The organism is Rhizobium sp. BK176 (genome assembly GCF_024808055.1).
On sequence record NZ_JANUBV010000008.1, the window covers coordinates 169,049 to 281,233 of the forward strand.

Sequence of the window (112,185 nt, forward strand, 5' to 3'; positions counted from 1 at the left end):
CTCGTAACCGAGTTCCCCGACATAGGTGATGCGCAGCGCCCGGACCGGGCAGCCGGCAATGCCGATTGTCTTGACGCGCCCGAAGGGGAATGCGGCATTGGAAACATCGCTGTTTGTCACTTTCTCGAGCACGGCCCGCGCATTCGGTCCCATCAGCGCCAGAACGGAATAGGCGGAGGTGACGTCGACGAGCTCTGCATGCATCCCATCCGGAATATTGCGTGCGATCCAGTCGAAGTCATGTGTCGCGAAGCCGGTGCCGGTCACGATGTAATACTCGTCATCGGCGACGCGGGCGCAGGTGAGATCGCACTCGATGCCGCCCTTGTCGTTCAGCATTTGCGTGTAGACGAGCGAACCGACTGGCTTTGCCACGTCGTTGGAGGCGATCCACGACAATGCCGCCTCGGCATCGCGCCCCTTCAAGACAAACTTGGCGAAAGACGTCTGATCGAAGATCACGGCGGCTTCGCGCACCGCCTTGTGTTCCCGCCCGACGGCCTCGAACCAGTTCTGACGGCCGTAGGTGTAGATGTCCTTCGGTTCCTCGTTGGCGAAGAGATCGGCAAACCAGTTCGGCCGCTCCCATCCGAGTTTTTCGCCGAAGCAGGCCCCCTGCGCCTTCAGCCGGTCGTATAGCGGCGATTTGCGGCATGGTCGCCCGCTCGAATACTCCTCGAAGGGGAAGGCCAGCGTGTAGTGCTTGCCATAGGCCTCAAGCGTGCGCGTGCGCACCCAGTCCGTATCGAAGTGCGGGCGGCCGAAGCGGCGGATATCGACCGGCCAGAGGTCATAAGGCGGTTCACCCTTGGCAACCCATTCAGCCAACGCCATGCCGGCGCCGCCGCCGGACGCGATACCGAAGGCGTTGAAGCCGGCGCCGACGAAGAAGTTCTTCAGCTCCGGTGCTTCGCCGAGAATGAAGTTGCCATCGGGCGTAAAGCTCTCCGGCCCGTTCAGCAACTGTTTAACGCCGACGGTTTCGAGAGCCGGAACCCGGCCAAGCGCCTGCTCCATGACCTGCTCGAAATGATCGAAATTGCTGTCGAGCAGTGTGTAGTGGAAGCCTTCGGGAATACCGTCCTTGGCCCAGGGGATCGGGTTCGGCTCGTAGCCGCCCATGACGATGCCACCGACCTCCTCCTTGTAGTAGGTCAGCCGGTCGGGGTCGCGCAACGTCGGCAGGTTCGACGGCACGCCGAAGGATTCGGTGATGATGTACTGGTGCTCGACGGATACGAGCGGCACGTTTACGCCGAAGCGCGTCGCAAAGGCGCGCGTCCACTGGCCGGCGCAGACCACGACGCGTTCGCACTCAATGCGGCCATGCTCGGTGATGACAGCGCGAATCCTGCCCTTGTCGATCTCGAGATCGAGAACTTCTGTATCCTCGAAAATCGCGACACCGGACATGCGTGCGCCCTTGGCAAGCGCCTGCGTGATGTCAGATGGATTGGCCTGGCCATCGGTCGGCAGAAAGGCCGCGCCGACGAGATCGTCTATTGTCATCAGCGGCCAGAGATCGAAGGCCTCCTGCGGCGTCAGCAGTTGCATCTCGAGCCCGAAGGATTGCGCGGTCGTCGCCTGGCGCTTGACCTCGGTCCAGCGCTCCTCGTTGCAGGCTAGGCGCAAGCCTCCATTCATCTTCCAGCCGGTGCCTAGCCCGGTCTCGGCTTCAAGCTTCTTGTAGAGATCGACGGAATAGCCGAGCAGCTGGGTGATGTTGGCGCTGGTGCGCAACTGGCCAACGAGGCCGGCCGCATGGAAGGTCGTGCCCGAAGTCAGCTTCTTGCGCTCCAGAAGCACCGTGTCCGTCCAGCCGAGCTTGCCGAGATGGTAGGCCGTCGAGCAGCCGATGATCCCGCCGCCGATGACAACAGCCTTGGCGGTCTTTGGCAATTCCTTCGTCATATTACCGATCCTGTTCAAAAGCGTCATAGGCGCGCTCGAAGCGCGCTAAATTCTCGGCCGTATAACCGGCGTAGTCGAAGTCGATGGTGGAATGGATTTCCGACACCATGCTCCAGAGTGTCTCGCGCAGCAGCGACGCGCACTTCATGGCTTGGTAGCGCCGCCAGAGATTAGCACTCAGCGGCATCCGGTAGTAGGTCTCGAGCATGGCTCGCTCGGTCGCCTCGGAGAACTCGCTGTTGGAGGCAAGACCGCCAAGGTCGAAAAGCGGCGTGTTGAACCCCGCATAGTCCCAGTCGATCAGCCACAGGCGCTTGCCATCATCGAGAAAGTTGGCGGCCAGCATGTCGTTGTGGCCGAAGGCGATCTCGAACGGGCCACCCGCCGCCTCCAGCCTTTCGGCTTTGGCGAGCAGATCCGGGAAAAGCCGGCGATAGGGGCTGTCGGCTGCTTCCAGATTCGCGATGTAGTCGCGAATGACATGGAACACCCAGAAGATCGCCGCCGCGCCGCGAAATTCGCGGGCGATGTCATGGTGGCAGGCCCGCACCAGGGGGATCACACGCTCCAAAGTCTCGGGGCGCCGAAGATCCTCCGGCGTGAGCGCCTTCGACTCGATGTAGTCGAGGACGAGCACGCCCGGCGCATGATAAATGACTTCAGGCGACAGGCCCGCCGCATGTGCGGCCTGGCTGGCGGCAAGCTCGTTCTGCCGGCTGATATGGTGAACCGGAATGTCTTCGCCCAATCGGACGACGCGGCGAACCGTGCGATCCCGCACCAGATAATTCCGGTTTGTGATGCCACCGGTGATTGGGACAATTTCGATCGGACCCTGCCAAATGCCAAGCGCATGAATCCGATCTTCAGGCGTCACGCTTTTCCCCTTCGCGGCCTATCCTATTGAAATCATGGCCAGAGAGGGATCAGCTGTCAAGCGCGGCTAGATCGTGGCGCCTGATGCATCAAAGACATGACACCGGGCCGGATCGAAGGACGCTTTCACGTTCGTTCCGCGTTCGACCTTTTGCTGGCCGTCGAGTGCGATCGTCAGCTGCTGTCCGTCCGGAGTCTTCGCGTAGAGCATGGTTGCGCCGCCGAGGTTTTCAACGAGATCGACATTGACAGTCGTAAGCGTGATCCCGCCGGTTTCGAGCACCGAAAGATGTTCCGGTCTGATGCCGAAGGTAACGGCTTGCCCGGCCTCCGTATTGAGCCGGCGCGGCAGGCGAACGGCGTTGCCGCAGACGTTGATGGTCGTGTCTGCTTCGCCCACCTGCTCGATGCGGGCCTGCAGGAAGTTCATTTTCGGGCTGCCAATGAAGCCCGCGACGAAGCGGTTCGCCGGGTTGTTGTAGAGATCGAGCGGCGCGCCGACCTGCTCGATACGGCCGGAGTTCAGCACGACGATCTTGTCGGCCATGGTCATGGCCTCCACTTGGTCGTGGGTAACGTAGATCATCGTATTGCCGAGGCTGCGATGCAGTCGGGAAATCTCGACGCGCATCTGCACCCGCAGTTCCGCGTCGAGGTTGGAGAGCGGTTCGTCGAACAGGAAGATGCGCGGTTCGCGCACGATCGCACGGCCGATCGCGACGCGCTGACGCTGGCCGCCGGAGAGTGCCTTCGGCTTGCGCTCAAGCAGCTTTTCGATCTGCAGGATTTCGGCGGCGCGCTTCACCTTCGGCTGAATCTCTGCCTTCTTGTAGCCGGCCGTCTCAAGCCCGAAGGCCAGGTTCTTGTAGACGGACATATGCGGGTAGAGCGCATAGGACTGGAACACCATCGCGATGCCGCGCTTGGCCGGCGCCACCTCGTTCATCCGCTCGTTGTCGAGCAGAAGCGCGCCGCCGGTGATCTCTTCGAGACCCGCGATCATGCGCAAGAGCGTGGACTTGCCGCAGCCTGACGGGCCGACGAAGACCGCGAACTCGCCGGGATCAATCTTCAGGTCGATGCCGTGGATAACATCAAGCGCGCCGTAGCGCTTTTCGACCTTCTGGAGAACGACGCTTGTTGCCATGATCTCAGGATCCTCCCTGGTCCGTTACTTCGTGCGAGCACGCCAGTCGGCGTACTTCGGGCTGTCCGATCCGATCGGCAGGATGACTTCGCTGCCGGTATCGGACGATTGGTAGATGGCGGTCACGAGTTCCAGCGCGCGGCGCGCGTCCTTTGTCGTCACCGGCAGCGGACCATTGCCGCTGAGATAGGCGTGGAAATGCTCCATCTGCGTGGTGAAGCGAGGCGCGACCGGTTGCCAATGACCGATGATGGCGTCGATGCGCGCCTGCACATCGTCATTCGCGGCGATGATCTTCCATGGATCCTTACCCGGTGAGTAAGGCTCATGGTTGCTTTCGAAGGTGACGTTTTCGAAGTGCAGCCGCAACCGGCTGATCTCCTCCTGGGAGCCCAGCGTGCAGGAGAGAGACACGAAGGCGCCGCTCTGCATCAATAGGCTTGCCGAGGCGCAATCCTCGACCTCGATGTCGTTGACGCGAGTTGCGACCCTACCGAACACCTTCGATACCGGACCCATCAGATGCAACAGCATATCGTGTAGGTGCAGCGCATGGGTGACCAACACGCCCCCAAGCTCCGTCGCCCACTTGCCGCGCCAAGGCACGGAGTAATACTCGGGCGTGCGGCGCCAGAAAGTTTCCACCGAGCCCATATAGGGCCTGCCCGCGATACCCGCCTCGATGATCCGTTTCGCCTTTTCGATGCCGTCGCCGTAGCGATACTGGAAAATCGGCATCAGCGTCCCTTTGGCCGCCTTCTCCGCTTCGATGATCATATCGACGCCGGAAAGCGAGCCGGTCAACGGCTTCTCGCAGATGACGTGCTTGCCCGCTGCCAGCGCCGCCACCACCTGCTCCAGGTGGATGCCGGGCGGCGTGCAGATGTCGACGATATCGACGCTCTCATCGGCCAGCACGTCGGCAAACGAGGTCGTGCACTTGGCGATGTCGAACTCGTCGCCGATCTCGCGCAGCCGCTCTTCGTTCAGGTCGCAGATCGCCACCACCTTGAACTTCTCGGGATGCGGCAAGTAGCCTTCGACGATGTGGGAACGGCCGATGCCGCAGCCAACGATCGCAACTCTCTTGATAGTCATTGACCTATATCCGTAACTGCATCAGCGCTTCATGCCTGTCGTGGCGATGCCTTCGATCAGCAATCGCTGGAAAAACAGGAAGAAGAAGAACACCGGCACCAGCGTCAGCGTGGACATGGCGAACAGGCCGCCCCAGTCCGATGCGCTGGTCGAGTCGACGAAGGTGCGCAGGCCGAGCTGGATCGTGTAGGTGTTCATGTCGTTGAGGTAGATCAGCGGCCCGAAGAAGTCGTCCCAGGTCCAGATGAAGGAAAAGATCGCTGCGGTCGCTAGCACCGGCAGTGATAGCGGCAGCATGATCTTCCAGTAGATGCGCCAGGCACTGCACCCGTCCATCATCGCCGCTTCGTCGAGTTCGCGCGGGATGCCGCGGAAGAACTGCACCATCAGGAAGATGAAGAAGGCATCGCTTGCCAGAAACTTCGGCACGACCAGCGGCAGGATGGTGTTCACCCAACCGAGGTTGAGGAACAGCACATACTGCGGAATGAGCGTCACGTGGTACGGGATCATCAGTGTGCCGAGCATGATCGCGAACCAGAAGTTCCGGCCGGCGAAACGCAGCCGGGCAAAGGCGTAGGCTGCCAGCGAACAGGCAACAACATTGCCGATGACGGTCAGTACCGAAATGACCAGCGAGTTCCAGAAGAACCGGCCGAAGCTGATGTCGAGGCCGACCCAGCCGCGAAGATAGGATGAGAAGTCGATCGACGACGGAATGAGCGAGGTCGACGAGAAGATCTCGTTTTCCGGCCGAACCGACGCGGAGACCATCCACAGCAGCGGATAGAGCATCAGCAGCGAGCCGAGGATCAGCAGCGTATGGACCGTGATCGATGCCGGGAGGCTGCGCTTGGTGATATCGGAAGGTGGTGCCGCAACGGCCGATGTAATCCCGTTAGTCATCGTAGTGCACCCAATAACGCGAGGTCAGGAAGGAGAAGGCAGTGAAGACCGCGATGATCAGCACGAGGACCCAGGCGAGCGCCGAGGCGTAGCCCATGCGGAAATTTCCGAAAGCCTCCTGATAGAGATAGAGCGTGTAGAACAGCGTCGAGTTGATCGGCCCGCCTGTGCCGCCCGAGATGATGAAGGCCGGTGTGAAGGCCTTGAAGGCATCGATCGTCTGAACGACGGCGTTGAAGAAGATGACCGGCGTCAAGAGCGGCAGAGTGATCTTGTAGAACTGCCGGAACTTGGATGCGCCGTCGAGGCTGGCGGCCTCATACATATCGGTCGGAATTTGCCGCAGGCCGGCAAGGAAGATGATCATTGGCGAGCCGAACTGCCAAACGCTGAGCGCCACCAGCGTATAGATCGAATAGCTGGGATGTGAGATCCAACTCGGACCTTCGATCCCGAAATTGGCAAGCGCCGCGTTGACCAGGCCGTCGCGGGCGAAGAGCTGCCGCCAGAGGACGGCGATCGCCACGCTGCCGCCGAGCAGCGACGGCAGATAGAAGATGGCGCGGTAGACGGGCAGACCGCGCACACCCTTGTTAAGCGCCATCGCGACCAAGAGTGCGAAAGCGAGCTTGAACGGAACCGAGAGCACAACATAGGTCAGGGTCACCGACATTGCCGACGCGAACTTCGGGTCGGCCGTCGCGATACGCACGTAGTTGGCAGCACCCACCCAGCCCGGCGACTGCAACATGTCGAAGTCGGTGAAGGACAAGTAGAGCGAAATCAGAGCAGGTCCGAGGGTCAGCCCGAAAAAGCCCAGAAGCCAGGGCAATAGGAACAGGTAACCCGGCGCATTGGCATTCCACAGCCGCCGAAAACGGCTGTCTGCCACTGCTCCCTGGTAATGTTCCACTGCTACGGCTCCGCTAGCCGTCGTGCGCATCGCATTGGTCATAGGTTTCAACCTCGCGCGAGAATACGCGTGATCTCATCCACGAGCTGCTTGCCGCCATCGGCTGGCGCCACCTGGCCAAAAGCAACCTGCTCGGAAATGTTGCGCAAGGTCAGTTCGCCTTCGCCCGCGCCCGAGGGCGGCGGCGGCGGCAACTTGCCGGCAAGTTCTCCAAGTCCGGCGACATACTCCAGCGGAATTTTGCCCACTGCATCGAGCTTGCCAGCGACCACGTCACGCATGGCAGCGGACTCTGGAATGCCGCGCTCGACACCGAGCAAGACCGCAGCATCCGGATTCTGCACGAAGAAGTTGACATAATCGACCGCCTGCTCAAGCACCTTCGATTGCGACGACACCGAGAAGAACATCGATGGCTTGCGATAGTGCCCACCCTTGGAGTCCTTGGCGACCCGCATGTAGTTGGTAAGTGCGAGCTTGTCCTTGTTCATCTGCTGATAGGCAACGAACTGGTTCGAATGCGCGTAGCCGGCAGCCGACTTGCCGAGCGAGACAGTATTGGTCTCGATGTCGTTCTTGTCCAACGCCTGAATGTCGGCGGGGACGCAGGCGCCGCTTTCGCGGAACTTGTTCCACATATCGAACCATTCGGAGGCTTCCTCGACGCCGAAGGCAATCTTGCCGTCCGCCGTGTAGAGGGCCTTGCCGCGCTGGCGAAGGTAGTTTTCGAACAGGGGCTCGGCACCGCTGCCGTCGGCCATGCCGAACATGCCCTTCCGCTTGCCCGCCTTGGTCAGCTCGGCGGCCATCTTGCCGAACTCTTCCCACGTGGTTGCCTGGGTCGGCAGGTCTATACCTGCTTCCTGGAAGGCAGTGGTGTTGAGCACCGTTGCGGCCGAGTTGGCACCGAGGCTGACGCCATAGAGGTGTCCATTCACACTGCCGCCTTCGACCTGTGCCTTGTCGAAATCGCCCAGATTGAGCTTGGCCGGCATATAGGACTCAAGCGGTGCAAGCGCGCCGCGCCCGGCATACTCGACGATGTACCGATAATCCATCTGGATCACGTCGGGCGCGTTCTTGCCGGCAACCTGTGTTGCCAGGCGCGGCCAGTAGTCGCCCCAGCCGAGAAATTCGCCGGTGATCGAAACGCCGGGATTTTTCGACTTGTAGAGATCCGAGACCTTATTGGTGCGGTCTGCGCGCGGTTGCGAGCCCCACCAGATAAGGCGAAGTCGGGCATCCTCTGCGAATGCAGGGGCACCGAGCGCCGAAAGCGACAGGAGCGAAGCTCCCCCCGCCATGAAGCCACGTCTATTTATGCTGAACGTCATCTGTTCTCCTCCTCCCTTGGGGAACGCCTCCACACGTTCCTTGCTGGTTTCTCTTGCAACAAATAACTAATTGGTTACAAGCTATGGACAAGCGTTGAGGCTGTCAAGCGCTGATGTTGATGGTGCCGCTGACGCTTCTCGTTTTTACAATCTGTTCTCAACGTACTATGAGCGCAATGGGGAAATTGGAAAGGTGAGCCGATGGAAGGCGCCGGCAGAAATGGGCAAAAGAAGAGAGTAAGGCGTCAATCGCCCGAACGTGTCCTGCAGCGCGATCCGGAACGGACCCGCGCGGCAATCCTTGAGGCTGCGACCAAGGAATTTGCTGAGAACGGCATCGGCGGGGCGCGCGTCGACGCCATCGCCGAGCGTGCTGGCACAAACAAGCGCATGCTTTACCACTACTTCGGCGACAAGGAACAGCTCTATCTCAGGGTGCTGGAGGAGGCCTATGTCGGGATCCGCACCGCCGAACGCGAGCTCCATATCGGCGACCGCACGCCTGAGGAGGGCATTGGTGAGTTGGCGCTGTTCACCTGGCGCTATTTCCTGAAGCACCCGGAATTTCTCAGTCTGCTCGGAACCGAGAACCTTCATCGCGCCCGCTGGCTACGCCAATCGGTTCGGCTCAAGGAATTGCATTCGCATTTGATCGGAGAACTCGCCGACGTGCTGGAGCGCGGCAAGAAGGCTGGTGTCTTCATCGCCAATGCCGACCCGCTGAATGTTTACCTGACGATTGCCTCGCTCGGATATTTCTATCTGTCCAACCAGTACACGCTTTCGACGATTTTCGGCCGTGACCTGGCGGAGCCGGGCAATCTCAACGCCTGGGAGAGGCACATCGTCCACGTGACCCTCGCATCGATTTCCGCCTGATCCGTGAAATTCGCCATCGGCTATTGACAGGAAACCATCTCTGCCATCAGGTAACTGTTTAGTTACAGCTTTGCCATGAGCCGCGAATAGGGGGCGCAGCTTTCCTTGGTCAGGCATCAGGACGCTGTTCGTTTCATACGCATGAGGAGGATCATTCGATGGAGAAACGTCGCTTTGCTTTGATTGGAACGGGAAACCGCGGCACCACCATGTGGGGCAAGGAATTGCTTGCCGGCTGGCGCGAGCATGTGGATCTCGTCGCGATCGTCGACACCAACTCGCTGCGTGCCGAGCGAGCCCGCACGATGATCGGCAGCAATGCGCCGATCTACGAAAACATCGACGCCATGCTCGCTGAGCAGCAGGTCGATCTCGTCATCGTCTGCACGCCGGATTATACGCATGACGACATCGTCGTTCGTGCTTTGGAAGCCGGCATCGACGTCATTACGGAAAAGCCGATGACGACGGCTGTCGACAAGATCCGCCGTATCCTCGATGCGGAAAAACGAACCGGCAAGCGCGTGGACGTGTCGTTCAACTACCGCTACGCGCCGACGGCGGCCAAGATCAAGGAGCTGCTGAATGGCGGCGAGATCGGCCGCGTCACCTCGGTCGACTTCCACTGGTACCTCGATACGAAGCACGGGGCCGACTATTTCCGTCGCTGGCACGCCTATGCAGAAAACTCCGGCAGCCTTTTCGTGCACAAGGCGACGCATCACTTCGATCTCTTGAACTGGTATCTGGATAGCGACCCCGATGCCGTCACTTCCTTCGCCGACCTGCAGAACTACGGCCGCAAGGGGCCGTTCCGCGGCCCGCGCTGCAAGCTCTGTCCGCATACTGGCGAGTGTGACTATTATCTCGACCTCGAAGCCGATCCATTCCTCGATTCACTGTACGAAGACCCGTCGAAAATCGATGGCTACTTCCGCGACGGCTGCGTTTATCGCGAGGATATCGATATCCCCGACACGATGGTCGTCAGCATCCGCTACAAGAACAACGTCCATGTTTCCTATTCGCTGAATACCTTCCAGCCGATCGAAGGCCACCACATCGCCTTCAACGGCACGCATGGGCGCATTGAGCTCAGGCAATACGAAAAGCAGCCCTGGGAAACGCCTGACGAGGACACTATCCTGCTCGTCCGCAATTTCCCGAAAGACAAGCCGGCCGTCGAACGCATCGTCGTGCCGCATTCGGCGGGCGGCCACTACGGCGGCGACAACCGCATGCGCAACATGATCTTCAAGCAGGGGATGGAAGACAAGCTTGGCCAACGAGCCGGCACGCGTGCTGGCGCCATGTCGGTACTGTGTGGCATTGCGGCGCTCACCAGTTCGCGCACCGGCAAGGTCGTGAAGATCTCCGATTTGATGCCGGAGATCGTCGCCGCTGCACCGGCGAATTTGAAAGCCGGCTAAGCAATAAGTGCCAGGTCGCGGCGCAGGATCTGATATCGGAGCGGTTCGCCCTTGGTGAACCGCTCTATTTCATCGATTGCCATGTCCCCGAGGCGCCCGCGCTCGAGCCCCACTGCGCCGGCGATGTGCGGCGTCAGGAAGACATTCGGCAGATCGTAGAAAGCCGACCCCCTCTCGGGTATTTCAGGATCCGTGACGTCGATGATGGCGTCGATTTTCCCATTGGCGAGCGTCTTGAGCAGCGCAGCTTCGTCGATCAGGGCGCCGCGCGCCGTGTTGATCAGCGTTGCGCCGTCCTTCATCAGCGACAGCTCCTCTGTTCCGATCATATGACGCGTCGAGGCAAGAGATGGCGCATGCAGGGAGACGATATCGGATCGTGTCATCAACGTCGGCAGGTCGACCTTCTCGGTTCCGAGGCTTTTCGCCTCGACTACATCGACGGTGGGGTCGAAGAGAAGCACGTTGTATTCGAATGGTCGCAACAGCTCGATGACCCGTCGGCCGATGCGCGATGCGCCGACGATGCCGACCGTGCGGCGATAATTGCCGATCGCCAGCCGCTGCATCGCGTGCGTCCGGTGTCGGTCGCGATCCGCGACGTAAAGGTCGCGAAAGCGGAACACCTGCTTGCCGGCGAAGATGATTGTCGCAAGCGTAAACTCCGCAACCGGCACCGAGTTCGCTTCGGCGGCGTGCGTGACGGCAATGCCGGCATCGAAGATCTGCTCGTCGACGATTCCCTTCACGGTTCCGGCCGCATGGGCGATGAGCCGCAGCCGTGGTGCGGCCGCAAGCACCTCGCGACCGATATAGGGCGCCCCCCAACCGGTGATGAGGATGTCGGTCTCGGCGAGAACGCGGCGAGCACGATCGTCGCTAAAGCTCTGAAGCGGTGTAGGGTCGAGAAGATGGCCGATCTCCGCCAACCGGCGCAGCGCCTCGGCGTTCAGGACGTGCTCTGTTCGGGATGGCTGCATGGCAAGCGCGATGGACGGGTGCTTCATGGCATCTGCCCCGGTGCCTTGATGGCGCTGACCTCGATGCCGGCGCTCGCCACAAGGGCTTCAAGCTCCGCAATGTCAGGAGCCTTTGGTCGAGCAGCCCACGCGGCGGCTACCGTGCTTGTGTCGTTGGCGGCAAGGACCGCGGTCATCAGGATCGTCTGGCCTGCTGGAATTTCACCACGCAGCTGCGGCACCAGCGTCTTCGCAACGATCATGTTGGTGTTCGGCGGCGCCTTTTGTGTGACGCCGGTGCGCGGTGCCTGAGAGCCGAGATCGACAATTCCGCTGAAGTCAGCTTCCCCGACGGCGTAGGCGCTCGAACCGTCCGCGACAAGCGTATCGAGCTCGAAATCCCGGCGTGCGATCGCAAAGCCGCCTTCCGCGGTCTGCAGAGGCCGGGGTGTGTTGATCCGGTGGACGCGGATGTGCCATGGCGCTGCCGGCACCAGCCAAGTCTCGACGTCTACATCCTGGAATGGCGACCACTTGGAATAAAGAACATCACCAGCAAGCTTGGCCTCCCGGTTGGTCTCGCGAACACGGTAATGCAGGCCATCATCGCTGAAGGCGAGGGCTGAATCGAAGGCGGCGCCGGCGAAGTTGCGCTCGTCGGATTCGACGCTGAATCCGTAGCGGCTGGAATAGGCGAACTTCGCGTATTTCTCCGTGCCGAACCGCATCTGCAGGTTCTCCTGGCCGGAGGAAAGCGCGACGACGTCGCCGCCATTGCGCATCAGCACCATGCCGGGATGGCGCTGCGGCAGGACGCTCGCCGTTTCGACAGGCGGCTTTTCCGGCGCAGTCCAAAAGGGATGATCCTCGGCCAAAGCCAGCGGCAGGAACGCCTTGAATGCCCAATAGGGCGAACCGGCTGAATTGTAGTTCTCGGACATCAGCAGGTTGGGATAGCCGAAGCCGATCGACAGGATGCCGTCGCGGTTGGTCATCGGCTTGTCCTTCCACCAGCGCAGATGCTGCAGGCAGCGGCTCTTGATTTCGCCCCAAGGCAAGGCCTCAAGATCGGCGAAGGCAAGAGCTGACCAGAAACCGGCGCAGGCGAAGCGGTAGGTCAGGCTGCGGCCGAACGGAATCGTCGCACCATCCGAGCCGAACCAGTGTTTGAAGTCATTGGCGAAGAGGACAGCACGTTCGCGGTAACGCTCTGCGTAGTCGTCGTCGACGAGCTTGGAGTAGATCAGGCCGTAGAAATGCATGGCGAATGGAATGTAGTGGTCGATACGGCGAACATTGCCGTCACGGTACCAGCCGTCACCGATGTAGAAGCCCTCTAGCTCCTCGAGATATTGCTTGGTCAGGCTGCGGTCGAAATTGGCGCCGACGCGGTCGAGCGCGATGTCGACGAAGATGCGGAAGAATTTCCAGTTGTTGTCGGCATAGTCGAACTGCCGGGCATGCTTGAGATAGGCGACGACATTGTCGCGCGCCCGGCCGCTCAGCGGCTCCCAGACCTTCTCCGGCACCAGTGCCAGCGCGAAGCCGAGCGCCGCAAGCTCTACCATGCGCTGATCGCGACCGTTGACGGTCCCCCAATATTCAGGGTGTCTCGGGTCTGTGCCATTGGCGATGCCCTCGGCAAAGCGGTGCCATTCCTCGAAGTCGCCGCCACCCGCGCCAAACGGCGCCAATCCCCAGAGCGGCCGCGCAAAGCCTTCGAGATCCGCTGCCGCGCGATCGAAATGCGCAGCCGCGCCATCAAGCCGGACGCGGGCATTGCCTGCCGAAAAAAAGGGAAGCAGCGGATCGAAGAGGTCACGCAGCGCGCGCGACATGTCCTCGCGTGTCTTCAGCGGATTGTTGGCAAGCGGATTTGCACTGGCGGGGTCATAGGTCATCGGCATTGCTCATTTCAGGAGTTCGGAACGGTGCCGCCGCCAATTGGCACGACGGCATGGCAAATCTGGCGGGCAGGGGCATTGCGGTCCTTGAAGCGCGCAACAATAAGACTGACTGCCTCCCTGCCAAGCGCCATGCGATCGACGCGCATGGTCGACAGCGGTGGGTTGGTCATCAGCGCGCAGGGAAGATCGTCGAAGCCGACGATGGCGAAATCCTCCGGCACCCGCATTCCGGCCTCGGTTGCGGCTTCGAGAACGCCGACGGCGATGAAATCGTTCATGCAGAAGGCGGCAGTGAAGCCGACGTTCTCCGCGAGCACGGCGGACGTCAGTTCGTGCGCTTCGCGGGTTGCACTGCCATGGAAGGTCATCGACACAAGGCGTCCTTCCGCACCCTCCACCTCTGAAATCGCAGCTTTGAAGCCGCGCACGCGCTCGCGAATCGTGTTCCGGTGCGATCCCGTCAAATGTAGGATCCGGCGATGGCCGGCATTCAGTAGACGGGTCGTCGCTTCATAGGCACCGAAAAAGTTCGAAGGTGAAACGCCGTCGATCTTGAGCCGCGGATCGGTGCCGTTGACCAGCACCGTCGGGATCGCGGCGTCCTCGAACCAGGCGCGCAACTCGGCGCTCGGATCGATTCCGACGAGGAACAGCCCGCCGGCACCGGCCGTCTGCATATACTCATGGACCACGTCCGGCGTAGCCCTGTTCTCGCGGATGAGCCGCACCTCGAAGGGAAGACCGGCATCGAGGGCGCCGGCGCGCAACCCCTCGACGATCCCTTCGTAGAAGACACTCAGCCCGCCTGTTACCCCATCGCTGGCTATCAAGGCGAGAGTGCCGCGCAGCGGACCGCTCGTCGTGCGGGCCGAGTAACCGTTCTCGGCCGCCACCTTGAGAATGTGCTGGCGCACGCTTTCGCTGATTCCGGGCTCGTTGGCGAGCACGCGGGACACCGTGGATACGGAGACTCCAGCCATGGCTGCGATGTCGGCTTGTCTCAGTCTTTTGGTCTTCATCTCGTTCATATCGAGGAGATTATGCAAATAATGCAAATTTGCAAGAAAAAGATAATTTGTTGCATTGAGTATTTTTTTGCGTAATCTACGCCGCATAAGCCCACTAAGCCGTTGGAGGATGGCGGGGCGATGAAAGAGGAGGATGAAAGATGCAGGTCAATCGCCGTTCATTTCTGATGGGTTCTGCCGGTGTTGCTGCCGGTCTGGCCTTCGGCGCCGGAGGCTCGATCCCGGCTTTTGCGGAAGATTCGAAGCTTCGCGCGATGTGGTGGGGATCGAACGATCGTGCCAAACGCACGCTTGATGTCACGAAGCTCTACGAGAGCAAGAATCCCGGCGTGTCGATCGTCGGTGAGTCCCTGAGTGGCGATGGCTACTGGACCAAGCTGTCCACACAGATGGCTGGCCGCGCCATTGCCGACGTGTTCCAGCTCGAGCCGGGAACGATCTCGGACTACTCCAAGCGCGGTGCCTGCCTGGCACTGGATGAATTCGTACCCTCGACATTGAAGGTCGATTCGTTCGGCAAGGACATGCTGAAGCTGACGACTGTGGACGGAAAGCTTTACGGCGTCGGTCTTGGCCTCAACTCCTTCGCGCTGTTCTTTGACCAGACTGCCTTCGAGAAAGCTGGCATCCCGGTGCCGACTGCGGACCTTACTTGGGAAGAGTATGCCAAGCTTGCGGTCGAACTGACGAAGGCTGGCGGCAAGGACAACTACTGGGGCGGCCCTTACGGTGCGCGCTACACCTACGTCTTCGATGCCTGGTTGCGTCAGCGCGGCAAGAGCCTCTATGCCGACGGCAAGCTCGGCTTCAATGTGGACGATGCGACGGCGTGGTACACGTTCTGGGAGGATCTGCGCAAGAAGGGCGGCACCGTCGCTGCCGATATCCAGACGCTTGACCAGAACACCATCGACACGAACGCACTCGCGCTCGGAAAATCGGCAATGGGGATGGCCTATTCCAACCAGCTCGTCGGCTACCAGCTTCTTTCCAAAAATAAGCTCGCGATCACGCTCCTGCCGCGCGAAAAGAAGGGCGGCCCCTCCGGCCACTATTATCGCCCCGCATTGATCTGGAGCGTCGGTGGGTCTACCAAGAATGGCGAAGCTGCGGCCAAGTTCATCGACTTCTTCGTCAACGACGTCGACGCCGGCAAGATCCTTGGCGTGGAGCGCGGCGTGCCCATGTCGCCGGTCGTGCGCGAGGCGATTCTCCCCAACCTTAATCCGACCGAGCAGGCCACCGTGAAATATATTAACCTGCTGAAAGATCAGGTCGGCGAATATCCGGCACCGGCACCGCTCGGCTCGACACAGTTCGACCAGCGCGTTTTCCGTCCGATCGCCGATGAACTCGCTTTCGAGCGGACGACTCCCGCCGAAGCGGCGGCCCGTCTCCTTGAAGAAGGCAAGGCGACGATCAAGGGTTGATCGCATACACGTGGCTGAATTGGATCGCGGCAGTCGTAAAAACTGCCGCGATTTTCTTTGCTTTCGTGCCTCCTGGTCTCTCGATGACAATTGTATGATTTTTGATTGAGAAAACCTTTTCTCACTTGACGATCGGTTTGGGAAAAGCTTTTCTCATCGTCGAACAGGGAGGGGCGCGGTGAACGTCACTGGCGGAAAAAGAGGCCGGATCACCATTCACGACGTCGCAGCGGCGGCGGGTGTTAGTATCTCTACTGCGTCGAAAGCGCTGAATGAAACCGGGCGCATGAGCGCGGACACCCGGGAGCGGGTGAAGCGCATCGCCGGCGAGGTCGGGTTCCGTCCGAATGCGCTTGCCCGCGGCCTGCTGAGCAAACGCAGCTTCACGATCGGCCTGTTGACCAACGACACGTATGGGCGCTTCACGCTGCCTGTCATGGCCGGCATTTCGGAGGCGTTGCTCGATCACGGGGTATCGGTTTTTCTCTGCGCGATCGAAGACGATCCAGCGCTCGGTCAGATCCATGTCGACGCCATGCTGGAAAAGCAAGTGGACGGGATCATCGCCACTGGAAAGCGATTGGATCGACAGCTTCCGATCGATCTTTCGGACCTGCCTGTCCCCGTCGTCTACGCATTCACCGAGGGGGCATCCACAAGCGTTACCTTCCGCTCGGACGACGCGCAGGGCGCGCGGCTGGCGGTGGAATGGCTTGTGAAGATGGGCCGTCGTCGGATTGCTCACGTGACCGGGCCGGAGAGTTTCTTCTCGGTTCGCGAGCGCGCGGATGCCTATCGCGATGTCATTGGCGGCGAGGGCCTCGTCATGTTTGGTCACTGGGCCGAGGCCTGGGGTCACGAGGCTGTCGCTGAGATTTGGAGCAAGGAAGGCGAAAGGCCGGACGCGATCTTCTGCGGCAACGATCAGATCGCCCGTGGCGTGGTGGATGCGCTGCGCGAGCGTGGTCTACGCGTGCCGGACGATGTTTCCGTGGTCGGTTTCGACAATTGGGAGATCGTCGCCGGCCAGACGCGGCCGCCGCTCACCTCCGTCGATATGGAGTTGAAGGAACTAGGGCGTCAGGCCGGGTTGACGGTCCTGGCGCTGGCGGAGGGACGCCCGGTGGATCCGGGTGTCAGGAAATTGCCGTGCCGGCTTGTGGTGCGGCAGTCATGCGGGGCCCAAAACCCCAGGAGATGAGGAACCGGCGCGGAGGAGATGCGCCAATTTGGGAGGAAGTGCCATGATTAAGCGTCTGTTGGCTGCGACAAGCGTTGCCACCCTATGCCTGGTGTCCGGAGCGTCGGCCGCCGAGAAAGTCGAAATGTGGGTCCGTTCGGGCATCGGTGAGTCCTTCAAGAAGGTTGTCGAAGCCTACAATTCCAGCCACGAGAACCAGGTCGTTGCGACCGAGGTGCCGTTCTCGGAACTCGTCCAGAAATACGCAACCGCCATTGCCGGTGGGCAGGCGCCGGATGCCTTGTCGATGGATCTCATCTACAACCCGGCCTTCGCTGCTGCCGGACAGTTGGAAGACCTGACGGACTGGGCAAAGAAGCTGCCCTATTTCAATTCGCTATCGCCGTCGCACGTCCGCCTCGGCACCTATCAGGATCGCGTCTACGGTTTGCCGTTGTCAGTCGAGACCTCGGTCTTCGCCTGGAACAAGGACCTCTACAAGAAGGCAGGTCTTGATCCTGAAAAGGCGCCAGCGACCTGGGAGGAAATCACTGCTAACGCCGAGAAGATCCGTAAGCTCGGTGATGACACCTACGGCTTCTATTTCTCCGGCGGCGGCTGCGGTGGCTGCATGATCTTCACGTTCACGCCGCTCACCTGGGGTGCGGGTGCCGACATCCTGTCGGCCGACGGCAAGACGGCGACCCTCGATACCCCGCAGATGCGCAAGGCGGTCGACTACTATCGCGACATGGTTAAGAAGGATCTTGTCCCGGCAAGCGCTGCCAGCGACAATGGTGCCAACTTCCTGACCTTCACCAACGGCAAGATCGGCCAACAGAGCCTCGGTGCCTTCGCGATCGGCACGCTCGTCACCGAGCATCCCGACATCAATTTCGGCGTGACGCTCATCCCGGGCGTTGACGGCAATCCGTCTTCCTTTGCTGGCGGCGACAACTTCGTCATCACCAAGGGCACCAAGAAGATCGACGCCGTGAAGGAATTCCTCGAATACATCTACTCCATGGACGGCCAGAAGATCATGGCGAAATACGGCAGCCTGCCGACCCGCGGTGACATCGCCGACAAGGTGCTCGAGGGCCTCGATCCGCGGCTGCAGGTCGGCCTGAAGGCCATCTCGGTCGCCAAGACCCCTTATACGCTGCAGTTCAACGATCTGATCAACAGCGCCAACGGTCCGTGGGCGACATTCACCAACGCCGCCATCTTCGGCGACGATGTCGACGGCGCCTTCAAGAACGCGCAGTCGGAGATGCAGTCCATCATTGACAGCGGCCAATAATCTCCCGGCGGCCGTGGCCGGAGGGCGGTGGCAGTCCTCCGGCCGATTTTACCAGGAATGATGCGGAGTGTTTCGATGACCGTGACGGGTCAAAAGCAGATTGCATGCGTGCGCAGACGTGCCCCACGACCGGAATGGACGGGCCTCCTCTACATCGCTCCGGCGATGCTTTTGGTGATCGTTTTCTTCGTGCTCCCGGTCGGGTTCACCGCCTGGATGAGCCTTCACAACTGGCCCCTGATGGGTGCCCAGCGCTGGATCGGCTTCAACAACTACTTCCGCATGTTCAATGACGGCCGCTTCGTCGCGGCTCTGAACTTCACCGCCTACTACACGGTCATCGTGACGATCCTGATCTTCGCGGTCGCCTTTCCGCTTGCCCTGTTCGTCGAGCGGCAGCGGGCCTTCGTCAGCACCTATCGCACCGTCATCTTTCTACCCGTCGTCGTCGGTCTGGCGTCGGCGTCGCTGCTGTGGGTGTGGCTCGCCAACGTCGACAGCGGTTTCATCGGTCCCGCCTTGAAAGCGCTCGGACTGGTCGAGAAGAGCCCGAACCTGCTTGCCACCTTCGACAGCGCGTTCCTGACGATTTGCGTCATGGTCGTGTGGAAGATAGCCGGCTTTACAATGATCATCCTGCTCACAGGGTTGCAGGCGATCCCGACCGATCTCACCGAGGCCGCTGTCGTCGATGGCGCAAACTGGTGGCAGCGTTTCCGCTTTCTGACGCTGCCGTTAATGCGCAGGACGATCGCGCTTGCTCTGATTATTTCGGTGACCGGCTCGATCCTCGCCTTCGATCAGTTCTACATCATGACCTCGGGCGGACCGCAAAACAGAATGATTTCCGTCGTTTACTATATCTTCAACCAGTCGTTCGTGTCTTTCAATCTCGGCTATGGCGCAGCGCTGTCGATTGCACTGCTCGCCATTCTGGTCGTCATCAGTGTCGTGCAGCTTTGGCTGCTGCGTGTCGGGGAGGAGCGCTGATGAGCCTCGTCACTGGTCGCAGGCGAAGCCGTGTAATCCGTGGGCAGGCTGCCTATCACGGCACCGGCATCGCTATAGCCATTTTCTTCCTCGCTCCGTTTGTTATCACTCTGCTCGCCTCGCTCCGGCATGGCACGGAGGCGCGGTTGCCGCCGCTGCCGCCATGGCCGACGAACGGCATCAGCTTCGATTCCTATCGCTCGCTGGACAGTTTCGGCGCCGGCATCTGGCAGCATACTCTCAACTCGCTCATCGTGTCGGTTGCGACAGTTGTGCTGACCGTGGTCATCAGCCTGCTCGCCGGCTACGGCTTCTCGCGCTACCGCTTCCCGATGAAGAACGTCTTCTTCATCCTGATCATCGCGACGCTGATGATCCCCTTCCAATCCATTCTCACACCACTCTTCATCATCCTTGCCAGGCTCGGGCTCAACAATTCCCTCTTTGGCCTGACGCTGGTTTATGTGACGCTACAGCTGCCGTTTTCGGTATTCATGATGCGCAACGCCTTCGATGCGGTGCCAAAGGAGATCGAAGAAGCAGCGCGTATCGACGGCGCCCATGACCTGAAGCTGCTCGTGCTCGTGCTGCTGCCGCTTGTCCTGCCGGGTGTCGCGACCGTGGCGATCTTCGCCTTCCTCAATGCCTGGAACGAATTCCTGGCTGCGCTCGTGCTGCTTTCCAGCAACGAGAAGTACACGCTGCCCGTGCTGATGATGGCGGTGCGCGCCGGTCGTCTGGGCGCGATCAACTGGGGCGCCGTGCAGGCGGGTGTCGCCGTCATGACGATCCCGTGCCTCATCGTTTTCCTGCTTCTGCAACGCTACTACATGCGCGGGCTGATGGCCGGCGCTGTGAAATGACCTCCGAAGAAAGATGGATCAAGCCATGAACAAGTTGAAAAGAGATCGCCAGTTTCGTCCGCTTCCCGTACCTGATGTCGATGTGCATGGCCTGTTCGGAGAGCGCCAGGATGCGATCTGCAATAGCACCGCCGAAACGCTGCTCGATCGCTGTGTCGAGGCCGGCATGCTGCAGGCAATCGACGTTACCAAACCGAGCCCAGGTATTGTCATCCCGATCGGTCCCTGGGGCGGTTCGACGCAGATGTTTTGGGATAGCGATCTCGGCAAGTCGATCGAGACGGTTGCCTATTCGCTCTATCGCCGCGCCAATCCTGCTTTGGAAGGCCGGGTCGATGCCATCGTCGATATGTACGAGAAGCTGCAGGATAAGGATGGCTATGTGAATGCCTGGTTCCAGCGGGTTCAGCCCGACCGCCGCTGGACCAACCTGCGCGACCATCACGAACTCTATTGCGCCGGTCACCTGATGGAAGGCGCGGTCGCTTATTATCAGGCCACCGGCAAGCGTAAGCTGCTCGATATCATGTGCCGCTTTGCCGATTACCTGATTTCCGTCTTCGGTCACGGCCCGGGCAAGATGCCGGGCTATTGCGGCCACGAGGAGGTCGAGTTGGCACTGGTCAAGCTCGCCCGTGCGACGGGTGAGAAGAAGTACCTGGACCTTGCCAAGTTCTTTGTCGATGAGCGCGGAACGGAGCCGCACTTCTTCACCGAAGAGGCGATCCGCGATGGTCGCAGCACAGCGGACTATCATCAGAAGACCTATGAATACAGCCAGGCCCATCAGCCGGTTCGCGAGCAGAAGAAGGTCGTCGGCCACGCCGTTCGCGCCATGTACCTCTATTCTGGAATGGCCGACATCGCGACCGAGTATAACGATGACAGTCTGACCGGCGCTCTCGAGACCCTTTGGAACGACCTGACGACCAAGCAGATGTATGTCACTGGCGGCATTGGCCCAGCGGCGGCCAACGAAGGCTTCACTGACTACTATGATCTGCCGAACGAAAGCGCGTATGCCGAGACCTGCGCTTCCGTCGGCCTGGTCTTCTGGGCAAACCGCATGCTTGGCCGCGGCCCGAACCGTCGCTATGCCGATATAATGGAGCAGGCACTCTACAACGGCGCGATGGCCGGCCTCTCGCTCGACGGCAAGACGTTCTTCTACGAAAACCCGCTGGAAAGCGCTGGCAAGCACCACCGCTGGATTTGGCACCATTGCCCCTGCTGCCCGCCGAACATTGCCCGCCTGCTCGCCTCGATCGGCTCCTATATGTATGGTGTCGCCGACGACGAGATTGCCATCCATCTCTACGGAGAAGGCAAGGCGCGGTTCAAAATCGCCGGCTCGGATGTCGAACTGACGCAGAAGACCCGCTACCCCTGGCACGGTGCCGTTCATTTCGACATCAAGACAAGCACGCCGGCTCGCTTTGCGGTTTCGCTGCGTATCCCGGAATGGGCGAATGGCGCAACGCTCGCCGTCAACGGTGAGCCGATCGAACTGGGCTCAGTCGACGTTGATGGTTACGCCCGCATCGAACGCGAGTGGCGCGATGGCGACAAGATCGACTTGAACATTCCGCTGGAAGCGCGCGCTCTTTGGGCAAATCCACTGGTTCGCCAGGACGCCGGGCGCGCTGCTCTGATGCGCGGTCCTCTCGTCTATTGCGTCGAGGCAACGGACAACGGGGCAGGCCTGAATGGCATCCGGCTTGGCGAGGATCTATTGGCAAGCACGGCGGAGATCGCCGAGCTTGGTGGTGCGGTCGCCCTCGATGTCCCGGTGACCAAGGATGAGTCGGATTGGGGTACGACACTCTATCGGACCAAGCCGCCGGCAACCGGGAAGGGGACGGCACGCTTTGTGCCCTATCATCTGTGGGACAACCGCGCGCCCGGCGAAATGCTCGTTTGGATTCGCTCTGCCCAGTAGCGCAGCAGGTTCACCATAAGTCGCCGGCTTACCTGCCGGCGACGGCTTCGGGCTGTGACCGCACCTGTGCTCTGATCATGCTGACCCAGTTGCGCCCGATGGCAAGGCCGCTGGCATCGGATTCGCTCGCGTGGGCGGCGGCAAGCGCCGCATAGCGTTCATGCCAGCCTGGCTCCATCTGTTCGATTGAAGTCGCAAATTCGACTTTCCAGCTGTCGATGACGGATGCGCTGGCCTCGAAATGGAACTGCGTGCCATAGGCCGCCCGTCCCACGCGAAACACCTGATTCTCCGCTAGCCTACTGACGGCAAGACGGGTCGCGCTGGCCGGTAGCGTGAAGGTGTCGCTGTGCCACTGGAACGTTGTGAAGTCCTCTGCAAGCCCGGAAAGCAGCGGGTCGATCCGGCCCTCCTCGGACTTGCTGACCGTGTGCCAGCCGAATTCCAGCCTGGCATTCAGCAGATTTTCGGCACCGTAGGCGCGCGCCAGGATCTGTGCGCCAAGGCAGATGCCGAGCACGGCCTTATCGGCCTCGGCAAACTCGCGCATCAAATGCGTAAGCGCCGGGAGGTAGGGATAGTTCGCGTCGTCGATAGCGTTCTGTTCACCACCGAGCACCACCAGCGCATCATAATCGGCATCACCGGCAGGCAGCGTACCGTCGATCCAGGGATAGAAGTGCTGGATTTCGGCATTGGCTTCCGCCAGCGCTAGGCCCAGCGAGCCGAGCGGCGTGCTCTTCATGTTCTCAACGACGGCGATCCGCATCAGCATCTCCCTACGATCCTCGAGACGGAGAGGAACACCAGCCGCTTCGCGATTGCAATATGGATTGCGCCATGCCCACGCAGTTCTTAAATCGGGATGAACGAAAGGGAGCCCCCGACATGAGCGACAAGAAAGCCCGCGTGACGATCCTCTATTGCACCCAATGTAACTGGCTGCTGCGCGCCGGCTGGATGGCCCAGGAGTTGCTCCAGACTTTCACTGACAGTCTTGGTGAGGTGGCGCTCATTCCCGGCACCGGTGGCAATTTTGAAATACGTGTCAACGGCGATTTGGTCTGGGAGCGCAAGCGCGACGGCGGCTTTCCCGGTCCTAAGGAGCTAAAGCAGCGCGTGCGTGACATCATCGAACCTGGCCGCGATCTCGGCCACGTCGATCGGGCCTCGCTGGAAAGCTGAGGCAGGATCGAAAACCGGTTCTGCCGCTAGTCAAAAGGTGAATTGCAGGTCTTGTAGAAACCCTCATAGGTTACGAAGCGATCAGTCTTCGGGTTATAGGTTCGATACTGAGTTCTGCACCAATCCACATGGAATTGCCGGTCCTGCGTCTTCGGCTGCACGGTACGAACAGGCGGCGGCGGATTGTAGTAGAGCGGCCCGCGTCCCTGTGCGCCCGGTCGATAGTAGGTCGGACCGGTGGCCGTTGGCGGTCGAAAGTTCGGCTGTACATAGGACGGCCGGAACGATTGCACCGGGCCGAAGGTAAAACAGCCGCGTGCGTCGCACATGGTCGACCCCACGCGGATCACGTCTGATTCGCCGACGTATGGCGAAAATCCGCTGAGCGGCATCGCAAGCACGGCGCAGGGCAGCAGGGAGAACAGCGCGATAAGGCAAAGATTGTGGAGGCCAGGCATCGGATCATCCTTTCTTGCTTCCATATAGGGCGTCTTGCGCCGATCGCTATCGCGTTGCTTCAGACTGGGCCGCTGCCATCATACACCGACATCAACGACTTTTTTGCTGCCTGTCAGGAAAACTTCAAAAACGCTGTTGACAGCAAGAGGCCACCCCCGTACATGGCTCTCCGTCGCCCAGATGGCGGAATTGGTAGACGCGCCAGCTTCAGGTGCTGGTACCCGAAAGGGTGTGGAGGTTCGAGTCCTCTTCTGGGCACCATTCCCTAAGAAATGCAATGGGAAAGCCGATATCCACGGCTTCCCGTTTCCTCTCCGAAAAGACATTACCACCGCAGATAACGACGCCCGATCAGGCTGCCGATGGCAGTCACGGCTGCGATCGCGATCGTGTACCAAGTGGCCACGAAAAGCGGACTGTCGTCGGGGCAATGCCAGGCGTAGAGCGCCGCTGCAATCCCACCCGCCGCAAGACCGGCAGCGCCTCCCGCCAGTGATGGGCGCTGCGGTGCGCCGTTCCTCAAGGCCAGCATGAAGCCTACCAAAGGCGCAAGCGACAGCAGCGGAATGAACATCAGGCAGAAGGGGGCATTGTTGCCAATCAGGTTTGCTTCCCATGCATCCGATGGGATCACGCGCATCTCCGCGATCACTGCGACGATCAGCAGGGCAAGCGGCAGAAGCAGCGCTGCGGCGCTTGCCTTGACGGAAACCCCAGGACGCCCGATGCGGAACACGACGATGCACGCTGTCACCGCAAGCACGACGGTGAAACCGATCTTGAAGAGCACACGCGAAGTCTCGAAGATACTCCACATGTTGTGACGGATGCCGATCGTTGTCAGCAGAATGGCACCTGAGACGACGACGCCGACAACAAGCGCTAGGACGAGGATTTGCCCTAGCCGGGCACGGACCGCTGCGTCTTCGGCCAACAGGTTGATCAGGTCATTCGTCTTCACGTGTTTCACTCCGATAGAGGGCCGCCAAAGACTTCAACGCGCGATGAAGCGCGACGCGCACGGCTCCTTCAGTCATTTTAAGCCTTTCGGCTGTTTCACGCACACCGGCACCTTCCAGCGAAATCGAACGGACGATGTCGCGCTGGGGATCACGCAGCCGTGCCAGCAGATGGCTGGCGTCAAGTCGATCCATGGCATCCGTCTGCTCTTCGGCCTCAAGCGTATCTATTACGTCTTCAACCGGCACCTTCACATGTCGTCCGCGCCGGCGGAGGCTGTCGATTAGCTTGTTGCGCACGATGGCCGACAGCCAAGGACCGATCGGGCGCGACGGATCCCAGGAGCTGCGCTTCAGGTGGACGGCAAGCAGCACCTCCTGGACCACGTCTTCGGCCTCGCTCGCCGGGGCGCCCAGCTGATCACAGCGCCTGCGGGCCATTGCGCGTAGATGCGGCGTGACGGCGGCAAGAAAGCGGTGATAGGCCTGCGTGTCGCCTTTGAGAGCGCCACGCATCCACCCTGCCCATTCCTCTTCACGCGTCGAATGCCTCATCCGCATTATCCTCTACGGACCGCCACACGTTTTTGTTACCAACATCGGAGCCGATTTTTCGATCCGGCCGGAAGGCTTTGCTGCGCAAGCGTTTTCTCTCGCAATCGAGGACGCGGCAAGATGGGGCCGCACAAAAAATCACGACCACTGATGTAACAACTCACCGGATGCTTCCGTAGACCCCAGTGCAGGCCAATCACGGCTTGTCCCTTAAACGGAGACGGAACCATGAAAAACAGCATCGCTACCCTGGCTCTCGCGGGCTCCCTTGCTTCCGCGCTTGCAACGATCGCGGCGCCGGCGGCCTCTGCCGCCGATGCCAAGGAAAAATGCTACGGCGTCGCAATGAAAGGCCAGAACGACTGCGCCGCCGGCAAGCATGATTGTGCCGGCAAGTCGACCGTGAGCTACGACAAGGCTTCCTTCAAGCTTGTCCCCGCCGGCACCTGCACCTCGATGAAGACGCCGAAGGGTCACGGCTCGTTGATGCCGGCCTGATTGCTTATCGACATCAGTAGTTTCAAGGACCGGAGATCATCATGTCCAACGTTTCAGCAACCGTCTTTGCCGCTTCCGTGGCGACTGCTTTGTCCCTGATCGGAACCGTGCAGGTTTCTGCCGCCGATACCTCGAAAGAGAAGTGCTATGGCATCGCGCTCAAGGGGCAAAACGACTGCGCCGCCGGGCCCGGCACGACCTGCGCCGGCACATCCAAGGTCGACTATCAGCAAAACTCCTGGAAACTCGTTCCGGCGGGCACCTGCGTTTCGATGAAGACGCCGAACGGCCACGGCTCGCTGATGCAAGGTCCAGCTCCGGCCTGATCGGGGGACCAGCCACCGGCAGCGGCACTAGGGATCGTGTCGCTGCCGCCAAGAAGTTGGAGATCAGCCATGAAACCGTCCGAACTGCCGCGCCGCGCCGGCATTGGCTTCAAGCCGGAGCACTTCGTCAGCATCAATGCCGGTCGCCAGCCGATCGGCTTTTTCGAAGTGCATGCCGAGAACTACATGGGAGCGGGCGGTCCACCGCACGCCCAGTTGAGTCGATTGAGGGAAGATTACGCCCTGTCGGTCCATGGCGTCGGCCTGTCGATCGGATCGATGCAGCCGCTCGACCGGGAGCATCTCGCACGGCTGAAGGTTGTCTGCGACCGCTATGAGCCCGAGAGCTTCTCCGAACATCTCGCCTGGTCGACGCATGACAGCGTGTTTCTGAACGACCTGTTGCCGTTGCCCTACACCGAAGCGACGCTGGCGCGCGTTGTCGAGCACATCGACGAAGTGCAGAGCATGCTGAAACGGCAGATGCTGCTCGAAAACCCCGCGACCTACCTCCTGTTCGAGGAGAGCACGATCGAGGAGACGGCGTTCTTGAGTGAAATCGCGCGCAGTACAGGCTGTGGCCTGCTCCTTGATGTCAACAACGTCTTCGTTGCTTCCACCAACCACCACATGGATCCTCGCGACTATTTGGCCCGCTTCCCGATCGGTCACGTGCGCGAAATCCATTTGAGCGGTCATTCGGAAACGATCGACGATCGCGGCGCGCCGCTTCTGATCGATTCGCACGATACGGCGGTCAAGGATCCTGTCTGGGCGCTTTACGAGGAACTCATTGCCCGAACAGGGCCGGTCGCAAGCCTTGTGGAATGGGACAACGAGGTGCCGGATTGGCCTGTGCTGCGGGCAGAGGCCGAGGCTGCCGACGCTATCTTGCGCCGCGCGGCCAGTGATCTGGCTGCATAGGGGGATACGATGGGCCTCTCGACGCAGACCAATTTTGCTACTGCCTTGATAAACCCCGAGGCGCCTGTTCCTTCCGGGCTGATTGCATGGAATGGGCCGACGCCGGAGCGTCGCTTTGGCGTCTACCGCAACAATGTTGCCCTCGGTTTGATCGGTGCACTGGCCTCCCGCTTTCCAGTTGCGGAGAAGATCGTCGGTGCGGAATTCTTTGCCGCGATGGCGTCTGAGTTCATTCACCACTACCCGCCGCGTTCGCCGCTGCTTTTATCCTACGGAGATGAATTTCCCAAGTTCGTCGCCTCGTTCGAGCCAGCGACGGAAATCGCCTACCTGCCGGATGTTATTCGCCTTGAATTGGCGCGTAGTCGCGCCTACCACGCCGCCGACGCGGTCCCTTTGGATCCCAGCGTACTGGCCGCAATTGATCCGGAAAAGCTCGCAGGTCTCGTTTTTGAACCGCACCCATCCCTGTCGGTCCTACGCTCACCACATCCGGTGGTGACCATTTGGGCGATGAACGCCGGCGAGATCGAGCTCGGACCGATCGACGATTGGCAGGGCGAAGATGCCCTGGTCACCCGAGCGCATTTGAACGTCGAGGTCTGCCGGCTGCCGCCGGGTGGCGCCGCCTTCCTGGAGGCACTGGCAGCCGGCGTGTCGCTCGGCGGCTCGGTCGAGGCGGCTGTCGGCGGGGCCGCCGCATTCGACTTATCGACGAACCTCGCCGGCGCCTTGCGCGCGGGTGCATTTCGTTCCGTTCGCTAACCGACCTCTGGAGATGCAGCCATGCACAACGAAATGACGATGCCCCGCACACAGGGGCCGACACTGCCGCAGAAGTTCTATATTGGGCTGCGAGTGCTCGATCGAATTCCACATGATGTGATCGCCCTGATCTCTCGCCTGTCGATCGGTGCTGTGTTCTGGCAGTCCGGTGAGACCAAGGTCGATGGCTGGCACGTCACCGACAATGCGGTCTATCTGTTCGAGAACGAATATAAGTTGCCGCTCGTGGATCCCTGGATTGCCGCTCATCTGTCAGCTTTTGCGGAACACTTCTTCCCGTTCTTGCTGGTGATCGGCTTGGCGAGTCGCCTTTCCGCCCTTGCCCTGCTCGGCATGACCTTGGTGATCGAACTGTTCGTCTATCCCGATGCCTGGCCGACGCATGGCACCTGGGCGGTGTGCTTCCTCGTGATCATTGCCGGTGGGCCGGGGCGGATCTCGATCGACCACCTGATAGCACGCCATTTTGGCAACAACGCGCGATAGGCTCACCGGACCGGCTGGTAGTGTCCGCGCAGCGGCACCTGCGTGCCGACGCTTTCGACGCCGTCGCGATCGCAGACATAGACTAGGGTAGGTAACCCGCCGGTCCGGAAGATCTTGTTATACGAACGGCGGAGCGGACGCGTTTCCGTCCGGCAATTGTATTGCTCCTCGTCCTTCGGGTCCGGTTGGGCTTTGACGCCGGGCAGGTTTACGAAGGGATAGTCCGATTGAACGGGAGCCTCACCGGCGCGCCGCCAATCTGCAGCAAAGCTCGAGCCTGGCGCCAAGGTTGCGCCGACTGCCAAGGCGATCAACAACGCTCTCGCGAACGACATCTTGCCGGATCCAGATTCATTTCCTTCATCGAGATAGGCGCGGACACCGCGTGCATCAAGCGAGGGGCTCATTCTGCCGCCCGTCATCTCGAAAACGTGACCTCGTTCGGCCGTAGCGCTGCTACGGCGGGGATACGCGTCTTGACGGCGCAAGCGGAACGGAATTTCGTGCTGTCTGCCGTAAGTTGATCGCGACGGGAAGACGCCAGAGAGCCTGCAAGCCTATGACAGTTTCTCCCAGCAGATAGTTGCATGAATGAAGGCGCGGTACTCTATCCGTGACTTTCGCTTTGATCTAAGCAGGCCGGCCGATGGGCGCCGCGAGAGGACGGAACAGATGACGAGCTATGTATTGACGGTGACGTGCAAGTCGACGCGCGGGATCGTGGCGGCTATCGCCAACTACCTGGCGGATCAGGGTTGCAACATTATCGACTCGTCGCAATTCGACGACCTCGATACCGGAAAGTTCTTCACCCGCGTCAGCTTCATTTCCGAAGAGGGGGTCGGGCTTGCGGCGCTCAAGGAAGGGTTCAAGCCCGTCGCTGAGAAATTCGACATGGACACCGAAATCCATGATGGCGACAGTCGCATGAAGGTGCTCCTGATGGTGTCGCGCTTCGGCCACTGTTTGAACGACCTGCTCTACCGCTGGAAGATCGGCGCGCTGCCGATTGAGATCGTCGGCGTGGTCTCCAATCATTTCGACTATCAGAAGGTCGTGGTGAACCACGATATCCCCTTCCACCACATCAAGGTGACGAAGGAAAACAAGCCACAGGCGGAGGCTCAGCTCCTTGATCTCGTCGATCAAACCGGCACCGAACTGATCGTGCTCGCCCGCTACATGCAGGTTCTTTCCGATGCCATGTGCCGCAAGATGTCCGGCAGGATCATCAACATCCATCACTCGTTCCTGCCGAGCTTCAAGGGCGCCAACCCCTACAAGCAGGCCTATGAGCGCGGCGTGAAGCTGATTGGCGCCACGGCGCATTATGTCACCGCCGATCTCGACGAAGGTCCGATCATCGAGCAGGATACGGCCCGCATCACTCACGCTCAGAGTGCCGACGATTATGTCTCCATCGGCCGCGACGTCGAGAGCCAGGTGCTGGCCCGCGCTATTCATGCCCATATCCATCGTCGCGTCTTCCTGAACGGCAACCGCACCATCGTATTCCCTGCAAGCCCGGGCAGTTACGCCTCCGAGCGCATGGGCTGACAGTCGCGGCGGATTCGCCGTTATCGGCGGCGATCTCCCCGCTTGCCGGTGGCAAGGATTCGATTATCTGCTTAGTCTGCAAAATCGAATCATGCCGCGGGGGATGCCATGACTGACGAGACGCTTGCCTATCGCGCGACGTTGCCACGCCCAGACGTGACCGCCGCGGAAGCCGGCGACCTTCTCCAGTCGCGGTATGGCCTCTCAGGAACGCTCACCGAACTCGGCAGCCAGCAGGATCGCAACTATTGCCTGGATACCGGCGAGCGACGCTATGTCCTGAAGATTTGTCATGTAGCCTATGAGACTCTGGAGCTCGAAGCCCAGAATGCGGCCATCCATCACATCAGTTCGAAAGAGGGGGCGCCGCGCGTTCCGCATGTAATCCCCTCGACCGATGGACAGGACATCGTCGCGGTTACCGTCCGCGACCAGACATATCAGGTTCGGCTGCTGGAGTATCTCGAGGGCGAGGGGCTGACGCATCGCAAGCACCTACCGAAGGAGTCGGTTGCGGCACTTGGGGCGCTTTGCGCCCGTCTGGCACAATCGCTCGCCGATTTCACGCATCCAGGCCTCGATCGCAGCCTGCAATGGGACTTGCGCCGCGCCGGTCCGGTCGCCGTCCAGCTGCTGTCGGCGATTACCGACAGCACCGCCCGCGATCGCATCGCCAAGACGATGGTATCAGCCGTGCGGCGAATCCAGCCGCTGGCGCCGTCTCTGCGGTTGCAGGCCGTGCACCATGATGTGACCGGCGACAACGTCGTCAGCCACCGCGACAGCTACGGCCGTCTGGTTCCCGACGGCGTTATCGATTTCGGCGATATCATACGCGGCTGGCTGATCGGGGATCTCGCGGTGACTTGCGCCTCGCTGTTGCATCAGGCGGATGGCGACCCGCTCTATATTCTTCCGGCGGTGAAGGCATATCACGAGGTTTATCCTCTGACCGAGGAGGAGCTGCGCGCGCTCTGGCCGCTGGTCGTCGCCCGCGCTGTCATTCTCGTCGCGAGCGGCGAGCAGCAGATCTCGGTCGACCCCGAGAACGACTATGTTCGCCGCAATCTCGAGTTGGAGCGCCGCATTTTCGATACGGCGGTCTCCGCCCCCTACGAACTGATGGAGATTGCTGTCCTGAAGGCGGTTGGTATGAGCACGACCGTGCTTTCGACGGAAGGCTGGCGTCCACTCTTTCCTGATATCGATCCGGCGACAATTTCCTTCGTCGATCTCGGCGTTTCGAGCCCGCATTTCGCCGCGGGCAACTGGTCGCAAGCCGACATGGATTGGCGCCTGCTTGCCCGCGCTGCGGCCGAGACCGGTACGTCGGCAACGCGCTATGGCGAGTACCGGTTGTCGCGTTCCAAGCTTCGCAGCGCCACGCCGCCGGCGACTTACACATTGCATTCCGACATTTGCCTTGCTGGCGGTACCACGGTTTCCGCCCCCTTCGCCGGGAAGGTCAGCTGGAAGAATCACCATTTCGTTCTGGCAGGCGAGGGTATCAGCCTTCATCTCGACGGTATGGAGCCCACGATTGACGATGAGGCGGACGTGGAACCAGGTCAGCCCCTCGGTGCGATCTCCGGCGAAAGCGGATCTCTCGGCGGTCTGCGGGTACAGCTCTCCACTCTTGTGGGCACCGAGCCGCCGCTGTTTTGCGCTCCTCGGGAGGCGGCTGCCTGGTCGGAATTATGCCCGTCGCCGGCAGCACTTCTGGGAACCGGCGTCGATGCACCGAAGCCGGCGTCCACGGAATTGTTCGCTCTCCGCCAAGCTCATCTTGCAAAGCCGCAGAAGCACTACTATGAGGCGCCACCGCAAATGGAGCGCGGTTGGAAGGAGCATATGTTCGATGTCGAGGGGCGAGCCTACCTCGACATGCTCAACAACGTAACGATTCTCGGTCACGGCCACCCGCGCCTGGCCGAGGCGATCAGCGAGCAATGGTTGCGGCTGAACACCAATTCACGCTTCCACTATTCAGCCATCGCGGAATTTTCAGAGCGCCTTGCCTCTCTTGCCCCCGAAGGGCTGGACGCAGTCTTTCTCGTCAACAGTGGATCGGAGGCCAACGATCTCGCGTTGCGACTGGCGTGGGCGCATACGGGGTCCAGGCATGTGCTCAGCCTGCTCGAGGCCTATCACGGTTGGTCGGTTGCAAGCGACGCCGTATCCACGTCGATCGCCGATAATCCGCAGGCCCTGACGACGCGGCCCGACTGGGTACATGCCGTTCTGTCGCCAAATACCTATCGGGGTATGTTCCGCGGTTCTGAATCAGCCACCGGGTATTTGGAAGCGGTCGTTGAGGCCCTCGAGGGCATCGACACCAAAGGTGAGGGCTTGGCGGGCTTCATCGCCGAGCCGGTCTATGGGAATGCCGGGGGCATATCGCTGCCGGATGGCTACCTCGCCGCGGTTTACGGGCAGGTTCGAGCTCGCGGCGGCGTCTGCATCGCCGACGAAATACAGGTGGGGTATGGACGGCTTGGGCATCATTTCTGGGGTTTTGAACAGCAGGGTGTCGTGCCCGACATCATCACCATTGCCAAGGGCATGGGGGACGGGCATCCGCTCGGTGCCGTCATCACCACCAAGGCGATCGCCGGTTCGCTGGAGAAGGAAGGTTATTTCTTCTCTTCGGCTGGCGGCAGTCCGGTCAGTTGCGTCGCCGGTATGACCGTGCTGGATATCATGGCCGACGAAAAGCTGCAGGAGAACGCACGTGATGTCGGCGACTACCTCAAGGGTCGCCTTGTGGCGCTGATCGCAACCTATCCGCTCGTCGGCGCCGTGCATGGCATGGGGCTCTATCTTGGATTGGAACTGGTTCGCGACAGAACGACGCTGGAGCCGGCGACGGAAGAGACCGCGGCGATCTGCAATCGACTTCTCGATCTCGGCGTCCTGATGCAGCCGACCGGCGATCACCTGAACGTGTTGAAGATCAAGCCACCGCTTTGCCTGACGCCAGAAAGCGCAGATTTCTTCGTCGACATGCTGAAAAAGGTGCTTTCGGAAGGCTGGTAAAGGGCGGTCGCCCCGTTAACCATTTCGGTCATTTCAAGGCTTACGGCTTTTTAACCAAACGCCCATTGCCGGAATCAGTGATGCTTCCTATGTCTGCTCCGTGATCGAAAGAGAGCGTCAGGCTGTCACGCGAATTGCACAAAGACTTGATAGGGTTCTTGCAGTCAATTCGAGTATGATGGAATGAAATTTTCCGAATGGTCGATTTTTTGACATGTTTCGGAATATGTTTCTGACAGACTGCGAGATATAGTCTACAGAATAGATAGATTATAGCGCAGTCATCGCCGAGTCCCACCAACGGGGCCTCAAGCAAGCGCAACGCCAACGAAAGGAACGAGACATGAATGACATCAATACTCTCGCCGATTTCCTTGGGCGATTTGTGCTTGGCAATGACCGTCCGGGCGCCCTCTCCCGCCCGAACTGTCGAATGTGACCTTCGTCCACCTCTAACGGAATCAGACAAGTCAATTCGCCATCGCCAGCGCATACCGCGCGGCAGGAGTTCTACGCATGAAAAAAGAAGTAATCGAATACGCCGGCGTTCCCGTCGGGATCGTCATCCCGGATGAGAACCGGTTGAAGTTCATCGCAGTGAAGTACCACGTTCACGACCTGGACGAGCAGCATTTCAGCTCGCCGGCGGAGGTGAAGCTTGCGATCCATGATCTGATGACCCGCCGTGACCCGAAGCCGATCCATGCCTGAGCGCATGAGACACGGCCGATCCAGCCCTGACAGATTTGAGACCGGTCTTGCCCAAAGGTGAGGCCGGTCTTGTGTTTTGACCGCTGTTGCGGTCCTATCGCGCGCTCCTGTTCAAACGAGGATGGCGCGCTTGCTCAATCTGATCACCGACATTGAAGGCGTTTCCGTCGGGCACGCGACCGACCTGAAGCTCGGTTCGGGCGTGACCGCCATCGTGTTCGACGAACCGGCCACTGCATCCGGCGTGGTATTGGGCGGCGCCCCCGGCGGTCGTGACACGAGCCTTCTCGATCCCTCGATGACGGTCGGCGCGGTGGATGCCTTCGTGCTTTCCGGCGGCTCGGCCTTTGGGCTGGATGCGGGAGGTGGTGTACAGGCTGGGCTCCGCGAGGCCGGTCGCGGCTTTCCGGTCGGCGATGTGAAGGTACCAATCGTTCCCCAGGCAATTCTCATGGATCTGCTGAACGGTGGCGACAAGGACTGGGGTCTGCAGTCGCCCTATCGCGACATGGGCTACCAAGCCTTCAAGGCGGCGGCGAAAGGGCACATTGCCCTCGGGACAGTCGGCGCGGGCGCGGGAGCGACGACCGCCACGTTCAAAGGCGGGCTCGGCTCGGCCAGCGCGGAGACCGGCACCGGATTGAAGATCGCAGCGATCGTTGCCGTCAACGCACTCGGCTCGGCGACGGTGGGCGAGGGGCCGCATTTCTGGGCGGCGCCGTTCGAACTGAACGGGGAATTTGGCGGCCTCGGATTGCCGTCACCGATCTCTGAAGCCGACACCCGCCTGCGGCTGAAAGGCGTGAACATCACCGCGACAACAATCGGCGCCATTGTCACGGATGCCGAGCTGACTAAGCAAGAGGCGCACCGGCTGGCGATCATGGCGCATGACGGTTTCGCGCGCGCCTTGCTGCCAGCTCACCTGCCGCTTGATGGCGACACTGTTTTTGCTGCTTCCACCGGCAAAAAGCCACGGCCGGACTTTCCCGCCTTTCTGGAACTCTGCCATCTCGCGACCATCGTGATGGCGCGCGCCATCGCGCGTGGCATCTACGAGGCCACCGCACTTCCGGTTGCCGGCGCGCAGCAGGCTTGGCGAGATCGCTACCCCGATCGCGCGAGATAGCCTAAAGAATAGGCTATGCCGAGAACACATGCTCGCCATTGTGTGTGCACTCCGACAATGACACCTTAGCAGCAAAAGGCCATCGCCATCGCGGCGGCCAGACAAGGGAACAGAATGAAGAAGGTTTCGCTCGTGCCGTCGGCGCAGCTGGTTAGGCGACTTTATTTTGGCGCGGCCGTGTCGGCCGGTCTGGTTGCGCTGGGGCTTACCCCGGCGGAGGCCGCCAAGACCAATCTGACCCTTGGTATGACTGTCGAACCGACTGGTCTCGACCCGACGATCGCAGCGCCTGTCGCGATCGGCCAGGTCACTTGGCAGAACGTTTTTGAAGGCCTGGTGGCAATTGACGAGTCCGGCAAGATCCAGCCCCAGCTCGCCAGGAGCTGGGAGATTTCCCCCGATGGTCTCAGCTATACGTTCAAGCTTCAGAGTGGAGTCAAATTCCACGACGGCGAGGCTTTCGATTCGGCAGCAGCAAAATTTGCGCTGGATCGCGCTCGCGGCGCTGACTCGGTAAATCCGCAAAAACGCTTCTTCGCCTCGATCGCATCCATCGAGACACCCGACCCGGAAACGCTCGTCCTGCATCTCTCCGCGCCTACAGGCAGCCTCCTCTATTGGCTGGGTTGGCCAGCCTCGGTGATGGTCGGCCCGAAGTCTGCCGCAGCGGACAAGACGACGCCCGTCGGGACCGGCCCGTTCAAGTTCGTGAACTGGGCAAAGGGCGACAAGGTCGAACTCGAGAAGAACGCCAATTATTGGAACAAGGACGTCGCGGTAAAGCTCGACAAGGTGACCTTCCGCTTCATTGCCGACCCTCAGGCGCAAGCCGCCGCGTTGAAGGCGGGCGATGTCGATGCCATTCCGGAGTTCGCGGCGCCGGAGCTGATGAGTTCATTTGACGATGATGCAAGGCTTGCGACCAAGATCGGCAACACCGAGCTGAAAGTTGTTGCCGGCATGAACAACGCCAAGAAGCCCTTCGACGACAAGCGCGTACGCCAGGCGCTGATGATGGCAATCGATCGGAAGACTGTCGTCGACGGGGCTTGGTCAGGACTCGGCACTCCGATCGGCAGCCACTATACGCCGAACGACCCGGGCTACGTCGATCTTACCGGCGTCCTGCCCTACGACCCCGAGAAGGCCAAGGCTTTGCTTGCCGAAGCCGGCTATCCCAATGGTTTCACGTTCACGATCAAGTCGCCGCAAATGGCCTATGCGCCGCGAAGTGCTGAGGTCATGCAGGCGATGCTCGCCGAAGTCGGCGTGACGATGAACATTGAGCCGACCGAATTCCCGGCCAAGTGGGTGCAGGATGTGATGAAGGATCGCGCCTATGAGATGACCATCGTCGCCCACGCCGAACCGCTCGACATCGACATCTACGCCCGTGATCCGTACTACTTCAACTACAAGAATCCGGCTTTCAACGATCTGATGAAGAAGGTGCAGGAGACCTCGGATCCCGCTGCACAAGCGAAGGTCTATGGTGAAGCTCAGAAGATTCTGGCCGATGATGTGCCGGCGCTCTATCTCTTCGTCATGCCCAAGCTCGGCGTCTGGGACAAGAAGCTGAAGGGCCTCTGGGAGAACGAGCCCATTCCCTCCAATGTTCTCGCCAACGTCTCTTGGGAAGACTGATTGCGGATGAATGACATGGCGAGGCGGCAAACAGAACCGGACCTGACATGGTAACGCTTTTGTCGCGTCGCGTCGTTGGTCTGATCGTCACGCTTGCTATCGTTTCCCTCCTCATCTTCGTCGTGACGGACCTGCTGCCGGGCGATCCCGCCTCCATTATGCTCGGAACGTCGGCCTCGCCGGAAACGCTCGCGACTCTTCGCCACGAGCTCGGCCTCGATCAGCCGCTCCTGTGGCGCTATGGCGAGTGGCTCGCCGGCGTATTCCGGGGCAATCTCGGCCAATCCTATACCTATGGTGTCCCGGTTGCTGGCCTGATCCTCGAGAGGTTGGCAGTTACGCTACCTCTTGCGCTGATCGCAATCGCGCTCTCCATTGCCATCGCCATCCCTTTGGGCGCTCTTGCGGCAGCGCATCGAGGCGGCGTGCCGGACGCCGTCGCTTCGATCTTCTCGCAGCTTGGCATCGCGGTTCCGGGATTCTGGGTGGCGCTGTTGCTGATCATGCTTTTTTCGACGGCACTCGGCTGGATGCCGGCTGGAGGATTTCCGGGATGGAGTTCCGGCACGTGGCCCGCTCTCAAGGCGCTCGTGATGCCCGCAATAGCACTTGCCTTGCCGCAAGCCGCCGTCCTGACCCGCGTCACGCGTTCTGCCGTTCTGGAAACCCTGCATGAGGACTTCACCCGAACGGCGCTTGCCAAGGGACTGTCGAAGCGTCGGGTCCTGTGGCGCCACGCGGTGCCGAACGCGCTCGTTCCTGTTTTGACAATCCTCGGCCTGCAGTTCACCTTCCTGGTCGCCGGCGCGGTTCTTGTGGAAAACGTCTTCAACCTCCCGGGCCTCGGCCGGCTTGCCTATCAGGCGCTATCGCAGCGCGACATCATCGTCATGCAGGATGTCGTGTTGTTCTTTGCCGGGCTCGTCATCGTCATGAACTTCGTCGTCGATCTCTCCTATCTTGCGATCGACCCGCGCTTGCGGAAAGGCATTTGACATGGCGCCGCTCGTATCAAGTCATACGGTTGTTCAGCGGCGGCGATTCAACGTTAGCCGGAGAATAAATTTGGTGGCCGGCGGTGGCATCGTTGCCGTTCTCATTGCCGTCGCGCTCCTGTCGCTGCTCTGGACGCCAATGCCGCCAGCGAAGATGCAGATCATTCACAAGCTGCAGCCGCCCTTGACATCAGGTGTTCTCGGCACCGACCACTTTGGCCGAGATGTTCTGTCGATGATGATGGTCGGCTGCTGGAACTCGCTTTCGATCGCCATCACCGCCGTGGCAATCGGGGGTACGATCGGTTCGATCGGGGGCATTTCGGCCGCTGCCTTGCGGGGAGCCTTCGAGGCACTGCTGATGCGTGCCTGCGATGTCGTCTTCGCGCTGCCGCCGATCCTCTCGGCGATGATGCTGGGCGCCTTTCTCGGTCCGGGCCGGCTTACCGCCATCATCGCCATTGCAACCTTCATGGTTCCCGTCTTTGCGCGTATCACGATGGCAACAGCCCTGCAGGCCTGGAGCCGGGACTATGTGCTCGCGGCCCGTGCCATCGGAAATAGCCGCTTCACGATCTCGGTCCGCCATGTGCTGCCGAACATCATGAGCCAGATCATCGTTCAGGTAACGATTCAACTTGGGTTGGCCGTGCTGACCGAAGCCGGTCTCAGTTTTCTCGGTCTCGGCATCGCGCCGCCTGCGCCGACATGGGGCCGCATGCTCGCGGATGCACAGACCTACCTTGGACTTGCGCCGTGGCTGGCGATCCTTCCGGGGCTCGCTATCGCGCTCTGCGTCTTCGGCTTCAACATGTTGGGTGACGGCCTGCGCGACATGCTCGACCCGCGCGAGGTGCGCCGCCGTTAGTCTTTGAAACCTCATAGTCCCGGATGATAGTGCCATGTCCGAAACCGATTTGACGATCCGCGAATTGAGACAGCGCTTCGCTGATCGAAGCCTGTCCCCGCTCGAATACTGGCTGGCATTGGAACGGCACATCGAGGCCTGGGAGCCCGCTATTTGTGCCCTTTACGCCTACGATCCAGAGGCGGCGCGCCAGCAGGCGAAAGCGTCCACCGATCGCTGGACTAAGGGTGCGACGCTTGGCGTGCTCGATGGTATTCCGGCGACGCTGAAGGAGCTCATCGCAACCAAGGGACAGCCGGTGCCGCTCGGGACCAGGGCCATGGACTTGGTGCCAGCGGCGGAGGATGCCCCTGCGGCTGCAAGGCTGCTCGAAGACGGCGCGGTGCTGTTTGCGAAGACGACCTGCCCGGATTACGGGATGCTCTCCTCGGGACTTTCGAGCTTCCATCGCTTGAGCCGAAATCCCTGGGATACCTCACAAAATCCCGGAGGCTCGAGCGCCGGCGCATCCGCAGCGGCGGCTGCCGGTTACGGACCCCTGCATGTCGGCACAGACATCGGCGGCTCTGTGCGGCTGCCGGCAGGCTGGACCGGGATCTTCGGTTTCAAGCCGAGCCACGGTCGCATCCCGATCGATCCGTTCTATGTCGGTCGCTGCGCTGGACCGATGACGCGGACCGTCGAAGATGCCGCCTATGCGATGGCAACGCTTTCGCGCCCGGATTGGCGGGACGGGACCAGCCTGCCGCCGAACGATTTCGATTGGATGGACCTTGATATCGACGTCCGCGGCCTAAGGATCGGGTTGATGCTCGACGCCGGATGTGGCCTTGCCGTGGACGACGAGGTGCGCGCGGGGGTTGAGGCCGCTGCGCAGAGATTCGAAGATGCGGGTGCGATTGTCATTCCCGTTCAGCCCGTCCTGACGCGGGAGATGCTGGACGGGCTGGACGCCTTCTGGCGCTCCCGCTTTTGGGCCGATATCGAGACCTTGAGCTCAGAGCGGCGGAGCAGGATATTGCCCTATGTCTACGCCTGGGCAGAAGGCGGCGCCTCGATCAGCGGCGCCGGCGCCGTCAGGGGCTTCAATCAGACGATTGAGATGCGCAAGAGTTGCGGCAGGCTGTTCACCAAGGTCGACGCTGTGATTTCGCCGACCAATCCCATCGTCTCCTATCCCGCCGATTGGGCTTCGCCGACAAACGATCCGGCGCGGCCTTTTGAGCACATCTGCTTTACGGTGCCGTGGAATATGTCGGAGCAGCCTGCCTCGTCGATCAACTGCGGATTCTCGCGATCGGGAATGCCGATCGGTCTGCAGATTGTCGGTCCGCGCTTCGACGATATGCGTGTCCTCAGACTATCGAAGGCTTTCGAGACTTGGACAGGCGGGGTGGGGTCATGGCCGCAGCCGCCGGTCAGATGACCAGGCGGCGGTAACCCGTCGGCTGCTCGTACAGCCAGCCGATGCGCTTTACGGCATCCTCGAAGTTTTCGCGTGCAACCGTCATCGTATGGCCATTGGCATGAATGATCGTTTCCGGATCTTCCAGAACGGCGACGTGACCCTTCCAGAAAACGAAATCGCCTCGCCGTAGTTCGGACCGGTCGATCGGTTCGCCGAGGGTCGCGGATTGCATGTCGGTGTCGCGTTGTGCGCTTCGCCCTGTCATCAGCATCGAAAGCTGCACAAGACCAGAGCAGTCGATGCCAAGGCCGGAGCGGCCGCCCCAGAGATAGGGGGTCTCCAGAAACCGGGTCGCGACATCCACATAGTCCCCGCCGTCGCCAGCCCCGATCGGTTGCACGTGCTTGGCAAAGATTGCCGTCCCGTCTTCAAGCATCGCATAGCGGTTGCCGCGCGTTTCGGTCTCCCCGACGATCCGGACCCTGCTGCCCATGGACAGGATGCTTTTGTAGGGTTTGCGCAGCTCGGCCTCGAGATAGAGAAATGTCCGCTGAACTGTGACGACGTGCGTGGGCTCAGCGAGCCGATCCGAAAGGGCTGTTTCCGGCAGGTAGCCGACATAGCCGTCCGAGGCGGCCTTGACCCAGCACCAGCCGTCCGCACGGTCGAACACGGTGACGTCCTCGCCGAAGAGCAGTTCGGTGTCGATTCCCTTTGCGATATCCGGCGCGGGCCTCAATCCGATGACCGGCACTGCGATGCGGGCTGGCGCACCGGCAACGAAGCGCAGGGCTTCCACTCGTCCTTCGAGCCCAGCCTCGGCGAGGTCCGGCCGGTAGGCATGCAGGCGGCGATCAAGCATCGTCATTCTATCCCTTTCATGGCGTCAGGCGACGACCCTTGTCGCGCACGAGATCGCCAAGCTTTTCCAGATAAAGCGCGCCTCCAACGGTGCGCTTTATCACCACGTTGCGCCGGTCGCGTTCGTCGCGCACGCGGTCGACCAGACCCATCTCGCCCATCGTGTCTAGCGCGCGGGTTATCACCGGCTTGGTCACATTGAGCGTCGCCGCCAGGCCACGCACGGTATGCGGCGGCGGCACCAGATAGATATGCAGCAGGATCGCCATCTGGCGCAATGTCAAATCGCGATTGTCGAGCCTGACCTGATCGAGCGTCACGCCATGCCACAAGCCGAGTGCCTGCGAGGCCGTCAGTTCGAGCGGCATGGGTCCTCCGGAAATTCGTTGCGCCCGCGTTCCATTTTCCGGCAGCTCACCGCGCGACGCAACGGGGCGTCAGATTTTGCCGCCCGTCACGGTGAATAAAATTTTAACGATCGCCGCCTAGCGCACGCTCTGCCGGATGTGATGGTAGAGCGCGCGAATGGCCTGCGCCTCGCCGCCGCCCGGAGAGTGGGGGCGCTCCGAAGGCGCCCAGCCATAGATATCGAAATGTGCCCAGCTCGTGGTGTTGGAGACGAAGCGCTTGAGGAACAAAGCCGCGGTGATGGCACCGGCCATTCCGCCCGCCGGCGCGTTCGTGATATCGGCGAATTTCGCGCGGATGTCCTTTTCGTAGCCGGCATAGAGAGGCAATCGCCACAGCGGGTCGTCGGTCTCAAGGCTTGCCTCGGTCAAATCCTGGGCAAGTTCGGCGTCATCGGTAAAGAAGGGTGGCAGGTCGGGACCGAGCGCGACGCGGGCCGCACCCGTCAGCGTCGCCATGTCGATCATGAGGTCAGGCGCATCCTCGTCCGCATAGGCAAGCGCATCTGCCAGGATCAAACGGCCCTCTGCGTCGGTGTTGTCGATCTGGACAGTCAGCCCCTTGCGGCTCCGGTAGATGTCGCCCGGACGGAAGGCGTTCGACGAGATCGAATTTTCGACGACGGGGATGATGACGCGCAGATCGACCTTGAGCTTGGCGTCCATGATCATCAGGGCGAGGCCCATGACGTTTGCGGCGCCGCCCATGTCCTTCTTCATCAGCAGCATCGAGGATGCCGGCTTGATGTCGAGACCACCGGTGTCGAAGCAAACGCCCTTGCCGACCAGCGTGATCTTGCGATGACCCTTCTTGCCCCAGCGCATTTCGAGCAGGCGCGGCGCATCCGCACTGGCGCGACCGACAGTGTGGACCAGCGGGAAGTTTTGCCTGAGATCGTCACCGCTGACGACGTTGATCTCCGCCTTGTAATGGGCGGCCAGGCCACGGAATGCCGCTTCCAGCTCGTTCGGCCCCATGTCGTTGGTCGGCGTATTGATCAGGTCGCGGGCTAGGAAGACGCCGGCCAGCTGCCGCTTGATATCCGAGCCATCGGCATCCCGCGGGATCATCAGCGTGGGGCCTGCATTCTTTTCCGATTTGTAGCGGTCGTAGCGATAGCTGCCGAGGCCGAAGCCGAGCGACAGGCGGTTGGCCGTCAGCGGCGCCGTTTCGATGTGCCAGTCGCCGGCCGGCAACGTGCGCGCAAGCTTACCGGTGATGTAGGGGTGCTCGGAGGGATTGGTGCCGAGCCCGAACAGCGCGCCGCCGAGATGACCGTCTTCTGTCGGAATGAGCAGCAGCGAGCCACTCTCGGCCTTGTAGCCCGCCTTCTTCGCCCAATCGAGTGCGATCGGATCGATCGTGCCGGTTTCGATGTGCGCCGGGGTGACGGCAAAGATCGGCAGGGTTGAGCCGCCCTTGGTGTTGAACGGGGTCGGTCTCTCGATGAACTGATAGGGGGCCATGTGTATCCTTAGGGGCGTCCGGGAATCGCATCTTAACGGTCTGTTAGGGTTAACAGACTATTGCTGGAGTGAAGATTGCGTCAAAACCTTTCCCTGTTCCGTTTTGAGGTCAGACGCCGATTTCGGATCTCAGGGACGCACGATGCCTGCTTCGGCCAATAGTTTTCTCAAAACCCGGATTTTTCAGGGCGTCGCGACCGCGCTCGTCGTGCTGGCGCTGGCCGGCTGCACGACGACCAAGGACCGGATGACGACGGGATCGATACCGACACTCACCAAGCCGGTAGAAGCGATGAACGAAGCCGAGCTGCGCGGCTCGACCGAGCGCGTCGGGCAGGCCTATGAAAAGAACCCGCGCGATGCCGTCAACGGTGTGAACTACGCGAACCTCCTGCGCATGCAAGGCCGCGACGTTCAGGCTCTTGCTGTCATGCAACAGGTTGCCATTTCCAACCCGACCGATCGTACCGTGCTGGCGGCTTATGGAAAGGCTCAGGCTGCGGCCGGTCAATTGCAGCAGGCGCTTGATACGATTGGCCGCGCGCAGACCCCGGACCGTCCGGACTGGAAGCTGACATCGGCGGAAGGCGCGATCCTCGATCAGCTCGGCCGCCCCACCGAAGCACGTCAGCGCTATCGCGAAGCCCTCGATATCCAACCCGGCGAGGCATCGATCTTGTCCAACCTCGGTATGTCCTATGTGCTGACGGGCGACCTCAGGACAGCGGAGACTTATCTGCACCAGGCCGCGGGGCAGCCTACTGCTGATAGCAGGGTCCGCCAGAATCTGGCGCTCGTCGTCGGCCTCCAGGGCCGCTTCCCCGAGGCGGAAAAGATTGCGCGCGGAGAGCTTTCGCAAGAACAGGCAGATGCCAACGTGGCCTATCTGCGCTCGATGCTGTCGCAGCAGAATTCTTGGCAAAAGCTTGCCGCCAAGGACAATAGCAGCTCAGCCACGAGCACGAACTGACATCAGCGACCGGCCAGCCCCGAGGTCACGAGTTGCACGCCGAGACCGGCCATGACCGTTCCGGCAAGACGATCGATCCATGTTTTGGCCGCCAGATATAGCCGCCTCGGATGCCTTGCCGAGAATGCGAGCGCCACCACCGCATACCAACCGGCCTCAACGGCGAAAACGCCAACTGGCACTGAGAAAATCAACCCGAGCGGAACGGTCCTCGGCAGCAAGGCAGCAAAGATACTTGCATAGACGACGATCGTCTTTGGGTTGCTGAGCTGCGTCAGGAGGGCGGTGGCGAAGCTTCGGGCGAGCGCCCGGTTATCGCTTCCCGCATCGCCGATACGGATCGGCTCGCGTGCGCCACGCCAGATTCTAACGGCGATGTAGACCAGATAGGCGCCGCCAGCCACCTTCAGGGCCAGATAAAGCCATTCGAATTGTGCAAGCAGCGCCGTCAACCCGGCCAGCGCCAAGACACTGAAGGCAACGCCGCCAATTCCCATGCCAAGCGCGGCCGCAAGTCCGTCCAGACGTGAACGCGACATCGCAATCCGTGAAACGAGGACAAAACTCGGGCCGGGGCTCATCGCCCCGATGGATAGGGCTGCGATGATGCTCAAAAAGATGCTTGCGGACGACATCGCTCGCTCCTGCTCGCTCACGGAGAGATGCCGCTGAACCTAAGCTCAACGCCGCGGGATGGCCAGTCTCGAAAACTTAGAAACTGTCCGCCACCTTGATACCGGCGGGGCCGAGGATGACGGCGACGAGAACCGGCAGGAAGAACAGGATCATCGGCACGGTCAGCTTCGGCGGCAAAGCTGCGGCCTTTTTCTCGGCCTCGTTCATGCGTTCGTCGCGACCCTCCTGCGCAAGGACGCGCAGTGCCTGTGAAATCGGCGTGCCATAGCGATCCGCCTGGATGAGGGCCTGGGTGACCGACTGCACCAACGGAATCTGCGTGCGCAGGCCGAGGTTCTCAAGCGCAACGCGCCGATCGGGAAGGAAGGAAAGCTCGGCCGTCGTCAGAATCATTTCCTCCGCCAGCGGTGGCGAGGCTTCGCCGAGTTCTTCCGATACACGACGCATGGCTGCCTCGATCGAAATACCCGACTCGACGCAGATCAGCATGAGGTCGAGCGCATCCGGCCAGGCCCGCTTGATCGAATGCTGACGCTTCCCCATCCGATTGGATATGAAGATGTTCGGGGCGTAGAAGCCCGCATAGGCGACCCCCAACGTCACCAGGAAACGCATCATCGTTGGCTTGTCGGCGAGATTGTTGAGACCGAACACCCAGAAGATTGCGAGGCCGAAGAACAGGAACGGCAGCAGAAATCGCGCCACAAGGAACATGTTCAGCGCATTTTCCGAGCGGTAACCGGCCGCGCGCAGCTTGTTCATGGTGTTTTCGTCGACCAGCGCCTCGCGGAGGTTGAACCTCTCCACGATCTGCCGAACCGAATGGTTGTTCTGGTTGCGAAGCGTGGCCTTTCCCGACGAATCGGCATTCATGCGCGCGCGTTCGCGGGCGCGGATCTGCTCGCGCTCGGTCGACACGGCCTTCATGCGCTTGCTGAGGTCACCGCGCTCGAAAAACGGAACAGCAATCGTGTACAGGCTGGCGAACACTGCGATCGCCACCAGCACTGCGATCAGCATGGAAGGGTCAGTCAGTGTGGTCGCGAGATCAGATGACATCGCCCGTCTCCATCAAATGTCGAAATTGACCATATTGCGCATGACGAAAATACCGATCGACATCCAGACGGCAGAAACGCCCATGATCAGGTGGCCGCGGGGGTCGGTAAACAGGACCAGCATATATTCGGGCGAGGTGAGGTAGACGAGCGTTGCCACGATGAACGGCAGCGCGCCGATGATGACGGCGGACGCCTTCGCTTCCATCGAAAGCGCCTTCACCTTCGCCTTCATTTTCTTTCGATCGCGCAGAACCTTTGCCAGATTGCCGATGGCTTCCGAGAGGTTGCCGCCCGCCTGCGATTGGATCGCAATGACGATGGCAAAGAAGCTCACTTCCTGCAGCGGCATGTGATTTGTCATGCGTGCACAGGCATCCGGCACGCTGAGACCGACCTGTTGCGATTCAACGACGCGCCGAAATTCGCTCTTGACCGGGTCCTTGCCTTCGTTGGCGATGAGTCGGATAGCATCGTTCAACGGCAGGCCCGATTTGATTGAACGCACGATGACGTCGAGAGCGTTGGGGAACTCGTCGAGAAACTTGTTCTGGCGTCGCTTGATCAGGAAGCCGAGCACCCAGCGCGGCAGCCCAAGTCCGGCGACAATGGGCAGGCCCAAGACAACGACAACCGAGGCGTCGGCCAGGAAGGCCACGAACATCAGGATGAAGCCGAAGATGGCGCTGAACATGTAGAAGCGCCCCGGTGTGATCTTTAAACCTGCCTGCGTCAGTCGCGATTTCAGCGACAGCTTCTTCCTGGTATTCTCCTGCTGCCGCTTTTCGAGATCCTTCAGATTGTCCTGCACCGACTTGCGACGCTTCGACATTTCCTGAACGCGGTCGCGGGCTGCCTTGACGCTGGCTTTATCTGCTTCCGCTGAGGCGACACGGTTGACGCGGCTTGCCGATTTCTTTTCGGTTTCCATCCGGGTGAAAAGAACGCCATAGCAAACAGCGCCCGCCGCAACGGCGGCGAGCACGACAATAGCCAACACGACAGGATCGAACCCGAACATTTCACTAATCCTTGGACTTGGCTTCCATTTCGTCGAGCGCGGCAGCAAGGCGCTTCTCTTCATTGAAGTAGCGGGCGCGGTCCCAGAAATGCGGCTTGCCGATGCCGGTCGACTTATGCCGGCCGACTAGCCGGCCCGAGGCGTCTTCGCCCTCGATTTCGTAGCGCATCAGGTCCTGGGTGATGATGACGTCGCCTTCCATGCCGATCACTTCGGTGATCTGCGTGATGCGGCGCGAACCATCGCGCAGGCGGGCCGCCTGGACGATGATATCGATCGAACCGGAGATGATTTCGCGCACCGTCTTTGCCGGCAGCGTGAAACCACCCATGGCGATCATCGATTCGATACGGCTCAGGCATTCGCGCGGCGAGTTCGAGTGGATCGTGCCCATCGAGCCGTCATGACCCGTGTTCATTGCCTGCAGCAGGTCGAAAACCTCGGGTCCGCGCACTTCGCCGACGATGATGCGTTCTGGTCGCATACGCAGGCAGTTCTTGACGAGATCGCGCATGGTGATTTCGCCTTCGCCTTCAATGTTCGGCGGGCGTGTTTCCAGACGCACCACATGGGGCTGCTGCAGTTGCAGTTCGGCCGTGTCTTCGCAGGTGATGACGCGCTCATCCGTATCGATATAGCGGGTGAGACAATTCAGCAGCGTCGTCTTGCCGGAGCCCGTACCACCTGAAATGACGACGTTGCAGCGAACGCGACCGATGATCTGCAGCAGTGTCGCACCTTCCGGCGTGATCGCGCCGAAGCGAACGAGCTGTTCGAGGTTAAGCTTGTCCTTCTTGAACTTGCGGATTGTAAGTGCTGGTCCGTCGATGGCGAGCGGCGGCGCAATGACGTTGACACGCGAACCGTCGGGCAGACGGGCGTCGCAGATCGGGCTCGATTCATCGACGCGGCGGCCAACCTGGCTAACAATGCGCTGGCAGATTGAAAGCAGTTGCGAATTATCACGGAAGCGGATTTCGGACTCGATCGTCTTGCCGCCGACTTCGATGAAGGTTTGCCCGGCGCCGTTGACCATGATGTCGGCGATATCGTCTCGCGCCAGCAGCGGCTCGAGAGGACCATAACCAAGGACGTCGTTGCAGATGTCTTCGAGCAGTTCTTCCTGCTCGGAAATCGACATCGCGAAGTTCTTGATCGTGATAATGTCGTTGACGATGTCGCGGATTTCTTCGCGGGCGCTCTCACCGTCGAGCTTGGCAAGCTGCGAAAGGTCGATCGTGTCGATCAGCGCGGAGAAGACCTGCGCCTTTGTATCGTAATACTCGTCGGTGCGGGCAGGGCGCTTGCGCTGCGGCGTCTGCATCGGCGGCGGCGGAACCTGCTGGCGCGGCGGTTCGCGCTGGGGCTCGACGAGAACCGCAGGTGCAGACGGGGAGGGCTGTTGCACTGGCGGAGGCGGCGCGATTGTGCCGCCCGCCTTGCCAAATCCCTCGTTTCCGCGTTTTCCGAACATGCCTTATTCCAATCTACCCTTGCGGGCGTTACTTGCGCTTCAGCAGGCCGAGCAATCTACCTTTGCGCGCCTTTCTGACGGCAATCCGCCCAGTCACGATGTGTGATACCTGCGAAAATGTTTCCGCGGTTGGCGACTTCGCATCCATCTCCGAAATCATACGGCCGCTATTGGCCGCATTCCCGAAGAGGTTGGCGTCGAACGGGATGATGGCGATCGGATCGGTCTCCAGCGGCTCGCAGAAATCCGACGGGCTGATCTCCGGCCGTTTTGGCATGCCGACTTGATTGAGAATCAGATGCGGCATCTTGTCGTTGGGCCGCATCTTGCGCAGCGCGTCCATCATGTTCTTGGCGTTGCGGAGGTTGGCGAGGTCGGGGGAGGCGCAGATGACGACCTCATCGACGCTCGCGAGCACCGAACGCGTCCATTCCGACCAGGCATGCGGTACGTCGAGGACGGTAACAGGGGCATTGCGCTGCAATACCTCGAGAACGGGCTGGAACGCTTGTCCTTCAAAGTCATAGGCGCGATCGAGAAGGGAAGGGGCCGCAAGCAGCGACAGATGCTCGGAGCACTTGGTCAGCAGGCGATCGAGAAACACCTCATCCAGACGGTCAGGTGCATAGACCGCCTCGGCGATGCCCTGGGTCGGGTCCTGGTCGAAGTCGATATTGGCTGTGCCATAAGGCAGGTCGAGATCCGCGAGGATCGTTTCCGTCGAGAATAGGTTGGAAATACCGAAGGCGCAGTTGTGGGCGATTGTCGAGGAACCAACGCCGCCCTTGGCGCCGATGAAGGCGATGCTGCGGCCAAGCGGTTCCGCATCCGGGTCAACGAAGATCGTCGCCATCGCCATCATGATGTCAGGCATGGCAACAGGCTGGACCATATACTCGGAAATGCCGTTGCGGACGAGTTCGCGATAAAGCGCGATGTCGTTGTAATAGCCGACGATAATGACTTTGGTGGAAGGGTCGCATACCGAGGCAAGCGGCGCCAATTCGGTGAGCAGATTGCCGGCTCCGGCCTTGGTCTCGAGAATGATGAGATTTGGCGTCGGCGCCGACGCGAACATGTTCGCAGCGGCTGCGATGCCGCCGCTGGTGATCCGCAAGCCGACCTTAGACATGCGGCGGTCATGGCTGCAACGCTCCATGACCCGTTGCAATTCTTCGCTCTCGCAGAAGGCGTGCACCGATATGCGCGGAAGGGGACGCATGGTTTCGAGTTCGGCCATGCGCATGGCATCCTCGGCGTTCCGCAACTCGGTGGTATTCTTGATCTCGTATTCGACGGTGCTCATCTTCAATCCTACCGATCAGAAGCTGTCGGCGCTGCCGCTGACGTCCTCGATGTTGCTCGTGCGCTCACGGTATTCCTTGATCGCCGCGTTGCGCCGGGTCGCATCGATGGGGGTCATGCCGCGGGGCGCGATCAGGTCTTCAGGATTCGCTATTTGCGCGGCCAGATTATTCTGCGTTGCGCAGCCGAAGTTGTAATAATTCTGGTTGTTGAAATCGTTGATCATATCCCGCGGCCATTGTCCGCACTGCGAGGTCATCGCCGTCGTGCCGACGAAGGTCAGACGGATGGGAGCCGCGTCTCCGATGCCAGTGGCGGCATAGGTGCTGTTGACGATTTTGGAGCTGGCGACGCCGCGGGCCGAGAGCTCTGCGCGCACTTGGCCGCGGAGCTGCCGTGCTGCGGAGGAGTTGGGCGATCCTTCGGGGGTCAATAGGTAGACCGGTCCGGTCGCCCGCGACGTATAGTTCTGCGCAAAGCCGCGGATCATGTCGCGCTGGGCGATGTTTAGACGACGATCCGTCGAAGCGACCGGGATATCGACCGATTGCTCGGCTTCGGCAACCACGATCGGGTGACGCTGACGATAGTCGTCAGGAATGCCGCCGGTCGTCAGCTGGTCGTGGGAGGCGCAGCCGGAGAGCAGGGCGGTCGCCACTGTGATCGCGGTCAGCAGCGATTTCGAAAAGCGGTATTCATACGCAGTGTTCTGCTTGTGGGCCATCGGCTGATCTCTGTGTTGTGCCATCGCTGATCCTGCTGCGCTCATTTGTAGATGAACCCGATGGAGCCATGGAATTGAGCGTCGGCGACCGGCGTTTCGCGGCCGCCGTAAACCTTGTTGACGCGGTTGAGCAGGAAAGCCGCTGCGTCGTTTTCCGGGCTGAAGTTGTCGTCCGGACGGTTGAGTTCGTTGCGGGCAACCGGGCGGACGAGATAGGGCGTCGCGATGATGACCAGCTCGGTCTCGTTACGCTCCACCGTGCGCTGCCGGAATAAAGTGCCGAGTAGGGGAATCTTGTTGACGCCGGGCGTTCCGTTCGAGGTCTGCGCAACGTCGTCGCGGATCAGACCGGCGAGCGCGATCGAACCACCGGACGGAAGTTCAACCGATGTTTCAGCCGCGCGACGCTGGTAGGTCGGAGTCGAGCCGGAAACCGAAGGCGCTGGCTCCGATACGTTCGTCTTGATCTCCAAGCTGATGCGGCCGGAGGACAGAACCACCGGCTTGAAGGCGAGATTGATGCCATAATTGTACGGGACGATCGTCACGTTACCGTCGTTGTCCGTCGTGGAATAAAGCACTTGGCCGCCGGAGTTGAACGTTGCGGCCTGCCCGGAAATCGCTGTCAGCGTCGGTTCCGCGAGCGTCTTGACCACCTTCGCCTGCTCAAGAGCGCTCAGATAGGTCGAGATATCGTATTTTCCGATCGAGCTCTTGAAGAGTGCCGCAAGACCGCCGCCGATTGTCGCCGCTGCCCCGCTCGCGCTCGGAGAGCCGAGCTGCGCGACAGTCAGTCCGCCCGAGTTCGAAACCAGATTGTCGAAGCCGAGCTGCTTCAGTACTTCCCGACGAACTTCGGCGATAGTCACCTTCAACGTGACCTGATCTTCGCCCTGGATCTGCAAAAGGTTGACGACCTGCGAGGTTTGGCGGCCCTCAGCGAACAAGGCCACGGAGCCATCTCCACCTGAACTGGTGGCCGTTTCCGTACGCGTCGTCGCTTCGCCGCCCTTCAGGAAGACCTGGGCCAAATCAGCGGCCTGTGCGGCGTCCTGGGGCGTGCGAACCGTTCCGGTCAACACGATGTTGTCCGATACGATTTCCACCTTGATGTTGGAGTCCGGAATGAAGCGCCGGAGATTGGTTTCCAAGCCGGCGACGTCACGCTCGATTGCGATATCGAGGCTGACGATCTGCTGGCCATCGGCGCCGAAGATGAAGATGTTCGTTTGCCCGACGGTTTTGCCGAAGAGATAGATGCGGCGCGAGCTACGGGTGACCGCGTCCGCCATGGACGGGTCAGAAACGAGGATATCGTGAGCGTCGACCGGCAGGTCGACGACGATCGCCTTCTTCAAACCGAGCTTCAGACTGCGGTGTGCACCAGGTCCAGCCTGAGTGATGTTAACGATCCCATCTGAAACTGCGTATGCAGCTCTTGTAGCAAGAACGCCAGGTGCGGCGCCGGAGAGCCCGATTGCAAAAGACAAGCACCCTGCCATCAAGGGCTTCATGTGGCGCGTCAAACTGCCCATTCCCATTTCCTTTACTCGGCCTTCGGCGCGCTGGCGGCGTCTGTAACGATTGAGCCTGATTTGATGACCTGGACGATGGCACTGCCGTTGTCGCCGCTGAGGAGATAGTCCGCAGCGCTGGTATCCTGTTCCTGGGCATCGGCGACCGAGCGCAAGGCCAGTGACAGCCGGTCCGCCATCTGTTGCGCAACGGCCAGCACCTTGGTTTGGTCGGGCGTCAGTTCCAGTGTTGCGGTCGTGCCGACTACGGCTTTCGAGCCGTCTTCCTTTTCCTGAATCTGCTGGTCGATCGCCAGCACGCGGACGTTGCTGAGCACGGTCTCTGTCAGATACTTGTCCGCCTCCTTGGCCTTGCGAACCATGATGACGTCGACGCGGTCGTTCGGCAGGATGAAGCCGCCGGCACCCGTCGAAACCGAGATTTCGGTTGCGACCGCACGTTTTCCGGAAGGCAGGAGCGAAGACATGATGCGGCTGTTTGAGTCGGCGATCTTTTCCGCGCGGATCGGCTCGCCCTCGAAAATCGGAAAGCGGACGACGGCACCCTGCAGGTCTTTCAGGGCATCAGGCTTGTCCGCTTCGGTGATAAAGCCCTGGACGACGCCGCTCTGTGGCCACCCCATCCAGTGAACCGCCTTGTCATCCAATCGCGCGCCGACCGGAAGGTTGGCGCTGGAGACGAGCACACTGACGGTTGGCTCCTTTTCGACCACCGATTGAACTTGGGTGACAACGGAGCCGCGGCCCGCGAGCGTCATCGCCAGCACACCAGCAAGGCCGGCAGCAACGACAGCCACTCCAAGTATCAAAAGGCGGGCGGGTCTCATCGATCATTCCTCGGGGATTCGCGGTATTCACCCGAAGAATGGCTCACAATTGGTGTAATTATGGTTAATGAAAACCTTCGATCTTAAGTTAACGGAGGCTTAAATGACGCTATTTCAGGCCTTCTAATGCCGCAACAAAGATCGGTGAGGAGGGAAAGGCAATAAAGCCGCCCGCGGCGATAGCAATACCGTATGGGATTTTCTTGGCGAGAAGAATCGAACTCGGAACCGGTAGCCCGACCGCCAGGATAACATGGGCTTGTGTACGGATCAGGAGGATCAAAAGAGTGATGATGCCGCCGAAGACGCCGACATAAACCAGAAATTCAATAAGAGCCGGGCCAAAGCCGAACCAGAGGGCCGCCGCGGCGAGCAGCTTTGCGTCGCCGCCACCCATGATATTTAGGGCGAATAGGACAAAGCAGACGGCGAGAACTGCAAACGCAGCAACCAAGTGCGTCCCCAACACAATGAAGGGCATTCCTGTCGCTGTTGCGACTCCGAGGAACGTCACAGCGAGAATTACTGACGCACGGTTGGGGATCGTCATCGTGAACAGGTCCGAGAACGCAGCGATGGCAAGGCAGAGTGGGAAAATCACAAATACGACTGCCGAGATCATTCCGTTGAATCCCCATGAATAGAAAGGCTCACAGCGTTAACTGTGAGCCCGATTTTCACTTAGGCAAAGCGCGGTCTCGCCGCCGCCTTAAGCCGCTGATCAGGGAACGGCAGCCGGAGCCTTGGAGGCTGCCGAGTTCATGGTCACGGAAAGGTTGTTGAACAGAACGTTCAACTTGCCGCCGAGTGCACTGGCGCCGGTGATGAGGGCGACGGAGATCAGCGCTGCGATCAGGCCGTATTCAATTGCGGTCGCGCCGGATTCGTCCTTCAGAAAACGGCTAACAAGCTTGGTCATGGTAACTCCTACTCCAGTTGAGGTTCAGCACGTCCGCCAACTGTTGCCGTTGATCGGATTGCCACAATTTAGCCAACGCCTGTTTCCATCAACTTAAAGAGTTGGGTTACTGGTTCGTAAACACGACTAGACGATCTAGAGTGGTAAGTATTTTCTTTCCTGGTTACTTAGAATTTGACGAAAATCTAGCATGTCGCGCAGTAATCGACGCTTGTGATGTTCCAAAGATAATCTTGCGCGAACGCGCGAGGACCGGAAAGAGGCACTTCGCTAGCGAAAAGCTGTTTCTATCTGGTTCACAAAGCCGGCATCATGGACAAATTTGAATAGGTTTAAGGCTTCATTCACCAATTTTTCTCATCCTGTTCCGTGAAATCGCCGAAACCCGAAAGAGATCGAAAATGTCGCCGAGTGGCAAGAGGATCATTCCCGCCTGCTTTTTTGCCATCCTCGGCCTAGGTGGATCCGCGCTCGCTCAACAGGACATACTGCGCGTCTACATGGATCAAGCGCGTGTTTTGAAGCTCGACCGTCCGGTAAGCAAGGTGATTGTAGGCAACGCAAAGGTGGCGGACGCAACGGTCGCTGATTCCAAGACGATCGTCCTGACCGGGCGCAGTTTCGGAACGACCAACCTTGTGCTGCTGGATGCTGACGGTAACGCAATTCTGGATGAGAGCATCCTGGTATCGATCGACGAGGCAAACACGGTCCGCGTCTTCCGCCAGACGGAGCGCTCGGTTCTTTCCTGTACCCCAAATTGCGAACAGCACAGCCAGCAAGGCGCTGAAACCGCAGCGGCGGGCGAGTGACAGCCATCAAACGACATTTTCCGTTAAACTTCTGATCCGACCTGAAACGGAAAATCAACGATCACACCTTACAACAGTGTAGTCGTAGCTGTCCTCGGATGCATGCCATGAAGGAAACGGATAACGTAGCGGACGCGACCGCCCGCCTTCATCGGTGGAAGAGGCCGCGATTGACCGCATTTTCGCGCTCGCGTGACGGTGCAGCGGCGATCGAATTCGCTCTCCTGGCTATTCCCTATTTCATGGTTGTCTTTGCCATCATCGAGACGTTCGTCGCGTTCGCCGGCGAGCAATTGGTGTCCAATGCCGTCGATACGATGAGCAGAAAGATGCGGACAGGACAGATCACACCTGCAAACACGAATGCAACGGCATTCCGGACGGCGTTCTGCAATGAGATCGCAATTCTGATAACATGCTCTTCGACAGAAGTTGCGACGCCAAGCAAGCTGTTCATCGACGTGCAGAACTTCAGCACGTTTGCCGCCGTTCCCACGACGATACCGAGAACGTCCACCAGCACCTATGCAGATATCAAGACCTCTGACTTCAAGTACCTGCCTGGCGGATCGGGTACGATCAACATGGTCAGGGCCTACTACCGCTGGCAGATTATCACCGATCTGATCCGACCTTACATTAGCAGCGTCCGCCCCACCGACGGCTCCTCCTCCTATTTCCTGATCGTCGCCACGACAGCCTTCCAGAACGAGCAGTACTGATGGTAGCTCGTGGCGCGGTGATTCAACTTCACAGTCTCGCAAGACGCTTCATTCGGGATCGCCAAGGCGTGGGCGCGATCGAATTCGCCATCCTGTTCCCGATCCTAGTGATGCTGTACGTTGGCGCCTTTGAGATCACCGTTGGTCTCAGCATCAGCAAGCGCGCCAGTCGAGCGGCTGGGATGATCACCGACATCGTGACCCAACAAAAAAGCGTGACCAAGGTCTGGCTCACCGATATGCCGGCGGTCGCCACTGCGGCGTTCGTACCCTATGGCTCTACAGGTCTCGTGGTGAAGATCACTGGCATCGCGATCGACGGTACTGCAACCGCAAAGGTGGCATGGTCCTGGGCCCAGGATGGCAGCCGTCCTTACGCATTAAATTCTGCCACGACGATACCGACCGAGATGAAGAAGGCCAATACCTTTTTGGTCCGCACCGAACTCAGCGTTCCCTATAAGCTCTTCTTGTTCGCGCCCTATTTGGTGCCGAACGACAGCACGATCACCATCAGCCGCAGCTACCTCTATCTGCCGCGGGCGAGCCCGACTGTCACGTGTGGCGATTGCTGAGGTCCCAAGCTCGTTTGCCAAGCGCCCTCCACCGTTATAAGGCTTGAGCAGCAGCAGCCCGCACTACGCGGGCCGTCAATTTTTGTCGCTGGGTGGAGCATGGCGCGAGCCTTTCTTTTTGTTCTGGATTCATTTGGTGTCGGCGGCGCGCCCGATGCGACTGCCTATGGCGATGAGGGTGCCAACACGCTCGGACACATCGCGGAATTCTGCGCGGCCGGTGCCGGTGATCGCGAGGGATTGCGCTCCGGCCCCCTCAAGCTTCCGAATATGTCAGCCCTGGGTCTGGTCCATCTTGCCAAGGCCGCCTCGGGTCGCTTCCCGGCCGGGATGCCGGTGCCAGAAAAAACCTACGCTATGTTCGGTTCCGCCAGTGAAGTTTCCCGCGGCAAGGACACGCCATCGGGTCACTGGGAGATCGCTGGGACGCCGGTGACATTCGACTGGGGGTACTTTCCGACGGAAGGCGAAGCGTTTCCGGCGCAGCTCATCGAGGCGCTCTGCAGGGCGGCTGATGTTCCAGGAATTCTGGGCAACTGCCACGCCTCCGGCACCGACATCATTGCCCGCCACGGCGAAGAGCATATCCGGACCGGAAAGCTGATTTGCTACACCTCGTCAGACTCCGTCTTCCAGGTTGCCGCGCACGAGACACATTTCGGCCTCGACAGGCTGATGACCTTTTGCGCGATCGCGCGGGCGCTGCTCGACCAATACAATATCGGTCGCGTCATCGCTCGGCCATTCGTTGGGGAAACGGCCTCGAAGTTTCAGCGCACCGGAAACCGTCGCGATTTTTCGGTGCCGCCGCCGGAGCCGACGCTTCTCGATCGGCTTGTGAAGGAAGGCCGCAAGGTCCATGCCATTGGCAAGATCGGCGACATCTTTGCGCATAAGGGTGTATCCCGAGTGATCAAGGCGAACGGCAACGAGGCGTTGATGGACGCCAGCCTCACGGCCATGGATACTGCTGAAGATGGCGAGCTGGTCTTCACCAACTTTGTCGATTTCGACATGGTCTACGGCCACCGCCGGGACGTCGCGGGCTATGCCGCTGCGCTTGAAGCCTTCGACGCCAGGCTGCCCGAGGTCGGCGGCAAGCTGAAGCCCGGCGACCTTGTTATTCTGACCGCTGATCACGGTTGCGACCCGACATGGCGCGGAACAGATCATACGCGCGAACGCGTGCCGATCATTGCCTACGGACCTGGAATGCGATCTCGCGATATCGGCATTCGCACCACCTACGCCGACATTGGCGAGACGATCGCCCGCCACTTGCGGATTCCGCCGGGGGCACACGGGAGAAGTTTTCTATGACGTCGCATTTGAAGAAGGTCGAGCTGCACTGCCACCTGGAGGGTGCCGCGCCACCGGCGCTGACCTTGGCGCAGGCCCGGAAATACAACATCGACATCAGCGCGTATCTCGCGGATGGCGTCTATGTCTGGCATGACTTTGCGAGCTTCCTCGAGTGCTACGACAAGGTCTCCGAGGTCTACAAGACCGAGGAAGACTATGCGCTGCTGACCGAAACATATCTGAATGAGCTCGCGGGTATCGGCACCATCTACAGCGAGCTGATCGTCTCTCCTGATCACGGCAAGCGGATCGGGCTTGGCGCCGACGCCTACATCGAGGGCGTGTGCGAAGGCATCCGTCGTGCAAAGAGCAAAAGCGGCATCGAGGCACGCCTGATCGTCACTGGTGAGAGGCATTTCGGCCCGGAAAGTGTCATCGGCGCAGCCGAATATGCCGCCAAGGCGAAAAACCCGCTGATCTCCGGCTTCAATCTTGCTGGCGAGGAGCGGATGGGTCGGGTTGCCGACTATGCACGTGCTTTCGACATCGCCCGCGATTCAGGGCTCGGCCTTACCATCCATGCTGGTGAAGTCTGCGGCGCCTTCAGCGTTGCCGATGCGCTCGACGTTGTCAGGCCTTCGCGCATCGGACATGGCGTCCGTGCGATCGAGGACACGGATCTCGTCAAGCGGCTCGCCGATCTCGGAACCGTGCTGGAGGTTTGCCCCGGCTCGAATATTGCCCTGAAGGTCTTTCCGGACTTCACATCTCACCCTTTGCGAAAGCTCAAGGAGGCTGGTGTCCGCGTGACGATCAGTTCCGACGATCCGCCGTTCTTCCATACTTCGCTGGAGCGCGAGTACGAATTGGCCGCTGACGCCTTCGGCTTCAACGATGCCGCAATCAACGAGTTGACCCGAACCGGCATCGAAGCAGCCTTCGTCGATGAGCCAACGCGCCAGGCGCTGTTTGCCCGGATGTGATCCCCCAGCCCTGGGGATCAGCGTTGCAAAATGGCCTCCGCTCTTGCGGTGGAGGCAATTTCCATGAAAGAAACATCCGATAAGAACAACGATAGGAAGGGCTCTGGCCATGGACGGCGTAACGGTCATCGATCACCCGCTTGTGCAGCACAAACTCACGATCATGCGGCGCAAGGAGACATCGACCGGGAGTTTCCGCCGACTCCTGCGTGAAATCTCGACGCTGCTCTGCTACGAAGTGACCCGCGATCTGGAGCTCACGATGGAAACCATCGAGACACCGCTGCAGACAATGGAGTCGCCGATCCTCGAAGGCAAGAAGCTTGTCTTCGCCTCGATTTTGCGTGCCGGAAACGGCCTTCTTGAAGGCATGCTCGATCTCGTGCCGTCGGCGCGCGTTTCGCATATCGGCGTCTACCGTGACCATGAAACGCTGCAGCCCGTCGAATATTATTTCAAGGCGCCTGAAGATATCTCCGAGCGCTTGATCATCGTCGTTGACCCGATGCTTGCCACCGGCAATTCGTCGATCGCCGCGATCGATAAGCTGAAGGAGCGTGGCGCGCATAACATTCGCTTCCTCTGCCTTCTGGCCGCACCTGAGGGCATCAAGAACTTCCGCGACGCGCATCCCGACGTGCCGGTCTTCACGGCCTCGATCGACAGCCACCTGAACGAGAAGGGTTACATCATGCCTGGTCTCGGCGATGCGGGCGACCGCATGTACGGCACGAAGTAATTCGCAATTCGTTTACCAAGTTCATTGTTGCCTGTGGCCCGGACAAGTTTGCCGGGCCATTGGCCTTGCTGGCATTAGCAACTTATCAGCAATTATGGCGTAGAACCTGTAAGCATGGCCACGCATGACGCGGGGTTTATACAGGAAGGATTTCTGTCCCGATGCTCGTGCGTACCGTCATTTTTGCAAGCGTTGCCGCAGTGCTTGCGACGCAAATTCCATCCATCATGGAAAAGCGCGGCGGCGAAGTGGCTCTTTCGGCCAACTTCGTTACCGGCAGCGCCGATCAGGCGCCTGCCACGGCCGCCGCTGGCGGCACAATGCGGCTTCGAGCCGACGCCCAAGGGCATTACTCCGGAGACTTCAAGATCAACGGTCGACCGGTGCAGGGTCTGATCGATACGGGCGCAACCTATGTCGCTCTGAACGAGAGCTTCGCTCGGAGGCTTGGTTATACCGGCAACCAGCTGGATTTTCGCTATTCGGTCGACACCGCCAACGGGCAGACGAAGGCAGCGCATGTGACGCTTGATCGGGTGGAAATCGGCGGCATCCGCGTGCGGGAGGTGGAAGCTTTCGTGCTGAAGGATGACGCCCTTACCTCCACGCTCGTTGGCATGAGCTTCCTCAAGAAGCTTGCTTCCTATTCCGTTGCGGACGGATCGCTCAGCCTGAAGCAATAAACGGTGACCTACGGCGTCATGACGGATCTGTGTTTCTTGCTTGGTCGGCGGTCCGCGCACTCTCTCGCGTTCCGGAGACAATGATCTCCAGGACCTCATGCTCGTCCGTGTTCTTGACGTAGCGGTCGCCCACATACTCGCCGCGCTTGAGAACCATGACGCGATCGCCTACCGCAAAAATGTCGACCAGACGATGCGAGATAATGATCTGGGCAACGCCTTGCTTCTTCAGCTCCAGCATGGTTTCGAGCAGTCGTTCGGTCGCCATGACGGAAAGGTTGGCGGTCGGCTCGTCGAGAATCACGACTCGCGGTTCAAAAGAGATCGCGCGGGCAATCGCCACGGATTGCTGGCGGCCGCCCGACAGACTCTCGACCTTCTGATAGACGGAATTCACGTCGACCTTGAGACGCTTCAGTACGCTGTCCGCCTCGGCATACATCTTTCGCCGGTCGACGAAGGGCCCCCTGAGGGGCCAGCGGCCAAGGAAGATGTTCTGGCCGACATCCATGTTCCCGCAGAGCGCGAAGTCCTGGTAGATCATTTCGATTCCTGCTTCCCGACTCTCGTGCGGGCTCTTGAAGTACACCGGCTGTCCGGCAACCAGGATTTCGCCGGCATCGCGCTGGTAGGCGCCGGTCAGGATCTTCATCAGCGTCGACTTGCCAGCCGAATTGTCGCCAACCAGCCCGAGGATCTCGCCGGGAAAAAGCGCGAGATCGACTTTGCGGAGCGCTTGCACGGCTCCGAAGGCCTTCTCGATGCCCCGCATTTCCACGATGGGCCGTAGGGGCTCTGCGTCAGCCATGGATGCGTTCTCCGGTTGGCGCAGCTGTCGCGAAACGGGCCCGCAGTCGCGCGAAGAGATTGGCCTGCCGTACCCATATGTCGATCAGCACGGCGACGATAAGGATGAGCCCGATGAAAACATTGATCCAGTGTTGGGGCATGCTGAAGCCCTGGACATTGAGCTGTAGAAGCGCCCGGACGAGCGTGATCACGGCTGCACCTGCAAGCGAGCCGATCATCGTGCCGTAACCGCCAAAGATCGATCCACCGCCGATGATGACGGAGGCAATGGCGTCAAGCTCTCGGAATTGGCCGGCAACCGGGTTGAAGCTACGGAAGTAAGCGACGTTGATGATCCCGGCCATGGTGGAGCAGAGCGCTGCCAGCATCAGGGAGAGGAAGCGCACGCGGTTGGTGTTGATGCCGGCATAGGCGGCTGCGCGGACGTTGCCACCGGCAGCGCAGACCTTCAGTCCGAATGGTGTGTAGGCAAGTATGACGCCGGCGACGAGAGCGACGAGAAACATGAAGATCGTCTGGACACTGACGACCTCTGCCACCGCGCGAACGATTCCCGACGGCAGCGAAAAGCCGAAATGCAGGAGAACGTCGTTCACCTTGCGGCCAAGCAGGTTGTAGCCCTCCGGCCAGCCGGTCAGCTGCTGGCCTGCCACGAACCAGGCGGCAAGACCGCGGGCAATGTAGAACATGCCGAGTGTGGCGATGAACGCGGGCAGCTTGAAGCCGACCGTGACGACGGCGTTGACGAGGCCGGCAGCCGTCCCCGCCAGCAGACCCATCGCCACGGCTGTAAACGGATCGGCGCCCAGTACCTTCAGGAAATAGGCGGCGGTGCTGCCGGCAAGCGCAAGCACGGCGCCCACGGAGAGATCGATATCCCCGGCTGCAATGACGTAGGTGAGCCCGACGGTAATGAGTGCAAGTTCGGTATAGTTGAGCAGGATCGCGAAGGTGTTGGGCAAGTTCCACCAGTAGTCCGGCCTCAGCGCCAAGCCGGTCAGCCAGAGCACCACAGTCAGGATGATGGCCAGCGCGTCACGGCGCGCGAGGAACTTGCCGAGCCCCGTGGCCGAGAGAGCCATGTCGGTCGCCATCGCTCCTTTGGTCTGAACGCCTTCCAGTGCCACGCCGCCGGTTTCGTAGGCCGGCGGCGGCGGTCGACCGCGGAGCCAGGCCCAAAACCGAGTCGCGATCTGACGTCGAATGAGGAAGGGCTCGATAAGCACCGCCGTGACAAGGAGCAGGCCCAGGAAAACCAATACGGCCCCGGCGGGTAAGGTAAACCTCGCGCCGACGGCAACATTCTCGCCATCGATAACGACCGTGCGCGTGATCGGCCAGCCTTCACGCAACACCTTGTCGATCAACACAACGACTGCGGCGCCGAGGCAAGACCCGAATACCCGCCCACGCCCGCCGAGGATCGATGCGCCGCCAATGACGACCGAAGCGATAACGGTCAGTTCCCAGCTGACGCCGTAGAGGGGGGTGACACCCTTGTCCTGCGCCGCTGCCAGGAGCGCGGAAAGCGTCGCGCAAAGTGATGAGAGTAGGTAAGCGCGAATTCGCACCCACCGCGTGTTGATGCCGGCATAGGCCGCAGCCTGCTCGTTGCCGCCGGTCGCGAAGGTCTCATAGCCCCACCGGGTTTTAGCGAGCACATAGGCACCGACGACGGCGACGAGGAGGAAGACTGCGATCTGGTTGTTGAAACCGAGAGTATTTATCTCTCCGAGACGGAAGAAGAGCGGGTAGTCTTTCGCCTTGCTGGAATAGTAGATCGCCTGACCGTGCGTAAGCGCGAGAACGAAGCCGCGACCGATGAAAAGCATGGTCAGCGTTGCGATGAAGGCCGGCACTCTCAGGATCGTTACAAGGATGCCGTTGAGGAGGCCAATCACGGTACCGAGCAGCAAGCAGAAGATTGCGCACTCGATGACACCGAAATCGAGAGCATCAGACGCAAAGAGCCTGGCAAAAACCACGGCGATGAGGCCGTAGGTGGAACCGACCGAAAGATCGAGATCCTTGTTGGCGATAACAAAGGTCATTCCAACGGCGATGATCCCGACACGGGATGTATCGCGCAGCAGCGCCAGGAGGGCTTCCGCAGACCCAAAAAAAGCCGGATTAACAAGAGCTCCACCGAGATAGAGCAGGGCGAGAAAGATCAGCAGCCCCGCCTCCCAGCCGCCGACGAGCTGAGGTGGCGCACGGCCTAGCGATGTCGTCGTGGGCGCCATGGTATCCACCGATCAACCTTGCCGTCGCGATGCTGGGGGATTTTGCATCCCCCGCATCGATTTCCAGGCGTTCAGAATGGCTAGTTCTCGAAGCGCTTGCCGACTTTGGCGACGTTATCCTTCGTCACCAATTGGGCACGCGTGTCCAGGTTGGCGGCGGAAATGCCGCGATCGATCTGGAGGTAAAGCTGCATGACGGGCCAGAAGCCCTGCAGGAAGGGTTGCTGTCCCAGCGAGCCAGTGAGATTTCCAGCCGCGATCCCCTCTTGCTGTGCCGGGCCGAGATCGAAACCAAAGGCGCAGAACTTGCCGGTCTTCCCCATCTGTGCGACCGCCTTCACGAGCGGCGGCGTGAAGACATTGTTGGCTGTAAACGCACCGACTGCGTCACCACGCGACTCAAATAGCGAAACAAGCGCGTTGACGGGGTCGTTCGGATTCGTGTCGATGCCAACATTCTCCGGCCCGGCATCCACCTTGAACGCGTCAAGCTTGCCGGCATCCTTCAGCGTCTTGACGATTGCGTTGAAGGCGGCGGTCACGCGATTATTGACCTCGATGTTGCCCATCGCGGTCGACGACGGCAGGAGAATCGAGCCGCTGGTCGCGCCGCTATCAAGCACGCACTTGGCAAGCGCCTCGCCTCCGATGGCTGCGGCTGACGCGTCCTGGCCGGTATGGCTTATGCCACTGCGGTTCAAGATGGTTGCGTCGAACGAGTTGGTTGTGGCGATGGGAATGCCGGCCTTCTCGGCGGCCTTGACGATGTCGTTGTAGGCACCGACTTGCGGCGTCGTCATGATGATGCCGTCGATTGTCGGGTCCTGGACAATCTGGTTCAGGATCTCGATTTCGCGCGCCGGATCGTCAACTGGTGATTCCGAGCCGAGTAACAGGATCTTGGCACCGATCATGTTGCCGGCAACGGTTGCGCCGACGTAAACGGGGTCAAAAAAGCCATTGCCTGCCGTATGCGTCACAATCGCGAAGGTCAAATGACCGTCAGCCGAATGAAAATCTTTCGTGCCGGACGCTTCCTTGGCGGCCTCGACAAAATCATAGCCGCCTACCGCTTTCTCAACGCCGCCCGACTGCGCAAATGCATGTGTAACGCCCAGCGACAGTACCGCAGCCGACGCTGCGTACAGCAAAGTCCGCCTCATGATTAGTCCTCCCTTGAGCCGAGGGAGAAAGTCGTTCGGGCGCAAATTATGGAGAGTGAAGGCCCGAGGGCTTCCTCCCATGCGCTAATATTCTGCGCAATTTCAATGCAAGTAAACGGCGAACTCATCGTAAGGGCGAATTTATACGCCGCATAAGCATCTCATGGTTGCTTTGCTGGCAAATAGCCGCCGAAGTCGTGTTTCAGGCTTCCGAAAAGGGCGTAGCGCGCCAGTCGTGCCTCCTGTTCCGCAGTTGAGTGCGTCCGCCTCAGGCAATAGCCGCAATGCGCTCGCAAACGACATCAGGGATGGCGGGATGACGCTCGCCGATCCTGTAGTTGGCAGCCAGCGCGGCGACTGACGCGTCTGCGGCATCCTCGTTGGCTGCATGTACCAGCGCAATCGGATCGCCCTGTTCGACACGGGTGCCAAGCGGCAAAATGTCGGATACACCGACCCGGTGATCGATCCTGTCCTCGGGATGCCGTCGTCCGCCCCCGAGGTCGACGACGGTCATGCCGATCTCACGAACGTCGCAGCCGGAGAGCCAACCGGATTGAGTCGCGAGAACCGCCTTGGTTACCGGCGCGTGGACAAGGTATTTGTCCGACTCTTCCAGGAGGTCTGAGGGGCCGCCGAGCAGGCGCACCATGCGGGCAAAGCATTCGGCGGCCCTACCCGACGAAACGGCGTCAGCGGCTCGCGTTTCGCCATCCTGCACTGAGGAGGCCACGCCTGATTCCATCAGCATCTCGGCCGCAAACGCCAGAACGGCAGCCTCCAGCCGGGTGTTCTTCTTCCTGCCTGCCAGAAAATCCAGGCAGTTGCGGATCTCCACGGCGTTTCCTGCCGCATCCGCCAACGGCTGGTTCATGTCGGTGATCAGCGCCGACGTCCGCACCCCCGCGCTGTTGGCGACATCGACGAGCGCGCGTGCCAGCATCTCTGCGTCTTTCGGCTCGGCCATGAAGGCGCCGGTGCCGACCTTGACGTCGAGCACCAAGGTCTGCAGTCCGGCCGCGAGCTTCTTTGAAAGGATTGAGGCAGTGATGAGAGGGATCGAGTCGACCGTCGCCGTCACATCCCTGATGGCATAGAGCTTGCCATCGGCGGGAGCAAGCGCGCCAGTCTGACCGATGATGGCGCAGCCGACATCCTTCACGACCTTGCGGAAAACCGTTGCATCAGGCGTGATGGTGTAGCCGGGAATGCTCTCGAGCTTGTCCAGGGTGCCGCCGGTGTGGCCGAGGCCACGACCCGATATCATCGGGACGGCCAGGCCGCATGCGGCCGCGATCGGCGCCAGCATCAGCGAAACATTGTCGCCGACGCCGCCTGTCGAGTGCTTGTCGGCGATCGGCCGGTCGATGTCTGTCCAGCTCAGCGTGTCGCCCGAACGCGCCATGGCCAGCGTCAGCGCCACCACCTCCTCGCGCGACATGCCCCTGAACCAGACCGCCATGGCGAAGGCGCCGATCTGCCCCTCGGAGAGCTGACCGGAAGCAAGCGCGGCGATGAACGATTGGATGTCTTCTGTGGAAAGCGTTCCGCCGTTTCGCTTCTGGCGGATGATCTCCTGAGGGATCATTTCAATAGCTCGATGCAGCGGCAGGCGCGGACTGCGTGCCGCTGAGAACGGCAAGAATGTCGTCGAGCAGTCCGGATGCGCCAAAACGGAAGGTGGATGGCATCGGCCAATCGGGTGCCAGGATCGTTTCTGCGAGGCTCAGATAGAGCGCCGCGTCGGCCACCGACCCGATACCACCCGCCGGTTTGAAGCCGACCTTTCGACCACTTTGGCGAATGACCCGAAGCATGATGTCAGCTGCTTCGAGCGTCGCATTGACGGCGACCTTGCCGGTCGACGTCTTGATGAAGTCGGCACCCGCGTCGACGGCGAGTTCGGCGGCGCGACGGATCAGCGCCGCATCCTTGATTTCGCCGGTTTCGAGAATGACCTTCAGCAGGATCGGATCCTTGCACTCGGCGCGGATGGCCGTCACCATGTCGGTAACGGCCTTGCCGCTACCCGTCATGAACTTGCGATAGGGAATGACGAGGTCGATTTCATCGGCGCCGTCGGCAATCGCCTCGCGCGTTTCGGCGGCAACGTCGGCGATTTCCATTTCGCCCGATGGGAAGTTGACCACGGTTGCGATCCGCACCGGATGAGCGGTGCCGAGTTGGGCGCGTGCGCGGGCAACGAAGCGCGGCCAAATGCAGATCGCTGCCGTGTTGCCATAAGGGGTCTGCGCCCGGGCGCACAGCGCGTCGATCTGAGCCTCGGTGCAATCATCCTTGAGGTTGGTGAGATCGAGGAGAGAGAGGGCGACAGCGGCGGTCTCCTTGCTGGAATGAGTGGTCATTGTTCGCTTTCTCCTGCAATCATCTCTCTTAGGATGGCGGCGAGGCGGGAGCCGCCGATCGGAGCCATATCCTTGGTCTCCTCATGGCTCAGTTCACCACCGGTCATGCCCGCTCCATAGTTGGTGATTACCGACGCCGCTGCAACCCTTAAGCCCAGCATTCGCGCGATAATGACCTCCGGCACGGTCGACATCCCAACCGCATCCGCGCCGAGGATACGGGCCATGCGGATTTCAGCCGGTGTCTCGAAGCTTGGGCCGGAAAACCACATGTAGACGCCCTGTGCCAAGGGGATGCCGAGTTTCTCGGCGGCCTTGCGCATCTTGTCGGCAAGGCTGGCATCATAGGCGCTCGTCATGCCGACAAAACGGCGATCGCTTTCCTCGCCGATCAGCGGGTTCATGCCAGAATAGTTGATGTGATCGCTAATCTGCATGACCGAACCGGGCGGCATGTCGTCTTGTAGCGATCCCGCGGAATTGGTCAGGATCAGGGTCTCGATGCCAAGACCCTTGAGAACTTCGATGGGCAGCCTCATCGCGCCGGCATCGCCCTTCTCATAGAAGTGCACGCGACCGGACAGCATGACAACCGGCACACCGCCAAGCGAACCGGCAACCACTTCTCCGGCATGACCCGAAACCGCGCTGACCGGGAAGCCCGGCAAGTCGCGGTATGGAATCCGTTGCGCGTCCGTCACCTCGCCGACAAGCGAACCGAGACCGGAGCCAAGCACGATACCGTAGCGCGGCGAAAGGCCGCCGAGCCTTCCGGCAAGCACGTCGAGCGCGCCGCTCATCCGAGTTCAGTCTCGAAGCTGAACGGCAGAAGTTCGTCCATGGTCATCGTCCTCTGCACGCCGACCTCATCGCAGAGGTAGATCTTCGTGTCCTTGGAGGCGAACTCCGAGATCTTCTGCCGACAGCCGCCGCAGGGTGGGCAAAGCGGCAGCTTTTCGGCGATGACAGCCATTTCGACGATCTTCTTCGCGCCGCCCATGATCATGGCGCTGATGGCCGTCGGTTCCGCGCACCAACCTTGAGGGAAAGACAAGTTCTCGATGTTGGCGCCGGTATAGACCTTTCCGTCCTCAGCGCGAATAGCCGCGCCGACCGGGAACTTCGAATAGGGAGCATGAGCGAAAGCCATGGCGCCGCGAGCGGCCTCGAAAAGATCGTGGGACATGTTCTCAACGTTCCTTCGTATAGGGGACACCACCCGCCTTGGGCGGGATTGCCACGCCGATGAAGCCGGCGAGCAGGACACAGGTCAGGATATAAGGCAGCGCCTGGAAGATCTGCACCGGCACTTCGCCGATCAGTGGCACCTGCTTGCCCTGCATGAAGTTTGCCAGCGCATCGAGAAAGCCGAAGAGCAGGCAGGCGAACATGACAGGCACCGGCTTCCATTTGGCAAAGACCAGCGCCGCAAGCGCGATGTAGCCCTTGCCGGCCGACATATCCTTGATGAAAGCCGCCGACTGCGCGATCGCGAGATAGGTTCCGGAGAAGCCGCAGAGGATGCCGGCGCACATGACGGCGCGATAGCGCAGCCAGGTGACCGAAATGCCAGCCGTGTCGACGGCGCCCGGATTCTCGCCGACGGCGCGCAGCCGCAGGCCGAAGCGCGTGCGGTAGAGGATCCACCAGGAAAGCGGAACCGCGAAGAAAGCGAGATAGGTCAGGATGTTGTTGCCGGAAATCACGTTGGCATAAAGCGGGCCGATGATCGGAATATCGCGGATGGCATCGGCGCCAGGCAGCACGATCGGCACAAAGCGAGCCTCAGGAAGCAGCTGCGGCGTGCGGCCGCCCTGGCCGAACCAGGCGCCGCCGAGAACGATCGTGATACCGGCGACGAAGAAGTTGATCGCCACGCCCGAGATGATCTGGTTGCCGCGGTTGGTGATCGAGGCGAAGCCGTGCACGAGGCTGAGCGCCACGGAGCAGACGATGCCGGCGCCGAGACCGAGCCATGGCGAACCGGTCAGGTAAGCAACGCAGGCCGCCGCAAACGCCGATCCGAGCATCTTGCCCTCGAGGCCGATATCGAAGATGCCTGCCCGCTCGGAAAACAGCCCTGCCAGCGCCGTGAAGATCAGCGGGATCGACAGGCGGATCGTGGAGCTGAGGACGCTGATGAAGATGTCATAATAATCCATCGTGCGTTCCCTCACGCGGCCTTGAACTGTTGGTAGACGCGAACCATCGCGGGGCGGAACATGTATTCAAGCGCGCCGGCAAAGAGGATCACGAGACCCTGAATGACAAGGATCATTTCGCGCGTGATATTGGGCATCTCGAAGGAGATCCAGTCGCCACCCTGATAGAGGATGCCGAAGAGGATCGCCGAGAAGATGATCCCGACCGGATGGTTTCTGCCCATCAGCGACACGGCGATACCAACGAAACCAGCACCGCCGACGAACTCCACCTGCAGACGGGCCGAGGATCCCATGACCGGATTCAGCGCCATCATGCCCGCAAGCGCGCCGGACAGCAGCATCGCAATCATGACGATGCGAGGGTAGGGGATGCCGGCATAGGCTGCCGCGCTCTGGCTGACGCCAAGCGTGCGCATCTCGAAACCGAGCTTGGTACGCCAGATCAGCAGCCAGACGAAATAGGCCGCAACCAGCGCAATGAGGAAGGAAACGTTGAACGGCGCGGCGCCGAGCTTGGCGCCGAACAGGTCCATCAGCCAGCCGAGTTTCGGCAACTGGCCGCCTTCAAGGAAGGTGCGGGTTTCCGGCGCCATCTTGCCAGGCACGATCAGCACATGCACCAGCAGGTAGACCATCAGCGCCGCGCCGATATAGTTGAACATGATGGTGGTGATGACGATGTGGCTGCCGCGCTTTGCTTGCAGGAAGGCCGGAATGAAGGCCCAGGCCGCACCAAACAGGCCAGCACCGACAACCGCTACCGGCATGGTCACATACCATGGGACATAGTGGTCGAGCGCCAGCGCTACCAGGGCGCAGCCGAGGCCGCCGAGATAGGCCTGACCTTCCGAGCCGATATTGAACAGGCCGGCATGAATGGCGACGGCAACGGAGAGGCCGGTGAAGATGAAGCTCGTCGCGTAATAAAGCGTAAAGCCGATACCTTCGCCGCTGCCAAGCGCGCCTTCTATCAGCAGCGACAGGGCCGCAAGCGGGCTCTCTCCGATCAGCCAGACGACAAAGCCGGAGATCAGGAAGGCAACGAACAGGTTCAACAGCGGGATGAGGCCGTAGTTGATCCAATTTGGAAGTGGAACGGAAGCAGTGCTCATCGAGGCCTCACGCGGCAATGCCGGCCATCATCAGGCCGAGGGTCTGTTCACCGGCATCGGGCGTCTTCTCACCGACCACGTGGCCGGCAAACATGACAAGGATACGGTCTGAAAGGGCGCGGATTTCGTCGAGTTCGACGGAGACGAGCAGGATCGCCTTGCCCGCGTCGCGCATCTCGATGATCCGGCGGTGAATGAACTCGATCGCGCCGATATCGACGCCGCGCGTCGGCTGGCCGATGATCAGGGCCGTCGGATCGCGCTCGATTTCGCGCGCCACGACGATCTTCTGCTGGTTGCCGCCGGAGAAGCTCGCTGTCTTCAGGCGCGGGTTCGGCGGACGAATGTCGTATTTCTCGATCTTCTCCATCGCGTCCTTGCGGATCGCGTCGAGATCAAGCAGCGGCCCCTTGCTGTAGCCGGGATTGCGATGGTAGCCGAGAACCGAGTTCTCGTACTCCTCGAACTTCAGCACCAGCCCCATGTGATGACGATCTTCGGGAATGTGAGCGAGGCCGAGCTCCCTGAGCCGCGCCGGATCGGCCTTGTCGATTGGCTGGTTGTCGAGGAAAATCTCGCCGGAATGCGGCTTGCGGATGCCGGCAATTGCCTCCAAGAGTTCGGACTGCCCATTGCCAGCGACGCCGGCAATACCGACGATCTCGCCGGCTCGGACGTCGAAGGAGACGTTGTCGACCATGGTGACGCCGCGATTGTCCTTAACGGTCAGGTTGCGAGCCGACAGGATCACCTTGCCTGGATTGGCTTCGCCCTTCTGCACGCGCAGCAGGACGCGGCGGCCGACCATCAGTTCGGCCAGCTCCTCGACCGTCGTCTCGGAAGTCTTGCGGGTCGCGACCATCTCGCCGCGGCGCATGACCGACACCGTATCGGTGATCGCCATGATCTCGCGTAGCTTGTGGGTGATCAGAATGACCGTCTTGCCCTGGTCGCGAAGGACGCGAAGGATCTTGAAAAGATGGTCTGCCTCGGCAGGCGTCAGCACGCCGGTCGGCTCGTCGAGGATGAGGATCTCGGCGCCGCGGTACATGGCTTTGAGGATCTCGACGCGCTGCTGCAGCCCGACCGGAAGCTCTTCAATGAGCGCATCGGGGTTCACTTCGAGGCCATAGTCCTTCTCAAGGCGGCGCAGCTCGGCGCGCGCGGAAGAAACGCCTTTGGCGAGCAGGGCGCCGCCCTCGGCACCGAGCATGATGTTCTCGAGCACCGTGAAATTGTCGACCAGCATGAAGTGCTGGTGCACCATCCCGATGCCGGTCGCGATCGCGGCCTGGCTGTCCTTGATGGTGACGGGATTGCCGTTGACGCGGATTTCACCGGCGTCGGCATGGTAGAAGCCATAGATGATCGACATCAGGGTCGATTTGCCGGCACCGTTCTCGCCGATGATGCCGTGAATCGTGCCCTTGGCGACGGTAAGATTGATGTCTTTGTTGGCATGAACGGCACCGAATTTCTTGTCGATGCCCACAAGTTCGATAGCGGGCGTGTCTGTCACAGCAGGCTCCAAATACGAAAAGGGCGTATGGCGGAACGGATCCGCCATACGCCCGTCTCAGTCACGGATCACTTCGGGCAAGCATTGTCCGAGGTATAGTCGTGAACCTTGATGGTCCCCGCGATGATGCCTTCCTTGGCCTTGTCGAGAGCAGCCTGCATGTCAGGCGTGATCAATGCCTTGTTGTTGTCGTCCATGGCGGCTGCAACGCCGTCTTCCTTGACGCCGAGCGCGAGAACGCCGGCCGTGAACTTGTCAGCCTTGACGTCGCTGAAGCCGTTGTAGACAGCAAGGTCGACGCGCTTGACCATCGAGGTCAGGACGGAGCCCGGGTGCAGATGGTTCTGGTTGCTGTCGACGCCGATCGAGAGCTTTTTGTTGTCGGCTGCTGTCTGCAGGACGCCGAGGCCGGTCGCACCGGCTGCCGCGTAGATGACATCAGCGCCCTGGTCGATCTGGTTCTTGGTGAGCTCGCCACCACGAACCGGGTCGTTCCAGGCAGCGCCCGTCGTGCCGGTCATGTTCTGGAACACTTCGACATCGGCCTTGACCGAGCGGGCGCCCTGCTCATAACCGCATTCGAACTTGCGGATCAGCGGAATGTCCATGCCGCCGACGAAGCCAACCTTGCCGGTCTTCGAAGCGAGGCCGGCCAGCGTGCCGACGAGGAAGGAGCCTTCTTCTTCCTTGTAGACGACAGAACGAACGTTCGGCTTGTCAACGACGGCGTCAACGATGACGAACTTCGTGTCGGGGAATTCGGCTGCGACCTTCTCGATTGCCGAAGTCCAGGCGAAGGAGACAGCGATAACCGGGTTGAAGCCGCGGCTCGCGAAGTTACGGATGGCCTGCTCGCCCTGGGTGTCGCCGGTCGGCTCGAAGTCGCGATAAGCGATCCCGGTTTCCTTCTTGAACTTTTCGGCGCCGTTGTAGGCTGCTTCGTTAAACGACTTATCGAACTTCCCGCCGGTGCCGTACACGAGCGCCGGCTTGACGTCGGCGGCGAGCGCCGTCGTGGACATGGCAGCCACGGCCAGGAGAGTCAGAAGGGATTTTTTCATGAGTTGCAGCCCTATTGTTTCTAATTGTTTGGGTCCTCCCGCAAGCCGTTTAGGCATGTCTGCGGAACCACCGACCTCCCCCCGGAGGCCTGGCTGGGCGCATCCTTGCATGGCTCAAAAAAAAATTCACGAGAAATTTTTCGACTGGTAAAGATTTGCCGCAATTGCCAAAAATCAGCTCACGCGGGCTGAATTTTGTACAAAATCATCACCGGCTTGCGATTTTTCTCGGCAAATTTGGGTTCGCCAAGACCGCTTGTCATGCCGCAAAGCGGCCAGCCACCGAGGGCTTCTTGTAGCCCACCATCCACAACATCAGCGACAGCACCAGGAACACGGCAAAGGCCGGCTGGAGCATCAGCCACTGGAAGGCAAGCGTGTAGAAGCGCGGATGGATGTAATAGGCGATGGTCGATTGAAGGGTTTCCAGCGACGAGGGGCTAAGGTCCTGCCATGCGTCACCCATGGGAGTGATAACTACCGACGACGCGGCAACGGACTGAATGGAATCAATCGTACCGGCGATGACGGCGACGGCCAGCGCAACGAGACTTGCCAAACGCAAAAGGAAACGCATCAAACTCTCCGGCGATCAAACATGCCAGGCATTTTCCTGGCCAGCCGCGCCATTCGTCAACCTCTACAAAAGATAGTTATGGAGGGGTGGAGCTACAATGGAGGGCCAGAGCGCACTTTTACCGGAAGAAGTCAAAAAACTGTTAGATTTGGGTTGATCGGCAAAAATTCATCGGTATATATCGCGCCGTTCCGACGATTTGCATCTTCGCCGATGCAGACCGCCAAAGGACAGGTGGCCGAGTGGTTGAAGGCGCACGCCTGGAACGCGTGTGTACGTGAAAGCGTACCGAGGGTTCGAATCCCTCTCTGTCCGCCATTTGGCTTTCCGAGGATTGCGTCATTTCAGCTGCCTAGCGGCAAGCTTGCGCCTAGCATCCGTGTTTCAGCCCGCATTTCCTGGTCGATTGTCTGAGCCAGCTTTTCGCGAGTACTGACGCTGCACCTCGCAAAGCAACGACGTAGGGTGGAGTGACGGCAGCCTTCAGACGAGCCGCCATAAGGAAAAAGGTCGGAACGATATCGTGCCGACCTTCCTCAATCCGCCGCGACCATGGGCTGCCAGTACCTCCGTGGTCAGCCTATCGAAGGCGAATTCCGTAAGTCGAATGTAGCGCTTTGGGAAAGGAACTCAAGCACCCCTTATGGACGATGCGGCTGTAACGTATACCAACCGTGACCGGCGATTGTTGGTACGAACGGATCATTCGCTGTGGAGGCGGCGTTAGCGGCTGTTGTCCCCAGCCATTCGCCTGAAACCAAGAGGCCCTGCTCCAACAGCAAGGCCTCTTGTCAGTACGCGCTCGAACGCCACGCGGGCAAGCTAGCGCCCTGTTATCCGGCGGCCGTGCTGCGGGCTCGTTTCGGCAGTTTCCAGCCAGGCCGCACGAAGTGGCAGGTGTAGCCATTGGGAATGCGTTCCAGATAGTCCTGATGTTCAGGCTCCGCTTCCCAGAAGTCGCTGACCGGAACAACTTCCGTGACGACCTTTCCGGGCCACAGGCCGGAGGCATCGACGTCGGCAATGGTGTCCTCGGCGTTCGCTTGCTGAGCGTCGTCGGCGTAGAAGATCGCCGATCGGTAGCTGGCGCCGATATCGTTACCTTGCCGGTTCATTGTCGTCGGATCATGGATCTGGAAGAAGAATTCGAGGATGTCGCGGTAGCTGGTCTTCGCCGGGTCGAACAGGATCTCGATCGCCTCGGCGTGGTTGCCATGATTCCGGTAGGTCGCATTGGCGACCTCGCCACCGGTATAGCCCACGCGAGTGGATACGACGCCAGGGAGCCGCCTGATGAGGTCCTGCATGCCCCAGAAGCAACCGCCCGCCAGTACCGCACGCTCTACAGTCATTGGAAACGTCCTTTCCAGTCAAACAATGGGCACAGACATCTGCGACCATTTCTTGGGCCATAGATGGGGATTGGCGCCCCATTTTGCCAGACCGCGTTTTGCCGTCTGCTTTTCAGGGCTAGCGGCTCAAGCTACCGCTTCATGTCGGGGCAGACATAGGGAGCCTTGACGGCGGCATAACTGCGCTCGACGAGATCCTTCACCGCGGAGATTTGAAGAGTGAGCCTATCAGTAGAGATCGTCTTGATCTTGGCCAGTATGATCGCGCCGTCCTCATCCCATGAAATCTCGTTGGCCGACGGCTGTTTCCATGACCTGAGAGCGTAGGTTTCCCAGCAAGAGTCGATAAGGAGTTTGCCTTTCGGCAAAAAGATCATCATTGGGCCTGGCAGACCGGATTGCGATTTGGTCTCCGTCCAAGGCGTACCAATCAGCGGGGACGCTGCAGACTTCTCGGCAGCAAGGGTCGGCGTTTGCACGGGATGGCGGGTCCTCGAACGGCCAGGAAATCTGCGCAGCCGATTGGGTCCTGCGGTTCAACCAATGCAACACCGGGTAGCAAGTCGGATCGGGTGTCGAGCCGTCCTCCGCCGTAAAATATGTCCCGGGGATCTGCGCGGAAGACTCGCGCTTAGCGCCTACACAAATACCGCCTGATCGACGCGATCCTCCGTACCGAAGAACTTCAGATAGCGTTGAACCTCCGCCGGGTCGCCGGTTGCCTTCTGCGGATTGTCCGATAGCTTCACGGCCGGGCGGCCGTTGGCGTCAATGACCTTGCAGACGATGGAGATGGGATTGAGCCCGGAGATCTCAGTCGGCGCGCAGCCGGCGAAGTCGTTGGTGAGGTTGGTGCCCCAGCCGAAACTCATCCGCACCTTGCCTTCGAAGTGCTTGTAGGTGTGGATGATCGCGTCGACATCGAGGCCATCCGAGAAAATAAGCAGCTTCTGGCGCGGATCGCGGCCCATCTTCTTCCACCATTCGATGATCTTCTCGCCGCCTTCGACGGGCGGTGCGCTGTCAGGTCGGAAGCCCGTCCAATCGGCGACCCATTCGGGCGCGTCGCGCAGGAACGCTGCCGTTCCGAACGCATCCGGCAACACGATCAGCAGGTTGCCGCCATAGAGCTTGTTCCAGTCCCGCAGCACCTTGTAGGGTGCGTTGTGCAGTTCCTTTTCGGTCTGGGCAAGGGCCGCGGCCACCATCGGCAGCTCGTGGGCGTTCGTGCCGACCGCTTCGAGATCTGAATCCATGGCGAGCAGCACGTTGCTGGTACCGGTGAAGGCAGGCCCGATGCCTTCCTTCAAGGCCTCGACGCACCAGCGCTGCCAAAGGAAGCTGTGGCGGCGGCGCGTACCGAAGTCGGAGATCCGCAGGCCAGGCAATTCGCGCAGCCGCTCCACCTTTTCCCACATCCGCGCTTTCGCGCGGGCATAAAGCACATCGAGCGTAAACGGTCCAAGCGCTTTCATGGCGGAGCGCGACCGCAGCTCGTTGATGATGGCGAGCGCTGGGATTTCCCACATGGTCGTGTCCTTCCACGATCCATGGAAGTCGAGCACGTACTGCCCGTCACGTTTCGACAGTTCGTATTCCGGCAGCTGGAAATGCGAGAGCCAGGCAAGGAACTCAGGCTCGAAAATCTGCGCGCGGCCGTAGAAGCTGTTACCAGCGAGCCAGATCGTTTCCTTCTTGGAGAGACGCAGGGTGCGGGCATGGTCGAGCTGCTCGCGCAGTTCGCCCTCGTCGATCTCTTCGGCCAAAAGCACGCGCTTGGTGCGGTTTATGAGCGTGAAGGTGGCGTTGACCTCAGGGTAGAGCTTCCAGATCATCTGCAGCATCAGCAGCTTATAGAAGTCCGTGTCGATCAGGCTGCGAACAATCGGATCGAGCTTCCAGGTGTGATTGTAGACGCGCCGCGCGATATCAGTCTTGGCCATGTACTCCGCCCATTCCCAAGCCGGGTAAGGTGCGCCGACCGGCGCACGAAAACCGGCTCGTGTGCTTTTCTTATCGAAAAATCAGCCGGTAAAGTCCAGCGCAAACAGAAAAGCACCCTGCCGGCGGTCCGACAGGATGCGTGGTAGTGACCGCCTTGACCCGCCCGCTCCTATTGTGCAGGAGGCTTGGGCGTTGCCGGCGCCGTGTTCGAGGCTGGCGGCTGAGTCGGTGTCTCGGTCGGCACCGCATTGCCGTTTTGCAGCGAGGGCGATGGTGTCGGTGCTAATTGCTGCGACTGGATCTGCTGTCCTGGCTGCTGGGGAGCGACATCCGCTGACTCTTTCTTGCCCCAGATTTCGACGGGAATCCATACGATGAAGGCGAGCACCAGCGCGACGATCAGGACCATGAGAATCCGGGTTCCCGTCCGGCCGTGTTTTGCCTTCACAGGTGAAATCGTCTCCTCGGCATGAAGCTTGCCGTCCGCTTCTTCCCAGCGCGTTTCCGTCTGCTGAGCCATGCTTGCCTCCTTCCGATGTCGCGCAAGCCGTCATCGGCTCGCCACCTCACCTCGGAGAAAAACGAACGGAAAGCAGCATGGTTCCGGCGCTTAGTAACCCATCTGCCGATCGACGACGAATTGCAGCGGCTCGCCGCCCTCGTAGCGGGCGATCTGGCGCTCGACGTGGCGGAAGAGCGCTGTCTCATCGGAAACTGCCGCATCGTGCGGCGTGATGAACACGTTTTCGAGCCCCCAGAGCGGATCGTCGGAGGCAAGCGGCTCGACTGCGAAGACGTCGATCGACGCGCCGCCGAGCACGCCGCCCTTAATCGCGGCGACGATGTCCGATTGCACCTGGCTCTTGCCGCGGCCTGCATTGATGAACACAGGCTTGCCGAGCGCACCACCCTGCCGCAGCTTCGAAAATAGCGCGGCATTGTAGAAGCCTGTCGTCTCCGGTGTCAGCGGCAGCAGGCCGACGAGGAAATCGGTCTTGGAGAGGAATTCATCGAGCTGGCTGGAATTGTAGGTTTCGACGCCGTCGATCTCCTTGCGGCTGCGCGACCAGCCGATGACATTGAAGCCCATGACCTTCAGCTTGTACGCTGCATCCTGGCCGAGCACGCCAAGGCCCATGATGCCGACGGTGATTTCGGCGGCCTCGGGCGGAACCAGCTTGCCCCAGATGCGCGCCCGCTGATCCTTGTCGTGCTGATGCTGCTGGCGGAGATGCATGAGGCACTGCATCACCACCCATTCGCTCATTCGCGTCGTCAGGCTGCGGTCGGAGAAGCGAATGATCGGGACGTCGGGCAGCCCCGGCAGGTTCATGAAGCTGTCGACGCCGGCGCCACCGGAGAAGATGACCTTCAGATTGGGCGCGCGGCTGAAAAGATCCGCGTCCGGCTTCCAGAGCAGCGCATAGTCGATGCCGGTCAGGTCGCGATCCTTGTTGGCGGGATCGGCGAGGTTGATGCTGCCGCGATCCGCAAAGGCCGTTTTCAGGATGCGGGCAACGGTTTCGGGGTCGAACTTGAGATCGACGAGAATGGGCGGTCTTGCGGACATGATCGTCTTTACTGTTGGACGGCGGGCGTCGGCACCGCCTCGATGTTGAAGGCGGCAGCCATCAGCGCCTTGGTATAGTCATCCTTCGGCGCACCGAAGATATCGGCGGACGATCCCTGTTCAACGACCTTGCCGAAGCGCATGACGATGACGTCGTTTGCCAGCGCCTTCACCACCTTCAGGTCGTGGCTGATGAAGAGGTAGGCGAGATCGTGCTTCTTCTGCAGATCTCGCAGGAGATCGACGACTTGCGCCTGGACGCTCATGTCGAGCGCCGAGGTCGGCTCGTCCAGCATCACGAAGCGTGGTTTCAGTACCATGGCGCGGGCTATGGCGATGCGCTGGCGCTGCCCGCCGGAGAATTCGTGCGGATAGCGCCAACGGGTCAGCGGATCGAGCCCGACCTCCTCCAGCGCCCAGCAGACCCGGCTGTCGCGCTCTTCATAGGAGAGCGACCGCTCATGCACCTTCAGACCCTCGGCAATGATGTCGCCGACCGACATGCGCGGGCTGAGCGAGCCATACGGATCCTGGAACACGACCTGCAGCTGGTTTCGCAGCGGTCGCATTTCCGTAAATGAATAGCTGGCTATATCCTCGCCGACGAAGCTGATCCGGCCCTGCGAGGAGATCAGCCGTGTCAGCGCGAGGCCGAGCGTCGTCTTGCCGGAACCGGATTCACCGACGACGCCGAGCGTCTGGCCAGCGCGCAGCTGCAGGTCGATGCCGTCGACGGCCTTCACATGATCGACGACCTTGCGCATCAGCCCGGCCTTGATCGGGAACCAGACGCGGATGTCGGATCCCTGCATCACGATCGGCTTCGAGGAATCGGCAACCGGTGGTTCACCGCGCGGCTCGGAGGCGAGCAGATGCCGCGTGTACTCATGCTTCGGATTGCGGAAGACTTCTTCCACCGTGCCGGTCTCGACGATCTTGCCTTTGGTCATGACGCAGACCCGATCGGCGAACTTGCGCACGATGCCGAGGTCGTGGGTGATGAACAGCATGGACATGCCATGCTGACCCTTCAGCTGCCGCAGCAATTCGAGGATCTGCGCCTGCACGGTGACGTCGAGCGCGGTCGTCGGCTCGTCGGCGATCAAAAGCTCCGGTCGGTTGGCGAGCGCCATGGCGATCATCACGCGTTGCCGCTGGCCGCCGGAAAGCTCGTGCGGATAGGCTTTCAGCCGCTTTTCCGGCTCGCGGATGCCGACCTGGTTCAGCAGTTCGAGTACCTTGGTGCGTGCCGCCTGACCGGTCACGCCCTGGTGCAGCTCGAGAATCTCTGCGATCTGCTTTTCGATCGTGTGCAGCGGGTTGAGCGATGTCATCGGCTCCTGGAAGATCATCGTGATGTCGTTGCCGCGCACCTCGCGCAACGCCTTGTCGGATGCCTTCAGGAGGTCTTTGCCCTTGAACAGGATTTCGCCGGAGGGATGGCTGGCCGCGGGGTAGGGGAGCAGCCGCAGGATCGAGTTGGCGGAGACCGACTTGCCCGAACCGGACTCCCCGACCAGCGCCACGACCTCGCCCTTGCGGATATCGAAAGAAACGTGATCGACAGCCAGCGATGTATCGCCGCCCTGGTGGAATGCCACCGAAAGATCGCGAACGGACAGCAGTGTTTCGGCAGCGTCACTCATTGAAACGTCTTCCTGGGATCGAATGCGTCACGAACCGCCTCGCCGATGAAGATCAACAGCGACAGCATGATCGACATGGTGAAGAACGCGGTCAGTCCGAGCCACGGCGCCTGCAGGTTGGCCTTGCCCTGTGCGATCATCTCGCCGAGCGACGGCGAGCCCGGCGGCATGCCGAAGCCGAGGAAGTCGAGCGAGGTCAGCGTGGTGATCGAGCCCGACAGGATGAACGGCAGGAAAGTCAGCGTCGCCACCATCGCGTTCGGCAGAAGATGCCGCCACATGATCGTCCTGTTGCCGACGCCCAGCGCTCTCGCCGCTCTGACATACTCGAAATTGCGCGCCCGCAGGAACTCGGCGCGTACGACGCCGACGAAGCCGACCCAGGAGAAGAGCAGCATGATCCCAAGCAGCACGAAGAAGCCGGGCGGCAGGATCGCCGCGATAATCAGCAGAATGTAGAGCACCGGCATCGACGACCAGATCTCGATGAAGCGCTGCAGTAAGAGGTCCGTCCAGCCGCCGAAATAGCCCTGGATCGCACCGGCGGTGACGCCAATGACGGCCGAGCAGATCGTCAGTACCAGGCCGAAGAGCACGGAGATGCGGAAGCCGTAGATGACGCGGGCAAGCACGTCACGCGCCTGATCGTCCGTGCCGAGCCAATTGAGGTTGCCGAAGTTGCAGCCGGGATCGGAAGCACCCTGCGGATATCCGGAGCAGCGCTCCTCCTTGCTCATCATCCAGAAGGGCGCCGTCGGCGCCGAATGCGGGATGTTCGAGTTGACGGACCGATAGGAGTAGTGGATCGGCGGCCAGATCATCCAGCCGTTGGCATTGATCTCGTCCGAGATCACGTCGGAGCGGTAATCGGTTTCCGCCAGAAACCCGCCGAACTTCTCCTCGGGGTAGTTGACCAGCACAGGGAACAGGATCTCGCCCTTGTAGGAGGCGATGATCGGCCGGTCGTTGGCGATGAACTCGGCAAACAGGCTGAGCACGAACAGCACGAGGAACAGCCACAAGGACCAGTAGCCGCGCCGGTTGGCCTTGAAGTTCTTCCAGCGCCTGATGTTGGTCGGCGACAGCAGCCCCTTGCGCGGCGGCTTGACCGGCGTTGCGGTCGTCGGATTGGCGGCGGTGTCCATCACACATCCCTCCGCTCGAAGTCGATGCGCGGATCGATCCATGTGTAGATCAGGTCGGAAACCAGGCTGACGAACAGGCCGAGCAGCGAGAAGATGTAAAGGGTCGCAAAGACGATCGGGTAGTCGCGGTTGACCACTGAGAGATAGCCGAGCCGCCCCAGCCCATCGAGCGAGAAGATGTTCTCGATCAGCAGCGAGCCGGTGAAGAAGGCGGAGATGAAGGCGCCGGGGAAACCGGCGATGATGATCAGCATGGCGTTGCGGAACACATGGCCGTAAAGCACCTGCCGTTCGTTCAGCCCCTTCGCCCGCGCTGTCACCACATATTGCTTCTTGATCTCCTCGATGAAGGAGTTCTTGGTCAGCAGCGTTGTCGTTGCAAAGGCGGCCAGCGAAAGCGAGATCAGCGGCAGCGTCAGGTGCCAGAAGTAGTCGAGCGGCTTCTGCCACCAGGCGAGCTGGTCGAAATTGTCGGAGACGAGGCCACGCAGCGGGAACCAGTCATAGAAGGATCCGCCGGCAAAGAGCACGATCAGCAGGATACCGAACAGGAAGCTCGGGACGGCGTAGCCAATGATGATGATACCCGAGGTCCAGACGTCGAAGGTCGAGCCGTCCTTGACCGCCTTGCGGATGCCGAGCGGGATCGAGATACCGTAGGAAAAGATCATGATCCAGATGCCGAGCGAGGCGGAAACCGGCAATTTTTCCTTGATCAGTTCGAGAACCGTGGTGTTGCGGAAGAAGCTCTCGCCGAAGTCGAAGCGGATGTAGTTCCACATCATCTCGCCGAAGCGCGTCAGCGGCGGCTTGTCGAAGCCGAACTGCTTTTCGAGCTTCTTGATCAGTTCAGGATCAAGCCCCTGCGCGCCGCGGTACTTCGAGCCGCCTTCGTCGAGGCCACCGCCGCCGAGAAGATCGCCGCCACCGCCTGAAAGCCGCGAGTCGGCGCCTTGCGCATCGCCGGTCAGCTGCGCAATTACCTGCTCGACCGGACCGCCCGGCGCGAACTGGATGACGGTGAATGAGATAGCCATGATGCCGATAATGGTCGGGATCATCAGAAGCAGGCGGCGAAGGATATAGGCTCCCATCAGCGAGCGGCCTCCGGGGGTTTCTGTCGTAGGCTGTCCAGTCTAACGCCGCTCAATCGTCAACCTTCCTTTGCCGGTCAGTCCCGGCACTGATCATGTCCGAAGTGATTCGGTTGGCCCATTTGGAGCCCAGCCGTCAGGCCAATGCAAGTCCGCTCATTTCTTGGCGGAAGACGACCACCAGACATCAGGGAAACCGGTCGAGTAGGTCGGATATTCGGCCGGCCGGGTGATCGTGTTCCAGTAGGTGATCGACTGCGTATCGCGGTAGAACAGCGGTACTACGTAGTGGCCCGCCAACAGCACGCGGTCGAGCGCCTTGATCGCCGCCACCTGCTCGTCTCGATCAGGCGCGAAGATCACCATGCGGATCAGCGCGTCGATTGCTGGGTCTGAAATGCCGGCATAGTTGCGCGAGCCCTGCTGGTTGGAGGAGCCGGAACCCCAGTAGTCCGCCTGTTCGTTGCCGGGGTTCATCGTCTCGGCCCACACGTTCCAGATCATGTCGTAGTCGAAGCTGCGCACGCGATTGGTATATTGCGAGGCGTCGACGGTGCGCACCCGCACATCTATGCCGATCTTCTTGAGGTTGTTGGCATAGGGCACGGCCCAGCGCTCGAAGATCGGGCTCGACAGCAGGATCTCGAAGCTCATCGGCTTGCCGGTCTGCGTGTTGACCATGCGGTTGCCCTTGATCTCCCAGCCGGCTTCCTTCAGCAGCTTGATCGCGGTGCGCAGGTTATCGCGGCTCTTCTGCGGGTCGCCGCCGACAGGGTTTGAATAGGTCGTGGTGAAAATCGAAGGCGAGAGCTTGTCCTTGAGGCCGGTGAGGATTTCGAGCTCGCGCCCCTGGGGTAGGCCGGAGGAAGCAAGCTCGGTATTCCAGAAATAGCTGTCGATGCGCTTGTAGCTATTGAAGGCGACAGTGCGGTTCAGTTCCTCGAAATCGAAACCGTAATTCAGCGCCTCGCGCACCTTCTCGTCCTTGAACGTGTCACGGCGGGTGTTCAGCACCATGGCCTGCATGATGCCGGTGGCGCGCAGTGCGTTCGGCACGTCCTCTTTCTTCACGCGGCCTTCCTTGACGGCGGGGAAATCATAGCCGGTCGCCCAGCGCGCGGCGAGAGTCTCCTGCCAGAAGTCGCTGTTGCCGGCGCGGAAGGCTTCGAACTCAACGTCACGGTCGGCATAGTAGGTGTAGGTGATCGAGCCGAAATTGTTCTGCCCGACATTCACGTTGAGGTCCTTGCCCCAATAGTCGTCGCGCAGCTCGTAGCGGATCGTCGCCCCTGCCGAGAATGCGGCGATCTTGTAAGGCCCGGAGCCCATGACCGGTTCCAGCGTCGTCTTGGCGATATCGCGCGGCTTGCCGTCGGCCCCCGTGCCTTCCCACCAGTGCTTCGGCACCACCACGAGCTGACCTAGGATATTGGGAAGCTCCTTGTTGTTCTTCTCGTCGAAGGTGAAGGTCACGTCGCGCTCGCCCGATTTCTCGGCCTTGACCACATGCTTGTAGTAGTTGGAAGCGAGCGGGTTGAGCTCCTTGACCTTGTCGAAGCTGAAGATCACGTCCTCAGGCGTGACGGGCTTGCCATCCGCCCACTTCGCCTCGGCGCGCAGCCGGAACGTCGCGCTCGAGACGTCGTCGGGATAGGAAAGCCCTTCCGCAAGCAGCCCGTAGGAGGCGAGCAGCTCGTCGTCCGCCGATTTCATCAGCGTCTCGAACGGCAGCGTCAGGCCGACCGCTGTTTGGCCCTTAGAAAGCAGCGGGTTGAACGTGTCGTAGGTGCCGGATGCCGATAACCTGAGATTACCGCCCTTCGGCGCATCCGGATTGACGTAGTCGAAATGTTTGAAGCCCGGCTTGTATTTCAGCTCGCTGATGACGGAACTGCCGATGCGGAAATTTGGCTCCTGGGCAACGGCCTGCACGGGCAACGCTATTGTGCCGAGAAGAGAAAAGACCACAGCAAGTTTCGACCACGTAAGCGCCATTCGCCAACCCCGATTGTTTTTCTGCTTTCGCCGACAATAGGCGAAAAGCAGGCGAAAAACAGGTGATGTGGGAGTTTTTGTCTGGCTCGCGAGATCGTGACCATTTGTTGCTCGGGCAAGCCTGGCTCATTCCCTGCTGTGCAAAACATCGATTCACCAAAATTGCTTTTCACGGTAGATTCGATTGCAAATCACTCGGCCTTGCGCCGCAGACGCTCAGGACATGGCATGGCTTTCCATACCACCAGGACTTTCCAGACATTTTTGAAATTGGCGTTCGCCGGCCTGCTTGGCACAAGCCTTGTTGCCGGCGAAGTCGGTGCCGAGCAGAAGCAACCGAGTCCCGGCAGCGCCAAGGCGATTTTCGGCTCCGTTTCCCTGCCGAACCAGGGAACAGCTCAGCCTTATGGCTTCTATGCCAAAGGCTGCATGTCCGGCGCCGTCGCGTTGCCGGTCGATGGACCCACGTGGCAAACCATGCGGCTTTCGCGCAATCGCCGCTGGGGCAATCCCGCCATGATCTCGCTCTTGGAGCGGCTGTCTCGCGATGCGGCAAAGTATGACGGATGGCCTGGTCTGCTCGTCGGCGACATCTCGCAGCCGCGCGGTGGACCGATGTTCAACGGTCATGCGTCACACCAGATCGGACTTGATGCCGACATCTGGCTGACGCCGATGCCCGCTCACCCACTCAGCATCGAAGAACGCGAAACGCTGCCCTTCACGACGATGCTGCAGAAGAACGCGTTCCTGACAATCAACCCCAACGTCTGGACCGAATCGCGCGCCAGGCTGTTGATGCGTGCGGCGAGCTATCCGCAGGTGGAGCGGATTTTCGTCAATCCAGCCATCAAGAAGAAGATGTGCGATACCTGGACGGGAGACCGCACCAATCTTGGCAAGCTGCGCCCGATCTACGGCCACGATTCGCACTTCCACATCCGCATCAAGTGCCCACCGGGCTCAACCGCCTGCAAGCCGCAAGCGCCGGTGCCAACTGACGACGGATGCGGAAAGCCGCTGGCATGGTGGTTCACCAAGGAACCCTGGGCGCCGCCGAAGCCACCGAAGCCCGGCACGAAGCCGGTCAAGCCGCGCGAAGTGATGGTTTCCGACCTTCCGAACGCCTGTGCCGCGGTTCTCGCAGCGCCGTCCGTCGACTCTATCCAGGCCGCGACGTTCGGCGGTGCTCCCGGTGCTCCCGGTGCTCCCGGCGCGCCCGCGGTTGCGCCTATGGCGGTGATGCCTGCCGCGACGTCCGACGAGGCGCTGCCCGACATCGGCCCGGTACCGGACGACAAGCCGTCCGGCGAGTGACGCATTGCCAGCACTGCAGCGGTCTTTCAAAAGACGGGCGCTTCGTATAGAAGCAGCCAAATCGATTGAATTTTCAGGCGGAGGTCCTTTTCATGGCCGGCGGCAAGTGCCTTGCATTGATTGCGCATGACCAGAAGAAGGACGACATGGCGGAGTTTGCCCGCCGCAACCGCGAGACATTCGCGAACTGGAAGATCGTTGCCACCGGTACAACGGGCGGCCGGGTGCTGGAGGCCGCTCCCGATCTCGATGTAACCCGCCTGAAAAGCGGCCCGCTCGGCGGCGACCAGCAGATCGGCGCCCTGATTGCGACCGGCGAAGTCGATGCTCTGATCTTTTTTGTCGATCCGCTGACGCCGATGCCGCATGATGTCGACGTCAAGGCTTTGATGCGGCTTGCAATCGTCTACGATATCCCGATGGCGCTGAACGAGGCGACCGCCGACAAGCTTATTGCCACCCTTCACGCGTAACCGGCGCTTGAAAGCGCCTCGCAGGGAAACTGCCATGCAACTCGACACCAGCGACACCGTCATGCCCTTTCCGATCCTGATCGGCGATATCGGCGGCACCAATGCCCGTTTTTCCATTATTCCGGATGCCGAGGCAGAGCAGATCCATTTTCCCAATGTCCGCACCGCCGATTTTGAGACGATCGATGATGCGATCCGCAGCTGCATTCTGGAAAAGAGCAGCCTGCGGCCGCGTTCGGCGATTCTGGCCGTTGCCGGGCCGATCAGCGCTGACGAAATTCCGTTGACGAACTGCGACTGGGTCGTGCGTCCGCGAACGATGATAGACGGTCTCGGTATCGAGGACGTTCTTGTCGTCAACGACTTCGAGGCACAGGCACTCGCAATCTCGGATCTCTCTGACGAACATCGTGAGCAGCTGGGCGACGCGTCCGGCGAGATGATCGCCTCGCGTCTCGTCCTCGGCCCCGGCACCGGTCTCGGTGTTGGCGGGCTCGTGCATGCACGTGGCGCGTGGATCCCCGTGCCAGGCGAGGGTGGCCACGTCGATCTCGGGCCGCGCACCGCACGCGACCTGCAGATCTTCCCCTATGTGGAAACGATCGAAGGCCGAGTATCGGCCGAGCAGATCCTCTGCGGCCGCGGCATCGTCAATCTCTACCGGGCGATCTGCACGGTGGATGGCATTGCCCCGGTCTATTCCGATCCGGCGGACATCACCTCCCATGCGTTGGCCGGTTCCGACGCCGTTGCCGTCGAGACGATCAGCCTGTTCTCTACCTATCTCGGCCGCGTTGCCGGCGATATGGCGATGATCTTCATGGCCCGCGGCGGCGTGTTTCTGTCGGGTGGCATCCCGCAGAAGATCCTTCCAGCACTGAAGAAACCGGAATTTCGCGCGGCGTTCGAGGACAAGGCGCCGCATTCCGAGCTATTGGCGACGATCCCGACCTATGTCGTAACGCACCCCCTCGCGGCTCTTGCCGGGCTGTCGTCGTATGCCCGCAAGCCCGAGAGTTTCGGGGTCTCGACCGACGGCCGTCGCTGGCGGGCCTAACGGCTCTGGTCAAAAGGCCGTCAACTCTTTATAGAGCCGCGCGAGCGCACGCAGTCATGAGGGCTCGCGTGTCCTGACACACAGGAAGACTGATTTTTGCAATCACCCGACACCCAGAAGACGCCCGTTAACAGCGACAGCATCACCGGCATCTTGAAGCGCATCCTCGCGGAAAACGGCCGTGATCATCTGTGGGGCTATGTTTTTGCGATCACCTGCCTCGTCATCGTCGCCCTGTCGACGGCGTATACCGCCTGGATCATGAAGTCCGTCGTCAATGAGGCGTTCCAGAACCGGCGTGCGGATATTGTCTGGGCGATCTGCTTTACAATTTTCATTGCCTTCGTCGCGCGCGGTTTCGCGAGCTACGGCCAGGCGGTGGTGCTCTCGAAGATCGGCAACAATATCGTGGCGCGATATCAGCAGCGTGCCTATTCGCACCTGATGAAGCTGTCGCTCGGCTACTTCAACCAGACGCGCTCGGCCCACGTCGTTTCGCAGCTCAATCAAAACATCAGCGGCATTCGCGATGTGATGAACCTGACGATCACCTCGACCGTGCGCGACCTTCTGACGTTCGTCTCGCTGCTGGCGGTGATGATCATCCAGGATCCGCTGCTGAGCCTCGCGGTGTTTGTTCTGGCGCCGCCTCTTCTTTACGCATTGCGATATGTGTCGAAGCGGCTTCGTACCGCGACAAAAGACGCGATCCACGTAAACAACCATGTCGCAGGCGCGATGCAGGAAACGATCCAGGGCATCGCTATCGTCAAGGCCTTCACCATGGAAGGCCAGCTGGAAGGCAAGGTTGACAGGCTCGTCGAGAGCGCAGAACGGCGCGCGAACCGGATCGCCCGCCTGTCGGAACGGACGGCACCGCTGACGGAAAGCTTTGCCGGCCTCGCGGTCGCCAGCGTCCTTGCCTATGCCGCCTACGGCACGATCTATAACAACATTCCACCGGGCGCCTTCTTCTCTTTCGTCACAGCGTTGCTGCTCGCATACGATCCCGCACGCCGCCTCGCGCGCCTGCAGGTGCAGATGGAGCGCGCTGTCGTCAACGCCCGCATGATCTACGAATTCCTCGACACGGTCCCGCATCAGCGCGACGTGCCGGACGCGAAGGCGCTCGTCGTCACGGACGCCAAAATCGAATTCCGCAACGTTTCCTTCGCCTACGGCGAGGATGAAGTGTTGCGCGATGTCAGCTTCTTCGCCGAAGGCGGCAAGACCACGGCGCTGGTTGGTCCGTCCGGCGCCGGCAAGTCGACGATCATCACCCTCATTCCGCGCTTCTATGATCCGAAGGCCGGTCAGATTCTGATCGATGGTCAGGACATCGCGCACGTAACGAAGCAGTCGCTGCGCGAGCAGCTGGCCTATGTTTCCCAGCAGCCGTACCTCTTCGAGGGCACGATTCGCGACAACATCCGGTATGGCCGCCAAGAGGCGACCGACGAGGACGTCGAACGCGCGGCCCGCCTGGCCTATGCGCATGAGTTCATTCTTGCGCAGCCGCAGGGCTACGACACGCCGGTCGGCGAGAATGGCGTGACGCTCTCCGGCGGTCAGCGCCAGAGGCTCTCCATCGCCCGCGCGCTGGTCCGCAACGCTCCGATCCTGCTGCTCGACGAGGCGACCTCGGCGCTCGACACCGAGTCCGAGGCGGCCGTTCAGAAGGCGCTCGATGAGGCCATGGTCGGCCGCACAGTGGTCGTGATCGCCCACCGTCTTTCGACCGTCGTCCGCGCCGACAAGATCGTCGTCATGCAGCAGGGCCGCATCATCGAAGAGGGCAACCACGACAGCCTTGCGCGGCGCAGCGACGGTCTCTACGCTCGACTCAACAATCTGCAGAGGCCGGCCGCCTCCGATGCCCGCTGACAATAGGATGATCGACTGACATGAGCGATGCTGCGATGAAACTGGTGGTGGTTGGCGCAGCAGGGCGCATGGGGCAGACGCTCATCCGTCTCATTCACGCCATTGACGGCGTGACATTGCATGCCGCCGTCGAGCGCACCGGCTCGCCCTTCCTCGGCAAGGACGCCGGCGAAATTGCCGGTCTCGGCCCGAATGGCGTGATCATCGGCGATGATCCGCTGGCGGCCTTTCTCCATGCCGAAGGCGTTCTCGATTTCACGTCGCCCGCCGGCACGGTGGAATTCGCCGCCTTGGCGGCCCAGGCACGCATTGTCCACGTCATCGGCACGACCGGCTGCTCGGTCGACGACGACGCGAAGATCGCGGCTGCTGCCCGTCACGCCCGTGTCGTGAAATCAGGCAATATGGGCCTCGGCGTCAACCTGCTCAGCGTCCTCGTCGAACAGGCGGCTCGTGCCCTGGAACCTGCCGACTGGGATATCGAAGTTCTCGAAATGCATCACAAGCGCAAGGTCGATGCACCCTCAGGCACCGCACTGCTGCTTGGCGACGCGGCGGCCAAGGGCAGAGGCATCGACCTCGCCTCGCATTCGGTGCGGGTGCGCGACGGTCACACCGGCCCGCGCGAGCAGGGCACCATCGGCTTTGCGACGCTGCGCGGCGGCTCCGTCGTCGGCGAGCATTCGGTGATCTTCGCCGGCGAGGGCGAAACCGTAACGATGTCGCACAGCGCCACCGACCGCTCGATCTTCGGCCGCGGCGCCGTCAAGGCAGCGCTCTGGGCGCGCGACAAGAAGCCCGGTCTCTATTCCATGCTCGACGTGCTCGGGCTTTCTTCAAAGTAATCTTTTTCGGAGGCATTTTTCATGAGCGGCACTCTCGTCCTCGTTCGCCACGGCCAGAGCGACTGGAACCTCAAGAACCTTTTCACCGGCTGGAAGGACCCTGACCTGACCGAACTCGGCATTCAGGAAGCCAACACCGGCGGCAAGGCGCTCGCCGATTACGGCATCAAGTTCGACGTCGCCTTCACCTCGGATCTGAAGCGCGCCCAGGACACGCTGAAGATCATCCTCGACAACGTCGGTCAGCCGGACCTCAAGGCCTTCAGGGATCAGGCGCTGAACGAGCGCGACTACGGCGATCTCTCCGGTCTCAACAAGGACGACGCCCGCGCCAAGTGGGGTGAAGAGCAGGTCCATATCTGGCGCCGCTCCTACGATGTTCCGCCTCCGGGCGGCGAAAGCCTGCGCGACACCGGCGCCCGCGTCTGGCCGTACTACCTGACCGAAATCCTGCCCCGCGTCCTGCGCGGCGAAAAGGTGCTGGTCGCCGCCCACGGCAACTCGTTGCGCTCTCTGGTCATGGTTCTTGACCGTCTGACCAAGGAACAGATCCTGGCGCTGAACCTCGCGACCGGCGTTCCGATGGTCTACAAGCTCAACGCCGACTCGACCGTCGCTTCCAAGGAAGTGCTTGGCGATATGTCCGGCGCGCATTGATATCGATTGCGCCTCGCACGTCCGGCTGCGCGGCGCTTTCCAGCCTTGTCGCCACCAGCTTACTAGCTCTTTGACGTGGCTCCCGCCCGGGGCGCCTTTGCTCGGGCCGCCTCGAAATCCGGCAGGCGGTTGGCGATCCACTGCCAGAGCGTCACCACCTCCACCAGAAGCTCGCCGCCGAGCGGCGTCAGTTCATACTCCACCCGCGGCGGCACCTGTGGGTAGAGCGTCCGCGTCACCAGCCCGTCGCTTTCGAGCGTCCGCAGTGTCTGCGTCAGCACCTTCTGGCTGATCCCCTCGACCCGCTCCAGAACCCGCGAAAAGCGCAAGGGGGCCTTGGCCTCGGCAAGGATGTGCATGACGCGCAGCGGCCACTTTGCGCTGGCGCGCTCCAGCATCTCGCGGGCCAGCGCATCCTGCGCGTCGGTCAGTGTCTCGCAAAAATCGAATGTACCATCGTCCAGGTCAGTTACCATTAGGTATGTATAGCTCCTGCGGGTGCCTTCTTTCAAGATGAAACCGACTTGCCTATATGGTCTTGCGACGGATCAAGGAGATTTTGGATGTCACAGGTTTGGTTGATTACAGGCAGCTCTCGCGGCCTCGGCAGGGCGCTTGCGGAAGCGGTGCTGGCGGCAGGGCACAAGCTGGTCGCGACCGCGCGCGATCCATCGCAGCTAGAGGATATCAAGCACCGCTACCCCGCCAATGTCTTGACGATTCCTCTTGATGTGACCGACGAGCAATCGGCCGCATCAGCCGTGAAGGCAGCGGTTGAGACGTTCGGACGCCTCGACGTGCTCGTCAACAATGCAGGCTACGGCGACGTCGGATCGATCGAGGATACCAGCCTTGCCGATTTCCGCGCCCAGATCGAAACCAACCTGTTTGGAACAATCATCGTCACCAAGGCGGCGCTGCCGCTGATGCGCGAGCAGGGTTCCGGTCACATCATCCAGTTTTCCTCCGTCGGCGGCCGCATCGGCCCAGCCGGCCGCGCGCCTTATGCGGCCGCAAAGTGGGGCGTCGAAGGTTTCTCGGAGGTGCTTTCCCGGGAAGTCGGTCCGCTCGGCATCAAGGTGACGATCATCGAGCCCGGCGGCTTCAGGACCGATTTTGCTGGCGCCTCTACCACGCTCCGAGAAGGGCGCCCGGAATACGAAGACACCGTCGGCAAGATGGCCCGCTACCAGCGCGACTACAACGGCAAACAACCGGGCGATCCAGCAAAGGCGGCCACGGTAATCATCCATGTCGCCGCTCTCGCTGAACCACCGCTGCGCCTGTTGCTCGGCAGCGATGCGGTGCGCGGCGTCGAGCAGAACGATGCGGTGCGAGCCAAGGAGCATGTGGCCTGGCGGGATCTCAGTGTCTCCACCGACTTCGAGCCCGGTCGCTGATGCCTCCATCCACGGTCGCCTTTCTGCACGCGGCTGGGCGTGAAATTTAGGCTCTGCCGGTCTGAGCACTACTTGGCCGCAGAAGCCAAGTACACAGGATGAGGGCGGCGACCGCTCCGGCAATCTCGGCGAGCCAGAATCCCGGCAGGTCGACCGGACGGATCCCGGAGAAGGTGTTGGTCAACGATCGTGCCAAAGCGACGGCGGGATTGGCGAACGAGGTCGAGGCAGTGAACCAATAGGCGGCCGTGATGTAGAGCCCCACCAGCCAGGGCACTGCTTTTTGTTCGAACTTGACGCTGGCGAGGATCACCGCCACCAGCCCGAACGTTGCAACGCCTTCTGAAAACCACTGCGCGCCGCCGGTACGGACCTTGGTCGACATTTCAACAAGTGGCAGGGCGAACATCAGGTGAGCGGCGATCGTGCCAGCCACGCCGCCGACGATCTGAGCCAGGATGTATCCCCCAAAGTCGCGCTTCGGCAACCTGCGGGAGAGAGCGAAAACCAGCGAGACCGCAGGATTGAATTGGGCGCCGGAGATCGGGCCGAGGATGGTGATCAATACCACCAGGATCGCGCCCGTCGCCAGCGTGTTACCCAACAGTGCCAGGCCGACATCCTGGGTGAGCGATGCCGCCATGATGCCGGAGCCGACCACTGTTGCGACAAGCATCGCTGTCCCGAGCGCTTCTGCAACCAGCCGGCGCGGCAGATCAAACCCGGCCATCAGCTTGCCTTGGGCTGCCGGATGCTGGTGCCTTCGAGGGCGCCGATCTGGCGCAGGTGCGTTTCCAGCGCAAGCTTGTCGATCGAGGACAGCGGCAGGCTCAGAAAAGCAGTGATACGATTCTTCAGGAAGCGGGCGGCTTGCGCGAAGGCGCGGCCCTTGTCGACTTCGCTGCCTTCGACGGTAGCGGGATCCTCAACACCCCAATGAGCAGTCATGGGATGGCCAATCCACACCGGACAGGCCTCGCCGGCTGCGCTGTCGCAGACCGTGAAGATGAAGTCCATCTCCGGAGCGCCTGGCGCGGCGAATTCGTCCCAGTTCTTCGAACGGAATCCGGTCGACGGATAGCCTTGCGCTTGCAGCTCCTTCAATGCGTAAGGGTTGACCTCTCCCTTCGGCTGGCTGCCGGCCGAATACGCTTTGAACCGGCCTTTGCCTTCCGTGTTGAGAATGGATTCGGCCAGGATCGAGCGAGCGGAATTGCCGGTGCAAAGAAAGAGCACGTTGTAGGTGCGGTCGGTGGTCATTGCAGTTCCTCCTCCATCTTAGGGGCGCAACAGGCCGCAACCTCGGCGGCGGGCGCGCAGATTTCCGGGTGTCCGGAGCAGCAGTCTTCCATCAGGAAGCGAACCAGGCCGCCGAGCGCCTCGTAGTTTGCGGTGTAGATGATCGATCGGGATTCTCGCTGTTGCGCGATCAGGCCAGAGCGTTCCAGTTCCTTCAGGTGGAAGGAGATGTTGGAGGGCGATACCTCCGCCTGTTCTGCGATTGCGCCCGCCGCCATGCCTTTTGGGCCGGCGACCACGAGCATGCGGATGATTTGCAGGCGGGTTTCCTGAGATAGCGCGCCGAACGCAACGAGGGCTTGACGTTGATCCATATTTCAACAATCCTTGAATAATTGAAATTAGGAATAACGCAGATGGATACGATCGACAATAGCAAAGTTCAGGAAGACGATATCACGCTCTGCCAGCTACTCGGCGTGCTTACGGGCGCCAACGATTTTCCGCTGATATTCTACTACGACGGACGACCGGTGAAGCCGGGCTATCATGTCACCGAGGTAAAGGCCGGCCAGTTCTCGGCGCTGGACTGCGGTGCCAACCGGGAAGCATGGACGGAGATCTTCGTTCAGCTTTGGGATATCGAGGAGGACGACCGTACCCATATGCCTGCCGGCAAATTCCTCGCGATCATCCGCAAGGTTACTGAGGCCGTGAAGATCGACGATTCAGCCAAATTGACATTCGAAGTCAGCGACGGCGTTCAACCGATGCAGCTTTACCGCGCCGCGATGCCAGTGCTGCGCGACGGCACCGTGCACGTCGACCTGTCGCCGCGGCCGGCGAGCTGCAAGCCGCGCGATCGCTGGCTTGCGGAACAGCCCGCACAATCTTGCTGTATTCCCACTGCGAGCGCGAAGCCGGTTGACGCTGAGCCGAGCGCGTGACTGTCGGGCGAGGGCGGCTGATCAACGCCAGGTTTCAGACGCGCCCTCTCAATTCTCGATCGTGAACTGTACGCGGTCGGCCGCAAACCGGCTGATCGCATATTGCACCGGCACGCCTTCGAGGTCGGTGTTGACGGCCTTGGTGATCAGCAGGATCGCGCCGGGCGCCAGTTCGAGTGCTGCGGTATCCGCCTCATCGGCATGGACGGCGGTGATCTCGGTGGTCGCGCGCACGTAGTCGGATAGTCCAAGCTCCGCAAAGGCCTTGGTGATCGATTCCGTCCGCTTGTAGGCGTCGGGCATGCCGCCGAAGCGCGCGGCCGGAAACCACGCCGTCGCGCAGGAGACCGGGCGGCCATCGGCCTTGCGCACCGTTTCCATGCGCACGACAGGCTCGCCCGGCCGGATCTTCAGCCCGCGCGCCACGTCCGCGTCAGCCTTCTCCTCCGAATGGGAAAGCAGCAGTGCGCGCATCTCGCGCGCCTGCTCGCCGATCCCTGTTGTAAACCGGGTGCGCTTGGTGATCGGAAAGTTCAGCCGCTCCTTGCGCTCGATCAGCGTGCCGCGCCCCTGCACGGCGCGCACGATACCCTCCTGGGCAAGGGCAGCGATCGCGCTTCTGACTGTATGTCTGTTGACGCCGAACTGCAGCGCCAGCACCGTCTCCGGCGGCACCATGCCGGTCTCGTCATAGGCACCGGCGCTGATCGCCTGGCGAATGCGGTCGGCGATCTGCCGCCACAGCGCCACGCCCGTCTGTCTTTGTACCTGCCCCGCCATTTTACCCCTTGATGTCACACGCTTGTCATGTCGCCGATTTAAGCGTAACCATATCTTGTATAGTTGTCTATATCAATAAACATTTAAAGGATGTGGCGATGACCTTAGCGGAAAAGAATGAGCCGGGGGCAGGTGGGCGCAAGCGCGTCGTCGACCTGCTTGCGCGTGCGGAGCGGCAGGAGCTGGTCGCGGCTTGGGACAAGCTGGCGGAAAAGCCGGCGGTCCAGCCTGTGCGCGGACCGGAAACGGGCCTCGTCATGGTCCGGGGTCGGATGGGCGGCGGCGGTGCGCCGTTCAACCTCGGTGAGGTGACGGTGACCCGCGCCACCGTGCGCCTTGCCTCGGGCTCAGTCGGTCACGCCCAGGCGCTCGGCACCGATCGTGAGAAGGCCCGGCTCTCCGCCATCTTCGACGCCCTCTGGCAGGAGCAGACCACACAATCCTTCGTCGAGCAGGCGCTGCTGCAGCCGGTCGCCGCACGCGTGGCGGATGCCGATCGCCGCAAGGCCGATGAGACGGCAGCAACCCGCGTCGATTTCTTCACCATGGTTCGCGGAGACGACTGATGAGCCTCAAGACGGAAGTTCTGACTGGTGGCTTTGCCGAGCCGGTCTTCCACGCCCAGCGGGTTTTCAAGCTGATGATGGATGCGATGGCGCGTCCGGGCACGATCCAGACGGTTTCCCCCGATGCTTTGCCGCCGGCCCCCCTCGGCGTTGCGGCAGGCGCGATCGCGCTGACGCTCTGCGATCACGATACCCCGGTCTGGCTGTCATCAGGTCTCGCGAAATCCGCCGTGCCGCAATGGCTCGGCTTCCACACCGGCGCGCCTGTCACGCCGGAGAAGGCCGAAGCGCGCTTCGCCTTCGTCGAAGCCGGAACGCCTCTGTCGTCCTTCGGTCTCTTTGCCGCCGGCACCCAGGAGTATCCTGACCGTTCGACGACACTGGTCATCGAACTGGCGGATATCGAAGGCGGCCGCAAGCTGGCGCTCATGGGCCCTGGCATCAAGACGGTCACCGATATCGCGCCGCTTGGCCTGCCCGACACCTTCCTGCGCCTCTGGACGGAGAACCGCGCCCTCTTCCCGCGCGGCATCGACATCGTGCTGACCTCGGGCAGCCGGTTCGTCTGCCTGCCGCGCACCACCAAGATCACCGCAACGGAGATGTGACCCATGTATGTTGCTGTCAAAGGGGGCGAAGCCGCCATTGCCAACGCCCATCGCCTGCTGGCGGATCGCCGTCGCGGTGACCGTTCGTTGCCGGCTATCGGTATCGACCAGATCGTCGCGCAGCTGGCGCTGGCCGTCGACCGTGTCATGGCCGAAGCCTCGCTCTACGATCGCACGCTTGCCGCTCTCGCCGTCCGCCAGTCGCGCGGCGACATGATCGAGGCGATCTTCCTGCTTCGCGCCTATCGCACGACGCTGCCGCGCTTCGGTTATAGCAAGCCGGTCGATACCGCCCGCATGAAGATCGAGCGCCGCGTCTCCGCCACCTACAAGGATCTGCCGGGCGGCCAGCTGCTCGGTCCGACCTTCGACTATACGCATCGCCTCCTCGACCCTTCGCTGCTGTCAGACGAAGCCGTCGAGGAGCCGACACTTCGCGATGCCGAATCCGGCCGCGTCATGCGCGTTTCGGAAATTCTGGCACAGGAAGGCCTGATCGAGGGCGATGGCGAAATGCCCGAGGATCACGAGATCGGCGACCTGACGCGCGAGCCGATGGAATTCCCGATGACCCGCGATCTGCGCCTGCAGGCGCTGGCCCGCGGCGACGAAGGCTTCCTGCTGGCGCTCGGCTATTCGACCCAGCGCGGTTACGGCCGCAACCATCCCTTCACCGGCGAAATCCGCATCGGTGAAGTCGAGGTCGAATTCGATGTTCCCGAACTTGGTTTCGCCGTCTCGCTCGGCACCATCCAGGTGACGGAGTGCCAGATGGTCAACCAGTTCAAGGGTTCGTCCAAGGCGCCGCCGCAGTTCACCCGCGGCTACGGCCTGGTTTTCGGCCAGAGCGAGCGCAAGGCAATGTCGATGTCGCTTGTCGATCGAGCACTGCGCGCCGAAGAACTCGGCGAAGACATCACGGCTCCGGCACAGGACGAGGAATTCGTCATCTCGCATGCCGACAACGTTCAATCGACCGGCTTCGTCGAGCATCTGAAGCTGCCGCATTACATCGACTTTCAGGCGGAACTCGATCTGGTTCGCCGCATGCGCAACGAATTCGAAGCCAACCGCGTCGGCGGCGATGACACGATGAAGGAGGCTGCGGAATGACCGATCTAGCCAGCTACAATTTCGCTTATCTGGACGAACAGACGAAGCGCATGATCCGCCGCGCGATCCTGAAGGCGATCGCCATTCCCGGCTATCAGGTGCCGTTCGCCTCGCGCGAGATGCCGATGCCTTACGGCTGGGGCACCGGCGGCGTGCAGGTCACGGCCTCGATCATCGGGCCGGATGATGTCCTCAAGGTCATCGACCAGGGCGCCGACGACACGACCAACGCCGTCTCGATCCGCGCCTTCTTCCAGAAGGTTGCGAATGTCGCGGTGACGACGCACACCAAGGACGCGACGATCATCCAGACCCGCCACCGCATCCCGGAAGAGAAGCTCGGGGCCAACCAGGTGCTGGTCTACCAGGTTCCGATCCCGGAGCCGCTCCGCTTCCTCGAGCCGCGCGAGACCGAGACCCGCAAGATGCACGCGCTTGAGGAATATGGCCTCATGCATGTGAAGCTCTACGAGGACATCGCGCACAACGGCCGCATCTCGAAGACCTATGCTTATCCGGTCAAGGTTGCCGGCCGCTACGTCATGGATCCGTCGCCGACGCCGAAGTTCGACAATCCGAAAATGCACATGTCGGACGCGTTGCAGCTCTTCGGGGCAGGGCGCGAGAAGCGCATCTATGCGGTTCCGCCCTATACCGAAGTCGTCAGCCTCGATTTCGACGACTACCCCTTCGAGATCCAGCGCTTCGGCAAGCCTTGTGCGCTCTGCGGCGCCGAGGAGGTCTATCTCGACGAGGTCATCCTCGATGACAAGGGCGGGCGCATGTTCGTCTGCTCCGACACCGACCATTGCGAAGACCGCCGCGCCCATGGGCATGCCGGCGAGATGTTGGCACCCAATCAGGAGGCCGCCGAATGAGCGACACCCCGCTTCTCAAAGTCAATGACGTCTCGAAATTCTACGGCAACCGCATCGGCTGCCGGAATGTCTCCTTCGAGCTCTGGCCCGGCGAAGTGCTCGCCATCGTCGGTGAATCCGGCTCAGGCAAGACGACACTGCTCAACTGTATCTCGACGCGCCTGATGCCGACGACCGGCAGCGTCGAATACCACATGCGCGACGGCGCCTATCGCGACCTCTATCGCATGAACGAGGCCGAGCGCCGCTTCCTGATGCGCACCGACTGGGGTTTCGTGCATCAGAATCCGGCTGACGGTCTGCGCATGACGGTCTCGGCCGGCGCCAATGTCGGCGAACGCCTGATGGCGATCGGCGATCGCCACTACGGCAATATCCGCTCCACCGCGGTCGACTGGCTGCAGCGCGTCGAGATCGACGAGGGTCGTATCGACGACCAGCCGCGGGCCTTCTCCGGCGGCATGCGGCAGCGCCTGCAGATCGCCCGCAATCTGGTGACCGGCCCGCGTCTGGTGTTCATGGACGAGCCGACCGGCGGCCTCGATGTGTCGGTGCAGGCCCGCCTGCTCGATCTCGTTCGCGGGCTCGTCAACGATCTTGGTCTTGCCGCCATCATCGTCACCCACGACCTTGCCGTCGCGCGCCTGCTGTCGCACCGCATGATGGTGATGAAGGATGGCCATGTCATCGAGCAGGGGCTGACCGATCGTGTGCTTGACGATCCGCGCGAGCCGTACACGCAGCTCCTCGTTTCCTCCATCCTGCAGGTCTGATCGCGAATGCCGTTCTGACTCCGGCTACCGGTGTCCGCGGCAAGCGAAACTAAGGAAAGAAATCATGGCAACGCCACTCGTTGTTTCTGAAGTCGTCAAGAGCTTCACCATGCACCTGCGCGACGGCATCAAGCTGCCGGTCGTTTCGGATGTATCCTTTTCCGTTGCCTGCGGGGAATGCGTCGTGCTCGGCGGCCCGTCGGGCATCGGCAAGAGCTCGCTCTTGAAGATGATCTACGGCAACTACGCCGTCGATAGCGGCCAGATCCTCATCAAGCATCACGACAAGATCGTCGATCTGGCAACAGCCGACCCGCGCACCGTCATCGCCGTGCGCCGCGATACGCTTGGCTATGTCAGCCAGTTCCTGCGCACCGTGCCGCGCGTCGCGGCGATCGACGTTGTTGCCGAGCCGCTGGTTGCCCGTGGCGAGAAGGCGGAAACGGCACGCGAAAAGGCGGCAGACCTTCTCGCGAAGCTGAACCTGCCGGAAGCGCTCTGGCAGCTTCCGCCAGCCACCTTCTCCGGCGGCGAGCAGCAGCGCGTAAACATCGCCCGCGGCTTCATCACCGATCACACAGTCCTGCTGCTCGACGAGCCGACCGCTTCCCTCGATGCCAGGAACCGCGCCGTCGTCGTCGGCATGATCGAGGAGAAGAAGAAGGCGGGCGTCGCCCTGCTCGGCATCTTCCACGATGAGGAAGTGCGCGAAGCCGTCGCCGACCGCATTCTCGACGTCCAGAAGTTCTCGCCGCGAAAGGCAATCGCAGCATGAGCCGCAAGATTGGCCTCGAGCCTTATTTCCATGAATCGGCATCCGTGAAGAACGCCACCTTCGGCCGCTTCACGGAGGTCTCGGAGCGTTGCCGCATCGAGGAGGTCGAGTTCGGCGACTATTCCTATGTCATGCAGGACGGCGCCATCTGGTGCGCGACGATCGGTAAGTTCGTCAACATCGCAGCATCGGTGCGCATTAATGCCACCAACCACCCGACCTGGCGCGCGACGCTGCACCATTTCACCTATCGCGCCGCCGATTATTGGCCGGATGCCGATATGGAGACCGACTTCTTCGAATGGCGCCGCTCTAACCGCGTCGTCATTGGCCACGACGTCTGGATCGGTCACGGCGCCACCGTCCTGCCCGGCGTCACGGTCGGCAATGGCGCCGTCATTGGCGCCGGTGCCGTCGTCTCCAAGGATGTCGCGCCCTACACCATCGTCGGCGGCGTCCCGGCCAAGCTGATCCGCGAACGCTTCCCGAAAGAGGTCGGCGAACGGATGGACAAGCTCGCCTGGTGGGACTGGGAGCACGATCGCCTGCGCGTTGCCCTGGCCGATTTCCGCGCGCTGAGCGCCGAAGATTTCCTCGCCCGCTACGAAGCATGATCGGGCGCCCCGGAGCTTGGCCGCCCAAAAGCGGCCGGCCGATCACCGCTATTCGCGGCTCGCCCGGGCGCTAAAACTTGCAGCCGACGAAGCATCGGCGCACCCCGTTGTCACAATAGTCGCGTCTGTCTCTGCTAGGGAAGAGCCGGAGGCGACCCCTGTTTGCCGCAAGGATACCACCCGTTTGGCCGTGGATGAGCTTGCGCGAATGCCAATTCCTGTAAGAATCGGAAATACATTGTGACTAAGTCTTTACAAAAGCTAACCTTTTCCGACTTGTCTGATAAACGTACTTCATGGATATTAGGCTGATCTTGAGGAAGTCATCATGATCAGAATGATTGAAGATCCGGCGGAATTGGCCGGCGAAGATATCACTGGCAAATATATTCTGCGCAAGCTGAACTATCATTGGTTCGCTTACGGCAAGGCTGCGATCGTGACGGCCTGCAAGGGCACGATCCTGCAGCTTGAGCGTGAGGAAACGGTCTATTCGGAACAGTGGGGTCGTCGCGCCTACACGGGAACCGGCAAGCGGTATCCGGGTGGCATCTGTCCGATATCGGCGGTCGCCTGCGTCTGCGATACCCCGGACGACGTAAATGCCGTCATCCAGCTCGATGTCGAAGCGACAGACGAGTTCTATCGGCTGATCGCCAGGACGGAAGCCAGGGTTCGCGCCCTTGCATCTTCGTCAGAGAACGCGGTGTTTCTGGCTGCTGCCGAATAGGTCTGGCTTTCCGGACGGCTCGGCGTAAGACCGAGCCTCCGCGATCCGTCCTTCGCGGATGGATATCCACAAGGCGCAAATGACCGACCACCCCGACACTGTCCTCCTCCCTGAAAATGTCGCTGCCGGGCAAGAACTCTACGTCTTCGCGGACGGTTGCTACGAACCTGTTTCAAGCGAGGGTGGCTGGGCGTTCGTGGTCCATCGCGACGATGCGGAAGTCGCCTGCGGTTTTGGCGGCGTCAAGGATACCGCCAACAATACGACGGAACTGATCGCGCTGCTCGAAGCCGTGACCTGGATCAACGCCAACGCCACGGAGGAAGCTGCTGTCGTATGGTCCGACTCGGCTTACGCCGTCAAAGGCTGCAATCAGTGGCGCCACATCTGGAAGAACAACGGCTGGAAGAAGATAAGTGCCAACGCGAAGGCCCGGAGCCGAACCATCGCAAATCCGGATCTCTGGAAAGCGATCGACGGCCAGCTGTCTCGCAATCGCCTGCTGACCATCGCCTGGTGCAAGGGCCATTCGGGCCTTGCCGGCAACGAGCGCGCGGATGAGCTTGCCGAGCGCGGCCGCCTGTCGTTGCGTGGCAAAGGTACCCGGTGAACGGTTGACTCAGGCTGGTCCGGCCGCGGCGGTGCGGTTTCCGGTAGGGGCTGCCGGCGCGTAACTTGCCGCGATCAACTGTTGGCTTCGGCCCTCACGCCCACGGGTTCTTCGCCAGCTGCCATTCACCGTTCTCATCGGGCTCGACGCGCTTGTTGCCGCGGTAGAAGATCGGCAGTCCGGTCTTCTTGTCCATCGAGAAGCGGCTGGGCGTGAACTTCTCGTCCTCGTGTCCGCGGGTGGCGAGAGCGAGTGCCTCTTTGAACTTGCCGCCTTTGCACAGGCTTTTGAAGAGTGTCTGATCCATCGCTTTGCTCCACTATCGTCGGGTCCCGGATTGCCTGCCATCGACTGGCGGTCCGGTCAACCGTCAACGGCGACAGGCCGGGGGTTGAAATCGCGAGGCGAGACGCCGACCAGCAGGCCCTTGTCTGCAGGCAAGCCGGCGGGTTTCGTTATCCACCAAAGCCTCGATTATGACAGTCCTTACACAAAACTGACATTGGAGCTTCATGAACCGGGACTAATGCACTGCCCCATATCGCACCTGGACTATGAGGAAGAGCATGATGTTCGAACTGAAGAATGTCACCCGCCGTTTCGGAACCAAGACTGCCGTCGATTCCGTGACGCTCGATATTCCTCAGGGACAGATGGTCGGCATCATCGGCCGCTCGGGCGCGGGCAAGTCCACGCTGCTGCGTATGATCAACCGCCTGCAGGAGCCGACGTCAGGCTCGATCCATTTCGCAGGCGTCGAAGTCTCGCGTCTGCGTGGCCATGCACTGCGCAATTGGCAGCGCGACTGTGCGATGATCTTCCAGCAGTTCAATCTCGTGCCGCGTCTCGACGTGCTGACGAACGTCATGCTCGGCCGCCTCAACCACCGCTCGACGACAATGAGCCTGCTCGGCGTCTTCAGCCGCGAAGAGCGCATTCACGCCATTGCCGCCCTCGAGCGTCTTGGCATCGAGCAGACGGCGCTGCAGATGGCCGGCACCTTGTCGGGTGGCCAGCAGCAGCGCGTCGCCATTGCCCGCGCCCTGATGCAGAACCCGAAGATGCTGCTCGCCGATGAGCCGATCGCCTCGCTCGATCCGCTGAACGCCAAGATCGTCATGGATGCACTCCGCGACATCAACGAGCGTGAAGGCATCACCGTCGTCACCAACCTGCATACGCTCGACACCGCGCGCAATTACTGCGAGCGCATCGTCGGCATGTCGGCCGGTCGCGTCGTCTTCGATGGCAAGCCGTCCGAACTGACGGCGGAAGCCGTCAAGCAGATCTACGGCACCGACAAGAACGGCGCCGGCATCGACGAAACGATGACGTCGACCTCGATCAACATTCCCGCGGCCGCAGCCGCGCAACAATCCGCCGGCTTGCAACCGCTGGCGCTGGCCGGTCTCTGAGAGGGGCGGCCTCGATCGTAAGCCTGCGTTATGGGCACACTTCTTCTTAAACAGAATTGCCGGAGACCCCGGTCAATCAGGAGAGAACCATGTTGAAGAAAGCACTTTTTGCCGCCACGGCGCTGTTTGCGCTCGCTGGCGTTTCGCATGCTGCCGACCTCAAGGAATTCCGCGTCGGTATCCTCGGCGGCGAAAACGAAGCCGACCGTCTTCGCAACTACGCCTGCCTTGCCGACCACCTGAAGCAGGAGTTCGGCTTCGAGAAGGTTTCGCTCTTCCCGGCTGCCGACTATGACGGCGTTATCCAGGGTCTCCTCGGCGGCACGCTCGACTTCGCAGAACTCGGTGCTTCCGGTTACGCAGCCGTCCACATCAAGGATCCGAAGGCTGTAACCCCGATCCTGACGACGCAGCAGGAAGACGGCTCGACCGGCTACTACTCGATCGGTCTCGCTCTGAAGTCGGCCGGCATCAAGGACATCAAGGACGCCAAGGGCAAGAAGCTCGGCTACGCCGATCCGGACTCCACGTCTGGTTACCTGATCCCGCTGACGCAGATCCCGAAGGACACCGGCGTTCCGAACGACAAGTACTTCGCTTCGACGCAGTTCAACGGCGGCCACGAGAACAACCTTCTCGCTGCCTATGACGGCAAGGTCGACGTTGCTGTTGACGATAGCTCGGGCATCGGCGACTTCAAGGACGGCTACACCTCCGGCACCTTCCGCAAGGCTGTCGACAAGGGCACCGTTGATCCGAACAAGCTCGTTGAAGTATGGCGCTCGCCGCTGATCCCGAACGGCCCGCTCGTCGTTCGCAACGAACTCGGCACCGAGTGGCAGGCCAAGCTCACGGACTTCTTCATGAAGCTTCCGGAAAAGGACGCCAAGTGCTTCGCAGCCATCGAAGGCGGCGACTTCAAGGGCTACTCCAAGGTCAAGCCTGACTTCTACAACGCGATCATCGACGCTCGTAAGGCTGCCATCGGCGGCTGATCGATCTTGAGATCGAGAGGGGCGGCCCTTGTGGCCGCCCTTTTTCCTGCCAAGAAAGCGGACATCGTTTCATGACCTTTGCCGATCCCCATTCCCAGACGCACCGCGCGCAGCAACCGCAGCAGAGCGCCCATGAAATCGGCGAGGCGTGGAGCAAGATGGTGGCGCGCCGGCGCCTCTACACTGGTCTCGGCCTGGTGATCCTCCTGGTCGCTTTCGTCAGCTCCGTGAAGTTCGCGGACGAAAGCAATGCCGGCCATTTCTTCGAACGCCTTCCGCACCTCTTCGATTTCGTGAGCTGGCTTGTTCCGAAGGACTGGAACGACGTCTGGCGGGCGCTGTTCGATATCGAAAGCCCGAGCCACCAGACCGGCGAAGAATACAATTTCGCGCTCGGTCGTGTGCCTGTATCGGGCAGCTTCTACATCCCCGAATATTTCGAGCTGATGATCATCACGATCAACATCGCGCTGGTCTCGACCATCATCGGCTTTGTCTTCGCCGTGCCGATGAGCTTCCTCGCAGCCCGCAACCTTTCGCCTTCTTCGCCGCTGCGCATCGTCGTCAAGCGCCTGATGGAATTCCTGCGCGCCTTTCCCGAGATCGTAATCGCCGGCCTCTTTGCCGCGATCCTCTCGATCGGTCCGGTCGCCGCCATCATCGCCGTCAGTCTTCACACGATCGGCGCACTTGGAAAGCTCTTCTACGAAGTCGTCGAGAATATCGACATGAAGCCGGATGAAGGCATGAAGGCCGTCGGCGCCAGCTGGGCCGAGCGCGTCCGCTTTGCCGCGCTGCCGCAGGTTCTGCCGAATTTCATGTCCTATGCGCTGCTTCGCCTGGAGGTCAATGTCCGTGCCTCCACCATCATCGGCGCCGTCGGCGGCGGCGGTATCGGCGAGGAGCTGAAGCTTTCCATCTCGCGCGGTTTCGGTGCCAAGACCGTGGCACTGGTTCTGTTGCTCTTCATCACCATTGTCGCGGTTGACCAGTTCTCCGCATGGCTGCGCCGCCGCCTCGTCGGCGAGCATGCCTTCCTTCTGCAGCATTGAGGTCCGCCATGACGGTGATCGACGCCAACCGGATGCATGAAATCGAACTCCGCTATCCGGACTACTTCAAACGTTCCTTCCGTCAGCGGTTCGGCGGCCTGATGATCGTCATCGCGACGCTGCTTTATGGCGTCTACGCCACCTGGTTCTTCGACTTGCCGAAGCTGCTGGCCGAAGCGCATTGGGAACGTGTCGGCCTCTATCTCAGCCAGTGGGTAAGCTACGACGTCCAGCCGGAATTCCGCATCGGCGATACCGGCATCACCGTCAAGTATCCGCGCTTCTCGCCGCTGGGCGACAACCCGCATCCCGATTGGGTGGTCAACAACCCGGATGGCAGCGTCTCGGTTTCGGTGAGTGGCGAGAGCCGCACGGTCACGGTTTCGAAGACCGAAGCCGTCGTCACGGCCCACGGCATCGCTGTCCCGGTCGAACTGTCGAGCGGTGCGCCGAAGGTCGTGGGCCCCGTCCCGAGCTGGATGACAGTCTATGACGACAACGTTCTTGCCGATCTCGGCTTTGCCGGCGACGTCAGCATCTCCGCCGACCGCGTAAAGATCCGCAAGCGCTTCCTCGGCTGGGCGAATTTCGTCTTCGACACTCAATCGCCGTTCTTCGACAAGCCGGCCGGCGAGGTCCTGAGCCTGATCGTTTCGGGTCCGGAACTGAAGCCCGGTCAATCCAATCTGTCGCTTGCTTTCGACAATATCTGGCACAACAGCGCCTGGCAGCATGGCGATGTCTGGACAAAGCTTTTCCAGACCATTGTCATGGCCTTCCTCGGCACCCTGTTTGGTGCGCTGGCAGCCTTCCCGCTCGCGTTCCTGGCGGCGCGCAACATCACGCCGAACAGGCTGTTGAATCAGGTCCTGAAGCGCTCCTTCGACTTCCTGCGTTCGGTCGACATGCTGATATGGGCGCTGTTTCTGACCCGCGCCTTCGGCCCCGGTCCACTCGCCGGCTCCGGCGCGATCTTCCTCACGGAAACCGGCACGCTCGGCAAACTCTATTCCGAAGGCCTCGAGAATATCGACAACAAGCCGCGCGAAGGCATCAAGTCGACAGGTGCGTCCACGATGCTCACGCACCGCTACGGCATCATCCCGCAGATCGTTCCTGTCTTTGTCAGCCAGACGCTTTACCAGTGGGAATCGAACGTCCGCGGTGCGACGATCATCGGCGCCGTTGGCGCGGGCGGTATCGGCCTCAAGCTCTGGGAATCGATGCGCACCAACGCAAACTGGGAAAACGTCGCCTACATGGTTCTTCTGATCCTGATGGTGGTGTTCCTGTTCGACATGGCTTCGAACGCCCTGCGTCACCGGCTGATGGGAACGAAGACACATTAAATGTGAGTATCGGCCTCGGCCATCATCATTCTGTCACGGAAATCTTTTAGCCGGAAACCGGCCTTGCAGTTGCCGTGCAAATCGCGGCAGACTGCGGCCCGCTTTCGGAACGATTTCCCAGGATACGCGTCTTGCGCTACGCACTCTATTTCACGCCGCCGAAGGATCATCCTTTGAACGGCACGGCTTCGCTCTGGCTTGGCCGCGATGCCTTCACCGGCGAAACTTATCCGGCTCCCGAATATCCGGAGATGCCGGCCGGCGAACAGTTCGAGCTGACCGCCGATCCGCGGCGTTACGGCTTCCACGCGACCATCAAGGCGCCGTTCAGCCTGGCGGCCTCCGTGACCGAGAAGGACCTGATCCCGGTCGTCGAGGATTTTGCCGCTCGCACGCCTGCTTTCGAGATTCCGGAACTGGTGCTCGGCCAGCTCGGCCGCTTTTTCGCGCTGATCCCCGGTTTCCTGCATCCGCCGCTTCAGGATTTCGCTGCGAAGGTGGTAAAGTCCTTCGAACCGTTCCGCGCCGCGCTCTCGGAGGCCGATGTCGCGCGCCGCAAGCCGGAGGAGCTGACGGAAAGCCAGAGGGCCAATCTGCTGCGCTGGGGCTATCCCTACGTCATGGATGACTTCGGTTTCCACATGACCCTGACCGGCAAGGTGCCACCCGAGCGATCGGGCGTGATGAAGGAAATCCTGGCCGAGCGATTTTCGGCCTTCACGGGCCGGCCGCTGGCAATCTCCGGCCTGGCCGTATTCGTCGAGGAGGCGCGGGGCGCCCCGTTCAAAGTTCATTCCTGGTGGCCGCTTGCCGGCGCTGAAAGCTGAAAGACCTGATCCATGAGCAAAGAAACCGTCTTTTCCAATGCGCGTATCGTCCTCGAAGACGAGATCGTCAACGGATCGGTCCTCGTCCGCGATGGCAAGATCGCCGATATCTCGACGGGCAGCTCTCATATCGGCGAAGACTTCGAGGGCGACTACCTGATCCCCGGTCTCGTCGAACTGCATACGGACCATCTCGAGGGTCACTATTCGCCGCGCCCCGGCCTGCGCTGGCACAAGACGGCGGCAATCCAGGCGCACGACGCCCAGATCGTCACCTCGGGCATCACAACGGTTTTCGATTGCCTGCGCATGGGTGCTGATGAAGACGGCGGCTTCGAGCATGGTGAAATGCGCGAGATGGCCGATGCGATCCAGAAGGCCGAGGAGGAAGGTCGCCTGCGTGCCGAGCACCTGATCCACCTGCGCTGCGAAGTCTCCGCCGACAACGTGCTGCAGCACTTCGCCGATTTCGAAAACGATCCCTATGTCCGTCTGGTCTCGTTGATGGATCACGCTCCCGGCCAGCGCCAGTTCCAGACGATGGACCAGTACATCTTTTACTATCAGAAGAAGCGCGGCCTCTCCGACGCCGAGTTCGCAAAGTTCGTTGATCGCCGCGTGTCCGAATCCGAGCGCAATTCCACGCCGCACCGCACGGCCATTTCCAAGGTCTGCGCCGAGCGCGGTATCACCGTTGCCAGCCACGACGACGCCACGCTCGCCCATGTCGACGAGGCGATCGAGAACGGCGTGCGCCTCGCTGAGTTCCCGACCAGCTTCGATGCGGCCAAGGCATCGCATGGCCATGGCATGAGCGTCCTGATGGGCGCCCCCAACGTGGTGCGTGGCAAGTCCCACTCCGGCAACATCGCGGCCCGCGACCTTGCGGAGCGGGGCGTGCTGGACGTGTTGTCGTCGGATTACGTGCCACTCAGCCTGCTCTACGCGCCGTTCATCCTGGCCGACGACGTCGAGAGCATTTCGCTGCCGCAGGCAATCGCCATGGTTACGTCGACGCCGGCGCGCACCGTCAACCTCAACGACCGTGGCCGGATCGCGCCTAGCCTGCGCGCTGACCTCGTGCGGGTCTACCGGGACCACGGCGTTCCGGTCACTCGCTCCGTGTGGCGCGAAGGACGCCGAGTCGCATGATGCCCTCGCACGAACCTCACATTGTTCCGGGAACGGAGCGCGGCATCATGGTGGTCGTCGTCGGCCCGAGCGGTGCCGGCAAGGACACGCTGATGGCGCTCGCCGCCAAGCACTTCCAGGGCCGCCCGGATGTGCATTTTGTCCGCCGTGTCATCACCCGCCACACCCATGCCAGCGGCGAGCAGCATCTCGCCGTGTCGGCCCAGGGTTTCGCGTCGATGGAGCAGGCCGGAAACTTCGCGGTCTGGTGGGAAGCGCACGGCTTGAAATATGGCATTCCGGCTGAGGTGTCGGTCGCGCTCGCACAAGGGAATCTGGTTATTGCCAACGGTTCGCGTTCGGCGCTCCACCACTTCAAGGCCGTATTCCCGCGGCTCAAGGTCATCAATGTGACAGCGACCGCCGAGGTGTTGGCAAGCCGCCTGGAGGCTCGCGGCCGCGAGACGCATGAAGACATCATGGCCAGGCTCGCACGCGGCCCCCTGACGGTGCGCGGCGATTACGACGTGGTCGACCTGGACAACAGCGGTTCGCTGGAAGAAGGCGGAAGCAGGATCATCGATGCGCTGAACGCGTTTCTGGCCGAGATCGGCTGACGCGGAGGTGGGGGGCATGCGGCCGATCACGGTTCTCGATTATGACCCGGCATGGCCCGCTCTCTTCGACGCCGCAAGACGCGAACTGCTGACGCTGGCGGCGGATAGTATCCTCACGATCGAGCATATCGGCAGCACAGCGGTCCCTGGACTGGCGGCGAAGCCGAAGATCGATCTCGATGCCGTGCTGGTGGACGAAACAGCACGTAATTCGGTCGCCTCTTTGCTTCCATCTGCCGGTTTCCGGGCTCACGGCGATCCCCACGGCGACGGCCGCTGGCCCTTCACCCGCGATCATGAGGGCTATGGCCTACGCCTCTATCTCTGCACACCTAGTAATCCGGCTCACCGTAACCGTATCCTGTTTCGCGACCACCTCCGCCGCCACCCGCAAAAGGCGGCCGAGTATCAGGCGCTGAAACGTCACCTTGCCGCAAAGGCCAATGGCGACTGGGATATCTACACCGGCGGCAAGAGCGATTTCGTCGCAGAGACGTTGCGGTTTGCGATGATCGAGGCCGAACGGTCGTTGCGCGGATAATTTTCTTGCGTAGCAGGAAACTTCGAAGCGATCTCAGGCGCTTGCCCGCCGTATTGTCCCCGCCCATCCCCGCATCCATGATCTGACGCACACTGGTGGCGTCATTGGACAGGGAGCCGGGTCGCGAACCGGATCTGACAAAACTGGTCGAAAGTCCGGCGTTCGATGATGGTTGCAGAAGAGGGGTCGCAAGTCGTCGGGGCTGGCGATCCGCCGCATCGGAAAGGCCGAGAGACGCTCCTGTCGGCCCGGAAGGGCGGAGATCTCGATGCGATCGGGCAGGCTGCACCGCCTGACAATCCCTATCTACTATAACCGCCGCCTGCCTATTCCCAGCCAGTCCACGCCGTACCGGAGCTCTTTCCGGTGCGGGGCTTTGTGTTGCCCGGCAACGGGTGCGGTTGGAAACAGGATGGACAGCTTCGGTCGACAGGCTTGCGATTTACCCGATAGCGAAATGGATCGGGTGCGGACATTCTCCGGTCCAAGCAGGCGAAGCACGGGTGTCCCGCCTGCCAGAGAGACCGAACGCACGATGCGCCCGGCTCTTGCGTTGGCCTAGATCACCTGCCCGACATCGATACGGTTGCCATCTGGATCCTCGAACACGAAGGCGCGCAGGCCATAGTCTTTGTCCTGCAGCCTCTTGATGATCCGCGCGCCATGCGCCTGGCACAGCGTATAGAGAGCATCCGCATCGTCGACCATGAGATGAGCGACGTTGAAGTTGGGGATTTCGTGGTTCGGTTGCAGCGTCAGATGCAGTTCGGCGGCATCACGCTTCAGGATAACGAAGCCGACCGGGTTGCCGTTCTCAAACACCTTGGTGAAGCCCATCACGCCGCTATAAAAGTCCACTGCCCGACCGATATCTTTTACGGGAAGCATCGCGGCGATGCGTCCGAAGCGGACACCGTGATCAGCGATCTCTGTCATCGCTCAATCTCCTTCCGAGACGTCACGAATGGCTCCGGCGGTGCGGAAGACCATGCGCGCGCTCCAATGTTTCAGCATGAAGGGCGGTGCCTACCGGGGCATCTATAGCTGCGGACGCGTCGTGTCGCAATTGCCGACTTTCTCGGCCGTCGCGCCCGTGACTGACTTCGCAAGAAGCCGAATCCCAGCATTGTCGAGGACTGGGAACGCGCTGTGGCCTCGTCCCCAGGCTGGCGGTCACTTGCGCGCCGCCAGCGGTTCTCCCCTCCGGGAGATCATTCCCCTTCGCCGCGTCCAGCCACGATCTCGCGCTTGCCGACGTGGTTGGCCGGGCCGACGAGGCCTTCCTTCTCCATGCGCTCGACGAGCGAGGCGGCACGGTTGTAGCCGATGCCGAGGCGGCGCTGGATATAGGAGGTCGAGCACTTCTTGTCGCGCAGGACGACCTTGACGGCCTGCTGGTAGAGCTCGTCGCCGTCTTCGGAGCCCATGGCGCTCTTGTCGAAGACCGCGCTGTCCTCTTCCTCGCCGGCCTCGTCTTCCTCGTCAGCCGTAACCGTATCGAGATATTCAGGGCGACCTTGCGTCTTCAGATGCGCGACGACCTTCTCGACTTCGGCATCCGAAACGAACGGTCCGTGCACGCGAGAAATCCGCCCGCCGCCCTGCATATGCAGCATGTCGCCCTGGCCGAGCAGCTGCTCGGCGCCCTGTTCGCCAAGGATGGTGCGGCTGTCGATCTTAGACGTCACCTGGAAGGAGATGCGCGTCGGGAAGTTCGCCTTGATCGTACCGGTGATGACGTCGACCGAGGGGCGCTGCGTCGCCATGATCAGGTGGATGCCGGCCGCTCGCGCCATCTGCGCCAGCCGCTGGATCGCGCCTTCGATTTCCTTGCCGGCGACCATCATCAGGTCGGCCATCTCGTCGACGATGACGACGATGTAAGGCATCGGCGTCAGGTCCATCTCCTGCTGCTCCTCGATGGGAGCACCAGTGCTTCTGTCGAAGCCGGTCTGGACCATGACGTGGATCGTCTCGCCCTTGTCGCGCGCCTGCGCCACGCGGCTGTTGTAGCCGTCGATATTGCGCACGCCGAGGCGCGACATCTTGCGATAGCGATCCTCCATCTCGCGCACCGCCCACTTGAGCGCCATGACGGCCTTCTTAGGGTCGGTGACGACAGGTGTCAGCAGGTGCGGGATGCCGTCATAGACGGAGAGTTCCAGCATCTTCGGATCGACCATGATCAGGCGGCACTGCTCCGGCGACATCCGGTAGAGCAGCGACAGGATCATCGTGTTGATGGCAACCGACTTGCCCGAACCGGTGGTGCCGGCGACGAGCAGGTGCGGCATCTTCGCGAGCTCGGCGATGACAGGCTCGCCGCCAATCGTCTTGCCGAGGCCGAGTGCGAGCTTGAAGCTGCTCTTCTCGAAGTCGGCGCTTTCGATCATCTCGCGGAAATAGACGGTTTCGCGGAGCGCATTCGGCAGTTCGATGCCGATGACGTTGCGGCCGGGAACCACGGCGACGCGTGCCGACAGCGCCGACATCGAGCGGGCGATATCGTCGGCAAGGCCAATCACGCGCGACGATTTCACGCCCGGTGCCGGCTCGAACTCGTAAAGCGTGACGACGGGGCCGGGGCGGACATGGATGATCTCGCCCTTGATGCCGAAATCCTCGAGCACGCTTTCGAGAAGCCCGGCATTCTGCTCGAGCGTCTCCTGCGACATGATCTCGCCGACACGTTCCGGTGGCTCCTGCAGCAACGAGTGCGACGGGAATTCGTAGCCCGAGGCATCGACCCTCGAGGGGACGACCTTCGGCGCAGCAAAGCGAGGGGCCGGTGCGAGCGGCTGCGGCGCCAAGGCGCGAACCGGCAGTGGAGCGATCGGCTGCGTCTTTGGCTCGACTGGTACCGCTTCTTCCAAGCGGGTCTGCTCGGTCGCGACGGGGCTTTGCGCTGCGCGGCCCCGCGTCAAACCGGGAGCGGGCGCGACGGGCAGCGGCGCTACTGGTTCAGGCGCCGGCGCAACGGCGATGGCCTGATGTTGTCGACCTGGCCGCCACTCCATGACGCGGAACCGGCTGATGATCGATTCGGGGCTGACCTCTGGCTTCGGCAGCGAAACTACCGGCGGCAGCAGGATCGGTTCCGCCGCCGCTTCCTCGAATGCCATGACTTCCCAGAACGCGAAGTCCGAGATGGCAGCCAGTTCCGTGGAGGCGCGGACAATTGTCTGGGTTTCGGGCTCGGCCGACATCATCGGTGATACAGCCACAGCCGGCTGCACTTCGATCGCAGGCGGAATCACGGCTTCATAGATCTCGAGCGGAAGGTTAGCGACTACGGGCGCCAGCGATTCCACGCTTGCGCCGATTTCCGCCGCAACGCGCTCCTGCAGCGCAAGCGGCGGCGTGCGAACGGCTGGCGTCGGCACGCGCTTCGGATTGATCAGATTCTCGGGCGTGCGGGTAAACCGCACATTCGGAGCCAGTGAAAAATTGTTCTGCCAGATAGGTGCCGTAGGCTTCTCGCCTGCGTGTTCCTGCAGCTGTTCACCTTCGACTTCCGCGGAAATCTCCTCGGCCCCTGTCAGATTGGTTCTAGGAAAGCGCATACGACCGCTACTCACTCATGATTAGCAACTAATACCCGCTCTCGAATTAGGAAATGAAGGTTAATAAGTTCCTTCCGTCCGCGCCTTCATTCGCCGCGGAATTCATGCAAAACCATTTTTTATCAATGGCTTGAACGGTAGTGAAAATTTTAATGGATTTTCGACGAAGCGCTCAGTGCGCTTCGTCCCAGTTGGTGGCGGAGCGCGCGTCGACCCTGAGCGGCACACGCATTTCAAGTGCCGGCATAGTGGCGTTTTCCATCACCGAAACGATGATCGGCGTCGCCTTCTCGACGTCTGCGTCCTCGACTTCGAAGATCAGTTCGTCATGCACTTGCAGGAGCATGCGGACGCGATCGCCAAGCCCTGCTTCCGCGAGCGCCGGTTCCATCTTGATCATTGCCCGGCGAATGATATCGGCCGCCGATCCCTGGATCGGAGCATTGATTGCCGCTCGCTCGTTGAAGGCGCGAACCGACGGGTTGGAAGAGCGAATCTCCGGATAGTTGATTCGCCGCCCGAAGATCGTCTCGACGTAGCCCTTGTCACGCGCCATCTGCTTGCGGCTGTCCATGTAGTCGCGGATGCCGGGGAAGCGTTCGAAATACTTCTTGATGTAGTCGCCCGCTTCCGAGCGCTCGATCGAGAGCTGATTGGCGAGGCCGAACGCGGAAATGCCGTAGATGATGCCGAAGTTGATGGCCTTGGCGCGACGTCGCACTTCGGACGGCATGCCCTCGACGGGTACGCTGAACATCTCCGACGCGGTCATCGCATGAATGTCGACGCCATCGGCAAACGCCTGCGTCAGCTGCGGAATCTCGGCGACATGGGCGAGCACGCGCAGCTCGATCTGGCTGTAGTCGGCCGAAATCAGCTTGTGGCCCGGCGACGAAATGAATGCCGTGCGGATCTTGCGGCCTTCCGCAGTGCGTACAGGAATGTTCTGCAGGTTCGGTTCCGAGGAGGATAGGCGACCTGTTGTCGTCGACGCCAGCGAATACGACGTGTGAACCCGCTTCGTCTGG

General features: G+C 61.0%; 112 protein-coding genes, 2 tRNA genes and 1 pseudogene (2 of these 115 only partly in view). 57 read left to right on the plus strand and 58 right to left on the minus strand.

Going from position 1 to position 112,185, the window contains the following annotated elements; all coding sequences use genetic code 11:
• From FHT76_RS23210 to FHT76_RS23240, 7 genes are all read right to left on the minus strand, one after another.
• On the minus strand, positions 1–1,911 hold the 5' portion of the coding sequence (locus FHT76_RS23210) for an FAD-dependent oxidoreductase (RefSeq protein WP_259126351.1). It extends 540 nt beyond the left edge of the window; the window shows 1,911 of its 2,451 coding nt (coding positions 1–1,911); it begins with the start codon at positions 1,909–1,911; the stop codon falls past the left edge of the window.
• A gap of 1 nt (position 1,912) precedes the next feature.
• Positions 1,913–2,788, minus strand: a complete 876-nt coding sequence (locus tag FHT76_RS23215; protein ID WP_259185908.1) for a phosphotransferase family protein — start codon at positions 2,786–2,788, stop codon at positions 1,913–1,915.
• 66 nt (positions 2,789–2,854) lie between these two features.
• On the minus strand, positions 2,855–3,934 hold the full coding sequence (locus FHT76_RS23220; RefSeq protein WP_113365370.1) for an ABC transporter ATP-binding protein: 1,080 nt from the start codon (positions 3,932–3,934) through the stop codon (positions 2,855–2,857).
• Positions 3,935–3,958: 24 nt separating this feature from the next.
• Complete coding sequence (locus FHT76_RS23225) at positions 3,959–5,032, minus strand: Gfo/Idh/MocA family protein (RefSeq protein WP_183863286.1); 1,074 nt, start codon at positions 5,030–5,032, stop codon at positions 3,959–3,961.
• Positions 5,033–5,053: 21 nt separating this feature from the next.
• Positions 5,054–5,938 carry a carbohydrate ABC transporter permease gene (locus FHT76_RS23230; protein ID WP_183863288.1) on the minus strand — a complete coding sequence of 295 codons (885 nt, stop codon included), beginning with the start codon at positions 5,936–5,938 and terminating at the stop codon, positions 5,054–5,056.
• Positions 5,931–6,893, minus strand: a complete 963-nt coding sequence (locus FHT76_RS23235) for a carbohydrate ABC transporter permease (RefSeq protein WP_183753727.1) — start codon at positions 6,891–6,893, stop codon at positions 5,931–5,933. Before FHT76_RS23235 ends, FHT76_RS23230 begins: the two co-directional genes overlap by 8 nt.
• 5 nt (positions 6,894–6,898) lie before the next feature.
• Positions 6,899–8,185 carry an ABC transporter substrate-binding protein gene (locus FHT76_RS23240; RefSeq protein WP_183753725.1) on the minus strand — a complete coding sequence of 429 codons (1,287 nt, stop codon included), beginning with the start codon at positions 8,183–8,185 and terminating at the stop codon, positions 6,899–6,901.
• 201 nt (positions 8,186–8,386) lie between these two features.
• On the opposite strand from FHT76_RS23240, the gene FHT76_RS23245 reads away from it, so the two are divergent.
• Positions 8,387–9,064: a TetR/AcrR family transcriptional regulator gene (locus FHT76_RS23245; RefSeq protein WP_183863290.1), complete on the plus strand. Its 678-nt coding sequence runs from the start codon at positions 8,387–8,389 to the stop codon at positions 9,062–9,064.
• Between the two features lie 158 nt (positions 9,065–9,222).
• Positions 9,223–10,494: a Gfo/Idh/MocA family protein gene (locus tag FHT76_RS23250; protein WP_183863292.1), complete on the plus strand. Its 1,272-nt coding sequence runs from the start codon at positions 9,223–9,225 to the stop codon at positions 10,492–10,494.
• Here FHT76_RS23250 and FHT76_RS23255 read toward each other — a convergent pair.
• Genes FHT76_RS23255 through FHT76_RS23265 form a run of 3 tightly spaced genes read right to left on the minus strand, consistent with a single transcriptional unit; the run spans position 10,491 to position 14,388 of the window.
• The gene (locus tag FHT76_RS23255) at positions 10,491–11,501 is read right to left on the minus strand and encodes a hydroxyacid dehydrogenase (RefSeq protein ID WP_259185909.1); all 1,011 of its coding nucleotides are present in this window, start codon (positions 11,499–11,501) and stop codon (positions 10,491–10,493) included. The two genes, FHT76_RS23250 and FHT76_RS23255, sit on opposite strands and share 4 nt — an antisense overlap.
• Positions 11,498–13,354, minus strand: a complete 1,857-nt coding sequence (locus FHT76_RS23260) for a DUF2264 domain-containing protein (protein ID WP_183863296.1) — start codon at positions 13,352–13,354, stop codon at positions 11,498–11,500. Before FHT76_RS23260 ends, FHT76_RS23255 begins: the two co-directional genes overlap by 4 nt.
• Before the next feature lie 14 nt (positions 13,355–13,368).
• Entirely contained in the window at positions 13,369–14,388 is a 1,020-nt protein-coding gene (locus FHT76_RS23265; RefSeq protein WP_183863298.1) for a LacI family DNA-binding transcriptional regulator, read from the minus strand.
• Between the two features lie 140 nt (positions 14,389–14,528).
• Here FHT76_RS23265 and FHT76_RS23270 point away from each other — a divergent pair, with 140 nt between their 5' ends.
• The 6 genes from FHT76_RS23270 to FHT76_RS23295 all read left to right on the plus strand — a co-directional run bounded on the left by FHT76_RS23270 (position 14,529) and on the right by FHT76_RS23295 (position 22,093).
• Positions 14,529–15,818, plus strand: coding sequence for an ABC transporter substrate-binding protein (locus FHT76_RS23270; protein WP_183863300.1), 1,290 nt, complete (start codon positions 14,529–14,531; stop codon positions 15,816–15,818).
• A gap of 178 nt (positions 15,819–15,996) precedes the next feature.
• Positions 15,997–17,019, plus strand: a complete 1,023-nt coding sequence (locus FHT76_RS23275; protein ID WP_183863302.1) for a LacI family DNA-binding transcriptional regulator — start codon at positions 15,997–15,999, stop codon at positions 17,017–17,019.
• 43 nt (positions 17,020–17,062) lie between these two features.
• Positions 17,063–18,301 (plus strand): sugar ABC transporter substrate-binding protein, encoded by a 1,239-nt coding sequence (locus FHT76_RS23280; protein ID WP_183753709.1) that lies wholly within the window; start codon positions 17,063–17,065, stop codon positions 18,299–18,301.
• 75 nt (positions 18,302–18,376) lie between these two features.
• Positions 18,377–19,291, plus strand: coding sequence for a carbohydrate ABC transporter permease (locus tag FHT76_RS23285; RefSeq protein WP_183863304.1), 915 nt, complete (start codon positions 18,377–18,379; stop codon positions 19,289–19,291).
• Positions 19,291–20,154, plus strand: coding sequence for a carbohydrate ABC transporter permease (locus tag FHT76_RS23290; RefSeq protein ID WP_183863306.1), 864 nt, complete (start codon positions 19,291–19,293; stop codon positions 20,152–20,154). Before FHT76_RS23285 ends, FHT76_RS23290 begins: the two co-directional genes overlap by 1 nt.
• A gap of 25 nt (positions 20,155–20,179) precedes the next feature.
• Complete coding sequence (locus tag FHT76_RS23295) at positions 20,180–22,093, plus strand: glycoside hydrolase family 127 protein (RefSeq protein ID WP_183863308.1); 1,914 nt, start codon at positions 20,180–20,182, stop codon at positions 22,091–22,093.
• Positions 22,094–22,121: 28 nt separating this feature from the next.
• Here FHT76_RS23295 and FHT76_RS23300 read toward each other — a convergent pair whose 3' ends face one another.
• The gene (locus FHT76_RS23300) at positions 22,122–22,862 is read right to left on the minus strand and encodes a type 1 glutamine amidotransferase (protein WP_183863310.1); all 741 of its coding nucleotides are present in this window, start codon (positions 22,860–22,862) and stop codon (positions 22,122–22,124) included.
• A 119-nt stretch (positions 22,863–22,981) separates the two neighbouring features.
• On the opposite strand from FHT76_RS23300, the gene FHT76_RS23305 reads away from it, so the two are divergent.
• Positions 22,982–23,278, plus strand: a complete 297-nt coding sequence (locus tag FHT76_RS23305) for a SelT/SelW/SelH family protein (RefSeq protein WP_183863312.1) — start codon at positions 22,982–22,984, stop codon at positions 23,276–23,278.
• A gap of 26 nt (positions 23,279–23,304) precedes the next feature.
• On the opposite strand, the gene FHT76_RS23310 is transcribed toward FHT76_RS23305, so the two are convergent.
• On the minus strand, positions 23,305–23,736 hold the full coding sequence (locus FHT76_RS23310) for a BA14K family protein (protein WP_183863314.1): 432 nt from the start codon (positions 23,734–23,736) through the stop codon (positions 23,305–23,307).
• A 175-nt stretch (positions 23,737–23,911) separates the two neighbouring features.
• On the opposite strand from FHT76_RS23310, the gene FHT76_RS23315 reads away from it, so the two are divergent.
• Positions 23,912–23,998: transfer RNA gene (locus tag FHT76_RS23315), tRNA-Leu, on the plus strand.
• Positions 23,999–24,062: 64 nt separating this feature from the next.
• On the opposite strand, the gene FHT76_RS23320 is transcribed toward FHT76_RS23315, so the two are convergent.
• Entirely contained in the window at positions 24,063–24,698 is a 636-nt protein-coding gene (locus tag FHT76_RS23320; RefSeq protein WP_183863316.1) for an NrsF family protein, read from the minus strand.
• On the minus strand, positions 24,685–25,251 hold the full coding sequence (locus FHT76_RS23325; protein WP_259185910.1) for a sigma-70 family RNA polymerase sigma factor: 567 nt from the start codon (positions 25,249–25,251) through the stop codon (positions 24,685–24,687). The genes FHT76_RS23320 and FHT76_RS23325 overlap by 14 nt, the downstream gene beginning before the upstream one ends.
• Positions 25,252–25,479: 228 nt before the next feature.
• Here FHT76_RS23325 and FHT76_RS23330 point away from each other — a divergent pair, with 228 nt between their 5' ends.
• The 5 genes from FHT76_RS23330 to FHT76_RS23350 all read left to right on the plus strand — a co-directional run bounded on the left by FHT76_RS23330 (position 25,480) and on the right by FHT76_RS23350 (position 28,271).
• The gene (locus tag FHT76_RS23330; RefSeq protein WP_183753693.1) at positions 25,480–25,749 is read left to right on the plus strand and encodes a DUF2282 domain-containing protein; all 270 of its coding nucleotides are present in this window, start codon (positions 25,480–25,482) and stop codon (positions 25,747–25,749) included.
• A gap of 41 nt (positions 25,750–25,790) precedes the next feature.
• Positions 25,791–26,075, plus strand: coding sequence for a DUF2282 domain-containing protein (locus tag FHT76_RS23335; RefSeq protein WP_183753691.1), 285 nt, complete (start codon positions 25,791–25,793; stop codon positions 26,073–26,075).
• Between the two features lie 69 nt (positions 26,076–26,144).
• The gene (locus FHT76_RS23340; RefSeq protein WP_183863320.1) at positions 26,145–26,999 is read left to right on the plus strand and encodes a DUF692 domain-containing protein; all 855 of its coding nucleotides are present in this window, start codon (positions 26,145–26,147) and stop codon (positions 26,997–26,999) included.
• A gap of 9 nt (positions 27,000–27,008) precedes the next feature.
• Entirely contained in the window at positions 27,009–27,764 is a 756-nt protein-coding gene (locus FHT76_RS23345; RefSeq protein ID WP_183863322.1) for a DUF2063 domain-containing protein, read from the plus strand.
• 21 nt (positions 27,765–27,785) lie between these two features.
• Positions 27,786–28,271 (plus strand): DoxX family protein, encoded by a 486-nt coding sequence (locus FHT76_RS23350; RefSeq protein ID WP_183863324.1) that lies wholly within the window; start codon positions 27,786–27,788, stop codon positions 28,269–28,271.
• Between the two features lie 2 nt (positions 28,272–28,273).
• Here the strand turns inward: FHT76_RS23350 and FHT76_RS23355 are convergent, their stop codons facing one another.
• Positions 28,274–28,606, minus strand: a complete 333-nt coding sequence (locus FHT76_RS23355) for a hypothetical protein (protein ID WP_183863544.1) — start codon at positions 28,604–28,606, stop codon at positions 28,274–28,276.
• A 337-nt stretch (positions 28,607–28,943) separates the two neighbouring features.
• On the opposite strand from FHT76_RS23355, the gene purU reads away from it, so the two are divergent.
• From purU to FHT76_RS23395, 8 genes are all read left to right on the plus strand, one after another.
• Positions 28,944–29,828 carry a formyltetrahydrofolate deformylase gene (purU, locus tag FHT76_RS23360; RefSeq protein ID WP_183753683.1) on the plus strand — a complete coding sequence of 295 codons (885 nt, stop codon included), beginning with the start codon at positions 28,944–28,946 and terminating at the stop codon, positions 29,826–29,828.
• A 108-nt stretch (positions 29,829–29,936) separates the two neighbouring features.
• The gene (locus FHT76_RS23365) at positions 29,937–32,864 is read left to right on the plus strand and encodes an aminotransferase (RefSeq protein ID WP_259185914.1); all 2,928 of its coding nucleotides are present in this window, start codon (positions 29,937–29,939) and stop codon (positions 32,862–32,864) included.
• Between the two features lie 516 nt (positions 32,865–33,380).
• A complete protein-coding gene (locus FHT76_RS23370) occupies positions 33,381–33,575 on the plus strand; it encodes a hypothetical protein (RefSeq protein ID WP_016552281.1) in 195 nt (64 codons plus the stop codon).
• 121 nt (positions 33,576–33,696) lie between these two features.
• The gene (locus FHT76_RS23375; protein ID WP_183863328.1) at positions 33,697–34,704 is read left to right on the plus strand and encodes a P1 family peptidase; all 1,008 of its coding nucleotides are present in this window, start codon (positions 33,697–33,699) and stop codon (positions 34,702–34,704) included.
• Positions 34,705–34,818: 114 nt separating this feature from the next.
• Complete coding sequence (locus tag FHT76_RS23380; RefSeq protein WP_183863330.1) at positions 34,819–36,348, plus strand: ABC transporter substrate-binding protein; 1,530 nt, start codon at positions 34,819–34,821, stop codon at positions 36,346–36,348.
• 47 nt (positions 36,349–36,395) lie between these two features.
• Positions 36,396–37,343: an ABC transporter permease gene (locus tag FHT76_RS23385; protein ID WP_183863332.1), complete on the plus strand. Its 948-nt coding sequence runs from the start codon at positions 36,396–36,398 to the stop codon at positions 37,341–37,343.
• Position 37,344: 1 nt separating this feature from the next.
• Positions 37,345–38,211: an ABC transporter permease gene (locus FHT76_RS23390; RefSeq protein ID WP_183863334.1), complete on the plus strand. Its 867-nt coding sequence runs from the start codon at positions 37,345–37,347 to the stop codon at positions 38,209–38,211.
• Positions 38,212–38,245: 34 nt separating this feature from the next.
• The gene (locus FHT76_RS23395; protein ID WP_183863336.1) at positions 38,246–39,637 is read left to right on the plus strand and encodes an amidase; all 1,392 of its coding nucleotides are present in this window, start codon (positions 38,246–38,248) and stop codon (positions 39,635–39,637) included.
• On the opposite strand, the gene FHT76_RS23400 is transcribed toward FHT76_RS23395, so the two are convergent.
• From FHT76_RS23400 to FHT76_RS23410, 3 genes are all read right to left on the minus strand, one after another.
• The gene (locus tag FHT76_RS23400; RefSeq protein WP_183863338.1) at positions 39,630–40,487 is read right to left on the minus strand and encodes an NlpC/P60 family protein; all 858 of its coding nucleotides are present in this window, start codon (positions 40,485–40,487) and stop codon (positions 39,630–39,632) included. The genes FHT76_RS23395 and FHT76_RS23400 overlap by 8 nt on opposite strands.
• Positions 40,488–40,497: 10 nt before the next feature.
• Positions 40,498–40,848, minus strand: coding sequence for a MarR family transcriptional regulator (locus tag FHT76_RS23405; protein WP_114710673.1), 351 nt, complete (start codon positions 40,846–40,848; stop codon positions 40,498–40,500).
• 117 nt (positions 40,849–40,965) lie between these two features.
• A complete protein-coding gene (locus FHT76_RS23410) occupies positions 40,966–42,354 on the minus strand; it encodes a M17 family metallopeptidase (protein ID WP_259126363.1) in 1,389 nt (462 codons plus the stop codon).
• 142 nt (positions 42,355–42,496) lie between these two features.
• On the opposite strand from FHT76_RS23410, the gene FHT76_RS23415 reads away from it, so the two are divergent.
• Complete coding sequence (locus FHT76_RS23415) at positions 42,497–43,324, plus strand: tetratricopeptide repeat protein (protein WP_183753669.1); 828 nt, start codon at positions 42,497–42,499, stop codon at positions 43,322–43,324.
• Positions 43,325–43,326: 2 nt separating this feature from the next.
• Here FHT76_RS23415 and FHT76_RS23420 read toward each other — a convergent pair whose 3' ends face one another.
• The 10 genes from FHT76_RS23420 to FHT76_RS23465 form a co-directional block, all read right to left on the minus strand.
• Complete coding sequence (locus tag FHT76_RS23420) at positions 43,327–43,959, minus strand: LysE family translocator (RefSeq protein ID WP_183863339.1); 633 nt, start codon at positions 43,957–43,959, stop codon at positions 43,327–43,329.
• Positions 43,960–44,035: 76 nt separating this feature from the next.
• Positions 44,036–45,019 carry a type II secretion system F family protein gene (locus tag FHT76_RS23425; RefSeq protein ID WP_183753665.1) on the minus strand — a complete coding sequence of 328 codons (984 nt, stop codon included), beginning with the start codon at positions 45,017–45,019 and terminating at the stop codon, positions 44,036–44,038.
• A 12-nt stretch (positions 45,020–45,031) separates the two neighbouring features.
• Positions 45,032–46,039 (minus strand): type II secretion system F family protein, encoded by a 1,008-nt coding sequence (locus FHT76_RS23430; protein WP_183863341.1) that lies wholly within the window; start codon positions 46,037–46,039, stop codon positions 45,032–45,034.
• Between the two features lie 4 nt (positions 46,040–46,043).
• A complete protein-coding gene (locus FHT76_RS23435; RefSeq protein ID WP_183863343.1) occupies positions 46,044–47,513 on the minus strand; it encodes a CpaF family protein in 1,470 nt (489 codons plus the stop codon).
• 28 nt (positions 47,514–47,541) lie between these two features.
• A complete protein-coding gene (locus FHT76_RS23440) occupies positions 47,542–48,819 on the minus strand; it encodes a CpaE family protein (protein WP_183753659.1) in 1,278 nt (425 codons plus the stop codon).
• A gap of 15 nt (positions 48,820–48,834) precedes the next feature.
• Positions 48,835–49,566 (minus strand): CpaD family pilus assembly protein, encoded by a 732-nt coding sequence (locus tag FHT76_RS23445; RefSeq protein ID WP_405049253.1) that lies wholly within the window; start codon positions 49,564–49,566, stop codon positions 48,835–48,837.
• Positions 49,567–49,583: 17 nt separating this feature from the next.
• Positions 49,584–51,077 carry a type II and III secretion system protein family protein gene (locus FHT76_RS23450; protein ID WP_183753655.1) on the minus strand — a complete coding sequence of 498 codons (1,494 nt, stop codon included), beginning with the start codon at positions 51,075–51,077 and terminating at the stop codon, positions 49,584–49,586.
• An 11-nt stretch (positions 51,078–51,088) separates the two neighbouring features.
• A complete protein-coding gene (gene cpaB / locus FHT76_RS23455) occupies positions 51,089–51,904 on the minus strand; it encodes a Flp pilus assembly protein CpaB (protein WP_183863345.1) in 816 nt (271 codons plus the stop codon).
• Between the two features lie 109 nt (positions 51,905–52,013).
• Entirely contained in the window at positions 52,014–52,526 is a 513-nt protein-coding gene (locus FHT76_RS23460; RefSeq protein WP_183863347.1) for a prepilin peptidase, read from the minus strand.
• 99 nt (positions 52,527–52,625) lie between these two features.
• Entirely contained in the window at positions 52,626–52,823 is a 198-nt protein-coding gene (locus FHT76_RS23465) for a Flp family type IVb pilin (RefSeq protein ID WP_183863349.1), read from the minus strand.
• A 401-nt stretch (positions 52,824–53,224) separates the two neighbouring features.
• On the opposite strand from FHT76_RS23465, the gene FHT76_RS23470 reads away from it, so the two are divergent.
• The 7 genes and pseudogenes from FHT76_RS23470 (at position 53,225) to FHT76_RS23500 (ending at position 58,639) form a co-directional block, all read left to right on the plus strand.
• Positions 53,225–53,635: a pilus assembly protein N-terminal domain-containing protein gene (locus FHT76_RS23470; RefSeq protein WP_183863351.1), complete on the plus strand. Its 411-nt coding sequence runs from the start codon at positions 53,225–53,227 to the stop codon at positions 53,633–53,635.
• A gap of 107 nt (positions 53,636–53,742) precedes the next feature.
• The gene (locus tag FHT76_RS23475; RefSeq protein WP_183753649.1) at positions 53,743–54,357 is read left to right on the plus strand and encodes a TadE/TadG family type IV pilus assembly protein; all 615 of its coding nucleotides are present in this window, start codon (positions 53,743–53,745) and stop codon (positions 54,355–54,357) included.
• A complete protein-coding gene (locus tag FHT76_RS23480; protein ID WP_183753647.1) occupies positions 54,357–54,932 on the plus strand; it encodes a TadE/TadG family type IV pilus assembly protein in 576 nt (191 codons plus the stop codon). Before FHT76_RS23475 ends, FHT76_RS23480 begins: the two co-directional genes overlap by 1 nt.
• Before the next feature lie 99 nt (positions 54,933–55,031).
• Positions 55,032–56,252, plus strand: a complete 1,221-nt coding sequence (locus tag FHT76_RS23485) for a phosphopentomutase (RefSeq protein ID WP_183863353.1) — start codon at positions 55,032–55,034, stop codon at positions 56,250–56,252.
• Complete coding sequence (locus FHT76_RS23490; RefSeq protein ID WP_183863355.1) at positions 56,249–57,217, plus strand: adenosine deaminase; 969 nt, start codon at positions 56,249–56,251, stop codon at positions 57,215–57,217. The genes FHT76_RS23485 and FHT76_RS23490 overlap by 4 nt, the downstream gene beginning before the upstream one ends.
• A gap of 109 nt (positions 57,218–57,326) precedes the next feature.
• Positions 57,327–57,956: a uracil phosphoribosyltransferase gene (upp, locus tag FHT76_RS23495; protein ID WP_016552306.1), complete on the plus strand. Its 630-nt coding sequence runs from the start codon at positions 57,327–57,329 to the stop codon at positions 57,954–57,956.
• 124 nt (positions 57,957–58,080) lie between these two features.
• Positions 58,081–58,639 (plus strand): annotated as a pseudogene (locus FHT76_RS23500) (TIGR02281 family clan AA aspartic protease).
• Positions 58,640–58,655: 16 nt separating this feature from the next.
• Here FHT76_RS23500 and FHT76_RS23505 read toward each other — a convergent pair.
• From FHT76_RS23505 to FHT76_RS23560, 12 genes are all read right to left on the minus strand, one after another.
• Positions 58,656–59,447: an ATP-binding cassette domain-containing protein gene (locus FHT76_RS23505; protein WP_183753639.1), complete on the minus strand. Its 792-nt coding sequence runs from the start codon at positions 59,445–59,447 to the stop codon at positions 58,656–58,658.
• On the minus strand, positions 59,440–61,692 hold the full coding sequence (locus FHT76_RS23510) for an ABC transporter permease (protein ID WP_259126366.1): 2,253 nt from the start codon (positions 61,690–61,692) through the stop codon (positions 59,440–59,442). The genes FHT76_RS23505 and FHT76_RS23510 overlap by 8 nt, the downstream gene beginning before the upstream one ends.
• A gap of 80 nt (positions 61,693–61,772) precedes the next feature.
• Positions 61,773–62,855, minus strand: coding sequence for a substrate-binding domain-containing protein (locus tag FHT76_RS23515; protein ID WP_183753635.1), 1,083 nt, complete (start codon positions 62,853–62,855; stop codon positions 61,773–61,775).
• Between the two features lie 268 nt (positions 62,856–63,123).
• A complete protein-coding gene (deoA, locus tag FHT76_RS23520) occupies positions 63,124–64,443 on the minus strand; it encodes a thymidine phosphorylase (RefSeq protein ID WP_183863361.1) in 1,320 nt (439 codons plus the stop codon).
• A gap of 1 nt (position 64,444) precedes the next feature.
• Complete coding sequence (gene deoC, locus FHT76_RS23525) at positions 64,445–65,221, minus strand: deoxyribose-phosphate aldolase (RefSeq protein WP_183753631.1); 777 nt, start codon at positions 65,219–65,221, stop codon at positions 64,445–64,447.
• A complete protein-coding gene (locus FHT76_RS23530; RefSeq protein WP_183863363.1) occupies positions 65,218–66,021 on the minus strand; it encodes a purine-nucleoside phosphorylase in 804 nt (267 codons plus the stop codon). The genes deoC and FHT76_RS23530 overlap by 4 nt, the downstream gene beginning before the upstream one ends.
• Complete coding sequence (locus tag FHT76_RS23535) at positions 66,018–66,407, minus strand: cytidine deaminase (RefSeq protein WP_183863365.1); 390 nt, start codon at positions 66,405–66,407, stop codon at positions 66,018–66,020. The genes FHT76_RS23530 and FHT76_RS23535 overlap by 4 nt, the downstream gene beginning before the upstream one ends.
• A gap of 4 nt (positions 66,408–66,411) precedes the next feature.
• Positions 66,412–67,383, minus strand: coding sequence for an ABC transporter permease (locus FHT76_RS23540; RefSeq protein WP_183863367.1), 972 nt, complete (start codon positions 67,381–67,383; stop codon positions 66,412–66,414).
• Between the two features lie 11 nt (positions 67,384–67,394).
• Positions 67,395–68,498 (minus strand): ABC transporter permease, encoded by a 1,104-nt coding sequence (locus FHT76_RS23545; RefSeq protein ID WP_183863368.1) that lies wholly within the window; start codon positions 68,496–68,498, stop codon positions 67,395–67,397.
• Positions 68,499–68,505: 7 nt separating this feature from the next.
• Entirely contained in the window at positions 68,506–70,017 is a 1,512-nt protein-coding gene (locus tag FHT76_RS23550; RefSeq protein WP_259185915.1) for an ABC transporter ATP-binding protein, read from the minus strand.
• A 68-nt stretch (positions 70,018–70,085) separates the two neighbouring features.
• Positions 70,086–71,078, minus strand: a complete 993-nt coding sequence (locus FHT76_RS23555; protein WP_016552315.1) for a BMP family protein — start codon at positions 71,076–71,078, stop codon at positions 70,086–70,088.
• A 259-nt stretch (positions 71,079–71,337) separates the two neighbouring features.
• Complete coding sequence (locus FHT76_RS23560) at positions 71,338–71,655, minus strand: hypothetical protein (RefSeq protein WP_183753619.1); 318 nt, start codon at positions 71,653–71,655, stop codon at positions 71,338–71,340.
• A 228-nt stretch (positions 71,656–71,883) separates the two neighbouring features.
• Here FHT76_RS23560 and FHT76_RS23565 point away from each other — a divergent pair.
• Positions 71,884–71,973: transfer RNA gene (locus FHT76_RS23565), tRNA-Ser, on the plus strand.
• A gap of 515 nt (positions 71,974–72,488) precedes the next feature.
• Here FHT76_RS23565 and msrA read toward each other — a convergent pair.
• From msrA to FHT76_RS23610, 9 genes are all read right to left on the minus strand, one after another.
• On the minus strand, positions 72,489–73,007 hold the full coding sequence (gene msrA / locus FHT76_RS23570; protein WP_183863422.1) for a peptide-methionine (S)-S-oxide reductase MsrA: 519 nt from the start codon (positions 73,005–73,007) through the stop codon (positions 72,489–72,491).
• Between the two features lie 131 nt (positions 73,008–73,138).
• Entirely contained in the window at positions 73,139–73,486 is a 348-nt protein-coding gene (locus FHT76_RS23575) for a hypothetical protein (RefSeq protein ID WP_259126368.1), read from the minus strand.
• Between the two features lie 159 nt (positions 73,487–73,645).
• Positions 73,646–74,950, minus strand: a complete 1,305-nt coding sequence (gene pncB, locus FHT76_RS23580; protein ID WP_183863424.1) for a nicotinate phosphoribosyltransferase — start codon at positions 74,948–74,950, stop codon at positions 73,646–73,648.
• Positions 74,951–75,120: 170 nt separating this feature from the next.
• Positions 75,121–75,471: a hypothetical protein gene (locus tag FHT76_RS23585; RefSeq protein ID WP_183863426.1), complete on the minus strand. Its 351-nt coding sequence runs from the start codon at positions 75,469–75,471 to the stop codon at positions 75,121–75,123.
• 90 nt (positions 75,472–75,561) lie between these two features.
• Complete coding sequence (locus FHT76_RS23590; RefSeq protein ID WP_183863428.1) at positions 75,562–76,521, minus strand: glyoxylate/hydroxypyruvate reductase A; 960 nt, start codon at positions 76,519–76,521, stop codon at positions 75,562–75,564.
• An 8-nt stretch (positions 76,522–76,529) separates the two neighbouring features.
• Positions 76,530–78,167, minus strand: a complete 1,638-nt coding sequence (locus tag FHT76_RS23595; RefSeq protein ID WP_183863430.1) for an ABC transporter ATP-binding protein — start codon at positions 78,165–78,167, stop codon at positions 76,530–76,532.
• Entirely contained in the window at positions 78,164–79,312 is a 1,149-nt protein-coding gene (locus tag FHT76_RS23600) for an ABC transporter permease (protein ID WP_183863551.1), read from the minus strand. The genes FHT76_RS23595 and FHT76_RS23600 overlap by 4 nt, the downstream gene beginning before the upstream one ends.
• On the minus strand, positions 79,312–80,406 hold the full coding sequence (locus tag FHT76_RS23605; RefSeq protein WP_183863432.1) for a microcin C ABC transporter permease YejB: 1,095 nt from the start codon (positions 80,404–80,406) through the stop codon (positions 79,312–79,314). Before FHT76_RS23605 ends, FHT76_RS23600 begins: the two co-directional genes overlap by 1 nt.
• Positions 80,407–80,562: 156 nt before the next feature.
• On the minus strand, positions 80,563–82,401 hold the full coding sequence (locus FHT76_RS23610; RefSeq protein ID WP_183863434.1) for an extracellular solute-binding protein: 1,839 nt from the start codon (positions 82,399–82,401) through the stop codon (positions 80,563–80,565).
• A 228-nt stretch (positions 82,402–82,629) separates the two neighbouring features.
• On the opposite strand from FHT76_RS23610, the gene mepA reads away from it, so the two are divergent.
• From mepA to FHT76_RS23640, 6 genes are all read left to right on the plus strand, one after another.
• Positions 82,630–83,718: a penicillin-insensitive murein endopeptidase gene (mepA, locus tag FHT76_RS23615; protein WP_183863436.1), complete on the plus strand. Its 1,089-nt coding sequence runs from the start codon at positions 82,630–82,632 to the stop codon at positions 83,716–83,718.
• 92 nt (positions 83,719–83,810) lie between these two features.
• Entirely contained in the window at positions 83,811–84,191 is a 381-nt protein-coding gene (locus FHT76_RS23620) for a methylglyoxal synthase (protein ID WP_037115063.1), read from the plus strand.
• A 34-nt stretch (positions 84,192–84,225) separates the two neighbouring features.
• On the plus strand, positions 84,226–85,248 hold the full coding sequence (locus FHT76_RS23625; protein WP_259126369.1) for a glucokinase: 1,023 nt from the start codon (positions 84,226–84,228) through the stop codon (positions 85,246–85,248).
• Positions 85,249–85,344: 96 nt separating this feature from the next.
• Positions 85,345–87,132, plus strand: coding sequence for an ABC transporter ATP-binding protein (locus tag FHT76_RS23630; RefSeq protein ID WP_183863440.1), 1,788 nt, complete (start codon positions 85,345–85,347; stop codon positions 87,130–87,132).
• Between the two features lie 20 nt (positions 87,133–87,152).
• A complete protein-coding gene (gene dapB, locus FHT76_RS23635) occupies positions 87,153–87,977 on the plus strand; it encodes a 4-hydroxy-tetrahydrodipicolinate reductase (protein ID WP_183863442.1) in 825 nt (274 codons plus the stop codon).
• 21 nt (positions 87,978–87,998) lie between these two features.
• A complete protein-coding gene (locus FHT76_RS23640) occupies positions 87,999–88,634 on the plus strand; it encodes a 2,3-bisphosphoglycerate-dependent phosphoglycerate mutase (RefSeq protein WP_183863444.1) in 636 nt (211 codons plus the stop codon).
• Between the two features lie 62 nt (positions 88,635–88,696).
• Here the strand turns inward: FHT76_RS23640 and FHT76_RS23645 are convergent, their stop codons facing one another.
• Positions 88,697–89,110 (minus strand): helix-turn-helix domain-containing protein, encoded by a 414-nt coding sequence (locus FHT76_RS23645; RefSeq protein WP_183863446.1) that lies wholly within the window; start codon positions 89,108–89,110, stop codon positions 88,697–88,699.
• Between the two features lie 87 nt (positions 89,111–89,197).
• Between FHT76_RS23645 and FHT76_RS23650 the strand changes: the two genes are divergently transcribed.
• Positions 89,198–90,034, plus strand: a complete 837-nt coding sequence (locus FHT76_RS23650) for an oxidoreductase (RefSeq protein ID WP_183863448.1) — start codon at positions 89,198–89,200, stop codon at positions 90,032–90,034.
• Between the two features lie 46 nt (positions 90,035–90,080).
• Here the strand turns inward: FHT76_RS23650 and FHT76_RS23655 are convergent, their stop codons facing one another.
• The 3 genes from FHT76_RS23655 to FHT76_RS23665 are packed head-to-tail and all read right to left on the minus strand — an operon-like array spanning position 90,081 to position 91,647.
• On the minus strand, positions 90,081–90,764 hold the full coding sequence (locus FHT76_RS23655) for an MIP/aquaporin family protein (RefSeq protein WP_183863450.1): 684 nt from the start codon (positions 90,762–90,764) through the stop codon (positions 90,081–90,083).
• A complete protein-coding gene (locus FHT76_RS23660; RefSeq protein ID WP_183863452.1) occupies positions 90,764–91,294 on the minus strand; it encodes an arsenate reductase ArsC in 531 nt (176 codons plus the stop codon). The genes FHT76_RS23655 and FHT76_RS23660 overlap by 1 nt, the downstream gene beginning before the upstream one ends.
• Positions 91,291–91,647 (minus strand): helix-turn-helix transcriptional regulator, encoded by a 357-nt coding sequence (locus tag FHT76_RS23665; protein WP_183863454.1) that lies wholly within the window; start codon positions 91,645–91,647, stop codon positions 91,291–91,293. The genes FHT76_RS23660 and FHT76_RS23665 overlap by 4 nt, the downstream gene beginning before the upstream one ends.
• A gap of 42 nt (positions 91,648–91,689) precedes the next feature.
• Between FHT76_RS23665 and FHT76_RS23670 the strand changes: the two genes are divergently transcribed.
• On the plus strand, positions 91,690–92,220 hold the full coding sequence (locus FHT76_RS23670) for a DUF6428 family protein (protein ID WP_183863456.1): 531 nt from the start codon (positions 91,690–91,692) through the stop codon (positions 92,218–92,220).
• A 48-nt stretch (positions 92,221–92,268) separates the two neighbouring features.
• Here the strand turns inward: FHT76_RS23670 and phnF are convergent, their stop codons facing one another.
• Positions 92,269–93,000 carry a phosphonate metabolism transcriptional regulator PhnF gene (phnF, locus tag FHT76_RS23675; protein ID WP_183863458.1) on the minus strand — a complete coding sequence of 244 codons (732 nt, stop codon included), beginning with the start codon at positions 92,998–93,000 and terminating at the stop codon, positions 92,269–92,271.
• Between the two features lie 98 nt (positions 93,001–93,098).
• Between phnF and phnG the strand changes: the two genes are divergently transcribed.
• The 9 genes from phnG to FHT76_RS23720 all read left to right on the plus strand — a co-directional run bounded on the left by phnG (position 93,099) and on the right by FHT76_RS23720 (position 99,667).
• Complete coding sequence (gene phnG, locus FHT76_RS23680) at positions 93,099–93,566, plus strand: phosphonate C-P lyase system protein PhnG (RefSeq protein WP_183863460.1); 468 nt, start codon at positions 93,099–93,101, stop codon at positions 93,564–93,566.
• A complete protein-coding gene (gene phnH, locus FHT76_RS23685) occupies positions 93,566–94,174 on the plus strand; it encodes a phosphonate C-P lyase system protein PhnH (protein ID WP_183863462.1) in 609 nt (202 codons plus the stop codon). The genes phnG and phnH overlap by 1 nt, the downstream gene beginning before the upstream one ends.
• Before the next feature lie 3 nt (positions 94,175–94,177).
• The gene (locus tag FHT76_RS23690) at positions 94,178–95,287 is read left to right on the plus strand and encodes a carbon-phosphorus lyase complex subunit PhnI (RefSeq protein ID WP_183863464.1); all 1,110 of its coding nucleotides are present in this window, start codon (positions 94,178–94,180) and stop codon (positions 95,285–95,287) included.
• Positions 95,284–96,165 (plus strand): alpha-D-ribose 1-methylphosphonate 5-phosphate C-P-lyase PhnJ, encoded by an 882-nt coding sequence (locus FHT76_RS23695; RefSeq protein WP_183863466.1) that lies wholly within the window; start codon positions 95,284–95,286, stop codon positions 96,163–96,165. The genes FHT76_RS23690 and FHT76_RS23695 overlap by 4 nt, the downstream gene beginning before the upstream one ends.
• Positions 96,162–96,938: a phosphonate C-P lyase system protein PhnK gene (gene phnK, locus FHT76_RS23700; protein WP_183863468.1), complete on the plus strand. Its 777-nt coding sequence runs from the start codon at positions 96,162–96,164 to the stop codon at positions 96,936–96,938. Before FHT76_RS23695 ends, phnK begins: the two co-directional genes overlap by 4 nt.
• A gap of 64 nt (positions 96,939–97,002) precedes the next feature.
• Complete coding sequence (gene phnL / locus FHT76_RS23705; protein ID WP_183863470.1) at positions 97,003–97,713, plus strand: phosphonate C-P lyase system protein PhnL; 711 nt, start codon at positions 97,003–97,005, stop codon at positions 97,711–97,713.
• Positions 97,710–98,327: a DapH/DapD/GlmU-related protein gene (locus FHT76_RS23710; RefSeq protein ID WP_183863472.1), complete on the plus strand. Its 618-nt coding sequence runs from the start codon at positions 97,710–97,712 to the stop codon at positions 98,325–98,327. Before phnL ends, FHT76_RS23710 begins: the two co-directional genes overlap by 4 nt.
• 328 nt (positions 98,328–98,655) lie before the next feature.
• Positions 98,656–99,057 carry a hypothetical protein gene (locus FHT76_RS23715; protein ID WP_183863474.1) on the plus strand — a complete coding sequence of 134 codons (402 nt, stop codon included), beginning with the start codon at positions 98,656–98,658 and terminating at the stop codon, positions 99,055–99,057.
• A gap of 79 nt (positions 99,058–99,136) precedes the next feature.
• Positions 99,137–99,667: a ribonuclease H gene (locus FHT76_RS23720; RefSeq protein WP_183863476.1), complete on the plus strand. Its 531-nt coding sequence runs from the start codon at positions 99,137–99,139 to the stop codon at positions 99,665–99,667.
• A gap of 94 nt (positions 99,668–99,761) precedes the next feature.
• On the opposite strand, the gene FHT76_RS23725 is transcribed toward FHT76_RS23720, so the two are convergent.
• Positions 99,762–99,974, minus strand: a complete 213-nt coding sequence (locus FHT76_RS23725) for a hypothetical protein (RefSeq protein WP_183863478.1) — start codon at positions 99,972–99,974, stop codon at positions 99,762–99,764.
• A 262-nt stretch (positions 99,975–100,236) separates the two neighbouring features.
• Here FHT76_RS23725 and phnC point away from each other — a divergent pair, with 262 nt between their 5' ends.
• From phnC to FHT76_RS23765, 8 genes are all read left to right on the plus strand, one after another.
• Positions 100,237–101,082: a phosphonate ABC transporter ATP-binding protein gene (phnC, locus tag FHT76_RS23730; RefSeq protein ID WP_183863553.1), complete on the plus strand. Its 846-nt coding sequence runs from the start codon at positions 100,237–100,239 to the stop codon at positions 101,080–101,082.
• An 89-nt stretch (positions 101,083–101,171) separates the two neighbouring features.
• The gene (phnD, locus tag FHT76_RS23735) at positions 101,172–102,077 is read left to right on the plus strand and encodes a phosphonate ABC transporter substrate-binding protein (protein ID WP_183863480.1); all 906 of its coding nucleotides are present in this window, start codon (positions 101,172–101,174) and stop codon (positions 102,075–102,077) included.
• Between the two features lie 71 nt (positions 102,078–102,148).
• Positions 102,149–103,129, plus strand: a complete 981-nt coding sequence (phnE, locus tag FHT76_RS23740; protein WP_259126372.1) for a phosphonate ABC transporter, permease protein PhnE — start codon at positions 102,149–102,151, stop codon at positions 103,127–103,129.
• Positions 103,130–103,137: 8 nt separating this feature from the next.
• Positions 103,138–104,478: a phosphonate ABC transporter, permease protein PhnE gene (gene phnE, locus FHT76_RS23745; protein ID WP_183863484.1), complete on the plus strand. Its 1,341-nt coding sequence runs from the start codon at positions 103,138–103,140 to the stop codon at positions 104,476–104,478.
• Between the two features lie 131 nt (positions 104,479–104,609).
• Entirely contained in the window at positions 104,610–105,305 is a 696-nt protein-coding gene (locus tag FHT76_RS23750) for a DUF1045 domain-containing protein (protein ID WP_183863486.1), read from the plus strand.
• A 12-nt stretch (positions 105,306–105,317) separates the two neighbouring features.
• On the plus strand, positions 105,318–106,457 hold the full coding sequence (locus FHT76_RS23755) for an alpha-D-ribose 1-methylphosphonate 5-triphosphate diphosphatase (protein ID WP_183863488.1): 1,140 nt from the start codon (positions 105,318–105,320) through the stop codon (positions 106,455–106,457).
• Entirely contained in the window at positions 106,454–107,053 is a 600-nt protein-coding gene (gene phnN / locus FHT76_RS23760) for a phosphonate metabolism protein/1,5-bisphosphokinase (PRPP-forming) PhnN (protein WP_183863490.1), read from the plus strand. Before FHT76_RS23755 ends, phnN begins: the two co-directional genes overlap by 4 nt.
• A 16-nt stretch (positions 107,054–107,069) precedes the next feature.
• Positions 107,070–107,594 (plus strand): GrpB family protein, encoded by a 525-nt coding sequence (locus tag FHT76_RS23765; RefSeq protein WP_183863492.1) that lies wholly within the window; start codon positions 107,070–107,072, stop codon positions 107,592–107,594.
• Between the two features lie 558 nt (positions 107,595–108,152).
• On the opposite strand, the gene FHT76_RS23770 is transcribed toward FHT76_RS23765, so the two are convergent.
• From FHT76_RS23770 to polA, 3 genes are all read right to left on the minus strand, one after another.
• Positions 108,153–108,530: a VOC family protein gene (locus tag FHT76_RS23770; RefSeq protein ID WP_183863494.1), complete on the minus strand. Its 378-nt coding sequence runs from the start codon at positions 108,528–108,530 to the stop codon at positions 108,153–108,155.
• 275 nt (positions 108,531–108,805) lie between these two features.
• Positions 108,806–111,157, minus strand: coding sequence for a DNA translocase FtsK (locus FHT76_RS23775; RefSeq protein WP_183863496.1), 2,352 nt, complete (start codon positions 111,155–111,157; stop codon positions 108,806–108,808).
• 172 nt (positions 111,158–111,329) lie between these two features.
• Positions 111,330–112,185, minus strand: partial view of a DNA polymerase I gene (gene polA, locus FHT76_RS23780; protein ID WP_183863498.1) — the 3' portion only. It continues 2,144 nt past the right edge of the window; 856 of the gene's 3,000 nt are visible here — the last part of the coding sequence; its start codon lies off the right edge, out of view; the stop codon is at positions 111,330–111,332.

What these genes read in the sequence shown, in the direction of transcription:
- phnE (WP_259126372.1), top strand. Translation starts at nt 102,149, where the DNA reads ATGACCTTTGCCGATCCCCATTCCCAGACGCACCGCGCGCAGCAACCG.
- FHT76_RS23460 (WP_183863347.1), bottom strand. Translation starts at nt 52,526, where the DNA reads ATGATCTCGGCAGTCGTATTTGTGATTTTCCCACTCTGCCTTGCCATC.
- phnE (WP_183863484.1), top strand. Translation starts at nt 103,138, where the DNA reads ATGACGGTGATCGACGCCAACCGGATGCATGAAATCGAACTCCGCTAT.
- FHT76_RS23395 (WP_183863336.1), top strand. Translation starts at nt 38,246, where the DNA reads ATGTCCGAAACCGATTTGACGATCCGCGAATTGAGACAGCGCTTCGCT.
- FHT76_RS23485 (WP_183863353.1), top strand. Translation starts at nt 55,032, where the DNA reads ATGGCGCGAGCCTTTCTTTTTGTTCTGGATTCATTTGGTGTCGGCGGC.
- phnD (WP_183863480.1), top strand. Translation starts at nt 101,172, where the DNA reads ATGTTGAAGAAAGCACTTTTTGCCGCCACGGCGCTGTTTGCGCTCGCT.
- mepA (WP_183863436.1), top strand. Translation starts at nt 82,630, where the DNA reads ATGGCTTTCCATACCACCAGGACTTTCCAGACATTTTTGAAATTGGCG.
- FHT76_RS23585 (WP_183863426.1), bottom strand. Translation starts at nt 75,471, where the DNA reads ATGGCTCAGCAGACGGAAACGCGCTGGGAAGAAGCGGACGGCAAGCTT.
- FHT76_RS23385 (WP_183863332.1), top strand. Translation starts at nt 36,396, where the DNA reads ATGGTAACGCTTTTGTCGCGTCGCGTCGTTGGTCTGATCGTCACGCTT.
- FHT76_RS23725 (WP_183863478.1), bottom strand. Translation starts at nt 99,974, where the DNA reads ATGGATCAGACACTCTTCAAAAGCCTGTGCAAAGGCGGCAAGTTCAAA.
- FHT76_RS23590 (WP_183863428.1), bottom strand. Translation starts at nt 76,521, where the DNA reads ATGTCCGCAAGACCGCCCATTCTCGTCGATCTCAAGTTCGACCCCGAA.
- FHT76_RS23690 (WP_183863464.1), top strand. Translation starts at nt 94,178, where the DNA reads ATGTATGTTGCTGTCAAAGGGGGCGAAGCCGCCATTGCCAACGCCCAT.
- FHT76_RS23235 (WP_183753727.1), bottom strand. Translation starts at nt 6,893, where the DNA reads ATGACCAATGCGATGCGCACGACGGCTAGCGGAGCCGTAGCAGTGGAA.
- FHT76_RS23270 (WP_183863300.1), top strand. Translation starts at nt 14,529, where the DNA reads ATGCAGGTCAATCGCCGTTCATTTCTGATGGGTTCTGCCGGTGTTGCT.
- FHT76_RS23470 (WP_183863351.1), top strand. Translation starts at nt 53,225, where the DNA reads ATGTCGCCGAGTGGCAAGAGGATCATTCCCGCCTGCTTTTTTGCCATC.
- phnH (WP_183863462.1), top strand. Translation starts at nt 93,566, where the DNA reads ATGAGCCTCAAGACGGAAGTTCTGACTGGTGGCTTTGCCGAGCCGGTC.
- FHT76_RS23530 (WP_183863363.1), bottom strand. Translation starts at nt 66,021, where the DNA reads ATGAGCGGCGCGCTCGACGTGCTTGCCGGAAGGCTCGGCGGCCTTTCG.
- phnL (WP_183863470.1), top strand. Translation starts at nt 97,003, where the DNA reads ATGGCAACGCCACTCGTTGTTTCTGAAGTCGTCAAGAGCTTCACCATG.
- FHT76_RS23445 (WP_405049253.1), bottom strand. Translation starts at nt 49,566, where the DNA reads ATGGCACAACACAGAGATCAGCCGATGGCCCACAAGCAGAACACTGCG.
- FHT76_RS23620 (WP_037115063.1), top strand. Translation starts at nt 83,811, where the DNA reads ATGGCCGGCGGCAAGTGCCTTGCATTGATTGCGCATGACCAGAAGAAG.
- FHT76_RS23430 (WP_183863341.1), bottom strand. Translation starts at nt 46,039, where the DNA reads ATGTTCGGGTTCGATCCTGTCGTGTTGGCTATTGTCGTGCTCGCCGCC.
- FHT76_RS23440 (WP_183753659.1), bottom strand. Translation starts at nt 48,819, where the DNA reads ATGAGCACCGTCGAATACGAGATCAAGAATACCACCGAGTTGCGGAAC.
- cpaB (WP_183863345.1), bottom strand. Translation starts at nt 51,904, where the DNA reads ATGAGACCCGCCCGCCTTTTGATACTTGGAGTGGCTGTCGTTGCTGCC.
- purU (WP_183753683.1), top strand. Translation starts at nt 28,944, where the DNA reads ATGACGAGCTATGTATTGACGGTGACGTGCAAGTCGACGCGCGGGATC.
- FHT76_RS23710 (WP_183863472.1), top strand. Translation starts at nt 97,710, where the DNA reads ATGAGCCGCAAGATTGGCCTCGAGCCTTATTTCCATGAATCGGCATCC.
- FHT76_RS23515 (WP_183753635.1), bottom strand. Translation starts at nt 62,855, where the DNA reads ATGAGGCGGACTTTGCTGTACGCAGCGTCGGCTGCGGTACTGTCGCTG.
- FHT76_RS23245 (WP_183863290.1), top strand. Translation starts at nt 8,387, where the DNA reads ATGGAAGGCGCCGGCAGAAATGGGCAAAAGAAGAGAGTAAGGCGTCAA.
- FHT76_RS23625 (WP_259126369.1), top strand. Translation starts at nt 84,226, where the DNA reads ATGCAACTCGACACCAGCGACACCGTCATGCCCTTTCCGATCCTGATC.
- FHT76_RS23285 (WP_183863304.1), top strand. Translation starts at nt 18,377, where the DNA reads ATGACCGTGACGGGTCAAAAGCAGATTGCATGCGTGCGCAGACGTGCC.
- FHT76_RS23415 (WP_183753669.1), top strand. Translation starts at nt 42,497, where the DNA reads ATGCCTGCTTCGGCCAATAGTTTTCTCAAAACCCGGATTTTTCAGGGC.
- FHT76_RS23660 (WP_183863452.1), bottom strand. Translation starts at nt 91,294, where the DNA reads ATGACCACCGACCGCACCTACAACGTGCTCTTTCTTTGCACCGGCAAT.
- FHT76_RS23435 (WP_183863343.1), bottom strand. Translation starts at nt 47,513, where the DNA reads ATGTTCGGAAAACGCGGAAACGAGGGATTTGGCAAGGCGGGCGGCACA.
- FHT76_RS23650 (WP_183863448.1), top strand. Translation starts at nt 89,198, where the DNA reads ATGTCACAGGTTTGGTTGATTACAGGCAGCTCTCGCGGCCTCGGCAGG.
- FHT76_RS23475 (WP_183753649.1), top strand. Translation starts at nt 53,743, where the DNA reads ATGAAGGAAACGGATAACGTAGCGGACGCGACCGCCCGCCTTCATCGG.
- FHT76_RS23605 (WP_183863432.1), bottom strand. Translation starts at nt 80,406, where the DNA reads ATGGGAGCCTATATCCTTCGCCGCCTGCTTCTGATGATCCCGACCATT.
- FHT76_RS23255 (WP_259185909.1), bottom strand. Translation starts at nt 11,501, where the DNA reads ATGAAGCACCCGTCCATCGCGCTTGCCATGCAGCCATCCCGAACAGAG.
- phnK (WP_183863468.1), top strand. Translation starts at nt 96,162, where the DNA reads ATGAGCGACACCCCGCTTCTCAAAGTCAATGACGTCTCGAAATTCTAC.
- FHT76_RS23250 (WP_183863292.1), top strand. Translation starts at nt 9,223, where the DNA reads ATGGAGAAACGTCGCTTTGCTTTGATTGGAACGGGAAACCGCGGCACC.
- FHT76_RS23370 (WP_016552281.1), top strand. Translation starts at nt 33,381, where the DNA reads ATGAAAAAAGAAGTAATCGAATACGCCGGCGTTCCCGTCGGGATCGTC.
- FHT76_RS23335 (WP_183753691.1), top strand. Translation starts at nt 25,791, where the DNA reads ATGTCCAACGTTTCAGCAACCGTCTTTGCCGCTTCCGTGGCGACTGCT.
- FHT76_RS23380 (WP_183863330.1), top strand. Translation starts at nt 34,819, where the DNA reads ATGAAGAAGGTTTCGCTCGTGCCGTCGGCGCAGCTGGTTAGGCGACTT.
- FHT76_RS23420 (WP_183863339.1), bottom strand. Translation starts at nt 43,959, where the DNA reads ATGTCGTCCGCAAGCATCTTTTTGAGCATCATCGCAGCCCTATCCATC.
- FHT76_RS23265 (WP_183863298.1), bottom strand. Translation starts at nt 14,388, where the DNA reads ATGAACGAGATGAAGACCAAAAGACTGAGACAAGCCGACATCGCAGCC.
- FHT76_RS23240 (WP_183753725.1), bottom strand. Translation starts at nt 8,185, where the DNA reads ATGACGTTCAGCATAAATAGACGTGGCTTCATGGCGGGGGGAGCTTCG.
- FHT76_RS23540 (WP_183863367.1), bottom strand. Translation starts at nt 67,383, where the DNA reads ATGGATTATTATGACATCTTCATCAGCGTCCTCAGCTCCACGATCCGC.
- phnG (WP_183863460.1), top strand. Translation starts at nt 93,099, where the DNA reads ATGACCTTAGCGGAAAAGAATGAGCCGGGGGCAGGTGGGCGCAAGCGC.
- FHT76_RS23645 (WP_183863446.1), bottom strand. Translation starts at nt 89,110, where the DNA reads ATGGTAACTGACCTGGACGATGGTACATTCGATTTTTGCGAGACACTG.
- FHT76_RS23355 (WP_183863544.1), bottom strand. Translation starts at nt 28,606, where the DNA reads ATGTCGTTCGCGAGAGCGTTGTTGATCGCCTTGGCAGTCGGCGCAACC.
- FHT76_RS23600 (WP_183863551.1), bottom strand. Translation starts at nt 79,312, where the DNA reads ATGGACACCGCCGCCAATCCGACGACCGCAACGCCGGTCAAGCCGCCG.
- FHT76_RS23775 (WP_183863496.1), bottom strand. Translation starts at nt 111,157, where the DNA reads ATGCGCTTTCCTAGAACCAATCTGACAGGGGCCGAGGAGATTTCCGCG.
- FHT76_RS23410 (WP_259126363.1), bottom strand. Translation starts at nt 42,354, where the DNA reads ATGGCCCCCTATCAGTTCATCGAGAGACCGACCCCGTTCAACACCAAG.
- FHT76_RS23490 (WP_183863355.1), top strand. Translation starts at nt 56,249, where the DNA reads ATGACGTCGCATTTGAAGAAGGTCGAGCTGCACTGCCACCTGGAGGGT.
- phnC (WP_183863553.1), top strand. Translation starts at nt 100,237, where the DNA reads ATGTTCGAACTGAAGAATGTCACCCGCCGTTTCGGAACCAAGACTGCC.
- FHT76_RS23465 (WP_183863349.1), bottom strand. Translation starts at nt 52,823, where the DNA reads ATGACCAAGCTTGTTAGCCGTTTTCTGAAGGACGAATCCGGCGCGACC.
- FHT76_RS23290 (WP_183863306.1), top strand. Translation starts at nt 19,291, where the DNA reads ATGAGCCTCGTCACTGGTCGCAGGCGAAGCCGTGTAATCCGTGGGCAG.
- deoC (WP_183753631.1), bottom strand. Translation starts at nt 65,221, where the DNA reads ATGACCACTCATTCCAGCAAGGAGACCGCCGCTGTCGCCCTCTCTCTC.
- phnF (WP_183863458.1), bottom strand. Translation starts at nt 93,000, where the DNA reads ATGGCGGGGCAGGTACAAAGACAGACGGGCGTGGCGCTGTGGCGGCAG.
- FHT76_RS23365 (WP_259185914.1), top strand. Translation starts at nt 29,937, where the DNA reads ATGACTGACGAGACGCTTGCCTATCGCGCGACGTTGCCACGCCCAGAC.
- FHT76_RS23295 (WP_183863308.1), top strand. Translation starts at nt 20,180, where the DNA reads ATGAACAAGTTGAAAAGAGATCGCCAGTTTCGTCCGCTTCCCGTACCT.
- FHT76_RS23310 (WP_183863314.1), bottom strand. Translation starts at nt 23,736, where the DNA reads ATGCCTGGCCTCCACAATCTTTGCCTTATCGCGCTGTTCTCCCTGCTG.
- FHT76_RS23260 (WP_183863296.1), bottom strand. Translation starts at nt 13,354, where the DNA reads ATGACCTATGACCCCGCCAGTGCAAATCCGCTTGCCAACAATCCGCTG.
- FHT76_RS23715 (WP_183863474.1), top strand. Translation starts at nt 98,656, where the DNA reads ATGATCAGAATGATTGAAGATCCGGCGGAATTGGCCGGCGAAGATATC.
- FHT76_RS23770 (WP_183863494.1), bottom strand. Translation starts at nt 108,530, where the DNA reads ATGACAGAGATCGCTGATCACGGTGTCCGCTTCGGACGCATCGCCGCG.
- FHT76_RS23720 (WP_183863476.1), top strand. Translation starts at nt 99,137, where the DNA reads ATGACCGACCACCCCGACACTGTCCTCCTCCCTGAAAATGTCGCTGCC.
- FHT76_RS23765 (WP_183863492.1), top strand. Translation starts at nt 107,070, where the DNA reads ATGCGGCCGATCACGGTTCTCGATTATGACCCGGCATGGCCCGCTCTC.
- FHT76_RS23560 (WP_183753619.1), bottom strand. Translation starts at nt 71,655, where the DNA reads ATGCGTTTCCTTTTGCGTTTGGCAAGTCTCGTTGCGCTGGCCGTCGCC.
- FHT76_RS23280 (WP_183753709.1), top strand. Translation starts at nt 17,063, where the DNA reads ATGATTAAGCGTCTGTTGGCTGCGACAAGCGTTGCCACCCTATGCCTG.
- FHT76_RS23330 (WP_183753693.1), top strand. Translation starts at nt 25,480, where the DNA reads ATGAAAAACAGCATCGCTACCCTGGCTCTCGCGGGCTCCCTTGCTTCC.
- FHT76_RS23695 (WP_183863466.1), top strand. Translation starts at nt 95,284, where the DNA reads ATGACCGATCTAGCCAGCTACAATTTCGCTTATCTGGACGAACAGACG.
- msrA (WP_183863422.1), bottom strand. Translation starts at nt 73,007, where the DNA reads ATGACTGTAGAGCGTGCGGTACTGGCGGGCGGTTGCTTCTGGGGCATG.
- FHT76_RS23305 (WP_183863312.1), top strand. Translation starts at nt 22,982, where the DNA reads ATGAGCGACAAGAAAGCCCGCGTGACGATCCTCTATTGCACCCAATGT.
- FHT76_RS23400 (WP_183863338.1), bottom strand. Translation starts at nt 40,487, where the DNA reads ATGACGATGCTTGATCGCCGCCTGCATGCCTACCGGCCGGACCTCGCC.
- FHT76_RS23480 (WP_183753647.1), top strand. Translation starts at nt 54,357, where the DNA reads ATGGTAGCTCGTGGCGCGGTGATTCAACTTCACAGTCTCGCAAGACGC.
- phnN (WP_183863490.1), top strand. Translation starts at nt 106,454, where the DNA reads ATGATGCCCTCGCACGAACCTCACATTGTTCCGGGAACGGAGCGCGGC.
- FHT76_RS23610 (WP_183863434.1), bottom strand. Translation starts at nt 82,401, where the DNA reads ATGGCGCTTACGTGGTCGAAACTTGCTGTGGTCTTTTCTCTTCTCGGC.
- FHT76_RS23340 (WP_183863320.1), top strand. Translation starts at nt 26,145, where the DNA reads ATGAAACCGTCCGAACTGCCGCGCCGCGCCGGCATTGGCTTCAAGCCG.
- FHT76_RS23665 (WP_183863454.1), bottom strand. Translation starts at nt 91,647, where the DNA reads ATGGATCAACGTCAAGCCCTCGTTGCGTTCGGCGCGCTATCTCAGGAA.
- FHT76_RS23670 (WP_183863456.1), top strand. Translation starts at nt 91,690, where the DNA reads ATGGATACGATCGACAATAGCAAAGTTCAGGAAGACGATATCACGCTC.
- FHT76_RS23325 (WP_259185910.1), bottom strand. Translation starts at nt 25,251, where the DNA reads ATGAGGCATTCGACGCGTGAAGAGGAATGGGCAGGGTGGATGCGTGGC.
- FHT76_RS23450 (WP_183753655.1), bottom strand. Translation starts at nt 51,077, where the DNA reads ATGGGCAGTTTGACGCGCCACATGAAGCCCTTGATGGCAGGGTGCTTG.
- FHT76_RS23300 (WP_183863310.1), bottom strand. Translation starts at nt 22,862, where the DNA reads ATGCGGATCGCCGTCGTTGAGAACATGAAGAGCACGCCGCTCGGCTCG.
- FHT76_RS23375 (WP_183863328.1), top strand. Translation starts at nt 33,697, where the DNA reads ATGGCGCGCTTGCTCAATCTGATCACCGACATTGAAGGCGTTTCCGTC.
- FHT76_RS23220 (WP_113365370.1), bottom strand. Translation starts at nt 3,934, where the DNA reads ATGGCAACAAGCGTCGTTCTCCAGAAGGTCGAAAAGCGCTACGGCGCG.
- FHT76_RS23345 (WP_183863322.1), top strand. Translation starts at nt 27,009, where the DNA reads ATGGGCCTCTCGACGCAGACCAATTTTGCTACTGCCTTGATAAACCCC.
- FHT76_RS23640 (WP_183863444.1), top strand. Translation starts at nt 87,999, where the DNA reads ATGAGCGGCACTCTCGTCCTCGTTCGCCACGGCCAGAGCGACTGGAAC.
- FHT76_RS23405 (WP_114710673.1), bottom strand. Translation starts at nt 40,848, where the DNA reads ATGCCGCTCGAACTGACGGCCTCGCAGGCACTCGGCTTGTGGCATGGC.
- FHT76_RS23505 (WP_183753639.1), bottom strand. Translation starts at nt 59,447, where the DNA reads ATGGCTGACGCAGAGCCCCTACGGCCCATCGTGGAAATGCGGGGCATC.
- FHT76_RS23225 (WP_183863286.1), bottom strand. Translation starts at nt 5,032, where the DNA reads ATGACTATCAAGAGAGTTGCGATCGTTGGCTGCGGCATCGGCCGTTCC.
- FHT76_RS23545 (WP_183863368.1), bottom strand. Translation starts at nt 68,498, where the DNA reads ATGAGCACTGCTTCCGTTCCACTTCCAAATTGGATCAACTACGGCCTC.
- FHT76_RS23535 (WP_183863365.1), bottom strand. Translation starts at nt 66,407, where the DNA reads ATGTCCCACGATCTTTTCGAGGCCGCTCGCGGCGCCATGGCTTTCGCT.
- FHT76_RS23425 (WP_183753665.1), bottom strand. Translation starts at nt 45,019, where the DNA reads ATGTCATCTGATCTCGCGACCACACTGACTGACCCTTCCATGCTGATC.
- deoA (WP_183863361.1), bottom strand. Translation starts at nt 64,443, where the DNA reads ATGATCCCTCAGGAGATCATCCGCCAGAAGCGAAACGGCGGAACGCTT.
- FHT76_RS23230 (WP_183863288.1), bottom strand. Translation starts at nt 5,938, where the DNA reads ATGACTAACGGGATTACATCGGCCGTTGCGGCACCACCTTCCGATATC.
- dapB (WP_183863442.1), top strand. Translation starts at nt 87,153, where the DNA reads ATGAGCGATGCTGCGATGAAACTGGTGGTGGTTGGCGCAGCAGGGCGC.
- pncB (WP_183863424.1), bottom strand. Translation starts at nt 74,950, where the DNA reads ATGGCCAAGACTGATATCGCGCGGCGCGTCTACAATCACACCTGGAAG.
- FHT76_RS23510 (WP_259126366.1), bottom strand. Translation starts at nt 61,692, where the DNA reads ATGGCGCCCACGACGACATCGCTAGGCCGTGCGCCACCTCAGCTCGTC.
- FHT76_RS23350 (WP_183863324.1), top strand. Translation starts at nt 27,786, where the DNA reads ATGCACAACGAAATGACGATGCCCCGCACACAGGGGCCGACACTGCCG.
- FHT76_RS23655 (WP_183863450.1), bottom strand. Translation starts at nt 90,764, where the DNA reads ATGGCCGGGTTTGATCTGCCGCGCCGGCTGGTTGCAGAAGCGCTCGGG.
- FHT76_RS23755 (WP_183863488.1), top strand. Translation starts at nt 105,318, where the DNA reads ATGAGCAAAGAAACCGTCTTTTCCAATGCGCGTATCGTCCTCGAAGAC.
- FHT76_RS23390 (WP_183863334.1), top strand. Translation starts at nt 37,345, where the DNA reads ATGGCGCCGCTCGTATCAAGTCATACGGTTGTTCAGCGGCGGCGATTC.
- upp (WP_016552306.1), top strand. Translation starts at nt 57,327, where the DNA reads ATGGACGGCGTAACGGTCATCGATCACCCGCTTGTGCAGCACAAACTC.
- FHT76_RS23595 (WP_183863430.1), bottom strand. Translation starts at nt 78,167, where the DNA reads ATGAGTGACGCTGCCGAAACACTGCTGTCCGTTCGCGATCTTTCGGTG.
- FHT76_RS23555 (WP_016552315.1), bottom strand. Translation starts at nt 71,078, where the DNA reads ATGAAAAAATCCCTTCTGACTCTCCTGGCCGTGGCTGCCATGTCCACG.